The following is a 115,343-nucleotide window of genomic DNA, read 5'->3' as shown; positions in this document are numbered from 1 at the left end:
CTCCTTGCTATTCCGGTTGATATGCGAATAAACGGATAAGCTATTTATTATAGAACTTTTGAGTGTCAGGAGGTAGTCATGAACCCAGATCATCCTTGTATTGTACAACGTGATTTTACCGTTCTGCTGGAAATGGGTTTGCCCGATTCGGAATGGGCCCGTTCACAGTTGCAGGTTTATGCAGAGCTGGTAAAAAGTCCGTCCGCTTTTCATACATATCACATCACTCCATTGTCGCTCTGGAATGCGGCCGCTCTCGGGTGGGGTGCTGAGGACATTCAAAATAGTTTGCACGCTATGTCCCGTTGGGATATTCCGCGTGATTTGTTGAGAGATATTGAACAGCTTGTATCTCGTTACGGGACGTTGACGCTGTCACGAGCAAGTGCAAAAGAAGAACAAATTTACGGCACTGATACGATTGACGCGAATCGTGATGAGCATGAGTCAGACAGAGATACAAAGACGAGTAAAACCAACACATACACAATAGGGGATCACTTGATCTTGACGGCAGAGACCCCAGCTTTACTGGATGAGCTATTAAACAAGAAAGAGCTACAACAGCTTGGTTTGCTTCGCACCAATGAGACAAGTGCATCCGTACCGCCCGAAAATCGTGGCTTGCTCAAGCAGGAATTAACTCGCTTGGGATATCCTGTTGTGGATACGGCAGGTTATCTTGAGGGGAACCTACTTCGTTTTACCTTGGGAAAGGGACAAACGGAGTTGCAGCTTCGTGATTACCAGGTGAAAGCCGCTGATGCATTTGAAGGTGCAGACGGCTTAGGGGGGAGTGGTGTACTAGTGCTCCCATGTGGAGCTGGAAAAACAGTGATCGGTATGGCAGTGATGAATCGCCTTCAGTGTGAGGTGCTTATTTTAACTTCTAATACTATCTCCGTGCGGCAATGGATCGAAGAATTGAAGCAAAAGACGAATATTCCTGTCGATTCTATCGGGGAATACAGTGGTCAGAAAAAGGAGGTGCGACCGATAACGGTGGCAACCTACCAGATTTTGACGCATCGTCGCACCAAAGACGGAGAGTTTGAACATATGAAGCTACTGAGTGAGCGGAAGTGGGGACTCATTATATATGATGAGGTACATTTGCTGCCTGCGCCAGTATTTCGAGCGACGGCTGATATTCAGGCTACCCGTCGTTTGGGATTAACAGCTACGTTAGTTCGAGAGGACGGGTGTGAGCGGGATGTGTTCTCTTTAATTGGACCCAAACGGTACGATATGCCGTGGAAGGAACTGGAACGACAGGGCTGGATTGCTCAGGTCGATTGTGTAGAGCTGCGTTTGCCTATGACCGCTGACCTTTTGGAGCGAAGTATGCGCGCTGAAGGCAGACAGCAATACCGAATTGCAGCCGAAAATCCGGCTAAGCTGGAGGCAGTACGCAGTCTAATGGAGAAACACAAGGGTCTACCCACGCTTATTATTGGTCAATATTTAGACCAGTTACGTAAATTGGCTCAGGAGCTGGACGTTCCACTGATTACGGGATCCATGACTCAGAGTGAGCGGGTGCGTTGGTTCGATGCGTTTCGCAAGGGTAGTATTCAGACCCTATTGGTATCCAAGGTGGCGAACTTTGCGGTGGATTTGCCAGATGCAGCGGTGGCCATAGAGGTATCGGGTAGCTTTGGCTCCCGTCAGGAAGAGGCACAACGACTTGGCCGCATTTTACGACCAAAGCCAGGCGAGAATAAAGCTTATTTTTATGCATTAGTGACGGAGAATAGTAGGGAGACGGACTTTGCAGCACGTCGTCAGCTGTTTCTGATTGAGCAGGGCTATGAATATGCGGTTCGCAGGTTTGATAGGACAATGGCTAGCAGAAGCCAGGAGGATGGGACAGAAGATGGTGGAAAGAAAAAGGAGGCCTAATCAAGGATGGGCGTAACGAATACGCAAGGCAGCTGGAATGAGCTTTCAGCGGATGAACTGCTGGTGCTTAAACGATGCTTTATCCGACATGCTGCACAGCCTATGAGGGAAGAGGAGCCTGTGCAGCTTACCCAAGGTGCCTTAAGCGGAGTCGAAACAAAACTGGCACTGCATGGGCTTCGCACCCGGGGGTGGCTGGAGGCAGTTACCAAATCGTGGGGTGAGCGGATTTTATATATTCCGGTTGATCGACTACCCGCTCTGTACGATATGTTGTTAGAGCAAACTCCAATGAACGAGATACATACGGATCATCCGATAACGGTACATGAAGCAATGACTGGACTGGAGTCAGAGTTACTGCATGTGTTGTCACGTATTGCGATGCAGGGAATTCCTTTGACGGCCAAAGGAACCATACATAAGCGGTCATTGCAAAAGTTAAATGAACTGACCCCCTTTCGTCCGGAGGACCTGGAGGGACTAGGGTTACATTATGCGCATGCCGAGCTGTATCCAGTACAAACGGTGGTCATGATCGATTTACTACTCAGTTTGGGGCTTTTAGTGAAAGAAACTGTGTCTTTCCGTATTCAGGAAGCGGAACTGGCGATATGGATTCGTTTGTCTGCTGGGCAAATGCGCAAGCATATTTTTGCCACCCTCATGGAAAGGTACGGCAAGGCTGAAGCGCCCATACAGCATTTTCGCTATATGCTGTGTGCCGTCTCGCAGTATGTAGGTACGGATGGATGGGTATCTATTCAATGTCTGCTGCAATGGATGCTTCAGGTAGGCTTAATGCCGCAGAATCGTTTAAAGGGAAATGATTCTACGAACGGTACCCTTATAGACATTGTTCCTACAAACGCAACTCTCAATGGGCTTGCGGAGGAAACAGTATCTGATTTTAATTTCAATGGACCTTTTATGGAAGATATAAAGGGTTGGTTGAAGGCCCTGACGGCTTTTGGAATGGGGGATTGGGGTCAGACCACATCAGGTGAATTGTGTTTTCGCTGGAATGTCTCTGTGACAGATCTGCTTCGTCCCTATCATGGTGAGGATACACATCAAGAGCAAGGTGCCTTTTATGTGCAGCCTGATTTTGAAATATTAGTGCCGCCAGATGTCGCATATGATGTGCGCTGGCGATTGGAATGCTGCTGTGAACGTGTGACAGGAGACCGGATGGTAGTATATCGGATTACCAGAGAGAGTATTACAGAGGCAATCGAGCTGGGCATGGAGTCCAAGGCGATTCCTGCTCTTTTGGACAAGTACAGTCGGACAGGGGTGCCAGAACATGTACGGCTGGCAGTAGAGCAGTGGGCAGGCGATGTCGGACGAACGGCTTTTGCGACGGTAACACTTTTGCGATGCGGTACTCAGGATGATGCGGACATAGTTGCGCGTCATCCTGCACTGGAAGGATCACTGGAGCGACTCGGTGACAAAGATTTTATTATCCCGGTGCGCTCTGCTGACAAAATAAGAAAAGCGCTCGCTGCAATTGGATTAAGTCCGCGTCTTGAGCCAAAAGGTGCGGATGAGCCAGCTCATCATTATCCACTTTTGACGGAGATAGAGAACCTAGAAGCAGGCCGTTCCCTATTTTCACAAGAGGGAAGAGCTGGTCTGGTTTACACAGGGCGTACGTTGCATTTCTATGAACAAGAGCACACCCTGCCTGATCCGTCTGACTATTTTCCAGAAAGATCTACAGTACCCTCTTCATGGACAAAAGAATGGAGGAGTTACCATACGTCCACTTCCAGGCAGTTGATGGAGCAAGCGATCCGTTGGCAGGCGGCGGTGGGATTGCGTATCAGCGGGAAAGAGGTTAAATGGATACCGGAATCAGTGGTTTCTGGCGATCCCTGGAGTGTCACAGGCTGGTACGCCTCAGGAATGGATGAGGAAACACCTTCTCGTGCGACCTTGCAGCCAAGGGATTGGTCCGAGATGAGGCTGTTGGTTCCTTTTACATAGTCGTGTCAGGAAGTGCATGAAACTCCTTCTTCTCAAAAGAAGGATGTGGTATGATAAATGAGTCTACTTTTATTGGGTAGAACTTTATATAAAGTGAGATGACATTCATGAGCGTAGCCGAATTGAACACGGTCAATATGGCAGAAGTGCTTATTAACGCCTATGAATTGGGCGATATGGTCAACCGGTCCTTTGAGGTATCGGATTATTTATATTGGAAGCAGCGTGTGGAATTGAATCCGTCTATTCAGGCGTGTGTACGCAAGCTGGATGCCAAAAAGGAGCTTTTCGCTGAAACGGAGCGTTTTGGGCATTTTCATCCCAACTATCATGAAGCGAAGGACGCGGTGCAGGTCGTTGAACTGGAGCTAGAACAATTTGAGGCTGTTAAGGAGTTCAAACGGGCCGAAAAGGCGCTGGATGATATGCTTCATGCCATGTCTGAAACGATTGCATATTCCGTGTCCGAGACCATTAAGGTGCCGAGCAACGATCCGAATGTGAAAAAGGGCGGATGCGGCAGCGGAGGAAAATGCTCCTGCGGATAGGCCATAGGAATGATACGGAGGGGAGATGAAGCGAATGTTTGCCGAGCGGACAGGGTACATCATTTGGGTAAGCGATATCAAGGCTGCCCGCAATCTGGAGAAATACGGAAATGTCCACTATATTTCAAAGCGTATGCATTATGTAGTTATTTATATGAATGCGGATCGGGCAGAGGACACCGTTAAAAATATTCGCAGACTTTCCTATGTACGTAAGGTTGAGCGCTCTTTCCGAAATGAGATTAGGACGGAGTACAACGACGATAAGGAAAAGATGAAAGAATATGAAATATAAGCTTTGATTGTCTATACATTCAGAATTCTTAAAAAAGGTCAGCCTACGGGCTGGCTTTTTTTTGTGAAGCCAGGACTTTTGCATACTAATCTTAATGCTGTTAGACCTAAAAAATCTTTAAAAAACACCCATAAACTTCAATTTTGTAACTTGTAGTCCCGGGTCTGTTGAGGTAACATATGAATATATTGGTAGATATAAAGACCTATCTGGTGGGGAGAGTGATCCCGTGCGTGACAAGGCAATGCAGCGATGGAGTACATACGAACCGTTCTACGTGGAGATGGGCGATAAGAAAGTCGCCGATATCGTGATTACAAATCATGCGAAAACACGTTATTTAGATCGGGTAGAGCAGAAACAGTCCGAGACGAATCATATCGCCGCCTGGCTTTGGGAGTGCCTGAAGCAAAACAGGATGGAGTCCTACTATCATAATGAAGAGGATGTATATTTAATTGATGGTGATCTGGTCGTTGTCGCCGAATTTGGTGAGTTGCCAGGTGAGATGGACATTGCGGGAAATCCGCTTCATAAGATGATTATCATTACCTTTTTGGGTCGGATGTCAGAGACTATCGAATTGAGGGACTTAAAATCTTACTATTCATGGCTGCGCCATTCGCGGCGCATGACACTGATGAAAAGCACTCGTAAGCAAAAATAGACGGTGATTTGGCGAACGGTTCCATTAGAAACCGCGCTCATTGACACCGTCGAGTTTGAGTAGAAGTATGCAGTTATCAGCTGCATGCTTTTTTATTTTGCAAGCATATACTCCTCATTTCGGTAAGTTTACTCGGAAATTGTTCGCAGACGTTTTTCTTATGCTAAAATAAGGAGATCAGAGGGGAGAGGGCTGTCAATATGAACTTTCATCAGCTGCACATTTTTTATACCGTAGCGGAGCGCGGAAGCTTCTCGGCGGCGGCGCAAGCGCTGCATATGACGCAACCTGCGGTGACGATGCAAATTCAATCTTTGGAAGATTATTTTGGCACGAAGCTACTGCACCGATCGACTAAAAAAATTGAGCTTTCGGAGGCAGGAGCGACATTACTTCCTTTTGCAAAAAGAAGTATGCAACTGATCAGGGAAGCTGACGAGGCAATGTCTGCTTTTACTCACATGCTGGAGGGAAGATTGCATATTGGCGCCAGCCTAACGATTGGTGAATATATTGTGCCAAGAATGTTGGGCCCGTTTGGTCAGGAGTACCCTCACATACGCATGGCAATGAATGTAATGAATACGACTCAAATTATGGATGATATACTAAAGCATCAGTTGAATTTAGGGCTGATTGAGGCCCCGGTACAACACCCGGATATTGTGGTGGAATCTGTGATGCAGGACGAACTGAAGCTGATTGTTCCTTCGGGGCATGTGTTAGCCAAGGCCAAAAAAGTAGTTTTAGAAGATGTATTCAAGCATCCTTTTGTAGCTAGAGAAAAAGGTTCTGGTACACGACAAGTCATAGAAGATGGGCTCAAAAATCGTGGTGCGGATGCCTCTCGACTTGATATTGTAATGGAGATGGGCAGCACTGGAGCGGTCAAATCAGCGGTAGAGGCAGGACTGGGGATTACCATGCTGTCACCTTCTTCAGTCAAACACGAGGTTGCGCTCGGGTTGTTGAAAATTGTAAATATTTCAGATATTACCTTCAAACGAGAGTTTTATGCGATTCATCTGAAATCAGCTTTGTTGCCAATCCCGGTAGTAACTTTTTTATCTTACTTGCGTCGTCATGATCAGGGATTGGACGTATTCGAGGACTCGCAGGACAAACTTGTAGTGATGAAAGAGGAGGAGCAATTGCGTAATGAAGGAACAGATTAATTCACAACGATATGATCTACATACACACACCCAAGCATCTGACGGTATGCAATCACCTGCTGATAATGTGCGCTGGGCGAAGGAAAAAGGGTTGGCCGGTGTGGCTATTACAGATCATGATACGGTGGCCGGTTTGGAGGAAGCCTTGGAGGAGGGAAGACGCATTGGAATGACCGTGGTGCCGGGTGTGGAAATCAGTACACGTGCTGGTGGCAAAGATATTCATATATTAGGTTATTTTATGGATTACCGTAATAAAATATTTTTGGAACGGTTGGAAAAGCTGAGACAGGCGCGGGATACCCGTAATGATTTGATTTTGAGTCGATTGCGTAGCTTGGGCCTGGAAATCACACTAGATGAGGTGGTGGTTACAATGGGCAGACCACTAGCGCCAGATGAAAGCATTGGACGTCCGCATATGGCAGATACCCTGGTTCAAAAAGGTTACGCGAAGGACATGCGTGATGCGTTTGACCGTTACTTGGCAGAAGGTGCGCCCGGATACGTATCTGTACCCCGTGTAGAGCCTGCGGAGGCTATAAGCTGGATTCGTGAAGCAGGAGGAGTGCCTGTAGTGGCCCACCCTGGCTTGTATGGAAATGATGAACTGGTGCGCTCCATAATAGAGGCAGCGAAGCCTGTAGGGTTGGAGGTGAGCCATTCAGACCATGATGCTGAGGCTGAGAGCCGATATACTGCAATGGCGCTGCACTATGGGCTTATCGCAACGGGCGGCTCGGATTTTCACGGTGCACGCCAAGGTGTGATTTTCCACGGTGATCTGGGTAGCCGTAGTGTGGATGGTCAGATTGTCGAGGAATTGAGAAAGGCTGCTGTTGGACAAAAGTAAATGAGAAAAAGCCCCTTGCCTACCGCATGGAACACTAGAAGTGTACGTGCAACGGGCAAAGGGTTTTTTTGTAGATTCCATATGCTGGTGGAACTTAGCCGTTTTTGATGCGGTTCGGCAGCTTTTTGACCAGTTCCTCATCAGGTGTGATAAAGAGCGTACGCTGATGATCGTAGATGACAAAGCCGGGCTTCGCACCGCTTGGCTTGCGTACATACCGAATCAAGGTGGCGTCTACAGGTACGCTGCTAGACTGCTTGGCTTGGCTGAAATAGGCAGCCAGTTGAGCAGCTTCCTCCAACGTTGCGTCTCCGAATTTCTCGGCACGAATAACGACGTGTGACCCTGGAATATCCTTTGTATGCAGCCACGTGTCATTGGGTCCGGCCAGTCGGTTGGTCACATATTCATTCTGCAAGTTATTTTTGCCGACCAGCAGCTCGATGCCTTCGGATGATGTATATACGTGCAAGGTCGGGCGGTCATTTTTCTTCTTTTTCTTTCCTTTTTTAACCCGATCTCTGAGATAGCCCTGCTGAACCAGCTCTTCACGTATTTCCTCAATGTCGTTAATAGAGGCATGGGCTAGCTGCTGAAGAAGATTGTCCATATAACGAATTTCTTCGTGTGTTTTTGCTAGTTGTTCGTCAATGACAGCCAGGCTGTTTTTATATTTGTTATACTTTTTAAAATAACGTTGTGCATTATCTGAAGGATTGAGTAGCGGGTCCAATGGAATGCTGATCGCACCCTGTTCCTCGTCATAAAAGTTAGTGAGTGTTACTTCCTTGTCTCCCTTTTTTACCTCATGCAGTGAAGCAAATAGCAGCTCTCCGTAAATCCGAAATTGATCGGCATCTTCCGCTTCGGCCAAATCCTGATGGAGATGATCGAGTTTTTTTACGTTTTTGCTCCGCTCGTTTTGGAGAAACCGTAGTAGGTCGCTAACCTTTTGCTTAACCGTGTCCCTTTCTGCTTTTTCACCGAAAAAGTCCTCCATACACTCACTGATAGTAGCGTATTCCTTACGTTCTCCTTCGATCAGCGTCAGTGGAATGGCTGAAAATATTACTTTATCTTGTGCGTTCAGTCCAGATACTGGCTGAAAACGATGATTCCGCACGTCATCCATAATGTCACTGAATGTCCTCCACAGTCGGCGATCCTTGTCACCAGATGCTTCTTCGTTAGATGCTCGGATTAGTATCTCTTCAGCAATAAGGGGACTAAGTCCGGTAAAAGTGTTCACGAGCCAGCGTTTGGGAGCTTCTTCGGCCTCAAGGGCTGCTTGATACGAGGAGATGAAGGCTGCTTCTTCGACTTCTAGTGGATTCAGCTTATTTTGTTCAGGAGGCTCTGTGTATTGAAAGCCTGGCATAACGACCCGATAGCTGCTGATAGAGGGTGTGACATGATGAATGCCATCCAGCATCATACCTGTTTCCGGGTCAAGCAAAATAATATTGCTATGTCTACCCATCACTTCAATAATAATGCGCTTCAATGAAATATCCCCCAGCTCATCACGCTGACGTATATCCATATGAATAATGCGCTCCATGCCCACCTGCGTGATGTTCTCAATAATGCCTCCTTCGCAATGTTTGCGAAGAAGCATACAAAACATGGGAGCTTCTGTCGGATTGAGAAAGCTTTGCTCTGTAAAATGTACGCGCGGAAATGTCGGATTAGCCGACAGCAACAGCTTTATACTCCCGCCTTGTGCCCGCAGGTTCAGCACGATATCGCGTTCGTTTGGCTGATGTATTTTATTAATGCGCCCGCCCCGGATGGCTTGCAGTTCGTGTACGATAGCGCGGGTTACGATTCCGTCCAATGCCATAATGTATGTTCTCCTTTGAAGCAAATGTATTTTCGCCTTCCTCCTATGATACATAACTTTGGGACAAAACTTAAGCGGCTTTGTGATATTTCGAGTCCTGTCCGAATAGATTGAATCAAGAAAGTCTGTCCAGCATATCAGCAATCGTGGCACAAAAATAGAATAACGGGCAGCCATCCTACGCACAACCGACGGAAACGGACTATCTGACCGGGAGGGAATTGGGGAGAATGGAACAAGCACACTGGCACCAATTAAGCAATGAGCAGCTTTCAACTAGTCTGGAAGTCGACCCGAAGCAGGGTCTTTCGGAGGAACAGATTGCGGAACGAAGAGAAAGGACGGGTTGGAATGAGCTGAGCGAGGGCAAGCGTGTTTCGGCAATTTTGCTGCTGCTCAACCAGTTCAAGGATTTTATGATGCTTGTATTGATGGGAGCGACCCTGATCTCTGGCCTACTCGGCGAGTATCTGGATGCGATTACCATTATTGCTATCGTTGTGCTAAATGGAATTCTCGGCTTTGTGCAGGAATTCAGAGCTGAACGTTCATTGCGAGCTTTAAGACAGCTTTCGGCTCCAACCGCCAAGGTGCTGCGAGGCGGCAAACGAATACATGTTCAGGCCAGAGAACTGGTGCCGGGCGATATCGTGCTGCTGGAAAGTGGTGATCGTATCCCTGCAGATGTAAGGTGGTTGAGTACAAATGGCTGTGATGTTGAGGAGTCTGCCCTGACAGGTGAATCGGTTCCGGTGAGTAAGCATTCCCGTCCTATTCATGCCGCCGAAGTACCTCTTGGGGACCAAAAGAACATCGGTTTTATGGGCACCATGATGACCAGAGGCACCGCACAAGGCGTGGTCATTCGCACAGGCATGAGTACCGAAATGGGAAAGATCGCAGACTTGATCGAAAATACGGAGTCGCAGGAGACACCGTTACAGCACAGACTGGAACAGTTGGGCAAAATTTTGATTATTGTGGCGTTAGCGCTAACCGTGCTCGTGGTCGTAGCGGGTATTTTGCATGGTCAGCCAGCCATGAGCATGTTTTTGGCCGGCGTGAGCTTGGCTGTGGCAGCTATACCAGAAGGATTGCCCGCGATTGTAACCATTGCACTCGCTTTGGGTGTACAGCGTATGATCAAACGCAAGGCCATTGTGCGCAAGCTGCCTTCCGTTGAGACGCTCGGCTGTGCGTCTGTCATTTGCTCTGACAAAACGGGCACACTGACCCAAAATAAAATGACAGTCACCAAGCTGTGGCTGGATGGTCGTTTCTGGGGAGTTACCGGGGAAGGTTATGATCCACACGGTCATATTATGGACAGGGATCTTCCGGCCGACCTAAAAAACGGACAATCCTTGCGTAGATTGCTGCAAGCTAGTGTACTTTGTAATAATGCGGAGATTGTTCAAGCTGACATAGATGAGCTGCGTTCAAAAAAGAAAACCAAAGAGCCGACGCCTTCCGCTGTTTGGGAGCTGAAAGGTGATCCGACAGAAGGAGCGCTGGTCACGTTAGCTGCCAAAGGCGGAGTCACGCGACAAGGGCTATACGAACTGTACACACGGGAGCGAGAATTTCCTTTTGACTCAGATCGGAAGCGGATGTCGGTACTCGTACGCCACCAGGGAGGACATATTGTATTTGCCAAAGGAGCGCCAGACGTGCTACTGGGTCAGTGCTCTTACATTTTATGGGAAGGGAATGTCGTTCCGTTAACGGGTACGCTGCGCCAAAAGGTATTGGCAGCCAATGAAGGTATGGCATCGGAGGCGCTGCGTGTACTTGGCGTCGCTTACCGTGATATCCGCTCGCATGAGCGTGTCTCTACAGTTGAGGAGGCTGAAACACAGCTGATTTTTATCGGCCTGACCGGCATGATTGATCCGCCACGCCGCGAGGTTCGCGAGGCCATTGGCAAGTGCCGTCGTGCCGGCATTCGCACGGTGATGATTACGGGCGATCATGGTACAACTGCGGAGGCCATTGCACAGCAGCTGGGCATTCTCCAACGCGGCTCAAATGTATTGACAGGACAGCAACTGTCTCTCATGGATGATGCGGCGTTGGATAACGTTGTTGATACCGTCTCTGTGTATGCGCGGGTGTCGCCGGAACACAAGCTGAGAATCGTCAAGTCGCTGCAAAGACGCGGACATGTCGTAGCTATGACCGGAGATGGCGTCAATGACGCACCTGCGATCAAGGCATCGGATATCGGTATTGCCATGGGCATTACAGGAACAGACGTGACCAAAGAAGCAGCTGCACTTGTACTGAGTGACGATAATTTCTCAACAATTGTAGCGGCAATTGAGGAAGGACGAAATATTTACGAGAACATCCGTAAATTCATTCGTTATCTACTCGCCTCCAATGTTGGCGAAATTTTGACGATGTTCTTTGCCATGATGGCTGGGCTGCCGCTACCTTTGTTACCCATTCAGATTTTGTGGGTGAACCTGGTAACTGACGGTTTGCCAGCGATGGCTCTGGGTGTGGATCAGCCGGAAAAGGATCTTATGGAGCATAAGCCTCGTGGCGCAAAGGAAAATATTTTTGCACGTCGACTGGGCTGGAAAATTATTAGTCGCGGTCTGTTGATTGGCTTATGTACACTTGCGGCCTTTTGGTTGACATTACGGATTGCTCCGAATGATGCAGGGCAATTGATCAAAGCGCAGTCGGTTGCATTTGCTACGTTAGTGCTGGCGCAGTTAATTCATGTATTTGATTGCCGCAGCTCCCGCTCCGTTTTCCATCGTAATCCGTTTCAAAATAGTTATCTCGTGCTTGCCGTACTGTCCTCCATTGTACTGATGCTGGTTGTAATGTATGTGCCTGTGCTGCAGCCTATTTTCAAAACGGTACCCCTTGGTTTACGTGAATGGGCACTATCTATTGTCGCAGCTGGAATTCCTACGTTCCTAATGGGAGCGGGAAGTGTATGGGGCGGTCGACGTAACCGTCGTCACGGCGGAAATACACGATTTTCAGCGGGACGTACAAAGTTCTCAGCCTAGAATTCGGGTCTTGCATATCGCATCGCTTTCCCGCTTTTGCCCTGTATGATATTATGGGATCAAAGCTTCAAGAGGAGCATGAGATCAGCAGCAACGGCGGGGGGAAGCTATGGAATTCACTAAAATGAATGGTCTGGGTAATGATTTTATCGTTTGGTACGGGCATCAGGAATTGCCGTCTGACGCCTCGGAATTAGCTGTTCGGCTATGTGATCGACATTTTGGTATTGGCGCCGATGGATTGGTATATATATTGCCGTCTGAAAAAGCAGATTTTCGCATGCGCATCATTAACTCGGACGGCTCGGAGGCCGAGCAATGCGGTAACGCTATTCGTTGTGCTGCCAAATATGTGTATGACCGTAAGCATATCAACCGTGAACAGATCACAATTGAGACGCTGGGTGCAGGTGTGCAGCAGGTTGAACTGACTGTGGAAAACGGAACTGTACGAATGGTAAAGGTAGATATGGGAGAGCCGATTCTGGAAGGATTGAAAATTCCAACTACACTCGATTTGACTAACGTAATAGATGAGCCCATTGAAGCTGGAGGAAGTGGTTTTCGCTTTACGGCTGTTTCTATGGGAAATCCGCACTGTGTCATTTATGTTGAGGATGCGCCTAGCTTTGATCTGGAGGCCTGGGGGCCAAAGCTGGAGTGTCATCCATTGTTCCCTAAAAAAACAAATGTTGAGTTCGCCACGGTACGTAGTCGGAAGCATATAGATATGAGGGTATGGGAGAGGGGAGCAGGACCTACGCTAGCCTGTGGAACTGGAGCCTGTGCTACGCTTGTTGCTTCTGTACTAAATGGATACAGCGACCGCCGCGCCATGGTAAGCCTAAAGGGCGGCGATCTGGATATTGAATGGAGCGAGGATGATAATCACATTTATATGACAGGTCCGGCTGAGATTGTATTCGAAGGTCGTCTATTCTGAATTGATGTGAATGATAAGAATAGCCCGTAAATGACCTGAGAATATATAGAAGTGAAGGGGAAGAAGACCTGAGTAGGTCTTCTTTTTTTGTCCTTTTATGCCGCTGTTTACTGGGGAAATGGTGAACCAAGCGATATTCTGTCTTTTTTTGACGTCTGAACAATGTATAATATAGAAAATGAGAAAACGATAAGGAGGCCGTTCATAGTGCGGAAATTTCGTTGGATTTCAGCAGTTGCAGTCCTCATACTTGTAGCCACCGCGCTTCCGGTTCAAGCGGCGACTATTCCTGCTGCCACGGGAACGACGGACAAGCAGGTGGGCTCGCTAACTCCGACAGTCGTAAGCCGTTTAGAAAAAGCAGTACAAGAACTTATCGGTTCAAAAGCTGCATTTCAATTTGACGATGTAACGGATATGGGGAAAACCTGGATTGTCGAGGGTGAATTGGAAGACGGAACAGCTACGTTGCAGACAGAATATAATAAAGAGAAAAACAGAGTAGATTCTACAACTATACGATATAAAATAAGTAGTTTGGGAAAGGCGATGAACGCGCCACTCAAGGCAAAAGTATTAAACAGCGCCAAAGCGTTTGACAGCAAGCGTCCCTTACAATTTGAAGCATTCTGGCGGGTCAAATCCCCCTATCAGTCCAACAAGCCTTCGAATTACTGGGTATTCTGGGGGGCAGGAGAAAAAGCTTCCTCATTGTATGTTGATGTGGATCAAGGTAATGCTATTACCGTCAATGCGGACTATGCGCTGAGACAGGTGGACCCAGTATTATTGAACCGTGCAATGAACACATTTAAGCGAGTGAGTGGACAGCGAATCACAGTGCAGCATGCCTCACGCTACAAGGATGAGAAGAATGGGCTTTCTTATTGGTCGTTCGAGGATGCAAGTGAGGCGAATGAGGTCAAAATTGGAGCGGTAACTGGCAAAGTGCTGGCTGTATCCACCTCTGGGATGGACTGGAATGATGACGCAGATTTCAAAAAATCTTTTGCAAGTCCAAAATATACCGCCGCCGAAGCATTGAAGCTGGTCAAGCCTAAGGTTCAACTATTGTTCAATATCAATGTGTCCGGTTATAAAGTGAATGTTCAAGGAAATCAATATACGTTCTCCCAAAAGGGGACGGATTCTATTGTGGCTAAAGTAAATAAAAAAGGGACTTTTTACGAGTTTTCTCTCCATTCTTCTGATGGGAAAATGCTATGAAAATGTAGTGGTAAATAGAAAATGATAACTCAAGTTGCCTTACTCCTGGTATCATTTTGTCGGGGCGTGAGGCGGCTTTTTTTGTTTTTGGCTTATGTTTGTAGTCTCTTTATGTTACATTAGTATGAAAATAAAGAGCGGGGTGGAGCAGAGGACATGAAACCGGATTTGCGTACTGTGCTGAATCGTGAAATTATTGTCGGAGACGGCGCTATGGGGACTTTTTTGTACCAGCTAGGATTTCCAGTAAATACGTCTTACGAAGAACTGAACATTACTTCGCCTGATGTTATATCAGACGTACATGGTCAGTATTTAAATGCAGGAGCACGATTGCTGGAGACGAATACATTCTCTGCAAATGATTATAAGTTAGCTCGCTTTGGACTGGAATCTAAGGTGGAAGAGATTAATCGTGCTGGTGTGCGAATTGCCAAGGCTGCTGCCGGACCTGAACATTATGTAGTAGGTGCGGTCGGTTCCATATGCGGAGGCAAACGTCTTAACATATCCAAGCTGGAGCTGTCAAGAAACTACGAGCAGCAGATCGATGCCCTTCTTTCCGAAGGGGTTGACGGCATTTTATGCGAAACGTTTTATTCACTGGACGAAATGCGCATTGCGCTTCACAGTGTACGTAAATACAGTGACATTCCGGTAATTTGTCAATTTGCGGTCGATCAGGTTGGTCGTACCCAAGATGGTTTTCTAGTGTCAGAAGCTTTTTCAACACTGCGTAGTGAAGGAGCTGACATCCTCGGGTTTAACTGTCACTCCGGTCCGCAGGGAATTATGAGTGTAATGGAGCAGCTGGATGGTCCTTTGTCTGTACCGCTGTCTGTATATCCAAATGCGGGACTGGCAGATTATGTGGACGGTCACTATGTATACGGTGCATCACCTGAATATTTCGGAGAATGTGCCGCGTCCTTTGTAGATCTCGGGACCAGGCTGATTGGTGGTTGTTGCGGAACTACGCCAGACCATATTGCTGCTATTTCCAAAGCTTTAAAAAATTTGCAACCGCCCCCGTTGGCTCCAAAAGAAGCTTTGTCGACAGAGTCCATTCATGTGGTGGAGCAGACAGCAAATGAAGGGGGACGAGGCAATGGCAGACATGCCAGCGAACCCAACATTGTGGATCTGGTTAAGGAACGGCATACGGTCATTGTAGAGCTGGATCCTCCGCGAGATCTGGACATTACCCGGTTTATGCAAGGTGCGCATGCCTTGAAGAAAGCCGGAGCCGATGCACTTACACTTGCTGACAATTCGCTCGCAGTCACTCGTATGAGCAACATGGCGCTTGGGCATCTGGTTAGTATTGAAACAGGCTTGCGTCCATTAATTCATATCGCATGTCGTGACCGTAATCTGATTGGTACTCAATCCCACATGATGGGTTTTGACGCACTGGGTATTGACCATGTACTGGCGGTTACTGGTGATCCGGCGCGGTTTGGTGATTTACCAGGCGCCAGTTCGGTGTATGATATGACATCTTTTGAAATCATACGCATGATCAAGCAGCTAAATGATGGCGTCGCATTTTCCGGTAAACCACTCAAGCAGAAAGCTAATTTTGTGGTGGGAGCTGCTTTTAATCCGAATGTTAAGCATTTGGGTAAAGCCGTACAGCGGTTGGAAAAGAAAATTGCCTCCGGGGCCGATTATATTATGACCCAGCCTGTTTACGATCCTGAGCTGATTATAGCCATTGCAGAAGAGACACGGCATTTGGAAATACCGATTTTTATCGGTATTATGCCGCTGGCTAGTGGCCGCAATGCAGAATACTTGCACAATGAAGTGCCAGGCATTCAGTTATCCGATGAGGTGCGTGCACGTATGTCGGGACTGGAGGGCTCGGAAGGACGAGCAATGGGCGTGTCTATTGCCAAGGAGCTGCTTGATACGGCCATGGAACATTTTAATGGGATCTATTTCATGACTCCTTTTATGTTCTATGAAATGACAGCTGAGCTGACTTCATATGTATGGGAAAAATCAGGCCGAGTACAGGCCCCCTTGTTTCGACTATAATAATCAATTACAATAGTATAATGGATGTGATGCCGATGTCATTGAGTATGACCGGATACGGTCAAGCCATCCTTCATCATGAGGGGTATAAAGTGCGCTTGGAATTGAAATCGGTCAATCACCGCTATTGCGAAGTGATGATGAGAATTCCACGTGAATGGACTCGTTATGAAGATGGCTTGAGAAGAACGGTTCAACAGCAGATTAAACGCGGTCGTATCGATGTTTTCATCCACAGGGAACGTGATGAAGAACAGATACCCGCCGCACGGTTGAATGACACTGTGGTGCAGGCTTACCTGCGTGCAGCGGAGCAGCTGGCGGATCGTTATGGCGTTAAAGGAACGTTAGGTATAAGTGATATCCTTGCTTTGCCTGATGTTCTGGGTGAGCCTGGAGAGGCTTGCAATGGAGACGAAGATGACTGGGAAGAGCAACTACAGCGAGCTTTGAATAAAGCTTTGCAAGGTTTGCTGGAGATGAGAAGGCGAGAAGGCGGGCATTTGGTACAAGATGTGGAATCCCGCATTTTACGTTTGGAATCCTTTCATCATGAAATGGCGGTGTTGGCTCCTCATGTTGTGAGCGACTACCGTAACAGGCTGAAGAACAGGCTTAAAGAGCTTCAGGACGGTTCATTTACGCTTGATGAACATAAGTTCGGAATGGAGATTGCGTTATTCGCGGATCGCAGCAATATTGATGAGGAGCTTACCCGGCTTCAAAGTCATTTTGGACAGTGCAAAAGATTGCTGCTGTCGGACGAGCCGGCCGGTCGCAAATTAGATTTTTTAATCCAGGAAATGAACAGGGAAGTCAACACGATCGGCTCTAAGGCTAATCATCTCACATTAGTTAACTTGGTCGTTGAGATGAAAGCAGAGCTCGAAAAAATTCGTGAGCAGGCTGCAAATATTGAGTAGCTACCTGGTAGCGGCACGGCTGCAATAGTCACATGTATAGGGGGAAAGACCTGAATATGGCAATCAAATTGATCAATATTGGCTTTGGCAATATCGTGTCGGCCAACCGAATAATCTCCATCGTCAGTCCGGAGTCTGCTCCGATCAAGCGGATTATACAGGAAGCCAGGGACCGTCATATGCTAATTGATGCTACCTATGGCCGCCGGACACGGGCTGTTATTATTACAGACAGTGATCATGTAATCCTGTCTGCGGTGCAGCCGGAGACGGTCGCTCATCGCCTATCCACTAAAGATGATGACAATGACGAATAAAAATGGAGTGTACTATGGCTAAGGGATTATTATTTGTAATATCCGGACCTTCGGGGGTCGGTAAAGGAACGGTAGGCAATGCATTGCGCGAAAAGCTACCTGAGATAACGTATTCTGTTTCTGCTACAACTCGAACACCTCGTTCGGGCGAGCAAGATGGAGTGACCTATTTTTTCAAAACGCGTGAAGATTTTTTAGGGATGATTGAACGGGATGAATTGTTGGAGTACGCAGAGTATGTAGGTAACTACTATGGCACTCCACGTGATTTTGTAGACCAGACGCTTGCGCAGGGTAAAGATATCTTTCTGGAAATTGAAGTTCAGGGCGCGCTAAAGGTTAAAGAAAAATTTCCAGAAGGCATATTTATATTCTTGCTTCCACCTTCGCTGGATGAGTTGAAGGATAGAATTCGGGGACGTGGCACAGAAACTCAAGCAACCATTGATCACCGTATGTCGGTAGCTGTGGACGAGATGAACCTGTTGCGTCACTATGATTATGCGGTTGTCAATGATGAGATTGATTTCGCTTGTAAACGAATAGAATCCATTATTATCGCCGAACATTGTAAGGTTCGACCTTAAGCGAGGGCTTTACATATGCCAAGCGTACCAAAAGAGAAATAATACTGTATAAGCTGAGCTTGAAGGTGTACACTGGAGTTCAGCTTATACAGCTTAAAACTACATGAAGAGGTGTCTATTCGTGCTGTATCCTTCCATTGATGAAATGATGAAAAAGGTAGATAGTAAATATTCGCTGGTTGTAGCGGCATCACGCCGTGCTAGACAGTTGCGTGAGGGCGAGAAGACGAGCTTGAAGAGTCCTAAATCTCACAAACAGGTTGGAGTAGCTCTGGAAGAGATCTATGCAGATCATCTTTTGCTTGAAAGCGGCGAAGAAGAATAAGAATTATAGACAATCATTATAACCAGGCGCAATGCCAATTCCTTTGACAACCGCAAGGTTGTTATTTTTTTCGGTCAGGGGGAGTTAACGATGTTGAAGGGGAAAGTTATTATTCTTGGTATAACCGGCGGAATTGCTGCCTATAAAGGGGCTGCGCTCTGCAGTAAGTTGACGCAAAAGGGAGCCGATGTACATGTGATTATGACGGCTTCTGCCAAGGAGTTTATTACCGAACTTACGCTGCAGTCACTCTCTCGCAATCCGGTGTACAGTGATACATTTGATGAAAGAGAGCCGTCTATCGTATCCCATATTCATCTGGCGGATGCGGCTGATCTGGTGCTAGTTGCTCCTGCAACGGCGAATATCATCGGGAAAATGGCGCATGGTCTTGCTGATGATATGTTATCGACAACGTTGCTGGCTACGACAGCGCCTATTATGGTGGCCCCTGCGATGAATGTACATATGTACACTCATCCTGCAGTCATGCAAAATATGGAGACACTGGTATCCCGTGGTGTGAAGATGATTGAGCCTGGTGAAGGATTACTGGCTTGTGGTTATGTTGGCAAAGGACGTTTGGAAGAGCCAGAAACTATTGTGCAAACGATTGAGCGCTTTTTTGATCAGCAAGCTCAGGAGCCTGAAGCTACAATCAAGTCTGAAGCACGGTGGTTTGGAGAAGAATCTACGGAGAAACAAGTAACCGAGCGACTTGTAGATAAGAATGAATTAGCGCTTTCGGGAAAAAAAGTCATTGTCACGGCTGGAGGCACGATTGAGCGAATTGATCCTGTCCGTTATATTACGAATGATTCATCTGGTAAAATGGGCTTTGCCATTGCAAAAGTGGCTCAGGAGATGGGGGCAGAGGTGCATTTGATTGCTGCCAATACCAGTGCGGAACCGCCTTCAGGTATTTCGCTTGAAAGAGTCCAGTCAGCTGAAAACATGTACCAGGCTGTGCTAAAACAATGGGAAACGAGTGATATGGTCGTTATGGCTGCTGCCGTTGCAGATTATCGACCACGTGAGGTGGCACAGACCAAGATCAAGAAAAAAGATAGTGTATTTACACTGGAGTTAGTGAAGAACGTCGATATTCTGGAATCACTCGGACGCAGCAAGAAACATCAATTTTTAATTGGTTTTGCAGCAGAAACGGGAAATTTGGAGACGTATGCAATAGATAAATTAGAACGTAAAAATTGTGATTTGCTTGCGGCAAACGATGTAACTGTGGATGGTGCAGGTTTTGGCGTCGATACAAATGCTGTTCAAATATATGACCGAAGCGGGATGGTAGAGCAGATTCCTGTACAGTCAAAGGAAGAGGTTGCGCGTAAATTGCTTACTCTAGCCGCGGGACGCATGGGTGGGGTGCTGCATTAATGGAGACAGGCAATTTAGTTGCCAAGGTCATTGTCGATGTACCTGCCAAGGATACAGATCGTACCTTCGATTATCTGATCCCAGATTCCATGAGACCTTGGATTGAGCCAGGTAGTCGGGTAGCTGTGCCATTTGGCAAACGGACGGTGCAGGCTTTTGTTATCTCGGTAGTTCCAGCTGAAGAGCCGCCGAAATATAGGATGAGGGCGATTCAGGAGTTGCTGGATCTGGTACCGCCCTTATCTCCCGATTTGGTTGAACTGGGCAAATGGATGAGCGAGCGTTATGCTTGTAATCAAATTATGGCACTGCAAGTGATGATTCCTACCGCGCTTAAGGGCAAGGCGGAACGTTATATCTCCATTGCCGAACAGCAAGAGTCTATGAATCCACAGCGGTCTATGCTGTCTATGCTGTCTAATCAGGGGGATGAGATCGAATGGGCCCTTCTGACTGACGACGGTATGAGCGACCCGGCGGAGCGTCAGATTGTCAGCTTCATTCAGAATAAGGAGCAAGTCCCGTTGCAGCAACTTAGTAGACGTTTCCCCGAGGAGGCGGAGGTTATTAAATCGCTGTTACGCCGCGGAGTGCTTCAGGAAAGCCAGGTTATTAAAGACAAGCTTGGCAAAAAGACGATGAAAGCTGTTGATCTGGCTATCAGCATAGATGAAGCATCCATGGCACTGGAGCAATTTTCTGCCAAGGCGCAGCGTCAGCGGGAGGTACTTGCTTTTTTGCTGGAACGTAGCGAGTTTCTGCCTCTGCCGCTGAAGGAAGTTATGACCTCGTTAGGTGTATCAGCTGCGACGGTTAAGGCACTGGAAGATAAGGGCTATGTATTACAGGAAGATGTTGAAGTGTTCCGCGATCCCTACCGGGGCAGACACTTCAAACCTACAGACCCACTCCCTCTTACGGTAGAGCAGCAGTCGGTGTATGAACGGATTATTCGTCAGCTGGACATGCGTGAGCAAGGAGCTTATTTGCTGCATGGAGTCACAGGAAGCGGTAAGACGGAAATCTATCTGCAGACCATTCAGCGATGTATCGAGCAGAATCGCCAGGCGATTGTGCTCGTACCCGAAATATCATTAACTCCACAAATGGTCGAACGTTTCAAAGGACGTTTTGGCGACCAGGTCGCAGTGATGCACAGTAGATTGTCCGGGGGAGAACGGTACGATGAGTGGCGCAAAATACGCGAAGGCCGTGTAAAAGTAGCGATTGGCGCTCGTTCAGCGGTATTTGCCCCTTTTCGTGAGCTAGGGCTCATTATTATGGATGAGGAGCACGAAACGTCCTATAAGCAGGAAGAGACGCCCAAATACCATGCGCGTGATGTAGCCATTCGCAGAGCGCACCAGCACGGGGCTGTCGTTATTCTCGGTTCAGCTACACCGTCACTGGAAAGCTATTATGCTGCCCGCTCCCAAAGCAATGACGAGTTTGCGCCGCTGCTGCTTGAAATGCCGACCCGCGCATTGGGGAACACGTTACCCGAAGTCCATATCATGGACATGCGTGAGGAGCTACGGGCCGGCAACCGCTCCATGTTCAGCCGTGCGTTGCATAATGGAATCGCAGAGCGATTAGAGCGTAACGAGCAGACGGTATTACTGTTGAACCGGCGTGGTCACTCCACGTTCGTCATGTGCCGGAGCTGCGGCTATGTGGCGGGATGTCCGGATTGTGATATTTCGCTTACCTATCATCAGCGGTCGAACAATTTACGTTGTCATTATTGCGGATATTCCGAGCCTGTACCTCAGACTTGCCCGGAATGCGGTAGTGAGCATATTCGTTACTTTGGTACAGGTACTCAGCGAGTGGAAGAAGAGTTGGCTAAGCTATTCCCTGGTATACGTGTTGTCCGAATGGATGTTGATACAACGACTGAAAAAAACGCTCATGAAAAGCTGCTTAAGCAATTTCGTGATAAAAAAGCAGACGTACTACTGGGTACTCAAATGGTAGCCAAAGGGCTGGACTTTCCCGATGTAACGCTGGTAGGTGTCATTACTGCGGATTCTGCTCTTAATTTACCGGATTTTCGGGCTGCGGAAAAGACCTTTCAGCTGTTAACACAAGTAGCCGGGCGTGCTGGAAGGCATCAATTGCCGGGGGAAGTATTCGTACAATCCTACACTCCAGAGCATTATTCGGTGGTTCATGCAAGCCGTCATGATTATTCATCTTTTGTGAGGGAAGAGTTGAAACACCGCCGTAATTTGCACTACCCGCCATATTGCCGACTTATTTTGGTGACCTTTTCTCATGAACAGCTTCCAGTGCTAGTCCGATTGGCTGAAAATTATTCAGCGACACTACAGGGACGAGCCAGACAACGGGGCTGGTTCGGGAATATGGACCGGCTTACATCGGATGTATTGGACATTTTGGGGCCAGTAGCTTCACCCATTTCGAGAATCAAGAATAGATACCGATTTCAATGTATGATAAAATGGCGTGGAAATATTGACGCGATTGGTTTGGCTCAGCAAGTGGCTGATGAAATGGCCGAATCTGCGCAGGCACAAAAGTTGCTGATTAGTCTGGATGTTGATCCGCAGATGCTGATGTAGAGTGTTAACACTAAAGTTATTCGCACAATTGATGCGGACAAGCCGTCCGTACATAGGATAATGTAGCAGTCGCTTTTGTGATGAATACAGTAAAGCCTAAATGAAGGAAAAAGAGGAAGGTGTTCTGTTGTCATGTCAATTAGAATTATAGTGTTGGAGCCGGATGACGTATTGCACAAAGTAGCAAAGGAAGTTACTAAAGTTACGCCTAATGTGCAAAAGCTGCTGGACGATATGGCAGATACGATGTATGAAGCGGAAGGAGTAGGTCTAGCTGCTCCACAAGTAGGTATTTTGAAGAGGCTCATCGTCGTAGATGCTGGAGATGAGCATGGCTTGATAAAAATGATCAATCCAGAAATTGTGGCCGAAGAAGGAGAGCAATTGGGACCTGAAGGCTGCCTAAGTATTCCAGGGTTGAACGGGGATGTACGTCGTGCCGAGAAGGTTACAGTCAAGGGACTGGATCGCGAGGGCAAGGCTATTACCGTTACAGCGACAGGGTTGCTTTCTCGTGCTTTTCAGCATGAAATTGATCATCTAAATGGAGTATTGTTCACGGATATTGCAGAAAAAGTATATGAGGTTGCTCTGGAACAGCCAGGACCGAACCGTCAGACAGGGGAGTGAGGTTCGATGAGCCAAGACATTCGTATTATCTTTATGGGTACACCTGAATTTGCAGTCCCATCGCTGAACATGTTGCTGGACAACGGATATAACGTGGTCGGTGTAATTACTCAGCCAGATAAGCCACAGGGACGGAAAAAAATATTGACGCCTACACCAGTCAAGGAAGCGGCTGAGAAGCGTGGATTGCCTGTGCTGCAACCGACACGCCTGCGTCAACCGGAAGCGGTAGCTCAGGTGGCGGAATTGCGTCCCGATCTAATCGTAACCGCAGCTTATGGACAAATTTTGCCTAAATCCGTATTAGACCTGCCTCGTTTCGGCTGTCTGAATGTGCATGGTTCGTTACTTCCCCGATATCGGGGAGGTGCACCGATCCAGCGTGCGATTATTAACGGTGAAACTGTGACAGGTGTGACGCTAATGTATATGGCGGAAGGGCTGGACACCGGCGATATGATATCGCGGGTTGAGGTGGCTATAGAGCCGGAGGATACATCGGGCACAATTTTTGAAAAGCTAAGTGTAGCCGGAGCTAGACTTTTGCAGGACGAGCTGCCCAAGTTGCTGGCAGGGCAATCAGACCGTACGCCGCAAAATGAGGACGAGGCGACCTATGCCCCGAACCTGAACCGTGATGATGAGCGCATTACATGGAGTGATAATGCAGAGCAAATATACAACCGGGTTCGCGGTCTGGTTCCTTTTTCTGGCGCGTTTACACTTTGGGAGAACAATGTTTTTAAAATATGGGCTGCGGAGCAGCCTTCCATAAATAATGAAGCGAGTGGCTCAAATGCTCCAGCACCCGGCACGGTTCTTCAATTAACCGCCCGTGGCATTGAGGTGCAGACAGGCGAAGGCACTCTCTGGCTGACCCAGGTTCAACCGGCAGGTAAGAAGGTTATGGAAGCCGGAACCTTTGCACGCGGCGGACAGATGAAGCCCGGCACGGTGCTCGGATGAGCGGGGGACACTCCCGTCAGGGAGACCAACGCAAGGGAGTGGGGACCAGATCCGACAAAACTCGCAAACAGACGGCGCGGGAAGTTGCACTTGACGTGCTGACCGGTGTGGAGCAAGAGGGCGCGTATAGCAATCTTGAGCTCAATCGCCGGCTTCAGCAGGCAGGTTTATCTGCAAGTGATGTTGGTTTGACGACGGAACTTGTATACGGTACAGTGGCACGCCGAAATACACTGGATTATTTTTTGAATAAATTTGTTCAAAAAGGAACGGCCAAGCTTCAGCCTTGGGTACGTTCGTTGCTGCGGATGAGCGTATATCAGCTGGTGTATCTGGATCGAGTTCCGGATCATGCAGTTGTTAGTGAAGCAGTGACCATTGCCAAGCGGCGCGGGCATCAGGGGATTTCCGGTATGGTCAATGGTGTGCTTCGCAGCATGCTGCGTGAGTCGGACAAGCTGCGTATTCCTGACGGTTTGTCAGCAGAGGAACGGATTTCGTTAGAACATTCCCATCCACAGTGGCTAGTTAAGCGCTGGATCAAGCAATACGGTACCGATACAGCTGAGGCTATCTGCAAGGCTAATAACGAGCCCCCTGCAGTCAGCGTGCGAGTGAATACGACGATGACCAGTCGTGATCAGCTGCTGGACGAGATGATTGCAAAAGGCATTGATGCCGTTCCTTCGGCCGTTAGCCCCTATGGGATTGTTGTTCGTAGCGGCGGAAATATGGCGCTTACCTCGTGGTATACGGACGGATTGTTGTCTGTACAGGATGAAAGCTCCATGCTTGTTGCTGAAGCGGTCGCTCCTGAGCCTGGCATGGCGGTGCTGGATTGCTGCGCAGCTCCAGGTGGCAAAACAGCTCATATGGCTGAGTTGATGAAGGATCGCGGCCGGATCGTTGCAAACGATCTGCATGCCCATAAGCATCAACTAATCCGTGAGCAAGCGAATCGGCTTGGCCTGGATGCTGTTGAGACGGTTACTGGTGATGCGTTGGATCTAAAGGAACGATATGCTCCGGCTTCTTTTGACCGTATTTTGCTGGATGCGCCATGCTCGGGCTTTGGGGTGATTCGCCGTAAACCTGATCTGCGTTGGAGCAAAACTGCGCAGGATGTTCGCGACATTACTCAACTGCAGCACGAGTTGCTGGATAGTGTGGCCGGACTGTTAAAGCCGGGTGGTATTCTGGTATACAGTACTTGCACGATTGAGCCTGACGAAAATGAAGGACAATTGGCTCGGTTTTTAAGCGAACATCCAGAGTATGAGTTGGCAAAGGATCATTCTTTTCCAGCCGTGAGTCATGAAATGGATGGTATACAGAAAGGCTCGGTACAGCTGTTACCGCAGCATTTTCACAGTGACGGATTTTATATTGCGCGTCTGCGCCGGGTAAAGTAGCTCGGAAGAGAATTCCAGGTAGCTGCCCACCAGTATTTCCACAATCCGCCGGACACTTCCGGCGGTTTTTTGCATGAAAATGAAAAATTTTTACCCCCTCAGGGATTTGTGCTAAAATAGGAAGAATGAAAAACACTGTCTGCGATTAAACAGAACTTAATGAAGAAGGAACGGGTGCAAATATTGATGAAACCTTTTATATATGATTTAACACTGGAAGAGCTTCAGGACTGGGCCAAAAACAACGGTGAGCCTGCCTTTCGGGGAGGACAAATTTTTGACTGGCTGTATGTAAAGCGGGTCAATAATTTCAGTGAGATGACGAATTTGTCCAAGGGGCTGAGAGAAAAGCTGGAGGAGCAATTCAGTTTTGTGACGCTTCACGAAATAACAAAGTTGGAATCGAAAGATGGGACTGTTAAATTTCTGTTTGGCTTACACGATGACCATGCTATTGAGACGGTTATCATGAGACATAATTACGGAAACAGTATTTGTGTAACGACTCAAGTGGGTTGCCGGATTGGCTGTACTTTTTGTGCCTCGACGCTTGGGGGTCTCAAAAGAAACCTGACGGCTGGCGAAATTACGGCACAGGTGGTGCAGGCTCAGAAAATTCTGGATAAAACGAATGAACGAGTGAGCAGTATTGTGATTATGGGCTCGGGTGAGCCTTTTGAGAACTATGAAGCGACAATGACGTTTTTGCGTACAATGATTCATGAAAAGGGCCTGAATATTGGTCAACGTCATATTACGGTGTCAACCAGCGGCATTGTGCCCAATATTTATAAATTTGCTGACGAGGATACACAGATTAATCTGGCAATATCCATTCATGCGCCCAATGATGCGTTGCGTTCGAAGCTGATGCCTGTAAATCGCCGTTATCCTTTTAAGGATGTTATGGATTCTCTTCGTTATTATCTTGCTAAGACGGGGCGGAGAATTTCGTTCGAATATGCCTTGATCGGTGGAGTAAACGACCAGGCAGAACATGCTGAAGAGCTTGCGGATGTGTTGAAGGACATGCTGTGTCACGTCAATTTGATTCCAGTCAACCATGTGCCTGAGCGCAAGTATGTGCGCACATCGCGCAGCGATATTTTTAATTTTCAACGTATTCTTGCCGAAAAAGGCGTCAATGTGACGATCCGGCGTGAACAGGGTCACGATATTGCCGCTGCCTGCGGTCAGTTGCGTGCAAAGCATATGGAGTTGGGGTGAAACCATTTGATCAAAACAGTTCATGTCAGCCATGTCGGACGTGTGCGTTCGGTAAATGAGGATTCTGCCTGGATCAGGCACTTGGAGCAAGGCTATATTCTTGGAATTGTTGCCGATGGTATGGGAGGGCATCTGGCCGGTGATACGGCCAGCCGCCTTGCGGTAGAGACACTTGCCGCTGATTTGGCGACGCTGGAGAGCGGATTATCCGCACATTCTTTGACGGCGGCGCTCAGCGACGCTATTTTGCATGCCAATGAAGTCATCTTCCAAACGGCTGCGCGCGATGACCAGTATCATAATATGGGAACGACGGTTGTTGCCGTGTTGCTCAATGATGCATCTGGAATTATCGGACATATTGGTGACAGTCGCGCCTATGTCATATCCAAAGGAACGGTACGTCAGCTTACAGAAGACCATACTTTGGTTAATGAGTTGTTCAAAAACGGTCAGATCAGTAAGGAAGAGCGGGAGAACCATCCCCGTCGCAATGTGCTGACACGGGCATTGGGCACTGATTCCGAGGTAAAGGTGGACATTGACACCATTACGCTGGAAAAAGGCGATGTACTATTACTATGCAGTGACGGATTAAGCAATTTGGTAACAGAAGAACAGATCAGTAAGGTAGTAGGTGCCGCAGAAAATCCTTTGGAGGAACGTGCGGATCGTTTGCTACATCTGGCGCTGCTTGCCGGTGGAGACGATAACATTACTGTAGCTTTGTTTGAATTGCCCGACAACACGGTTTCATTGAGTGAAAAGGGGTGTGAAGCATGATCGGGCACCTGCTTGGGGGAAGGTACGAAATTATTGAGCGCATCGGTGGCGGCGGTATGGCGCTGGTGTATAAGGCTCAAGACATTTTGCTGAATCGCAATGTCGCGGTAAAAGTGTTGCGTCAGCAATTTGTTCATGATGAGGAATTTATTCGCCGGTTTCGGCGTGAGGCACAGTCAGCGGCCTCGCTTTCTCATTCGAACGTGGTCAGTATTTATGATGTCGGCCAAGAGGATGAAATCCATTATATTGTAATGGAGTGCGTTGAAGGCAAAAATTTGAATGAGATTATTAAAGAACGTGCGCCATTACAAGTGGATGAAGCAGTGCGGATTGCTTCCCAGATTTGTGATGCGCTGGAACATGCCCACCAAAATCAGATTATTCACCGGGACATTAAGCCTCATAATATCTTAATTGGACGTAATGGACGGGTTAAGGTAACCGATTTTGGGATTGCTCGAGCTGTTACGTCAACGACAATTACTCAGACAGGTTCTGTTGTGGGTTCTGTTCATTATTTTTCACCTGAGCATGCAAAGGGTGTCATTACCGGCGAAAAATCGGACTTATATTCTTTAGGTATTGTCTTATATCAAATGCTAACGGCACAGCTTCCTTTTCTGGGAGAAAGCCCAATTAGTGTGGCACTCAAGCATTTGCAAGAGGAATTTGAGGAACCGCGTAAAATTAATCCGTTGATTCCGCAAAGTGTAGAAAATGTCATTCTAAAATCGATGCGTAAAAATCCGGAGGAACGTTACCAATCAGCAGACGAAATGCTAAGGGATTTGGAGACTTGTCTGCTACCGGGGCGGCGCAATGAATCCAAGCTGGAGTTTACACATTTGGATGATGAGGACCAAACGCGGGTTATCCCAGCTATTAAGCCTCAACAATTAGGTGTGTCTTCCAGTGGTGACGATGTGCCTGTCCAACCTCGGGAGTCTGAACAGCTTCCGAACAAGCAAACGTCCAAGAAAAATAGAAAAAAAACGATCTTCTGGGTAACACTAGTGTTGGTACTACTTTTGTGCATGGGCGGCGTGGTGTACTATGTGCAAAGTGTGCTTGTCGTACCTGAGGTGAAAGTACCAAGTGTACTGACACAAACAGAAGACCAAGCGAAGGTCACTCTAAGTAAAGCAGGACTAGTCATTGATGATCCAATCCAGCATGAATATAAAGAGGGGATTGCACCGGGAGTTGTTTTTTATCAAAGCTACCCTGAAGGTTCTTTAGTCAAGGAAGGAACGGAGATTAGTCTGAAAGTCGGGATTGCCAAGCCGCTCACCCCGATGCCAGATGTCAAAGGGCAAAGCTACGAGAATGCTGTCAAGCTACTGACCGCCCAGCAGATTAAGGAAACGCAGATTCAGCAAAATGAGCAGTTCAGTGATCAGGCTGAAGGAACCGTCATTAGTCAGACACCTGCTGCAAATGAGCCATTTGATAAGGATTCGGTTCAGGTAGTGCTCACCGTCAGCAAAGGCGCTGCGACTGTTAAAATGCCGAATCTGGTAGGGATGACGCAGAGCCAGGCGGAAAATGAGGTCAAAAAGGCGGGGCTGAAGGTTGGCTCAATTAAAGAGGAATTTAGCTATGAGCAGGATAAAGGAAAAGTAACCAAACAATGGCCGTCAGAGGCGGGCAGTGATCTGCCCCCAAATACGGAAATTACGTTTTATGTAAGTACGGGTTACCCGCCAGAAGCGATTACGTTACCGTTTAATGTACCTGTGGCGCCGAAGGAAGAGGGCAAAAACAGTAAAATTCGCATCACTTATACAGATGCACGTGGAGAAAATCAGGAGTGGGGCAGCCGTACGATTAATACGACACAGGTGTTTACGATCAACCTGCTGATGGCCCCTAACAAAGACAGTGTCGTCTCCGTATTTAGAGATGGTGCTTTTGTTGACACGTATCCTGTTTCTTATATTGATGCAAAAAATGGAACGGTGACGATGCCTCAAATTGCTCCACCTGCAGGAACATCACCGACTGATACATCTGGTGGTACTTCCTCGCCGAATGGAAGTGGAAACGGTGAGGAAGGAAACAGCGGGGAATCTTCTAACGATAGTGGTAATGGTGGAGGCGACTCTAACAACCAGGAGGGGACAGAAGGCGATGGTGATCCTTCTGCTTTTGCCCCAGGAACCGATTCCTCAGGAGTTACGCGCAGTGAGTTGGCGGTTAGCAAAAAAAACAACCCCGGTCACGGTTCCCGCAAAAAGAAGGACAAAGTGATCGAGGCTGTGCAGCATCAGTAAACTTACTAGAGAAAGAAGCTTAACCTGTTCCACACAATGAAACTTGAACATTATGAAGGAGGACATCTTACACATGCCTGAAGGTCTGATCGTCAAGGCGCTTAGCGGATATTATTATGTCTCCAGCCTGGATCAGGATGGGCGTCCGGTATCCGGCGAAGCTACGGTACAATGCAGAGCACGTGGCCTTTTCAAGAAAAAAGAGATTACGCCCCTTGTCGGTGATCGAGTCGTTTACGAACTGACTGAAAACGGGGAAGGTATGGTCAAGGAGATTAGAAAGCGTACGACGGAGCTAATTCGCCCTCCAGTAGCTAATACCACGCTGGCCGTGCTGCTGTTTTCCCTGCGTGAGCCGGATTTAAACCTGCCTTTACTGGACAAATTTTTAGTCCATATTGAGCACGCCGGGCTGGATACGATTATCTGTCTGACCAAGCGCGATTTGTATGAAGGCAGCCCTTCAGAGGATGATAAGGTGCTGATGGTTCAGGAAATGTATCGGAAGATTGGTTACGAGGTGCTGGTAACCAGCGCCCGTACTGGAGAGGGTACGGCTGAGCTCAAGAAGCTGTTGGCCGGCCAAATCAGCGTGTTTTCCGGTCAGTCAGGTGTAGGGAAGTCCTCCATGCTTAATGCTTTGGAGCCTGGCTTAACGCTGGAGACGAGCGCCATAAGCAATAAGCTGGGACGAGGAAGACATACGACTCGCCATGTGGAGCTGATTCCTTTAGACAACGGCGGGTTTGTAGCAGATACACCGGGGTTTAGCCAACTGGATTTTTTAGAGCTGGGTGTGGATGAGTTATCGCCTTGTTTTCGAGAATTCCAACAATATGCGGAAGGATGCAAATTTCGGGGTTGTACGCATATTCACGAACCTGGCTGTAAAGTAAGAGAGGCCTTGGAAGAGGGACATATTTCACAGGGACGCTATGATAGCTATATGCAGTTTTATCAGGAATTAAAAGAAAAAAAACGGAGGTATTGAGCATATGTTAAAAATAGCACCGTCGATTTTATCCGCTGATTTTGCTCGTTTGGGCAGTGAAGTCGCGGAAGTCCAAGCAGCGGGGGCAGACTGGATTCATGTGGATGTTATGGATGGTCATTTTGTATCCAATATTACACTGGGCCCCCCTATCGTTCAGGCTATTCGGCCGCATACAACTCTCCCACTGGACGTTCATCTGATGATTGAGCAGCCTGAACGTTATATTAGTGATTTTGTAAAGGCAGGAGCTAATATCATCACGGTCCATGCGGAGGCCTGTGTTCATTTGCATGGTGTCCTTCACATGATCAAGCAGCAAGGCGCTCTGGCGGGAGTGGCTCTCAATCCGGGGACTTCACCATACGCGATCAAGGAAGTGCTGCCCAATGTAGATATGATTCTTGTGATGACGGTTAACCCTGGTTTTGGGGGCCAGTCCTTCATTCCAGAGACGTTGAATAAAATCAGACAAATCCGTGCTTGGTTGAACGAATTGGGTCGTCCAGACGTACATATCGAGGTGGACGGAGGTATTGCGGAGGAGACGGCACCAGCCGTATTTGAAGCGGGTGCTAACGTGTTAGTGGCAGGCAGTGCAGTGTACGGCAGAGCAGACCGTGCAGCGGCTATTGCTGCTATTCGGGATAGTGTCGCTCATTTGTCCAAGTGAAGCTAACTGAAGCACTGTGGATGACCTTAGCGAGCATGCTGACCGGTTTGACACTCAGTTGTTTCTCGCTAGTGAAGACGCCTTGGAATGCTATACTTTCACTTTTGGCTGTTCTTATTGTCCTGTTTTATTTTCGTAAAAATGAACGGCGTGGTTTGCGTATCGGTTTTGTGGTCTGCAGTGTGCTTTATTATATTCTGTTTATTTTTATACTCTCAGCATATCTCTATGTTCGCGGACTTGTCTGATGGTATAGCCTGGGATGGTTGTGCATAAATATGGTTACATGAGCGGGATTCTCATGTAGCCTTTTTTTGTGGGGCAACAACCCTTGACAGGTTGCATAAACTACAGAGAACGGATGCAGGAGGATGATGGGGAGGGTGAGGCATGAAGTTTTACACAATCAAGCTGCCAAAATTTCTGGGTGGATTCGTCAAAGCCATTTTGAATACATTCCAGAAGAACTGAAATCAAAGTAACGTTGACACAGGATGTAGGATGAAGGTGAAAGGTACACAGGAGGCACGCTTCCCGGGCACAGCAGATTGATAGCTCGGCAATAAAAGACAAGAATGCGCGGGAAGTTGCCTGACATTTTGTCCTCCTGAATCAGTGGGATATTATTCGAATAATCAAAAAAGCACCCGTTTAAAACGAGGTGCCTTTTGTTTATAACGATATTTTTTTACGACTACACGCGAGTCACTTTACCGGCTTTCAATGCACGAGTGCTGACATAAACGCGTTTCGGTTTACCGTTAACGAGAATGCGAACTTTTTGTACGTTGACGCCCCAAGTACGGCGATTACGGTTGTTAGCGTGAGATACGTGGTTACCGCTGCCAGGCTTTTTGCCTGTTACAGAACATTTACGAGACATGATTCCACCTCCTATTCTGAAAATAACCAAACTCCATATGGAATGGGTCGCTCTTCAGGCCGACTGGGTCAGCCGGACTTTATAAGTCACTAACCTGAACAAAACAATACTTAAATATAATATCATAGTCAAAAAAGCTCCGTCAACTGATTCAAAAACTTTATTTATTTCTCTTTCGCATTATAGTACAATATGGGATAGCTATTGTTGCGACTATTTTGTTTTTTAATGGAATGTGAATTCTTATTCCAGTCATGCCGGGCAGTTCAGAGGCGGGACCATAATCATCATTCCGGCCAATGATTTTTTGTTGGGCAGTTGACTGGTTTTTCATATTATATGAGCTGTGGAAAGAAACCAGAGGATGGTTACGGAAGCTTACGAAAGGGTGACATTCGTATTCGTCGTCTGGCTTTAGTATAATTCAATTGAACCTTGAACATGTGTTGTGAAGATGGATTGTAAAACAATTGTATTAAGCTAGGAAGGGGAATTCTCTTGAGTAATCGTTCTTTGAATGGAACAGACTTTACCGCGATGGTTTTAGCCGGGGCGGAACAATTACAGCAGCATGCGGAGCATGTCAATTCACTAAATGTATTCCCGGTGCCAGATGGTGATACGGGAACCAATATGAATCTGACGATGAGCGCGGGCGTAACGGAATTGAAGAGGGGAGATTCTTCCTCCATCGGTGTCATGTCCGGCATCTTATCCAAAGGCTTGCTGATGGGGGCCCGCGGCAATTCAGGGGTTATCCTGTCTCAGTTGTTCCGTGGCTTCAGCCGTTACGCTGCCCCATACGAGGAATTGAATACCCTTCAGTTCGCATCGGCATTGCAGAGCGGGGTGGATGCGGCCTACAAGGCGGTGGTTAAGCCGGTGGAGGGTACAATTCTTACCGTGGCGAAGGAAGCGGCCAGACATGCTGTGTTTTTCTCGCGCCGGACGAACGACATCACAGAACTGATGGAAGAAGTGCTTGCCAAAGCAAAGGAAACGCTTGCCATGACGCAGGACATGCTCCCTGTACTGAAGCAAGTAGGGGTTGTAGACTCGGGTGGACAAGGACTTGTGTATATTTATGAAGGATTTATGCAGCATCTTGGAAGCGGATTGGTGACATCTCCAACTTCAAAAGGCGATAGTGTACGCCCGGTTTTTGCTCCTTATGTATCGGAGAGACCTACAGCTGCGCCTGTTGCTCCCTCCCCAGATGCGCCGATTTCTGCGCAGGCGAAGCTCGAAACGGAAAATATTGAATTTTTGTATGATATGGAGTTTTTTATTAATCGACAATTGGGCGAAGCGCAAGGTACAAATTTTGATGAGGAAGCTTTCCGGAAAGCGTTGTCAGTAGATGGTGATTCGATTATCGTTATTTCGGATGATGATGTCATCAAGGTTCATGTGCATTCGAAGGCTCCAGGTGAAGTCTTGAATCTTGCGCTGCGTTACGGGGAAATTACACAGATTCGAATTTTGAATATGCGCGAGCAGCATCGTGATTTGCTGTCTGCAGGTATGGATGGTGCTCCTGAGCCTGAATGGTTTGCAGAAATACCAACAGAGCCTGCACGTGAGGAGGAGCCATCTGAGCCTCCAGCTCATGAGCTAGCACCTTTTGGCTTTATAGCTGTGGCTTCTGGTGAAGGGATTGCTGATATTTTCAGAAGCTTGGGTGTTGATGTTGTCCTTTCGGGTGGTCAGACGATGAATCCGAGCACAGAAGACTTCGTGAATGCGGCTCGCTCGATTGCGGCTCAACATATTTTTATTCTGCCAAATAATTCCAATATAATCTTGGCTGCTGAACAAGCGCGTGAATTGCTAGAGGTGGAACGTTTGGTGTCGGTGATTCCAAGCAAAACAATTCCTCAGGGCATTGCAGCAGCATTTGCTTACCAAGAGGAAGAAGCCTTTGAGGTAAACCAAGATAATATGCGGGACGCAGTTACCCGTGTGAAGTCTGGACAAGTGACCTATGCGGTTCGGGATACGACACTTGATGATCTGCATATTACAGCAGGCCACTACATTGGTATTCAGGATTCTAAGATCGTGGCGACTGAGGAGCAATTAATGGCAACATCCCGTCTTTTGCTGGCGAAAATGCTGGTGAATGGCGATGAAATTGTTACGATTCTTACAGGTTCGGACGCAAAACAAGAAGAGACAGATCAGCTTGTTGCGTGGCTTGAAGAAAATTATTCGGATGTTGAAGTGGAAGTTCATGAAGGTGGTCAGCCGATTTATCCTTATCTGTTCTCAGTGGAAACCTGATGTGCTTTGGCACACCCATGGTAGTCCACTACAAAGGAGGTCTGACTGATGAGAACTATCATTTTGACAGATAGCACGGCTGATATTCCACAGGAAATAGCAGATCGTCTCGGCATAGTCATTGTACCATTGACGGTGATGTTCGGAAGCACAGCTTACCTGGACGGTATTGAGATGTCAGCTGCACAGTTTTACAGCGAACTGGTACGGGCTGATGAACTACCTACAACGTCACAGCCATCACCAGCCCGTTTTTTGGAGACGTACACGGAGCTGTTGGAGCAATACCCCGAGAGCCAGGTTATCTCTATCCATTTATCCTCCGGTGTGAGCGGAACGTACCAGTCCGCTCTGCTGGGTAAATCCATGTTGGAGAAGCATGAAGATAGAGTGACCGTTATGGATTCCAAGTCGGCCTCGTACGGATACGGTATGCTCGTGGTTTACGCCGCAGAGCTGGCAGCTGCCGGGCAATCCCCGGCTGAAATTATTCAGGGTGTGGAACGTCTTGGAGAACGTCGTTGTTTGTATTTCCTGGTGGATACACTGGAATACTTGCAAAAAGGCGGACGAATTGGCAAGGCAGCGGCTATGGTTGGTACGTTGCTTAACATTAAGCCAATTCTTTCGATTGACAAAGAAGGTATTATTTATTCGGCTGATAAGGCGAGAGGGCATAAAAAAGCGACAGCACGAATTATTGAACTGCTGGAGCGGGATTTAAAAGGCCAAAAAATTAATATTGCTGTGGGTCATACGGCAGATCGCTCGGCGGCAGAAGCGTTTGTGGCTCAGCTGGCAGAGCATTTTGAACTGGGCGATCAAATATATACTGAACTTGGCGCTGTGATCGGAACTCATGTGGGACCAGGAACGATTGGTATTTTTGCATGGCCGGCCGGAGATGAGAGGTAATATGCTGCAATTGGATCAAATACCATTAAAACAAATACACGGCGTGAGTGCTCTCAAAGAAGGAGAGCTTCACGCTTTTGGCATTTCTAACGTGCAAGATATGCTGGAATATTATCCGTTTCGGTATGAAGATTACCGACTGCGATCGCTAAGCGAAGTGAAGGACGGAGATAAGATTACAGTACAGGCGAAAATTATGGGCATTCCGGTGCTTCAGCGTTACGGACGCAAATCAAGGTTAACTTGTAAATTGATGGCTGAGGATTGGATGTTTACTGCAACATGGTTTAATCGGCATTTTTTGAAGGATCAGCTAACATCAGGTCGTGAAATTGTGGTGACTGGGAAATGGGATCTTAAGCGAATGCAGATGACTGTTGCAGACTCTGAGTTCCCTGATAAAGGAGTGGCTCGTTCGGGGACACTTCAACCGGTGTACTCTATAGGTGGCAAGATTACGCAGAGCTGGATGCGAAAAATAATGAATCAGACGCTCCAGCAGTTTGGTGAAATGATTCCCGAGATATTGCCAGATCTGCTGGTACGCAAGTATAGTATGATGCCGCGCAAGCAGGCCATTGCAGGTATACACCAACCTCAGGACAATCGAGAGGGACAAGAGGCTCGGCGACGGATGGTGTATGAGGAACTCTTTTTATTCCAGCTGAAAATGCAGGCATTCCGAGCGTTAAATCGTGGTCGAGCGGACGGGGTGGTGCATACGGTGGATAACGCCACGATCCGTGAATTTGTGAGGGCTTTGCCTTTTGAATTAACGGATGCACAGAAGAAGGTTGAGCTTGAAATACTGTATGATCTACGCTCACCTTATTGTATGAACCGTCTGCTCCAAGGGGATGTTGGGTCGGGGAAAACTGTGGTTGCCGCCATCGGTTTATTCGCAACAGTACGTTCCGGTTTTCAGGGGGCACTGATGGTGCCAACCGAAATATTGGCCGAGCAGCATATGCGGTCGCTTCACAAGCTGTTTGAACCCTTTGGAATCAGCGTGGGGTTACTGACAGGAAGTACAACTGGGAAGAAGCGTAAGGAGTTGCTTGCCGCTCTTCAAATGGGTCTGCTGGATATTGTGGTGGGCACGCATGCCCTTATTCAGGAGGATGTGTATTTCCGCCAGCTTGGACTAGTTGTAACGGATGAGCAGCACAGGTTCGGAGTCAACCAGCGTAGTGTACTGCGCCGCAAGGGCTACAACCCCGATGTGCTGACCATGACCGCCACACCGATCCCGCGTACGCTGGCGATTACTGCTTTTGGTGATATGGATGTTTCTACAATATCAGAGCGGCCAAAGGGACGGATTCCAATTTCTACGTATTGGGTGAAGCACGAACTGATGGATCGAGTGCTCGGTTTTATTTCTCGTGAGGTAGATCAGGGACGGCAGGCTTATCTAATCTGCCCGTTGATTGAAGAGTCAGAGAAGCTGGATGTACAGAATGCCATCGATCTGCATATCCAAATGCAGCAGGCTTTTCCACATTATCGCGTTGGGCTGTTGCACGGACGAATGACTCCTGCAGAAAAGGAAGAAGTTATGCGTTCCTTCTATGCAAATGAGGTTCAGCTACTCGTTTCAACCACGGTTGTAGAGGTGGGGGTAGATGTGCCCAATGCGACGCTAATGATTATTATGGATGCAGATCGCTTTGGATTGTCCCAGCTACATCAGTTACGTGGACGTGTCGGAAGGGGCGCACATGCCTCATACTGTGTACTGATCGCTGATCCTAAGTCGGAGGTTGGTCAAGAGCGGATGAAGGTAATGACCGATACGGACGATGGTTTTGAGGTTGCTAGACGCGATCTGGATTTGAGAGGGCCGGGGGATTTCTTTGGCACCAAGCAGAGCGGGTTGCCCGAGTTTCGGTTAGCAGATATGGTAGCGGACTTTGAGGTGCTGGAAAAGGCACGTGAGGATGCAACTGATCTAATCAAGGACTCCTCTTTTTGGACATCTCCGCAGTATGAAGCACTTCGCGGTTATTTGCAAAAAGAGCAGATTTTCCAAGGGGATCTTATCGACTGACCCACCATGAATGGTGAGGATGTTCTAAACGTTTCTAACAGATAGGTACAATGGACAGGCTGACCGTCATATATTTGGGAATGACCGAATGATATGGGAGGTGTGGCAACATTGAGCTATCAGCAATATGGAATTAGTCCGCAATTGGTGGAGCGGATTAAGTTAAAAATGAAAAATCGTGCGCTCAAGGAGCGGGTTAAGCAGCAGATCGAGGGCGTGACCAAAGCAGATCTGCAAAACAAAGCTAAGGTGCGTCATCTTGTGAAGACCACTTCTGCTATTTTAAACGAGCGATTGACGGCTACACAGGAGGAGCAACTGACTGCCTTCGTATTGGCACAAAAAATTGATCCGTCTAATACGTTCCATCTGATCAAGCTATGGGGAATGTTCCGTTGATGCTGTTCGAACGGGTGCTTCAAAGCACTTTCCATGTTTTATGTGAAGCATAGATAAAAAAAGGATTGCCTGATGTTAGGCGATCCTTTTTGGCTTTATTAAGGCTTTTGTTTTTCATTCCCCGGGCAATAGGCAGTAGTCTTTTAGTGTGAAATTCTATTCGTAATAACCACCAATCTTGATAAACCGTTCCATGGCCTGTACACCTGGACGTACCGTTGTTCGGTGCAGAGAACGCTCCCTAGCCCAGAAAATTGTAAAGGTTAGCACGGTGACTGCTCCAGTAAGCGCATCACGCGAAGGACCAGAATCCGGTTACTGTACGGATGGTTCACCTTGTTCCCGTCTTGCCCGAACCTCCTGGACAATTTTACTGTTCATTGTTTCCGTCAGCTCATAATTCTTCATTGGAAATACGGAGAGAAATGTCAGAACCCCCGGAATAATTGTAAATAGTAGTGTGAGCCAAATAAGGGTTGTATTTGTTTGGACGATATTAGGCTGATAACCCGCTAACGCCAGCGCATAACCACCCACGGCGCTGCCGATTGCGGCCGCCAATTTGGCCCGGAAAACGTTAGCTGAGAAAACCATCCCCTCTGATCTGTTTCCAGTTTTCCACTCTCCATAATCGACGCAATCTGCTAGCATTGTGGACATGACAACATAGTTCAGCCCCACACCGAAAGAAATGATACAGCTGAGAATAAAGACAAGTACAATAGAGTTGCCGCAGAAGAAAAGAGCTATCATGGATATGGAGGTGATTAGCACCCCTGCTATGCTAGTGCCTTTTTTGCCGATCCACTTGGCAATGAACGGAACTGCGACATTACCTGCGATTTGAAATCCCACGGTTAGTCCCATAAACAGTGGAATGAATGCTTCGGCACCTAGGTTGTATTTGAAATAATACAAAGTAAAGGCATTACGAATGTTGGCAGTCATTTCGATAATAAAAAACGAGATGATCAACAGCCGCAAAGGTCGGTTTTCAATGAAGAATAGGCGGAGTACTCCTTTTAACGTTTGTTTTTCATGGCGAGGCACTACGTGTTTTTCTTTTACGCCAAACACCGTAAACATCATGCAGACGAAGAACAGGCCACAAAGTACAGCAACCGCTCCAGCCCAGCCGTTGAAGAAATGGACGAGGGGAAGCGCTACGACATTGACCGTCCACAAGCCGGCACTTGCAACCGTACGAGGAACAGTCACGACCTTGGTTCGTTCTGCAGCATCTTTGGTTATAGCGGCGGACAGTGACCAATACGGAATATCCAATATGGAATAGCTAATGCTCCAAGCGATATAGGTAACATAGGCATAAACCAGCTTCCCGGCGGAAGAAAGGTCCGGACTGAGGAAGAGTGCGAAGGTGGTGAGTGTTACCAAGAAAGCCCCGATGAACATGTAAGGCCTAAACTTCCCCCAACGCGTATTCGTGTTGTCGACTGCAATGCCGATAAAGATATCAACTACCGCGTCAATCACCCGTGCCACCATCAGTAATGTCCCGACTGCAAGCGCATTCAATCCAAAGCTGTCAGTATAGAAGAACATAAGATAAACGGCGGTTAAATTGTAAATAACATTCATCCCATAACTACTCAGTGAGTAAGAGATCAGCGTTTTTAAACTGACTTTGTCATTATTTTTTGCAGATGCAGAAGTAAGCATGTTTTAACCCCTTTCAAAAATTGACGATCATAACAGCTGTAATGATACGTTTAACGCAAACTTGTAAGCGTTATCTTGAGATACAGAATAACAAAAGCTGCAGGAGGAGTACATGATTTTTCTAAAGCAGATGATAGCAAAAACAAAGATTGTCGCAAATATTCACAGGTTGAAGTTTCTTTTTAGCTCTTATAACATAATTCTTAATTTATGCTATATTTGTTACGGGAACACCGCCCTTGGTTAACTTTTAAATTCTGAAACGTGGAGGTTAGGAATGAGTGAGAATATGATTCAATTTGTAGATACACGTACCAGTTCAAAACATAAAAATATTACAGATTTAATCCTATATAATTGTGGTTCCGAGCCTTGTTCTCCCAACCAGGACTTTGGGCCTATCGCCAGGGATTTCAATCTTATCCACTTTGTATTAAAGGGGAGAGGCAAACTGGTATTAGATAAGGAAACATATAACATAGAGAAAGGACAGGCTTTTTTAATCCCTGCCAATAAGGCCGCTTATTATCAAGCTGATGAGTACGAGCCATGGGAGTACAGCTGGGTGGGGTTTATGGGGATCAAATCCGAAATGTACTTGCAGAACATCTCTCTTGTTCAGGATAATCCGTATGTGGTAAGTATCGGAGACATCACTTTTTTTCATTCGACCATTCTTGAAATGCTTCGTATAGGGAATAATACGCTTTCTTCATCCTTGGCTATTCAGGGGTATTTGTGCCATATTCTCGCCAAGCTGGTGCATGAATCGGGTGAAACGACGCCTGTGAAACAAGAGCTTCCCTACTCAGTTCAAGCTATCAACTATATGGAGAAAAACTACAACGGTGGCATTCAAATCAATGAGGTGGCAGAGTATCTCGGCCTTCACCCAAATTACTTAACCTCTGTTTTTAAGCAGGAAATAGGCGAAACACCAAAGCAATATTTAATGAACATTCGGATTAAAAAGGCATGCGAGCTGTTACAGGATACCAGTTACTCTATTCAAGTAATCTCCAATTCGGTCGGTTACTCGGATCAACTGACCTTTTCACGGGCGTTTAAAAAAATGATGGGCATTTCTCCCAGCGCTTATCGTGAAAATATTCTTTGATTTTGCTATATATATCTTCTAAAAATACTGGTGATTGAGGTGGGTGTATTTTGATATCGTAAAGCTGTTGGTTTTTCTTGCATGGTATTTTAAAGGATTGCACGGAAGGACTCACTTTACGAGAGGGGAACTGCATGTGGATACACTCATTGCCTTTATTCCAGCCATAGGCTGGGGATTCATGCCCATACTGGCGCAAATGACAAAAGCCAGTCCTCGCGAGCAACTGACGGGGACGGTCATCGGTGCCGTATTGTTCGCACTGTGCCTGTATTCGTACTCACCTGTTAACTTTCAAATCACACCATTTATTGTGAGCTTTGTCTCAGGTGTGTTTTGGTCCGTAGGACAGTTGCTTCAATTTCAAGCTTTCCAGAAAGTAAGCGTTTCAACGGCCATTCCTATTATTTGTGGGCTACAACTTATGGGAACGACGCTTTTTGCAGCACTAATCTTGGGCGAATGGACGACTGGGTACCAATTTGGTATTGGATTAGCAGCGCTTATATTTATTTTGTCTGGCATCTTGCTGACGAGCTATCAGGGCAAATCAAGTGGTTTGTCCAAGCCTTTGCCCCTTCAAATTCTTGTCATGTTGGTTTGTTCGGGTATAGCCTTAACCTTGTATGTTATTATTAATCAAATCTTTCATGTTTCCGGTCTGTCGGTCATCTTACCGCAATCACTTGGCATGCTGTGTTCTGCGCTTTTAATGAACTGTAAGGGAGGGCAGAAGCTTCATCTGGTTCAGGTGCTGCGCAATTTGTCTACGGGTTTGTCGTGGAGCGTGGCAAATTTGGCGCTATTCATTTCGAATGGGCTTATTGGAGTCGCTGCCAGTTTTCCGATCTCTCAGGCGAGTATCGCCATCTCCTGCGTTGGCAGTATTCTGATTTTCAGGGAAAAGAAGAGTCCCGGGGAATGGCTTCGTCTACTGGCCGGCATTACGGTAATCATGGTCGGAGTGGGATTGATTAGTCTGGTCAAGCTCTGAGATTTAGCAATTGAATTTAGCGGAATGCGCTGATTACACCCCCGTACCTTTTGAGATAGCTTGTAGCGTACCCGTTCTCGTCCAGCGCTGCAAGCTACAGATTGCGGCTGACCGAGGGGGAAATATTGAGAAATATTAAAAATATTAGCTTTCGGAAGTAAACGGATAATGAGAAAACTCTATGTGAATGGTTTAACCATTTGCATAGAGTTTTTTTGGAATTTTGTGTTTAACAGCGGTCATAGGACGCGTAACCACTTTCAAAGGAAGTAGTTTTCAGGTGAGTAGCTTTTGAGATTGAAATAGCATCTCCATATCTTCGGGGGTTCTTTCTTTCCACGAATTACCCATTCATTCGCAAGGCCCCAAATTCCTCTCGCTGTAAAAGCATTTTTATAAATAATAGAAAGATTATCCGTTTGCTGTACTTTACTACAGTCAAAAATGTGGTGCATTAATATATGTGACAGAACAGCTTTGTACATGGCAGAAATTTCGTTGCGCAACTTCCTGATTACAGGTGGTTAAGATAGGTGTGTTATTCGGACAAGCTTATTTAGTTGTATTTTATAATAATTAATAAATTCGATGATGTTTTACAGTTTTGAGAGGCCCAAAAGGTGTCAACATAATGTTTTTATTCTATTTCAATGGATAGGATGAGCATTAGGAAAAAGGCTTGTCTCAAAATAAACATAGAGACAAACCCTTTTTTAATTTTATTCATACCAAATGCTGTCTTCTGAAATCCATTGGACTCAAACCTAAGTGCGTTTTTATAAATTTTGTGAAGCTAGAAGGCTGTTCAAATCCAAGCTTCTCAGCAATTAGATGAATAGGCTCTTTAGTCGTTAAAAGCAAGTCTTCTGCAAGTTCCAGCACCCTGGATTTGATAAAATCCTGAGCTGTTCTACCGGTTTCTTTTTTTAGCATGTCCGAAAGATAATTAGGTGAATACCCCATTGCTTGAGCAAGACCTTTTACACTTGGTGTACCTGATCTTTCAATAATATCCACAGTACACAGTTCATTTAAAAGCTCTTCGAACTTGGTGACGGCGTCTTTATAAACCACTGCTCTAGTGATAAATTGCCTGCCATAAAAGCGTTTAGCGTAGTTTAAGAGTAATTCCAAATTGGACACAACGAGTTCTTTCGTGTAAAGGTCTATATTTTTACTGTATTCATTCTCAATGTTCTTCACTATACGTTCAATCGTCTCTCTCTCTTGTTCAGAGAGCTGCAAGGCTTCATTTGCTTCGTATTCAAAAAAGCTGTACTCGGATATTTTTGACCATAGTGTGGTTCCTCTGATCATGTCAGGATGAACACAAAGCATCCAGCCATCCGAATATTCAGGTGTATAATTGCCCTCAGAAATCATGATTTGACCAGGAGCTGTGAAAACAAGGCTGCCTTCACGAAAATCAGAGTTTTTTCTGCCGTATTTAAAATCACATTGAGTACCACTTTTTAGAGATATCACATAAAAATTCAACATGACGTCAGTGTTAAACATGGTTTCCGATGGATTAGCATTTTCAAAATTCATCGCAGTAATTAATGGATGTTTAGGTTTATTGTATCCGAGTAATTCATGTAAGTCAGATATTGATTCAACCGTTAACATGATTTGCCCTCCTTATGAACAAAACAATTCCTCGCAAATAGAAAGCTCTTCTTATCATATCCTTTGAATTTCAAGTAAGACATAGTCTAATCCACGATAAACTTGTTTGAATTACAGAACTATTTATCAGTAATCTGGACAATATCATCAGTAACCTGGATATGTACCTAATCGAATGGGTTGCAGTATAAATATATTACTTAAATGAAAAGGAGAATTACGATGATTACAAAAATCATCCTTATTACTGGAGCTACTGATGGAATCGGAAAAGTTGCGGCGAAAACCATGGCAAAGCAGGGACACACTGTGATCATTCATGGACGGAATCAAAACAAAGCACAGAAAGTATGTGAAGAGATAATTGCTAAAACAGGCAACAATAAGGTGGACATTATAACAGGTGATTTGTTTTCTCTTGCTGAGGTCAAACGCATGGCTGCAGCTTTTAAACAGAAATACGATCGGTTGGATGTCCTGATTAACAATGCTGGTGCTATATTCAGTAAAGATAGGGAGCTAACCAAGGAGGGACTTGAAAAGACAATGACCCTTAATGTATTTTCACCATTGCTCTTAACAGAGTTATTATTAGATGTTCTTTCAAAAAGACCCTCAGCAAGGATCATTAATACCTCTTCCGCAACACATAGGATTGCCAAAAAACCAGATTTCAGCGATTTACAGTTGGAAAAGGACTACACCTCGTCCGGTGCGTATGCATCCTCCAAATTGTATACGATTTGGATCACAAGACACTGGTCAGCTGAACTAATGAGAAGGGGACTGAAAAATATAACTGCGAACGTGTTACATCCTGGTGCTGTTGCGACTAGATTTGGACAAGACAACGATAAAGGTTTTATTAATAATATAGTGTTTAAGTTGGCACTTCCATTCATGAATACGCCAGAAAAAGGAGCAGCTACAACCGTATATTTGGCCACATCACAAGAAGTAGAAAAGGTTAATGGGAAATTCTTTGGTAACATGAAGGAGGAAAAACCACGGGATCGATATTATTCTGTAGAAAACGAAATAAAAGTTTGGGATTACTGCCAAAAGGTTATTAGCCCTTATATGAATAAATAAGTACGGAGCAATAATAAGGTTTACGATGGCCCCTCTGCTTTCCTGAAGTTGAGGGGCTTTTTGTATTCATTTTCTTTCCTAATAATCAGTAATAGGGACAACTTTGTCTGTAATCAGGCTATGTTAACCATAGATCTGGAGTTTTAAACTATAAGTATCCATTAAGACAACCTTAGATGCGTTATCACGCTGTACCTAAGTGTAGGCTGTAAATAGTGTATGAAGGGGGATGAGATAGGGATACGAATACAATTCAAATACAACAATTTAGCTGATATCTGAAATATATAATATGAAAAATGAAAGGGGTATAACAAGTATGTGTAAAGTTCATGCATTGAGTGTTCCCAGTGCGAATGCGCCATTTGAACGGACGATGATTGAACGGAGGGAACTGCGCCCAGATGATGTTCTAATCGATATTAAGTATAGTGGTGTATGCCACACCGATGTTCATATGGTCCATAATGATGGAGGTTACTCTCAATTCCCAATGGTTCCCGGTCATGAAATGACAGGAATTGTAGAAGCGGTTGGAACGGAAGTAACTAAGTTTGTAGTGGGTGACCGGGTTGGAGTAGGGCCTCTCGTGAACTCTTGTGGAGAGTGCGAGAATTGTCTACGTGGTGAGAATATGTTCTGTAAAAAGGGCATGGTCATGATGTATAATTCCGTAGAATACGATGGAAATATTACTTACGGTAGTTACAGTCAAAAAATTGTAGTGAAGCAAAATTACGTACTTCAGATCCCAGATAGTTTGGGCTTAGATGTTGCCAGTCCACTACTCTGTGCAGGAGCTACGGCTTACTATCCTTTGAAACATTGGGGAGTAGGTCCAGGCAAAAAAGTCGCTATCGTCGGTATTGGAGGTATCGGCCACCTAGCTATCAAATATGCCCATGCATTAGGAACTGAAGTTACGGCCTTGAGTCAGACAATGAATAAGAAAAGCGATGCGCTAAGTTTTGGCGCCGATCATTACTATGCAACGAACGATCCTGACACATTCTCGACGCTAGCTAGTCAATTTGATGTGATTTTCAACACGATCTCTGCAAGTCTTAATTTAGATGCTTACCTATCCATGCTTAATATAAATGGTACGTTTGTTATCATCGGTGATTCCGGTAAGCCGAACCAATTTAATACGCTCAGTTTGCTTATGGGTCGTCGCAGAATTGCAGCAACGCCTGGAGGCGATCTTCTTGAAACCCAAGAAATGCTTGATTTCTCCGCAGAGCATGGTATTGTCCCTGAAATTGAGGTAATTCACACCAATCAAATCAACGAAGATTTTGAGCGACTTATCCGAAATGATGTACGATATCGATTTGTTATTGATACATCTACCTTTTAAGTCGTATTTTCGAGGATAACTCAATAGACACAAACATCATCAAAAGCACTTATCTGAAAGACAGGACTTACAATAGAGCGGACGAATTGCTGCTCGTCCGCTTTTCTAATTTATAAATACGCTAGTAAATTAGCTCATAAGAATTTAAAAAGAGAAGAAGTGAATTTGCATTGATATCATTGGTCATAGTTGGAGCAGATCCCGGATTGGACTTTTCACTGGCTAAGACGTTTGGTAAACACGGATTTCGCTATGATTTCAAGAACATAAGAGAAACTAGACCAGTATACTGAGCAATTAACTAAATTGAGGCTCAAGGTTTTGCTGCGGATATTACTAACAAAGCACAGCTTACTAGAGCTTTTCAAGAAATTAAAAGTACATTGGGAACTATAAATGTCATGGAATTCAGTCCATACAGCGGAAATGTACCTACGACATTGTTGAAGAAAGCCTTTTTATAATTGAATTCAAATGTGTATACCAAGTTTCCGCTTTTTCAAGACAAGATAAAATGTTATACATTGGTTCTTTATTTTTGTTGACATTTAAAAGATGAAGCCCAGCCAACCAGAATTCCGTTCCGATCCTCATCCCCCACGAGCACATTAAGCTTTCTTGGCCTTTATGATCACAGAAATAATGTGATGATCCACGCTCGTACCAGATACCCAATCTTTGATGATTAATTTACATAATCCTATAAATTACCTGAATACAGAACTAATGTTTGGTATTATAATAAATAAGAATACATGTTCGTACGTATATGATCGTTTTTTTGGAGGGTGCAGCATGACTAAAACAACTGAGCGGACAATTCTTTTGGCGGATTGCCAGAGTTTTTATGCGAGTGTAGAAAAAGCTTCCTACCCAGAGTATAAAAATAAACCGCTTGCGGTAGCAGGCGATCCTGCACGCAGGTCTGGAATTATTTTAGCAGCATGTCCTATGGCCAAAAGTTTCGGGGTGTCTACGGCAGAACGGCTCGGTGAAGCCCTCAAGAAGTGTCCTGAGCTTGTGATCGTCCGTCCCCGTATGAAACACTATATCGATGTCTCTTTAGCAATTACGGATATATACAAGGAATACACCGACCTGGTAGAGGTGTTTAGTATCGATGAGCAGTTTCTGGACATTTCGGGTAGTTTTAAAATTTTTGGAGATTCTTTAACCGTTGCAAGAGAAATCCAAAAGAAGGTTCTTTTACAAACCGGGGTTTGGGTACGAATAGGAATCAGTTCCAATAAGGTTCTTGCCAAAAGCGCAACCGATATTTGGGCTAAAAAAATTAAAAGCGGTATATTCACGTTGCCCAGGACAGAATTAAAGCAGCTGCTCTGGCCACAGCCAGTTAATAAAATGTTTGGGGTAGGTTCGCGGATGTCGTCCCATTTTGAGCGGCTTGGTATGACAACCATTGGTGATATTGCTAGAACGTCTCTACCAGACCTTAAGTCTAAATTTCGCGCTCGTTTTGGAAAACAGTCGGATATACAGGCGGAGGTCATGTGGAAAACAGCCAATGGTCTAGATGAGAGTCCTGTAGCTCCGTATACCTTCAGTTCTCCACAAAAGTCGATAAGTCATATGATGACCCTACCCCAAGATTATTTGGAACCAAATGAAGTAGAGACCATCCTGCTTGAACTCTCGGAAGAAGTTTGTCGAGACAGTCGTCGTAAGGGGTGCATGGGCTCTGTCGTGACCGTTAGTTGTACATGTAGCCCATATGAGGCTCCCACCGGATTTTCCAGGCAAATGAAGCTTACAGATCCGACTAACAATACGAATAAAGTGTACAACGCAGCAAAAAAAATATTTTATAATTTTTGGAACGGTATGCCGATACGACGCTTAGGTGTCACTTTAAGTGGGTTGGTTGACGACCAAACTTATCAACTTTCCTTCTTTGAGGATCATGAGCGTATCCGCTCCTTGGAAGAAGCAACAGATAAAATTAAAGAACGCTATGGTAGCGCAGCTATCGTAAGAGCGTCCTCTTTGACCCAAGCTGGTCAGGCACTGGAGAGATCCCTAAAAATCGGGGGGCATTATAAATAAATCGAAGGGATATACTGATGTAATTTAGAATTACTAGAGCAAGGTCAGATCCCACTACATATTGGTCTGAAGGGTTCTTGGGAAACAGGTAAAACTAAAAAACTGTTAATCTTTGAATTAAAGTCTAGAAAATTATTGCTGGACTTTGTTAATACTACAATGCTATTTGGTATTTTAGCTGTGTTTTATACTTTTCCTTCGGTTCGAATCCATACTCCTGTTTGTGCCAGCACTTTCCGCTGAATTTCACTTGCAATACTCAACGGATCTCCGAACAGGGAGAGACTTCCGCTCATATCCAGAAATTGTTCATCAATGCTGAAAACCTCAACCAAATCCGTATACTCATTATAGATTTCTGTTATTTTTAATGAGACATCGATATAATGCTGCATGCGCAGGCGTACAATGATAAGGTCAGGACATTTTTTACAGCTTCCCCCAGACGTTCTGCAGTGGATATACCATGTTTTTTGGCCAGCGGACACGTGGCTAAAATAATGCCTGAACGAAGTGCAGGGTCACCGGCCACAACGAGCGACTTATGTTGGTATGCGGGATTATCCGCTTTTTCGACGCTGGTGTAAAAGCTTTGGCAGTCCGCTAGAAATATGGTTCTACTTCCACGCTCCTTCACAATGTTGACCTCCTCTCCTGGCATGTGATTAATCATATTCCAGAATATTCTTGAACATATACCCTTATAGTAGTATTATATATAGAACAAGTGTTCTTAATAGAAATGTATTTTTTGGAACATTACAGTTTACGGGAAACCTAGCATGGCGTATCATATTATCTTGAACAAAAACAAGTGGAAATGAATGAATATTGAGGGGAGAAAACCATTTTTATGAACCCAAAACGTCGACCATCATCTCAAAAACGCAGTAGGTGGCGCATTTTTGGCAGAGTTTTGCTGATTAATATCAAGTGGTTCTCGCTTGCGGGTGTACTTGGAGTGCTGTTTGCCGGAGGTCTTATTTCCGGTTATGTGGCGGCACTGGTTCATGATGAACCTGTACGATCACGTCAATTGATATATGAAAAGGTAAATGAGAATGCTCTGACCAGTTTTGTATTTTTTAATGATCAGGTAACTCCGGTTGGAAGAATGCGCATGGAAGAGGACCGACAGCTCGTTGACCTGAAGGATGTCCCTCAGTCCATTGTGGATGCCCTCATTTCAACAGAAGATAGCCAATTTTATGAGCACCATGGTGTAGATTTAAAGGGGACGGCTCGTGCTGTCAAACAGAAACTTTTGAATGAAAACCGCCAAACTGGCGGCAGTACACTGACGCAGCAGGTAGCTCGAAGAGTTTTCCTCAGTCTGGATAAAACGGACAGCCGAAAGGTGAAGGAAATGCTGCTGGCACTACGTATGGAGCGTTTTATGGGCAAAGACAAAATATTAACGGCTTACTTAAATAAAATGCCTTTTGGTAATGGTTCCGCTGGTTACAATTTGTATGGAATCAAGTCTGCTTCGTTAGGAATTTTTAATGTAAGTGATCTACATAAGCTTCATATTGCTCAAGCGGCTTATTTGGCAGGTCTTCCACAGCTGCCATCTGTTTATTCCGCTTTTGATGGTAAAGGGAATTTTGATGAAGAAGGTTTCAACAAAGCGATGGAGCGCCAACGTGTTGTGTTGGGAAGAATGCTGGAAACAGGCAAGCTCACACTGTCCGAATATAATGATGCGCTTCAATTTGATGTGAGAGCGACTCTTGCACCCCATCGCGAAAAAAGCTATAACACATTCCCTTATTTGATGCTGGAAACAGAGCGGGAGGCCGCACAGCTGTTAGCACTCCAGCAAAATCCGAATCTCACAGCAGCCGAGATTTCTAAGCCTGAGCATGCTGAACTTCTTCAAAATACGCGAGAAGAGTTGCAACGGTCCGGCTATCGAATTTATACAACGATAAATAAAAAAATTTATAGCAATATGCGACAGATTGCAGCTAATCCACAAAATTTTTCTCCATACAGTAAGAAGAAGGGACTAGAACAGATTGCGGCAATCATGATTGATCATAAAACAGGGGCTATCCTCGGTATGATCGAGGGCCGGGATTTTAATACCGAGCAAATGAACTATGCAACTCAAATGACACGTCAGCCCGGTTCTGCCATGAAGCCTATTGCTGCTTACTTACCTGCTTTGGAGAAGGGCTACACTCAGCCCGCCGGTCTTATTGATGATTCACAAATCATATTGAAAGACGGACGAAAGGGTTATCATATTCCTAAAAATTATAACAGAAGGTATGAGGGGCTTATGACAGCCCGTGAAGCACTCAATCGGTCAATTAACATCCCTGCACTGAGGCTGTTTTTATATGAAGTTAAAATTCCAAACGCTTGGAATTTTGTGCGTTCTCTTGGAATTACGACGATTCAGCCGCAGGATGAACATGCTCAAACAGGAGTTCTAGGTGGACTTAGTAAGGGGGTATCTGTCGAGGAACTGACCGCAGCATACGGAACAATTCCCAATATGGGCGTGTATAATGCCCCTCACTTGATCAGTAAAATTACAGATGCCAACGGTAAGATTGTATATGAATTTAAACCACAGACGAAACGTGTATATTCGCAGCAAACCGCATTTTTGATGACGGATATGCTCAGAACCGTTATATCAGACCCAAGAGGAACTGGCAAACGTCTGCAAAAAGCTTTTAAGAGCTACGGTACCATTGATATTGCGGGTAAAACGGGTACGACACAGAACTTTGGTGATGTGTGGTTTATGGGATACACACCTGACGTTACGCTAGGCGTATGGGCTGGTTATCGTCAACAGGTTAATACATTATCTCAAGAAGGTCACACCAGAGCACAGTCGGTGTGGGCGTTGATCATGAATGAGGCGGTCAAGGACCAGCCTGAGCTTTTTAAGAATAAGCATTTTATACAGCCGGAAGGCGTTGTGAAAGTTACGGTATCTAGTCTTACAGGTAAGCTGCCAGGGCGCTATTCCCGCCAATCAGGTCACCTCGTGACTGACTGGTTTAACCAAAAGTACGTGCCGACCGAAGTCGGAAGAGAACAGCTTCCACGTTCTGCTAGACCAGTAGTTCCGTCCAAACCAGATATCAAGAAAGAAGATGTCCCTGAGATCAAGGTACCAGCAACAGATCAAGAGGAGGTTCCACCAGAGGAAACAGTTCCTTCTGTTCCTGACACAGACGCAGAGATCGAACCGCCTGATGAGAATAACGATGTGCCATCAACAGATACTTCGCAACCTTCTATTGAAAACGTGCCGGAGACACCTTCTGAATCAGAGAACCAGAGTGGTGCTCCAAAAACTCAGCCTGATGAGGTTATCGATCCTGAACCAACGACTGATCAATCCAACAACTAAGCAACATGGACGATCTAGTTTAGAACACCGTTTCCAACAATATTGACAGTGACCTGCGGATGAAAACGGACACGGGGATACTCCTTATTCCAACGCTATTCCATTACAATGGCTACCTTGAATGGGAAGTTGGATAGTCAGGCTCCGGTACATCTGTCGGACAGAATTCTCGGTGCCTGAATAAACTTCATTGGTACTTTACCTTCATTGGTTTGAGATTCATCTACAACTTCTAGTGTTTGCTGGAGTAGGCCCTTAGGAGTAAGATCATAAATCGATGCATTTGCCAATCTGGCATCCTTTAAGCTGTCCTGATCCCAGCAGCCTGTTGTAATTATGAGTAGAGCCAGCATTTTATGCGGCTCTGCTCTTTTTTCATATTTTAGATTCCTCCTTTTTGAAAATACGAGCCAAATTATTTGCATGTAACCAATGGGCTTTAAAATTTTCTCTTTGTTCAGGCAAGTAGGCAAGGCGAAATTATAAGGGGTCATAGTCTTGGGTCAGATCAATTCCCAGGTAGTATCCGAGTTTACGCCGAACCTCACTGCGGGCAAAGGATGAAAGCATGAAAAATCGTCTTTGGTAACCGCGGCATACATACAAAACCTCTACGCCTTCATGATTTCGGATTTCGCTGTATATTTTCACTCCCTGTCTTTTCATTCGTGCTTTTGTGTCTGCTAATTGAACAGTTACGCGCTGTTGTACTCCAGTCAGGCTACGAATATACAAATCGGGCATTTTTAGAGGAGAGATATTCATAATACGAATGTCTCGCTCCAGCACATCCAGTACAAGTGTTAGAAGTACACACATTTTGATCAGTCCTGCGTCTTCTTCAGAAGGCAGAGGAGCTTTATGCTTGTTAGCAAGTACCTTTTTGTTTGTCATAAATATCTCCTTTACGCGGAGTGAAAGTACAATATATAATAAGTATATAGAACATACGTTCTGGATATACCTCATCATAGGGATTTTTCTGTTGCCAAAGCAATCATCAATTATTGGAAAAGTGTTAGGAAGTCCTAATTCCATGTGCCATTGTGGTAAAGATTCTTTCGTATATGACCGATGACAGTCAAACAAAATTTGTGTTAAGCTAATGGATAAAAAACTTACATAGAAGGGATAGCGTTCTGATAGCGGTCGTTTTCTACTTTTAACTTAAGAAAGTCGAGAAAGAAGGTTTACATATTGTCACGTTCGTTATATGTAGCTTTATTATTGTTGAGCCTTATTTGGGGCGGTTCTTTTATGTTTATTAAGGTGTTATTGCTACATCAAGTAGGACCGTGGACCATTGTATTTCTGCGATCCAGTTTTGGTCTTATTTTTATCATCTTATTAATGCTTCTTATACGCAAGCCGTTTAAAATCAAAAGCATTCCGTGGAAATCGGTTATTCTGGTAGCATGTGTCAACATGGTTTTACCATGGACATTGATTGGTTTTAGTGAGACCAGAATAGCTAGCAGCATGGCTTCTGTATTGAATGCCACCACGCCAATATGGACTATGTTGGTGGGTCTTGTCTTCTTCGGAGCTATATTTCATCGCCTGCAGTGGTTAGGAATGGGGCTCGCTTTTATAGGAATTATTATTTTATTGGGTATTAATCCTGCCTCTATTATTTCTGTTGATCCGGTAGGTTTTGGATGTATGCTGCTTGCGACTCTCTGCTACGGATTTGGAACACAGCTCTCCAAACGTTTTCTTTCCAATCTTTCCATGTATCAGGCGACCTTTGCGACACTGTTTGGTGCGGCAGCAGGGGGTGGTATTATGATGGTAATTATAGAGAGACCAGATTTGTCGATCGTTTCTGTTCCAGGAGTATTAGGTTCCCTAATAGGACTAGGAGTTTTGGGTTCAGGGGTAGCATATATCTTGTTCAACTATATGATTTTGCGGGGGAGTGCGGAATTCGCTTCTTCGGTAACGTATTTTGTACCCGTGAGTGCCATCGTATGGGGCTTTTTACTTCTGAATGAGCATATCGGCTGGAACGTGCTGACCGGTCTGGTTCTTATACTCGGGGGCGTATTTATGGCCAATCAGCGCAGAACAGCCAAACTAAGGGTAATAACTCCAAGTGAAAATAAAACACACTCAGGTCATTGAATGTGTACTCGCCAAACCTTTGGTATAATGCGTCAACTCGCACATACAATAAAGCATGCTCACACATAAAATAAAATATGGTGCAGCAAAAAAGCAAGCTGTTTAGCAGGTGACAAGGTGTGGTATAATAAATTATAGAATTATATGCACCACAGAAATGTCGGAGTTTTATTCCACAAAAGAAAGGATCAGGATACCATGTGTCCCCGAAGGATACTTCCCCAAAGGACGATTTGGAAACGATTTGATCTGTCTTATACTTAGCTTTTCCGCGGAGTAACGTCAAGTTGCGAAAGCCAACTCTGCGGAAGAGGGGATTGTACATGCGAAGGACCAAGTCCTCCAGGCACATCTTACCAGGTTGCTTCCGTAAGAGTGGGTTCATCCACATCAAACTTACGAGAAACCGAGGGAGCCTGTATGAGGAAAACTTACGAATCTATCGTGAACAATGGAGCACTGAGACAGATTGCTGTCATGTTGCTCGGAACATGCATTTTAGCTTTTACGTACTATCACATTAACGCCCAGAATCATTTGTCAGAGGGCGGATTTGCAGGCTTAGCTCTGCTGGGGCATTATGCGTTTGGCATATCTCCAGCATGGAGTATGCTGATGCTTGATGTTCCTGTCATATTGCTGGCATGGGTACTGAAGGGCAAAAGATTTATGATGCTAGCATTAATCGGAGCCGTCGCCTTTTCACTGTTTTATGCAGGATTTGAGAAATACTCGACTCTGGTTATAGACCTGCATGGAAATCTGCTAATAGCAGCTCTACTTTGTGGGGTGCTCACAGGTTTAGGAGCCGGAATCGTACTGCGATTCGGTGGAGCAACCGGGGGCGATGATATTTTGTCTCTGCTGGTGAGCGAGTGGCGCGGATGGAAAATCGGCAACGTGTTTATTGTCAGTGACATCATCGTGCTAGGATTATCGCTGTTGTATCTGCCTGTAAAGGAAACAATGTTTACAATACTGGCTGTGTGGCTTGCCGGAAAAATAATTACATGGACGACCACGTTCCAATTGCACCGACCTGTGAAAAAGGTACTGCCAGCGGCTATTCCCGCTAAAAAGGTAGTTACCAAAACAGTGCCGGTCGTCCACAGCCTTCGTCAATAAGGAAAGGGTGTTACGTCAGGAGAGAAATCTTCTTACGTAACACCCTTTCGCTGTATTCAGCTTCATCTCCCTCTTCTTTGATCGCTCGGCAATTCACGTTCAGCAACACATGAAGGACTCTTTAGAATTAGAAAAAGCAAAATTTTGGTCATACCCATTGTAACTTGAATGCTGTTTTTGTATTTTTTCTACTGCTTCTTATTTTCTTCTACAGGATGATTATCGTTCCATTCCTCAGCTTGAGCAGTGGCAATCGCAATAGCACGCCCTTCTTCATAGCCCTCGCGGAGTAGAGCGTTAGCGATATCAACGGCTTTTTCTCGCACCCGGGGTTCCAGATTTTTCATGGATGGCGGGTAATCATGTTTGTTCCAAGGCATTGTTGCACACTCCTTTTTAGCAGGTGTTGTACTATGTATTACCCGTTGTTGGCTTAGACAAACAAAAATTAAAGTAATGAATGTATTGTAAAATATATCTTGAGAAAAGGCGTATAATGGTGTGCAGAATACCAGAAAAAGGAGTGGAACATTTGCTTGCCTGGGGTTTCGTTTTTTTACTAACCATCATCATTCATACTACCGATAGTTTGTCTTATGCTCTTCGGCTTGGTGGTTTGCGAGCACGTCGGATTGGATTGGCCTTAACCGTGGCCGGAATGCTGCTGTTGGTTTCACGCACCTCCAATATGGCGCAGGGGCCTTTACTTGGAGGGATGGTCGATCAGGCTAAAGAGTCAGCACAATTGGGCGGAACGGATACGAGACTGGAACTGTATATGCACGGGGTACTGCTGGCCGCCACCGTTGGAACTATGTTTGCTATATTACTGTATCCAACAGTGGTGCGCATGTCAGCCAGATGGATTGTGCATTTGGAGCATACTGGATCTATTCCAGCTTTAATACGTCATTTAATGAGTCGAAATCGCTGGAAGCATGCAGGCTACTAAATAAAGCGCCCTAGCTGGTCCATGCTTACCTCCCTGATCAGTGGAGTGATCCCCAAGCGTCTAATTATTTTAAATATTGCCGTTACCGCAATTTATACAACTGGAGTGGTATCTGCCTTGTATGCGTCATTTCTATGGCCCGCCCAAGGTACGGCAATGTCAATGTCGTCAGGCTTAATCAATGGCGTCGCAACGGTATTGTTGACCTTGTTAATTGATCCAAGATTGGCGGTGTTGTCAGAAAAAACGCTACGAGGGGAGCTACCCCTAATTCGGATGAATAGTGTGTACGGTTGGATGATCATCTCGCGTTTGGCAGGAACTTTATTAGCTCAGCTATTGCTGGTACCGCTAGCCATTTGGCTTGGGTGGGTGATGAGCTAGATCGTAAAGATGTGCTGCCATATCCAAAAAAGGCTGACCCGTGACCATCTAATAAAGATGATTCCGGGTCAGCCTTAATGATTTTACGGCTGCTTACTTTTCAAATAATGACTTATATGCTCCATATCCTTCACGCTCCAAGTCTTCCTGAGGCACAAAGCGGAGCGCGGCAGAATTGATACAATAACGCAAACCCTCTGGACCTGGACCATCATCGAATACGTGCCCTAAATGGGAGTCTGCTTCGCGACTTCGCACCTCGGTACGAATCATGAAATGGCTGAGATCGGTCTTTTCTTTGACATTGTAACTGCGCAACGGACGGGTAAAGCTAGGCCAGCCGCAACCCGCATCATATTTGTCCAGTGAACTAAACAAAGGCTCTCCTGATACGATATCCACGTAAATGCCTTCAGCTTCATGATCCCAAAACTCATTTTGAAATGGGCGCTCGGTCGCGTTTTTTTGTGTTACTTCGTATTGAATAGGCGTCAGCCGATCTTTGAGCCCGGACTTATCAATCTTGGCAGCCCAATTTTGCTCAATAAAATCTTCACGTCCCGACCCTTTGCGGTAGCGTTTGTAGTGAGCGGGGTTTTTCTTATGATAGTCCTGATGATATTCTTCTGCTTCATAAAAAGTTGCGGCAGGCAGAATAGATGTTGCAATGGGCTTGTCAAAACGGCCACTTTGAGCGAGAGCTTCTTTGGAAGCCTCTGCCTTGATGCGTTGTTCATCATTATGATAGAAAATAGCCGTTTGGTAGGATGAACCTCTATCGTGAAATTGTCCACCTTCATCCGTTGGATCAATCTGTTGCCAAAATAACTCCAACAGTTTTTCATACGGGAACACTTGGGGGTCGAATGTAATCTGCACGGCTTCCACATGTCCCGTTGTTTCAGAGCATACCTCTTCATAGGTAGGATTTTCGGTATGTCCCCCTGTATATCCAGATCTAACCTTCAAAATACCGGGCATTTCCTCAAAAGGGGAGACCATGCACCAGAAGCAGCCGCCCGCAAAAGTTGCCTTTTCTACCGTGTTTGGATTGTTGGTGCTCATATTTTATCACTCCAATCTGAGAATGTTTAATTAGTTGTTATTTAAATAGCTTACAATTAAATTATATACGGGATTTTTGCAAAATCCAACGAAACATCAGAAAGTACTCAGCTGCGTAGCTGTAGTGTGTCCCAAAAAAAGCAATCAAACATTCTACAGAACCGGTACAAACTCATTGCTATCATGTTTTGTTGGCGCGCCTAACTCTTTTTCGGTAAAGTACAAATCCGCCACCTACCAGTGCAGTATATAGCAGTAAAATAAACAAACCCGTGATTGGATGTTCCGCAAAGGTACCGCCTGCATAAGCATACACTGCAATTGCTGGAAGCTTGCCGATCGCTGTGCCTAGCATAAAGCTCCAGAAAGGAAACCCTGCTACTCCGGCATATACATTTACAGCTGCCTGAGGAATGACTGGAATCAGGCGAGCCAGTAGCACAGCAGTAAAAGGCTCTTTCTCCATGACCTGATTGAAGCGCTCCAGTGCGGGAACACGCTCCATATAAGCACGTCCTTTGTCACGAAACAGGGTACGTACGGCACTGTATACGACCAACGCAGCGAAAGTAGTGCCAAGCCAGCAAATCAGAGCACCTTGCCAGGCGCCTGCTGCATAAGCAATGGAAGCGATAATCAGCTTGTAAGGGATAAACGGAATTAACGCGAATAAAAATGCGAGCAGCAGCAGAACCGGAAAGGAGGTTTGCTTGTCTGCCCATGCGAGCCAATCATATCTGTAGATAAACGCGATGCAGAGCAGCGAAACATAAGCCGCGGGGAGTAACCATTTTTTCATTTACATACCTCTTTCAATATCCCTGTTCGGCTTATTGCTTATACAGAAAAAAATAGGGTTCACATTCCCAAAAATGTATGCTATACTGCCACTAACAGAATAGTTCCCAAAGGGGAGTAGCTCAGCGAGTAAAGTCGTCATTACGGGATTCTTAATCCCCGGCTTTATTGGCAACGTAATGTTGTAAGCGAGACCTTTGCCAGGATTTTAGGAATCCGGGTAAATGGTCTTTTTTTGATGCCAAAATGGGGTCAAGCGCCGTTTCCGGATTCTGCGAAATGGCGCTTTTTTAGTATAAAGCGCTGAACTATGTACAGTATAACAAATAAATAAAGAAGGTGGGAGAAACGTATGGATTTTTTGTCAATTGAGTTTTTAACCGCATTATTGTCCATCATTATCATTGATCTGGTACTAGCTGGTGATAATGCGATCGTAATCGGCTTGGCGGCGCGGAATGTTGATAAGGCCAATCAAAAGAAGGTCATTATCTGGGGAACGGTCGGAGCAGTCATCATTCGTGTGATTGCTACCGTGCTGGTCACATACTTACTGCAAATATATGGATTGCGTTTGGTTGGGGGTCTCGCCCTTATCTATATCGCCTATAAGTTGTTGGTCGAAGAGAAAAAACATGAAATTTCAGCTACAAATCAGATGTGGGCAGCGATTCGCACCATTATTATTGCGGATACAATGATGGGACTCGATAATGTGCTTGCTGTTGCGGGAGCCGCTCATGGGGATATGCTACTTGTTATTCTCGGTCTGGCAATCTCCGTTCCGATCATGGTATGGGGAAGCACGATTATTCTGAAACTGACAGAACGTTACCCGGTAGTGATTACAATTGGAGCCGCAGTATTAGCGTATACCGCTGCTAAAATGGTGGTGGCTGAGCCATTAATTGCACATTGGTTCGCAAATGGAGTCGTTAAATATGGTTTCGAAGCCTTGGTTGTAGTTTTGGTTGTAGCCATTGGGATGCGTGTTAAAAAAATAAAAAGTGAGAAAACAAAAAAGGAAGCATTGCACGCATAAGCTAACTTATATTGAAGTAATCTGGCTGAAGCTGGATACTCAAGTCTTAGAGGCTGTTCCGTCAGGTCCATCTGGATCGGGAGTAGCCTCTTTTCTTTGCTTGTCAGCGGACTTCCATGTAAACTAGACAACAGATGAAATGAGTGATTAGAGGTGGAACGATATGGACAAGCAAATCAAGACAAGAGTAGCGATTGCAGGATTGGGTGGTATCGCTCGTAAAGTGTACCTGCCGTTACTGTCTGCACACCAAGGCGTAGACATCGTAGGTGTCATGAACCGTTCACAGGAGCCGGTTAGTTCTACTATGGAGCAGTATAGACTACCTAGAGGAACGACGGATATGAAGGAAATGCTGGCATGGGAGCCGGAAGCTGTATTTATACATGCGGCCACCGAAGCACATTTTGACCTAGTCATGGCGTGTATTGAAAAAGGGATAGCGGTGTACGTGGATAAACCATTGTCCTATGATGTTCGTCAGAATCTGGAAATGACTGCTTTCGCGGAGGCACAGGCTGTACTGCTGGCGGTAGGTTTTAATCGGCGTTTTGCTCCGCACTATGTGGCTGCAAAAGCTTGGCTAGAGGAAGTGGGTGGTTTCAGTCAATGTGCGGCGATTAAACACCGAACTGGATATGATCGTAGACCGGCGGCACAGACGGTTTATGATGATTTAATTCACATGCTTGACTTGCTATTATGGCTGGGTGGCGATGATTATGAGCAACTGCATAGTAGTCTGAATACAACGAGTGAAGGTTACATGGACGCTGCATTTGGGACTTTGCGTTTGGGGGATGCTGCCGGTACATACAGTATGAGCAGACAGGCAGGGGCTGACATAGAGAAGCTGGAGCTTCACGGGGCAGGACGGTCTGTTGAGGTAACGAATATGGAACAGGCTGTTTTCATGCAAAAAAATAATTTATCACAAACTCAAACTTTTGGAAGTTGGGATACAATATTAGAAAGACGGGGATTTACCGGGGTGGTGAATCATTTTCTGGAGCATATTCATCGTCCGGAGAAGTGTGCGATACAAGCTGGAAAAGTCCTGGAAAGCCATATGCTGGCAGAAGAACTGATTAGTCGTTTGCGTAATTAATAAGGAACCATGACGATCGAGACATCAAGAGTTATAGGTTGAAGGAGAAATGTATCAATGGAAGACAACCGCGGAAAACAGTTAGAAGAAGCCATCATTGAAAATTATAAGCAAGAAGAAGATATGATGATCCTTGTGTTTGCTCAATGGTGCATTAATAACGGCTTGGAGCCAGAGGAATTATATCGTGTAGCGTATCCACAGCAGGATAGCAACGAGCGTCTGCTACGAATACGCAAACTGACTGTATCGCGCGAAGAAGCAGGTGATATTCCGCTGGATACGGTATTAGGTGTGCTGTCCATGTTCGGAAATGAGGACTTGGCGATGGTCGTATCCGAGGCGGCTGCCCAGCTCCCGTCGGAACGAAAATAAGTCCAGCTAAAATAAAACATCTGGCAAAATCATCATAACATCGTGTAAATAAACTATTTACTGAGGATATTGTTGATCGGGAGGGTAAGCTGACGATGGAAGATATACCTGTGCCAAGCACTTGTAAAGGCTGTGAAAGAGATATCGCTTTATCGGAAGAGCAAATTACCAGAATACTAAACAATATGAGACCCAAAATGGAATGTGTAAACGATGAAGTGTACGAAGCCAGACTGTTGGCCTGCGCACAATGCAATGAGTTAATGTCGGGGCATACATGTGGCAGTAGCGGAAGTATTGTTCGTATACGTGCCCTGGCAGCAGCTCAAAATTGTCCCAGCTACCATGGTTCACGTTGGCAAGGATCAGCTTGAAAAATGTAAAGCCCAGACTCAGTTAAACCTGAGATTACAGGCTAAAGTAGTCATCCCCTGGTCTGCCTTAATGGCGGACCTTTTTAGTTTGCTTGGACTTTGTTGTTAGCAATTGACAAATTGTAGACAATAAAATATATTAAACACGTAAAATGTTTTTATTTAATTATTAATATTTATATTAATTAACAGGTTTTTAGGCATGACAACGTGTAACATTAGAGTCCAAAAAGTAACGGTAGTGAGAGTGTAATTTATACCGTTATGAAAGCGTAATCATTATGTGGTATTCCAACAATCTTAATGTTTTGGGAGGGTTTGTTGTGAAGGGTTCTGTTATTGTAAATACCGATTGGGAACAGGGCATAATTAATAAAAATATTTATGGGCAATTTGCTGAGCATCTTGGACGATGCATTTATGAAGGCTTATGGGTGGGACAGGACTCTCCAATCCCTCACACTGACGGAATTCGAAATGATGTGGTAGAAGCGCTGAAACAGCTGAACATTCCTGTGCTGCGCTGGCCTGGGGGCTGTTTTGCGGATGAATATCATTGGAAAGATGGGATTGGACCGAAAGAAAACCGCAAAAGAATGGTAAATACGCACTGGGGCGGTGTGGTTGAAAATAACCATTTTGGTACACATGAGTTTTTCCAGCTGTGTGAGCTATTGAATGCAGAGCCGTATATTTGTGGGAATGTAGGCAGTGGTACAGTGCAGGAAATGTCGGAGTGGGTAGAGTACATGACCTTTGACGGGGAGTCCCCTATGGCTGCATGGCGTCAGGAAAACGGTCGTGAAAAACCTTGGAAGCTCAAATATTTTGGAGTAGGTAACGAAAACTGGGGCTGTGGCGGTAACATGCGCCCTGAATATTATGCCGACTTGTATCGCTGCTATCAGACATATGTCCGTAACTATGGAGAGAATCGCATTTATCGAATAGCTGGTGGGGCGAATGTGGATGATTACCGTTGGACCGAAGTGCTGATGCGCGAAGCCGGGCATCTGATGGACGGTTTGAGTCTACACAACTACACAATTCCGGGGAGTTGGGAAGGGAAACGACACGCAGTTGGTTTTGATGAAGCAGAATGGTTTGAGACGATGAAAAAATCATTGCATATGGATGAACTGATTACTCGTCACTCTGCCATTATGGACCAATATGATCCTGACAAACGGGTCGGGCTGATCGTCGATGAATGGGGAACTTGGTTCCTGACCGAGCCGGGTACCAATCCTGGCTTCCTTTATCAGCAAAATACGATGCGGGATGCGCTGGTAGCCGGACTACACCTGCACATATTCCATAATCATCATGATCGTGTGCAAATGACCAACATTGCTCAAATGGTCAACGTTTTGCAAGCGATGGTTTTGACAGAAGGCCCTGCTATGCTGTTGACGCCGACATACCATGTATTTGAAATGTTCAAAGTGCATCAGGATGCACAAGCACTGGCAATTCATGCGAAGGTAGGCAACTATGAGTATGATGGAGATTCCATCCCACAAGTAAGTGTGTCCGCCTCTAAGGCACAAGATGGCTTTATTCATATAAGCTTATGCAACGTCCATCCAGGTGAATCGGCAAATTTGAGCCTTGAACTAAGAGGGCTCGAAGAGGTTAAGGAGATCAATGGTGTTGTCTTAGCCAGTGACGATATGCAGGCACATAATACATTTGATCAGCCAGAGCGGGTGAAAAAGGAAGCTTTTACATCTTATCAACTGCAAGAACAGCATTTGGATGTTACGCTGCCACCAATGTCAGTTGTGATGCTGACGATTGCTCCGTAAAAACAGATTGTGGTATGTGAGTAGTATCGTATATTGTTATAAAAAAAGAGAGAGCGTTCCCCTGAACGCTCTCTTTTTCCTACAATTGCTCGCGATGAATCAACCTGAATTCCTTGGGCGACATACCAAAGCGGGAACGAAATACACGATGAAAGTATGTGTAGTTAGCAAATCCTGACGATTCGGCGGCTTGTTCCAGTGACATGGGACTGAAAATGATACGCTCCCTTGCCATGTTGAGCCTGATGTCCAGTGTGTACTGCATAATGCTCGTATCGAACGTTTCTTTAAAAAGGTGTACCGCTCGTGATACGCTGATTCCAACGTGTGAAGAGACATCATCCAGCTTAAAATTAGATGATGCATTTTCTTCAATATAATTTTTTATCTGATAAGCAAGATAGTTATGATGAGTAGCAATGGGCTGCTCAGATAGTATACGGTCAAACTCCAAACATAAAATGCGTATGTAATAGCTTGATATTTCCGGGTAAGGATTAGAAATACGTCGCTGCTCCAACACGAGCTGACGAAATAGACCAAGCAGGGCTTCTGTGAGTTGAACCTTAATTCGGTTGGGACGTTTGTGATGATTCCACCACTCATCTACCCACGGACCACCGAAAAAAATGTGATAATCCCCACTTTCAACAACCTGTTCTCCCATGGGATTCAACTCACTGTGAATATCCAGTTCATAAGGCTCGGTTGGATTGAACAGCAGCAGATCACCTGCCTCAATCCGTGTCATTTTCCCGTCAATGCGTGCTTGACAGCGTCCATCTGTTTGCAGACGGAATAAATAATTTTTGATTCCATCAGGCTGGTTCGAATAAAAGGGCTTACGGTGGAAGGAATAGCCTGCGGTAAGAACCTGGCAAGGCTCAATGATAGACATGATGATGACTCCTTTGGGCATATGGCTGTTTCAAATATTGACCAGATTGTTCATGTTTTAATCATATTATTCATTTTAAACGAAAGCAAAATAGAATACCATGTGAACTGTAAAGCTTACATGTTAGATGAGAAAGTACATGTTAGAGGCCAAGGAGTGTGAAGACGTAAAACGAATCAAGGCCGGGATTATCAGCTGTGGTAACACTAGCTCGGTATATCTTAAAATTCTCCAAACCAACCCGCCCTTTGAAGTAGTGACCTTTGGTGATCTATTGAATGGAAGGGCCAAGGAGAGGGTCGATAAATTGAGTGTTGAAAACGTATACAAAGTGGAAGGATCGATGCTTCGGCTTGAGATGGAGCTTGCATTCATCTGCCGGTACCTGGCTGCCAGGCACTGCAGATGTGCGATACCAGAGGCGGGCAAGCAGGTGTAATGGAACAGATATAACGGGAATTCATCCTGACAAAGAGGTGAAGGAGAATGACTAAAGTAGGATTGCAATTATACACAGTTAGGGAAGAGATTGAACAGGATTTTGAAGGTACATTGCGCAAGGTAGCTGAGCTGGGCTACAAAGGGGTTGAGTTTCATAACTTTTTCGGACGTAGTGCCAAGGATGTCAGAGCGCTTTTGGATGAGCTGAATCTGGAGGTTGTCGGAACCCATATACAATACAGCCGCTTGCTGCATCATTTGGATGAGGAAATTGCATATCACAAAGAATTGGGCAATAAATACCTCATTGTTCCTTATTTAACCGAAGAAGAGCGGGAGTGGGATGACCTTTTTGTTAATCTGAATCATATTGGTGAAAAAGTAAAGGAGCATGGGTTGATACTCGCCTATCACAATCATGATTTTGAACTAACAGAGAAAATCAATGATCGCCCGGTATTCGATGCTCTATATGATGCGGTTCCCGATGATTTGTTACAGGTCGAAATGGATACTTGTTGGGTATACTATGGAGGCTATGATCCAGTGGAATACATCGGACGATATCGTGGACGCCTACCTATCATTCACTTAAAGGATATGGCACGTGACGAGCAGCAGAAAGCAATTACTGTAGAGTTAGGCAAAGGAGAAGTGCAGCTTCAGGCTATTACAGACGCCGCTATTGAAGCAGGTGTGGATTGGGTTGTCGTGGAACAGGATTTCAGCTCAAATCCTCCAATCGAAAGCATTGAAACCAGTATGAAGTGGCTCCAACAATACGCAGCTCAAGGAGGAAATATTCATGTCTAAAACACTCAAGATCGGGATTATCGGTTGTGGGGGCATTGCCAACGGCAAACACTTGCCGAGTCTTGCCAAGCAAAAGAGAGCAGAAATCATTGCATTCTGTGACATTATACCAGAACGTGCTGAAGAGGCTGCTGAAAAGTATGGTGCAGAAGGATCGCAAGTTTATAGCGATTACCGTCAGTTGCTAGAAAATAAAGACATTGAAGTTGTACATGTATGTACCCCTAACGACTCGCACTCAGAAATTACAGTAGCGGCGCTGGAGGCAGGTAAGCATGTGCTATGTGAAAAGCCGATGGCTAAAACTGCTGAGCAGGCACGGGAAATGCTTGATGCGGCCAACCGTACAGGCAAAAAGCTGTCCATTGCTTATCAAAATCGTTATCGTGATGACAGTCTGTATCTGAAGCAATTGGTCGAGCAAGGAGAGCTTGGTGAGATTTATCTGGGTAAAGCCATTGCTCTACGCCGCCGTGCGGTTCCAACCTGGGGAGTGTTCTTGGATGAAGAGAAACAGGGGGGTGGCCCGCTTATTGATATCGGCACACACGCACTCGACCTGACACTTTGGCTGATGGATAATTACAAGCCTAAAAGCGTACTAGGTTCAACCTTCCATAAGCTGGGAGACCGAAAAAATGCAGCAAACGCTTTTGGACCGTGGAATCCTGATGAATTTAAAGTAGAGGACTCAGCTTTTGGATTCATCACCATGCAAAATGGAGCTACAATTGTATTGGAATCCAGCTGGGCATTAAATGTTGTAGAGTTTGGTGAAGCCAAGACGTTGTTATGCGGTACCGAAGGCGGAGCAGATATGCAGGATGGATTGCGCATTAACGGAGAAAAGAATAGCCGTTTGTTTGATACAAAAATAGATCTGAATGCAGGAGGAGTTGCCTTTTACTCCGGTGAAACGGAAAATGAAGCAGACCGTGAAGCCCGTCTGTGGATCGAATCTATTCTGGACGACAAAGAACTTCTTGTGAAGCCGGAGCAGGCACTGGTTGTTACTGAAATTTTGGAAGCCATCTATGAATCGGCCCGCACGGGAAAAGCAGTTTACTTTGACTAAGCCTATAATTATCCCGAATAGACAATCACTATAATGAAAGCAGCTTTTTTCACATATGATACAGGGAGGGATTTCTTTTGAAACTTGGAGTATTTATGGTGCTGTTTGGTGGACGTTCGCTAGAGGAGGCGCTGGATTATGTGGCTTCTCAGGGATTGGATGCTGTAGAAATTGGAACAGGTGGCAACCCGGGAGATAAGCATTGCAAGCCTGATGAGCTGCTGGAGAACGATACGGCGCTCAAAAATTTTAAAAAGGCAGTAGAATCTCGCGGACTAACGATTAGCGCGCTTAGCTGTCATGGCAATCCGCTTCACCCACAAAAGCATTTGGCACAGGCAGATCATGATGCATTTTTGAAAACCGTCCGATTGGCAGAAAAGCTGGAAGTTCCTGTCGTGAACACTTTCTCAGGCTGTCCGGGGGATCACGAGGACGCGAAGTATCCAAACTGGCCCGTGGCTCCGTGGCCTAATGATTTTCAGGAAGTATTGAAGTGGCAATGGGAGAATAAAATTATTCCTTACTGGACCGAGACAGGTAAATTTGCAGCAGATCACCATGTTAAAATAGGGCTGGAGTTACACGGGGGCTTCTCCGTGCATACACCAGCAACCTTACTTCGTTTGCGTGAAGCGGCAGGAGAGGTCATTGGTGCTAATTTGGATCCGAGCCATATGTGGTGGCAGGGAATTGATCCCGTACAGGCGGTTCAAATTTTGGGACGAGAGGGAGCCATCCACCATTTCCATGCCAAGGATACGACGATTGATCCGATCAATGTTAATAAATACGGACTTACTGATATGCAGGAGTATACGAATATGTTAGATCGAGCATGGCAGTTCCGTACTGTGGGCTATGGTCATGATGTAAAAACCTGGGCAGATATTATCAGTGCTCTGCGTTTGGTGGGATACGATTATGTAGTAAGTATTGAGCATGAAGACGGTCTGATGTCTGTAGAAGAAGGCTTTACTAAGGCTGTCCATAATCTTCGCCAGGTCCTGATTGAAGAACCGCTGAGCGAGATGTGGTGGGTCTAACCTAATAGGGGGAACTGTGATGATTAACGTCACCATTTGGAATGAATTTCTGAACGAGAAGTTAAATGAAGAAGCCAAACGGATTTATCCTAACGGCATACACCAAGCATTGGCTGACGGCTTGGCAGATGAAGGTTTTGCCATTCGAACAGCTACTCTGCGTGATAATGCCGAGCATGGTTTGGGAGAAGAAATCCTCAATTCCACAGATGTGCTGCTGTGGTGGGGACATAAAGCCCACGACCAGGTGAGCGATGAAGTTACAGCGCGTGTCGTCAAGCGTGTGCAGGAAGGGATGGGCCTCATCGTACTGCACTCAGGCCATTTTTCTAAGCCATTTAAAGCTCTGATGGGCACCAGTTGTGATTTAAAATGGAGAGTTGCAGGCGAGCAGGAGATTATTTGGTCAGTAAATCCGTTACATCCCATTGCAGAAGGGATAGACGCCAAAATTCTCTTAGAGCAGGAAGAGATGTATGGAGAGTTCTTTGATATTCCTGCGCCGGATGAACTGGTCTTTATCAGTAACTTTGAAGGCGGCGAAGTATTTAGAACTGGATGCACCTTCCATCGAGGCAGTGGTAAAATATTTTATTTCAGACCAGGGCATGAAACCTATCCAACTTATTACCAACCTGATATTTTGAAGGTCATTGCTAACAGCATCCGTTGGGCTTCTCCGACAAGTAATAAAAAACCAATATATGGTAGGAGTGAACCAGTAAGGCCTCTTGGTGGAGTGTTGGTATAGTTACAATTATCACATTATGATAAATTCTATAAAGAACAGATTTACAGGCGGAACCTCTGGGATTCCGCCTTTTTGTATTTAACGAATTAGACATATACCTGCCGCATTGGTTTGTTGTATAATCAGTTTTGGTCATGGCAACTTTATCATCACAGGTAATTAAATTTAAGAAAGTGTTTTCTTTCGGGATAAAGTATGCTAAAATGATATATACTAACAAAAGGAAAGCTTTATCAAACCGAAATGCAAAAGAAGGTGAAAAATTTGGAGAGTCAACCGCAATTTACAAAAATGTGTCCGCGTTTTGAAACCGCCTTTTCATGTCTGGGTAAGCGCTGGAATGGATTGATTATTCAATCCATGATGAGCGGTCCCAAGCGGTTTAAGGATATTTCCAATCTGATTCCCACAATGAGTGACAAAATGTTATCAGAGCGGATGAAGGATCTGGAAAATGAAGGGATTCTTACACGCCATGTATATCCGGAAACTCCTGTCCGCATTGAATATGAGCTAACCACCAAAGGTCGTGCACTTCAGCCGGTTATGGAGCAGATTCAATTTTGGGCTGAGGAATGGATTAGATGATCACCAAACTCATTAAGTGTTTTTCATAGCAAAACAGCCTTTTCCTAGGAAAAAGGCTGTTTTTTTATTTTGTGATAGGTAGTACGGCTTAATAGCTTTTAGCACGGCCTGCTACTGAGAATACTCCGGCTGTTGTACGGCGGGGGACACGGGATTGAATATCCAGTGCGGCTGTACGAAATGTGCCTAAGCACGAGTGGCAAAGTCTTCCTGCATAAATGGGAGAACGGCAAGACTCGCAAGGATAATCAAGCTGACTGTATGTGGAGGGAAATTTGCCTGCTCTTACCCAATCTGTGAGCAAATCCATAGGTGTGCCAGTCACATCACTGAGTTGGCGGGTATGAGTAGAAGGATGCCTCCATAGATAGTTAGAACAGCGGTCAAAGAATATATTTTCTTCTTGAATACAAGTGCTACACAGGTTTCTAAGATTTTGACGGAAAATGGAACCGCATTTTGGGCAATTCGAAGTATGTATCTCCATAGAAACCAGTCCTTTGTATCGGAATATAGTAGTATTTTAAAATTTATTAGTTACATATTACTATGACTTTATACCTATATCAATCTTTATTTAAAGAAATTGCTGATCTTTGAGTATATGCTGGCATCGAGATTGACATTACTCTGTTACTTATGTATTATAACTTACATAAAGTTACTATATGAATAAAATAAACTGTATACGATAAGGAGATTTTAATGATACCATCTTTATTTTTAGCACACGGATCACCTATGCTTGCTATTGAACAGACGGACTATACTGCATTTTTAGATCAGTTGGGGAAAAGCATTCATCCTAAGGCGATTGTTATCTTTACAGCTCACTGGGAGACACAAATGTTAACGATTAGTTCAATGGATGACATATACGATACAATTTATGATTTTGGAGGTTTCCCACCGGAACTGTACGAAGTGAAATATCCAGCACATGGTTCTGTTGAACTAGCTAATAAGTTGAAAAAGTTATATGAACAAAACGGCATCGAGGTACAAACTGATCATGTGAGAGGACTGGATCATGGTTCCTGGACATTGTTGCATCGTATGTATCCTGAGGCAGACATTCCGGTAGTTCAGATTTCCGTAAATCCGTACCTCTCGCCCAAAGCACAATTTGCCATTGGTGAAGTGCTGCGTGAGTTGGGAGAACAAGATATTCTGGTCATTGGCAGTGGCGTGACTGTCCATAATCTGCGTATTGTCAAATGGGGAGAAACGAAAACGGAACGTTGGGCAATTGATTTTGATGACTGGATTATCGAAAAAGTGCAAAGCGGAGATATAGAAGCTTTAGATCACTATGAAAGCGAAGCGCCGTATGCTCGTCAGGCTGTACCTAGAGCAGAACACTTTGTACCGTTGTTTATTGCAATGGGTAGTGGCGACCCTGCAAACAAAGCTAAGGTCATCCATAGAAGCTATGAGATGGGAAATTTAAGTTATCTATGTTTGCAGTTTTAAAGTGGGTAGGCAGAAGAAGGTCGAGTTATGTGCTTTGTTACTGTCCCGTCCGTTCTCTAAAAAATGGGGAGTGGAATAAAATTAGGGAGTGTTATAAGCTAATAATGGCTTACAGCACTCCCTTTTACATTAAAAAAATTTATTATATCCGGCAAATCTCACGTGGGCACAATTCACAATGACATACACCTTGCAGCATTTCCAAATCCTTGACAACAATCATACCATTATCGTATTCGACTGCATTTTTCTTACGCAGATCACTGAGCATCCGATTTACACTTTCCCGGGTAGCACCGATCATATTTGATAAGTCAGTATGAGTAATCTTTTTATGAATCAGAATATAGTCGCCGTGAGGCTCACCATAGGTGTTGCATAGTCGGATGAGTGTGGAACATAGAGCGCCAGGCTTGCCGTACATCATCAAATCGCGGAACTTGGTCTGGGTAATGCGGTGATGCGATCCCATCCATTTCATAAAGTCAATCGCAAAATCACAATGCTGACAAATAAGCAACTCCAAATCTGTATGATCGATTACGCCAATATCACTGTCCTCCAGAACCTCAGCAGAAAAGGAATGCTTAGTGCCGAAGAAAGGATCAGCTTGACCAACAAGATCGCCGCTTTGATACATATATAGAATAAGTTCCTTACCCTCATCCGTAGTTTTGGTCACTTTTACGCGTCCGCGCTTAATATAAAACAGCTTATCCGCTGTATCTCCTTCCCAGAACAGATGCGAACTTTCTGGCATAACTCGATCTTTCATCATCACTTGCAGCCGGTTGAAGCTGGCCTCCGAGAAGCAACAGGTGTTGCCGCGGGCTTCCATTACATTTGTAGGGTTTCTCATCGTCCATTTCCCCTTTGTATCCTATGTTATTTTATCTGCAACTTGATCAATTCAAATTCATTATATACCTGTGCAATGCGTTTTTGGGGCAAGATGAGGGGGTAAAAGTGGCAGAATTCCAAACTTTGTGATTTAATTCACTTCATAAAATAAAATTTTAAATAGATTGTGAAAAAAATCACAAAATATCTTAGAAAGCTGTGTTACGATCAGTGCGTGAACAAGAGATAGTACACGAGATAACAGGAGGATGAGGGAAATGGCTGTTAAAAACGAGGTTATCCAAAAAGAGCAAAGCGCAGAGCAGTATATTCAAACGCTGATTGACCGGGCGAACCGGGCACAGCAAGCTTTCATGAGTATGAATCAGGAGCAGATGGACGAAATCGTACAAGCTATGGCACTCGCAGGGATGGATAAGCACATGCACCTCGCGAAGTTGGCTGTTGAAGAAACAGGACGCGGTGTGTACGAGGACAAAATCACCAAAAACATGTTTGCAACAGAATATGTCTACCATAGCATCAAAAATGAGAAAACCGTCGGTGTCATTGAAGACAATGACTTTGATAGTTTTCAAAAGATAGCTGAACCAGTCGGTATTATCATGGGGATTACTCCAGTAACAAACCCAACTTCGACTACGATGTTCAAAGCGTTAATTGCCATTAAAACACGTAACCCAATCATTTTCGGCTTCCATCCATCTGCTCAATCGTGTAGTGCGGAAGCAGCCCGCGTCTTGCTTGAAGCAGCTGTTAAACATGGTGCTCCAGCGGATTGTATTCAATGGATTGAAGCACCTTCGATGGATAAAACAAATGTACTGATGAACCACTCTGATGTAGCGTTGATTTTGGCAACTGGTGGATCAGGCATGGTTAAGGCAGCTTATAGCTGTGGTAAACCTGCACTTGGCGTAGGTCCTGGTAACGTACCTTGCTTTATTGAGAAAACAGCCGATATCAAACAGGCCGTGAACGACCTTATCCTTTCTAAATCTTTTGATAACGGTATGATTTGTGCTTCGGAACAAGCTGTAATTATTGAAGAGCCTATCTTCGAGCAAGTGAAGAAATTGATGATTGCTAATGGTTGCTACTTTGTAAATAAAGAAGAGGCAGCTAAGCTCACTCAAGGAGCTATGAATGTAGAAAAATGTGCAGTGAACCCGGCCATTGTCGGCCAGTCTGCTGTAAAAATCGCTGAAATGAGCGGTATTACAGTACCGGCAGGAACCAAAATTTTGGTCGCTGAAATTGAAGGAGTAGGAACCAAATTCCCATTATCTGCGGAAAAATTGAGTCCGGTATTGGCTTGCTACAAAGTAAAAAATGCAGAGCAAGGTATCCAACGTGCTGCTGAAGTCGTAGAGTTCGGCGGTATGGGTCACTCGTCAGCTATCCATTCGCAAGATGAGGATGTTATTGCTCGCTTCGCAGACCGTTTGCAAACAGGACGTATCATTGTAAATGCACCTTCCACACATGGCGCAATCGGTGATATTTACAACACCAACCTTCCTTCGTTGACACTTGGTTGCGGTTCGTACGGTCGTAACTCGACTTCGTCGAACGTATCTGCAGTTAACTTGATTAATGTGAAAAGGGTGGCGAAACGGACGGTGAATATGCAATGGTTCAAAGTACCTTCCAAAATCTATTTTGAAAAAAATTCGACACAGTATCTTGCTAAAATGCCTGATATCACACGTGTAGCCATTATCACTGACCCTATGATGGTGAAACTCGGATATGTGGACCGTGTCATCCATTATTTGCACCAGCGTCAAACACCGGTTGCTATTGAAGTGTTCTCCGAAGTAGAGCCAGATCCATCGACAGTTACGGTAGAGCGCGGTACTGAAATGATGAGACGTTTCCAACCGGATTGCATCATCGCACTCGGCGGCGGTTCGCCAATGGATGCTGCTAAAGGCATGTGGATGTTCTATGAATATCCGGATACTGATTTCAATAACTTGAAACAAAAATTCATGGATATCCGTAAACGGATTTACAAGTACCCACGTCTGGGTCAAAAAGCACAATTTGTGGCTATCCCTACAACTTCGGGTACAGGTTCGGAAGTTACATCGTTTGCAGTTATTACGGACAAAAACCTGGGCAACACGAAGTACCCGCTGGCTGACTATGAGTTGACTCCTGATGTGGCAATTATTGACCCTGTGTTTGTATATTCGCTGCCTAAAACTGCTGTAGCCGATACAGGTATGGACGTTCTGACCCATGCTATCGAGGCTTATGTGTCTGTAATGGCCAATGATTATACAGATGGTCTGGCAATTAAAGCTATTCAACTGGTATTCCAATACCTGGAGCAATCGGCTCTGACTGCTGATAAGCTGGCTCGCGAAAAAATGCATAATGCTTCTACACTTGCAGGTATGGCGTTTGCTAATGCATTCTTGGGGATTAACCATAGTCTCGCACATAAATGGGGCGGACAATACCATACAGCGCATGGCCGCACGAATGCTATCTTGCTGCCGCACGTTATTCGCTACAATGCGAAAAAACCGACAAAATTTGCATCGTTCCCTAAATATTCGCACTTTGTTGCAGATGAGCGCTATGCAGAAATCGCACGCATACTGGGACTGCCTGCACGTACCACTGAAGAAGGGGTTAACAGCTTAATTGACGCGATCCGTAAGTTGAACAAAACACTCGGTATCGAGGAATCGTTCCAACAACTTGGTTTCGATCCAAAAGACTTTGAATCACGTGTAGATTATTTGGCTGACCGCGCTTTTGAGGATCAATGTACAACTGCAAATCCAAAGCTGCCGCTGGTTACTGAATTGGCTGATGTATACCGTAATGCCTTCTACGGACGCTTTGATCAATAATATAATAGTATGAAGAGGCTTGTAACTAAGCATTTTCCTATACAATACCAATGCAGGCTCTCTATATAGAGAGCCTCTTGGTTTGGGAAGGGAGGTGAACGGCAAGGCTAGAGGTATATGCGTGAAGCTAGGGAAAATAAAGTGACAAAAATCACTCATATTGTGATTTTTGTCACATACTACACTCTATCATTATTCTACAATAAGAGTGTAAGAAAGGTCCCGACACTGAGCGTAAGGCATCGGTGAAAAGGCCGGGCTCAAGAAATAGTTTAAACGTGAAAAAAATCACAAGTCCGGAAGACCAAACAATTTGGAGGGATTTACATGTCGGTGATTGAGAGAGAATTACAAGAGCAACAATCTGGCTGGAGAGGTTTTAAAAAAGGAAAATGGACTAAAGAAGTTAACGTCAACGATTTTATTGAAACAAATATCTCACCTTATGTGGGCAATGAAGAATTTTTGGTTGGTCCTACCGCCAATACAACTGCATTGTGGGAAATTGTATCTGATCTTACTAAAAAAGAGTTGGCAAACGGCGGCGTTCTTGATGTAGACGTAAATACGCCATCCACCATTATTTCACATAAACCAGGCTATTTGGACAAGGACAAAGAACAAGTTGTCGGCGTACAAACAGATGCTCCATTCAAACGTTCTTTGCAGCCGTTTGGTGGAATTCGGATGATGATCGATGCTTGTAAAGCCTATGGTTTTGAAGTGCCACAAAGCATTGTTGACATTTTCACTCATATTCGTAAAACACACAACCAAGGTGTATTTGACGCTTATACAGATGAAATGAGAGCAGCTCGTAAAGCTGGCATCATTACTGGTCTGCCAGATGCATACGGTCGTGGTCGTATAATCGGTGACTATCGTCGCGTAGCTCTGTATGGTGCAGACTTCTTGATCCAAGATAAAAAACTTCAATTGAAAAGCCTTGAAGTTGATTCCATGGAAGAAGACGTAATCCGTCTGCGTGAAGAAATTTCTGAACAAATTCGTGCTTTGAATGAATTGAAACAAATGGCTGCTGAGCACGGTTTTGATATTTCTAAACCAGCTAACAATGCAAAAGAAGCTTTCCAATGGGTATATTTTGGATATCTTGCAGCGATTAAAGAACAAAATGGTGCAGCAATGTCCTTGGGACGTGTATCTTCATTCCTTGATATTTATACTCAACGTGATCTTGAGGAAGGTGCGATGAACGAAGAACAAGCTCAGGAACTGGTCGATCATTTTGTTATGAAACTGCGTATTGTTAAGTTCCTGCGTACACCTGACTACAACGAACTGTTCAGTGGTGACCCAACTTGGGTAACAGAATCCATTGGTGGTATGTCTGTCACTGGAGAAACTCGTGTTACCAAAAACAGCTTCCGCTTCTTACACACACTGTACAACTTAGGACCTGCTCCAGAACCTAACTTGACTGTACTGTGGTCAGAAAAACTGCCTGAGGGCTTTAAAAAATATTGTGCAAAAGTTTCTATTGAAACTAGCTCCATTCAATATGAAAATGACGATTTGATGCGTCCAATCTACGGCGATGATTATGGTATTGCTTGTTGTGTATCCGCTATGAGAATCGGTAAACAAATGCAATTCTTTGGCGCTCGTGCCAACTTGGCAAAAGCTCTACTGTATGCCATTAACGGCGGTAAGGATGAAAAATCCGGCGTTCAAGTAGGACCTGAGTTCCCAGCCATTACAAGTGAAGTGCTGGATTACGAAGAAGTGTTGAGCCGTTTCAAACCTATGATGGAATGGCTGGCAAAACTGTACATGAACACTTTGAATGTTATTCACTATATGCATGATAAATATAGCTACGAACGCATTGAAATGGCGTTGCATGACCGTGATATTCTTCGTACCATGGCTTGTGGTATTGCGGGTCTGTCAGTTGCTACCGACTCCTTGAGCGCCATTAAATATGCAAAAGTTAAACCAATTCGCAACGAAAAAGGAATTGCTGTTGATTTTGAAATCGAAGGCGAATATCCTTGCTACGGTAACAATGATGACCGCGTAGATACTATCGCTGTAGAACTGGTAGAAAGCTTCATGAGCATGATCCGCAAACATAAAGCTTATCGTAATGCGGTTCCTACTCAATCTGTACTGACCATTACTTCCAACGTGGTATACGGTAAGAAAACAGGTACAACACCTGATGGACGTAAAGCAGGCGAACCGTTCGCACCAGGTGCGAACCCAATGCATGGTCGTGATAAAAAAGGTGCTCTGGCATCTCTGAGTTCCGTAGCCAAATTGCCTTATGAACACAGCTTAGATGGTATCTCGAATACCTTCTCCATCGTGCCTAAAGCACTGGGTAAAGAAGAAGAAACACGCAAAACAAACCTTGTTTCGATGATGGATGGCTACTTTGGAAGCCACGCACATCATCTGAATGTCAATGTGTTTGCTCGTGAACAACTGTTGGATGCAATGGAACACCCAGAAAACTATCCACAACTTACGATTCGTGTTTCCGGTTATGCCGTTAACTTTATCAAGCTGACTCGTGAGCAACAATTGGATGTTATTAACCGTACTTTCCACGGTACAATGTAAATAAGTTTTACGTATCAAATAATACACTGACGCACGCATAGCGGATGCGGGAAGGATGATGCAACATGTTGAAAGGTCACATACACTCATTGGAAACCTTCGGGACCGTAGATGGTCCCGGCATCCGCTTCGTGCTCTTTATGCAAGGATGCTTGTTGAAATGTCAATATTGCCATAATCCGGACACTTGGGCCTTAAATGAAGGTAATCCGATGACGTTAGAAGAAGTATTGGCTGAGATTGAACCATATTTAGCCTATTACCGTTCTTCGGGAGGCGGATTAACAGTTTCCGGTGGAGAACCGACATTACAAGCTCATTTTGTAGCAGAGCTGTTTAAAGAAGTGAAACGTCGCTGGAATTTGCACACGACATTGGACAGTAACGGCTTTAATGATGCAGGTCGTATCCATGATCTACTGGACGTAACGGATTTGGTACTACTAGATATTAAGCACATTGATAACGACAAGCATATTAAGCTTACAGGCAAATCCAACGATCGTATGCTAAGTACGGCCCGCTGGTTGTCTGAGCAAGGGCGCAAAATGTGGATTAGACACGTATTTGTACCGGGTATCCATGACGACGAGCAAGATCTACTCAATTTGGGACGGTTCATTGGAACGTTGAACGGAGTCGAGAAATTCGAAATTTTACCTTACCATCAAATGGGTGTTTACAAATGGGAAATGCTCGGCAAGGCGTATCCGCTGGAGGGAGTTCCATCTCCTACAGATGAAGAAGTTCAACGTGCTTACCGGCTCATTGAAGAGGGTCGTCTGGAGACTGCAGGAACGAATACTGCTTGCCGTCCATCATAATGTTGTAGTAAGTTTTGCAAAGCAAAAAATGAGTATACAGCGTGCACCAGTATTAAACGGTGCACGCTGTTTTAATTTGTCTTGAAATATTTAAGATAAAAAAACTTTTTTAGGCTGCGACTTGAATCGGCTTGTTCTTGCTCTGCTCACTTCTTAGTTTTCAGAAAAACGTTTCATTGTTATCTAAGTTCTTGTATTTAAAGGTAATTTTCAGTACCTGATTAACATTGATAGATACAATGAAAATTTACTAAAATATGTACTTAGATTTCACAGCACGAACTTTCGGTCGAAGTATATACAGTAAATAAATATAAAATTTATGCTACTGAAACTGAAGAGAATCATAATAGTCTTGTTTTATTGAAATTTTCAATATTTTATGAATTTTTTATTATAAAACAACAATATATATAATAATAAGGAAAAAAATGTTTACTTTTTCACCTAATTATTGTACTATGAATTTGTAAATTATAATAAAAGAAAAGGAGACAAGAAACATGGTAAAATCTAAGCTGCTAGGTTTAACTGCTCTCTCAGCTCTCACTTTATCTTTAAGTTTTGTACCTACTCAACTAACCTATGCTAAAGAAAATATGAACTCAAACACGAGTTCACAATCGGTTATTGAACAAACATTAACAAATGAAAGTGTAGTTACACCTCAAGGATCAAGGTCATATCAACTGGGTCAAACTTCTGCATCTATTTATTTAAATGGGTCTTTGGATGTACAGATTTATACGGCCTCAAGTAGTTCAGATTTGTATAGTATTGATATTTATGATAGTAACGGTAGACATGTCTACCAGCGTGATAGAAATCCTAGTGAAGGATCTAGTTTTCATGTAAGTGGTTTATATGGTTATCATACAGTTCGTGTTCAAACTTATAATAATAACGGAACTTATTCTCTAACTTGGCCTTGATTAATGACCATTTTTATTGGGTGCCCAAAGTCGATTTGATGACTTGGGGCACCTTTTCTTTTCACAAAGAGAGGACTACTACCTAACGATAAAGTAATTGTTTCACTTTGTTTATGGTTAATTTTCATATTCCAGTCATTCATAAATGCCATACTCTATAGTTACAAGTTGATAAGATGAGAGTTTTAAATAAAGCACCTATGAACAAAAATTAGCTTAATAAAAAGAGATTATTCCAATAGAGGACTTTTTATGACGAAATAAATTAGCAAGATCGGAAGCCAAATCTTTAAATCTAATAGCCTATTTATTTAGTAGATTTTTAATGTATTAAGGGATAATTCTTTTCGTTTATTGCAGTCACAGGAGAAAGTTACCTTTTTTTCATGATCGTCAAAATTTCCAGAAACTTTTTGACAACTGTCGCGTCTAATAGTATGACTTTTCACGGGAATGATAATAATTTGGGGATAGAAGGAGACAGACAATGAATTTCAAGAAATGGACCATGCTCACCGCCTTGGCGGTAGCTCAGGTGGCTGTAGTAGCCCCTGTAGGAGCAGAAGCAGCATCAACAAGCGTTCAATCCACCGATTCGGTTAGCGCCCAGCAGACGACCAATGTTGCTGATTCCGGCGTTCAGAATAGTATCGGAGATCAAAATGGAACAAGCACACCAGCTAATACGGTAACACCTGATAACACGGGTGTATCCAATGATCCATTGACTGGGCTGCCTACAGATACCACTAACGGATCGAACGTAACCAATGATGTATACGGTGGAGACGGAACGATCACCAATCCTGGTGGAGCTCCAACATCCATGAATGCGAATCAACTGATTTTGTATTTGAACAGTGCTAAAATGGAACAAAACGGACAGGTATATACGGCAACTCAGCCGATGACAGTCAAAGACGGAGTTTCCTATGTAGCTATCCGTTCTCTTGTCAGCCGTGTCGGATTGCAGTTTAGTTATGACACTGCCACCAAAGAAACCGTAATCACCCAAGGAACAAATGTCCTACGCTTCAAAACAGACAGCAAAGTTTATACGGTTAACGGTGAAGCTAGACAAATGAAGGGACCGGCTTTCCAACAAAAGAACGTATTTATGGTACCGTTGACCTCGATTACGCAGGCCTTAAATATTCCTTATACTGTGAATAATACAACTAAACAAGTTATCATGGATTTGAATCAGAAGCCAAAAGCTTCTTTCACGGTTCAACAAAAAGATATCTATGCGGGTGAAACTCAAGTTACGTATTTGACCAAGGAATCTTCTCCTACAGGTCTTCCGATTGTGAACCAACGTTGGGAAGGTAAGCAGGACGTATTTCAGGAGCCGGGTACATATGTAGTTACCTATTCCGTTCTTGACTCTGCTGGGAACTGGAGTGATCCTTACTCAGTAACAATTACAGTAAGACCGCCAAACCAGCCGCCGGTAGCTCTGTTTACAACGGATAAAAAAGAGTACAAGATGGGTGAAAAAATTACCATTACCGACCTGAGTACTGACGATGAGAATGCGATCACTAAGCGTGATTGGGAGAACAAGAAACTTGCCTTCTTCCAGCCAGGTGATGTAACCATTACACTGACCGTGACTGATAAGCATGGCGCAACAGGTACCAAAAGTGAAACAATTAAAATTACGAATGAACTGCTGTACAACGAAGATGATTTCAATAAAATTTTCACGCCATATGGCGATAAATACAGTGTAGATGGCAGTCAGGTGCCTACAATGCCTACCATTCCTTTGACTAGTACATCTTCGCCACGTCTTCTGATTCGTGCCAACAGCCCGGAACGTGTGTTCCAGGATGGTATCGTATATCAGGAAACCGGATCAGGCAGTACCCGTATTCTTGTCCATCATGTGAATGAAACGGGTAGAGATGTAAAGATGTATGTGATTGCGACCAACAACAATATCACGCCTACCAATATTAATGTCGAAAATTCAGGTTTTGCTGGACCATCTGAATTTGCTACAGCTGCGGGAAAAGTTTCAATTCAAAAATATTTTCAGTCTATGATAGATGGAAGCAAACGTTCTAGTACGGTTCTGAATCCAGGCGAAAGCCGTATTATTTTGCAGGATTTGAATGAGAAAAAAATGAAACAAAAACAAGTCATTTCTCTCTTGTCCGATCTATACACGGATCAGCCAATCCAATATACGGTCATTATGGTGGATGCAAATGCAGATCCAATGACTGTACTGCCTACACTGGCAAAACTGCCTAAGGACGGTATTCATAACCGTGGAACATACGCGAATTCGGATATCTCGCTCAATTTTACCGAAGAAGTTGGTAAAACAGCTCAACGTATCGTTCTTGGTGATAATAAGGTAGACCCGAACCTGATTGGTACCGACGGTCTGGACGGCTCCTCTGCTTCCAATGCTGGTAACTTTGGTGTTGTATATAAGGTTAAGTTGGACCATGTAGCGCCGTATTCACTGATTGCGTTCAACCCGCGTGGAGGCGAATATTCCGGCTATGCGATGGTGAACAATCAGGTTGTGGGCATACCGACAAATGGTGCTGTATGGGCTCCGAATGAAATGAGTGTACTGTATCGTACAGGTCATATTGATGAAAGTGTAGAGATGTATTTCACTGCAGCTGCTGGTAGTAATCTGCCGGTTTCCGTAGTAGTTATGCCTTTACCAGCTATTAAAAACTAATTTTAAATAATCGGTGCTGTTTACCGGTATAGACCACTTGAGTCTCATCATTCACCGTTTTAAAAGTCGATGTCACTTGCAGGATATAGGCGTTCTCCCGTTGCGAACTTGGTTGCAGCACTGGAGAACGTCTTTTTCTTATGAGTAGCGTGAATATCTCTTATAATATTGACTTTAATCGTGGTATAATGAATAGATGCAAGCCTAAGCCTGCATCAGAAAACCTGAAACTATAGACAGGGGAGGGTGAAACGCATGCTGACAAAGGATGAGATTATCGCAACGATGTCCGCTCAGGGGCTGCGTATTACAGATCAACGCAAGACGTTGGCCACGTTATTTTCCGAGAATGAAGGGTATCTGTCCCCTAAAGACGTTTATGAATATATGGGTAAGAAGTACAGCGGACTTAGCTTTGATACAGTATATCGCAATCTGCGTGTAATGCAGGAATTGGGTGTACTGGAGCAGGTATCTTTTGAGGATGGGATGAAGTTCAAGGTGAGCTGTAATGAACATCATCACCACCACCATATGATTTGCTTGAGCTGTCAGAAAACATTGCCGATTTCTTTTTGTCCAATGCAAATGACAGATACAACAGATCAATTCCAAATCGTCGAGCATAAGTTTGAAATTTTTGGTTATTGCAAAGACTGTCAGCAGAAGAATGGGCATACTGAGAGTAATTCGGATGGGGGTTTCAAACAGACGAGCAGTCACATTCACAGCCACGGGGGCTACTGAAATGAAAATCACCACACGCAGAGTGGTACAGGCTCCGATTCAGTTTTATCGTGCTTACATTTCACCATTAAAGCCGGCTACCTGCAGGTTCTATCCGACGTGTTCGGCGTATGCGCTGGAAGCGGTAGAAGTGCATGGTGCGCTCAGAGGCTCATGGCTAGCTGCAAAGCGTATAGCTAAATGCCATCCATTTCATCCCGGCGGTGTAGATTTGGTCCCTCCTGCAAAAAAGGGGTTAGATCAGTCTGACAAAGATCGTTTGGCTACCCATACTGAGAAGGGTCTGACTTGACAGCGCCATGCCGATTTGGTTATATTTTGGTTAATATTGTTTTCCTGTGAAGGGATGAGTAAGGTAAGTCGTCCAGTACAGAGAGCCGGAGTTAGCTGAAAACCGGTCTGGAGTGAAGCCTGAATATGGTCCTGGAGGAACCTTTTTCGAGCGTATTTGCCACAGTGAAGCTATGTTCAGGAGGCAATCGTAAGGAGGAGGCGTGATCCAGCGTTAATGGGCGGTCAGATGTGACCGGTGAAGCCTGTATTCTGCGAGGGTACAGGGAATTTGGGTGGTAACGCGTGAGGTGACTCTCGTCCCATAGGGACGAGGGTCTTTTTTGTGCCCAATTTGTGTCGAATTCATGAATTGGAGTACCTATCATGATAGCAAATCTTTTGCTGTCGTGAACAAAACAGGAGGAATATACATGTCTAGTGAGAACACATTTTACATTACAACACCGATCTATTATCCCAGTGACAAGCTCCATATAGGACATGCCTACACGACGGTAGCGGGTGATGCGATGGCTCGTTACAAGAGGCTACGGGGCTATGAGGTTCGTTATTTGACAGGAACGGATGAGCATGGCCAGAAGATTGAGCAAAAGGCAAGTGCAGCTGGCAAAACGCCGCAACGTTTCGTAGATGACATTGTGGCAGGTATTCAAGACCTGTGGCGGAAGCTCGACATTTCCAATGACGATTTTATCCGTACTACGGAGGAACGTCATAAGGCTGTCGTACAGGAAATCTTTGATCGTTTATTAAAACAAGGCGATATTTATAAGGGAGAATACGAAGGTTGGTACAGCATTCCTGACGAGACTTACTACACAGAAACTCAACTCGTTGACGTCGTGAAGGACGCTGAAGGTAATGTAACTGGAGGTAAGAGCCCGGATAGTGGACACCCTGTAGAACTGGTCAAGGAAGAGAGTTACTTTTTCCGCATGAGCAAGTATGCTGATCGGTTGCTGCAATTTTATGAAGAGAACCCGCAGTTTATCCAACCGGAATCCCGGAAAAAAGAAATGATTAACAACTTCATCAAGCCGGGGTTAGAGGATCTGGCTGTTTCCCGTACAACTTTTGACTGGGGTGTTAAGGTCAAAGGGGACCCGAAGCATGTCGTATACGTGTGGATTGACGCACTTTCCAACTACATCACTGCCTTGGGGTATGGCTCTTCTAATACTGAGCTGTACGATAAATTTTGGCCAGCAAATGTGCATATCGTAGGTAAAGAGATTGTACGATTCCACACGATATATTGGCCAATCATGCTGATGGCACTGGACCTTCCGTTGCCTAAAAAAGTATTTGCACATGGTTGGTTACTCATGAAAGATGGCAAAATGTCGAAATCTAAAGGCAATGTGGTAGACCCGGTAACGTTGATTGACCGTTATGGTCTGGATCAACTTCGATACTACTTGCTGCGCGAGGTGCCATTTGGAGCGGATGGAACATTCACACCTGAAAGTTTTGTAGATCGTGTAAATTCGGATTTAGCCAATGATCTGGGCAACTTGTTGAATCGTACGGTAGCGATGGTAGACAAATATTTTGACGGCAAAGTTCCCGCTTATGAAGCCAATGTAACCTCATTCGACGCAGCTTTGGTAGATATGACAACATCGACTTATAGTAAAGTTGAAGAAGCTATGGAAAACATGGAATTTTCCGTGGCTTTAACGGCGATTAGCCAATTTATTAGCCGTAGCAACAAGTATATTGACGAGACGCAACCTTGGAATCTGGCTAAGGATGAGGCAAAACGTCGCGAATTGGCATCTGTTATGGTGCATTTGGTAGAAAGCTTACGTATTGCTTCCATTTTACTTCAGCCTTTCTTGACGCGTGCACCTCATCAAATTTGGGAACAACTCGGTATTCGTCAAGGGGAGCTGACTACATGGGATAGCGGCAAGCAATTTGGACGTATTCCAGAAGGAACGCAGTTGGTAAAAGGTAATCCGATCTTCCCTCGTCTGGACTCTGAGCAAGAGGTTGCTTTTATCGTAGAAGCAATGACTGGAGGTAAGAAACCGGAGGAAGCTGCCACACAAACTCAACCGCTGAATGCATCTGAGGCGAGCCAGGAAGCACCAGAGCCGAAAGAAGAGATTGGCATTGAGGATTTTGGCAAGGTAGAACTGCGCGTTGCTCAGGTTGTCGCCTGTGAGCCTGTGAAGAAGGCCGATAAACTATTGAAGCTTCAGCTCGATCTTGGTTATGAGCAGCGACAAGTGGTATCAGGAATTGCGAAGTTTTATACACCTGAGGATATCATTGGGCGTAAGGTGATCTGTGTGACCAATCTTAAGCCAGTAAAACTTCGGGGTGAGCTGTCGCAGGGTATGATTTTGGCAGCATCACATGGGGATCAGCTTACATTGGCCACTGTACCGGATGGTATGCCAAATGGTGCGATTGTAAAATAAGAGGCTATATAAAATAAAAGAACGTAAAAAGCGTATGCTTGGATATTATTCTCCCAGGCATACGCTTTTTGGCTTGCATCATATTTTTCTCTGTCTATACGTATGTTTTAGTAGGTAGGGCTTGTATTTGCTCTGCGTGTTCACTAAGACAGGTGGGAGGAAATGATGATGTCAGATGTCAACGCCGGGTTGGCCATCGTTGCTGGACTGGTTTCTTTTTTTTCACCGTGCTGCTTGCCACTATATCCATCCTATTTATCGTATATAACAGGAATGTCGGCACGTGAACTGGCTGAAGGACGGCACAGGGCAGAGGTTCGCTATCGTACGATGGGACACACGCTTGCTTTTGTATTAGGCTTTTCGGTTGTTTTTTATTCACTGGGGGCAAGTGTCGGGTTGCTTGGAGAATGGTTTGCCAATTATGGGGATACGCTAAGAGTCGTAGCGGGACTACTTATTATACTCATGGGTCTGGTATCTCTTGGTTTCGTGCGTCCATTATTTCTAATGAGAGAGCATAAGCTGCGCTGGACATGGAAGCCTGCCGGTTACGCCAGTTCCTTTGTAATCGGAATTGGGTTTGCGGCAGGCTGGTCACCCTGTATCGGTCCTATGCTAACAGCTATTATCGCTTTGGCGGCAGTAGAGCATCACATTTGGTTCAAGCTGATTACTGGCTACGCACTTGGTTTTGCGATTCCGTTTTTTGTATTGGCTTTGCTGGCAGGCTCTGTTAAGTTATCGTCCCGTTATACTTCCATCCTTATCCAAATAGGTGGCATGCTGCTTGTGATCACTGGCGGTCTGCTGGTAACGGATCATATGACAGATGTTACGCTTTTTTTACAACGGATTACCCCGGATTGGATCCTGGTTATGTGAAATATTCGATACGACTTAAAGGAAAATGTTCAAAAATGCGTTCTGTGATAAACTCCCGTAGTGCATTTTGTTGTTCATCGGGATAAACATATTTATTCTGGCCCCAGCGGCCCCATTTTTTCTTACGTTTTTCTATGTCCATTTCCAGTTTGGTTTTCGGGTAACGCTTCTCGATAACAGCTTTGGATGTTTTGGTAAAGCGATGCTGAATTAATTCGAATGTCAGATCCTTCGTAGCATGCTGGGGTAAGGTTTCTCCCAATCTACGCAGCAGCTCTCCGTATCCTTCTTCCCAGCCGTCATACCAAATGATGGGTGCGATGATGAACCCCAGCGGATAACCGGCCCGTGCGATTTTGCCCGCTGCTTCAATACGTTCCTCAAAGCGCGAAGTTGCAGGTTCAAACTGTTTAATAACATAATCGGAATTAATGCTAAAGCGGATGCGAGTATGGCCATTATGTTTAATATCCAGCAATGGATCAACATGATGATATTTTGTAACAAAACGAAGTCGGCCAAATTCCTCATCTGCCATGAAACGAATCAAGTCTCCAAGTGATCCAGTGATATGCTCCAAACCAACCGGATCAGAGGTACAAGCTGCTTCAAAACGAGTAATTTCAGGCGCCCGCTCCTCGATATAGGCTTTAGCTGCTGATATGATATCGTCAGTATTGACATAGATGCGAATATACGGCTTTGCTCCTAAGGTTGTTTGTAAATAACAGTAGTGACAGTGCCCCATGCAACCGGTCGAAATAGGGATGGCATATTCGGCAGAGGGCTTGGATTGGTCAAAAGTTAATGTTTTACGGATGCCGACAACCAGTGTCTTTTTTGCCATTCGGTATTTTTCAACTTCAGTTTCACCTGGTAAATTGGTAATTCGGTTGTGAGAGGTCGTCATACGATACGGAATATCCTTGGCTTTGACCCAATCCATAATACGCTGGCCTTTGGGATAATTTAGTGCGTCTGGTTCAAAAAACACCAGATCAGGCATGAATGGCTTGGTTCCTCTGATTTGGACAGGAGTACGCTCAAGCGTAGACATGGCTAACGCTCCTTTCGAAATAAATCCTCTGTGCTCTGGTGTCCAACTCTAAAGCATCTCCGCAGAAAGTAACGATACAGGGGCGACAACATTAGTGTACCCTGCTTAAATTGAACAAATCGTGGCAATAGATGTGAGTGGAGGGACGAGACTTGCCAATGAGCGATGATAACATGTATCATTACATAGTAGGTTTAATGCAGGAAATGAAGGCGGTAAGCGCCCGTTCAATAACAGAAAAGAGGGAAACAAGTGCCAACGCCAAGCATGGAAGATTATTTGGAGCGCATTTACCAACTGATCGATGAGAAGGGATATGCTCGTGTCTCGGATATCGCAGAGGGTTTGGAGGTGCATCCTTCGTCCGTCACCAAGATGATTCAGAAGTTGGATAAGGACGATTATCTTGTATATGAGAAGTATCGGGGACTGATTTTGACACCGAAAGGGAAAAAGGTCGGCAAACGGTTGGTTGACCGCCACCAGTTACTAGAGCAATTTCTGGATATGATTGGGGTTGACAAGGACCTAATATATAAAGATGTGGAAGGTATTGAACACCATTTGAGCTGGGATTCCATCACACGTATCGAGACATTGGTTGAATATTTCCGCCGAGATGAAGATCGCTTGCGCCAGCTTCATGACATACACAAGGAATTGAGTGGGGATTCCTAAAAGCATCTGTCCTTACGGACAATGCTTTTTTTATTTTCCTGACCGCAACAAATATCTGGTTATTAGCGTCTATCCATTATATAGCAGGACAAGATAGGGGTTAAAATTAACAGGGGTAGCGGAGGATTATAAAGATATGAATCGGAAGAAAATAGGGCTCATGGCTGCGGGTCTACTCTTAGCAGTACAGACTGCCATTGTGCCTGGAGTTCAAGCGGCATCAACTGGTGAGATTGAGATTATATTGGACGGACAGTCCCTGCAAAGTGATGCGTCACCGTACATTGTACAGGGCGCGAATGTCACGATGGTTCCTTTGCGAGTGATTAGTGAGGGATTAGGCGCACAGGTCAACTGGTCGGCATCGTCTGGTACGGTAACGATTACAGCACAGAACAAAAATATATCTATGGATAATGGTGCACAAAGCGCTACTGTGAATGGCAAGTCGGTTCGATTGGACGCATCTGCGCGTATGTCAAGTGGGAGAGTCATGGTACCACTGCGTTTTGTTGGGGAAGAGTTGGGGTTAAAAGTAGACTGGCAAGCCTCAGAGCGGGTCATTACGTTAAGCAGTGGTAAAGAAGGTACCTCTACTGCTGGGAGTACTTCTGTGGGAGACAGCAGCTCAACATCAAATAACTCAGCATCTGGCAATCAGGAGAGTGTTAGTACCGATCAGGGAGCCAAGGAGGATGGACAGGACGCTGTTACCTCACCGTCAACCTCTACTAATGAGGAAGGTTCAGGTTCCTCACAGGGAAATGTGGCTCAGGTGAAGGCTACAACCTCTATGCGTGGAGCATGGATTTCCACCATTAATGGAGACTGGCCTTCTTCATCTGCACGAAGCAGTTCCGAGAAGCAAAAGCAGGAGTTTACAAAAATGCTCGATGATTTGCAGGGTATGGGCATTAACGCGGTATTTGTTCAGGTTCGTGCCAGCGGGGATGCGCTTTATCCGTCTGATCTTGTGCCATGGAGCAAGTATTTAACGAATACCCAGGGTAAAAATCCAGGCTATGATCCGTTGAAATTTATGATTAGTGAATCACATAAGCGGGGGATGGAATTCCATGCCTGGTTTAATCCGTTCCGTGCTAATTCTACAGGAACAACTAGCGGTTTGGCAGCAAACCATGTGGCTAATCAACATCCGGAGTGGATTGTTAAGAATGGTAGCCAGTTGTACATCAATCCAGGAATTCCAGCTGCACGTCAGCATGTCATTGCTGCGATTATGGAGGTCGTAAACGGATACGATATTGACGGTGTCCATTTGGATGATTATTTTTATCCTTACAGCGGGACTTTTGATGATGACGCGACATTCAAAGCATATAACGCCAACAAAATCTCTAACAAAGGTGACTGGCGGAGAGATAATGTAAATAGTTTTGTTCGCGATTTGGGCAAAAGCATTCATGCCAGCAAGTCGAAAGTTCAATTCGGGATTAGTCCTTTTGGCGTGTGGCGCAACAAGTCTCAGGACTTAACGGGTTCAGACACCAAGGCAGGCGTTACTGCGTATGACACGACATTTGCAGATGTAAGAACCTGGATTAACAAAGAATGGATTGATTATGTAGCTCCACAAATTTACTGGAGTATCGGTTTCCCAGCGGCTGGATATGACAAGCTTGTCGCATGGTGGTCCAATGAGGTCAAAAATTCAGATGTTAAGCTGTATATTGGCCATTCACCTTATAAAATCGGCACCCCTGAAAAAGGATGGCAATCCGCTCAAGAGTTAATTAAGCAGCTTGAACTGAACGAGAATTATAAGCAGGTCAAAGGGGATATTTATTTTAGTGCACAGCATTTGCGGAAAAATCCATACGGACTCATTCAACTTCTTCAAAATTATTATCAATTATGATATAAATTGGATCATTTAGGTTCTATATGGACCTCCGTTCTCATACATAAGCAGTAGAACTGCTTACTCCCAAGAGAACGGAGGTTTTTTGATCTATGCTGATCAATGCTGTGTTCCAGGGTGGAGGGGTTAAGGGAATATCGCTGGCGGGTGCAGTTAAGGCTGCGGAGGAGCATGATATTGTATTCAATCGTTTGGCTGGTACATCATCAGGTGCTATTGTAGCTGCTTTATTGGCTGCGGGATATACGGCGGATGAAATGAAAGCCGTAATTGAGAAAACTCCCTTGGTCAAGTTGTTAAGACGTTCTCCAGTGTTCAATATTAAGTGGGTTGGGCCAGCAGCACGTATCTTTCTTAAAAAAGGGCTCTACTCAGGGGAGGCACTGGAGCATTGGGTACGCGAGCTGTTACTAGCTAAAGGAGTGCGTACATTCGCGGATCTACCTCCTGGCAAGCTGCGCATTATTGCATCAGATATTACGAATGGACGCATTTTGGTGCTTCCTGAGGATATCAAACGTTTTGGTATAAACCCCTCTTCACTAGAGGTAGCCAAGGCCATTCGGATGAGCACGAGTATCCCTTATTTTTTTGATCCTGTTATGTTAAGACTTGATTCTGCACTTGCCAAGGGAAAAACCTTTTCCCAGCAATTTGTATTTGTTGTTGATGGGGCCTTACTCAGCAATCTGCCTCTATGGCTTTTCGACGAGCCTGTCAATGAACGTGAGGCCAAAACGATTCCAACGGTAGGATTTCAAATGGTGGGCAAAACTGGGACGGAGACCAAGGTTTCTTATATACGAGGCCCATTGACCATGCTGCAGGCTATTTTTGATACCATGCTATCGGCACATGATGAACGGTACATTGAGCAGGAGAATCGGTATCGGACCATTAAAATTCCAACATTGGGTATCCGCACTGCCCAATTCAGCATTTCACCAGAGCAAAGTGATTTGTTGTATGCTTCCGGTGTGCAGGCAGGAGAAGCTTTTTTCCACAAATGGAGCATCACTTCTTACCAGCAGCAGTATAGTAAGTATCAATTGATGAAAGATACCATGTACGCCATGAAATAAGCACCACTTACTGGCAGCTGAAGTAATTTTAAATAAAGTAAAAAAGGAGCCTCTTCCCGGTCATATTGCAAAACACGGGTGATGGCTCCTTTGTGTTACATTTTAAAGGTTGATAATGATTAATGATATTTAGGTTGTTCCTCTTCATTTTTGCCCTTGGAACCCTCAATGACATGAAAAGGATACGCTTTGCGTTTGCTTGTAGTCTGCTGTTTACGTACACTGGCTGTTTTGGCCATGGTGCGCACAGAGGGCTTAACTTTGGGAGTTCGCTTGCGTTGTCCTGGCTGGTATTTGTACAGCAGAAATATAACTGCAAAAATAAAGACGGGGATTAGTAAACTAATGAGAAAGCCCCAGCTACCTTTCCATAGCATATCTACAATTCCATATGCGCCCAAAGCAAGGGTAAGCCAGAAAATAACGGCATGTCTGTACATCATTCACTCATCCTTTCACAGGATCAAGGACCGGACTGTTGAGAGTCTCCTTTACAGGTGCATTTTCTAACTCAGCATCCAATTCAAGCATACGCTTAAATGAGGCAATCGATACCTCCACTTGATCATCGGTCGGTTCTTTGGTGGTAAGCAACTGCAGCCATAAGCCGGGGTAACCTAGATAACGAAGCACTGGAATTTCCCGAAGTGCATTGGTCAGCTTGAGAAATTCAAAAGAAAGACCCAATACGATCGGAAGTAGTAAAAGACGTTGCCCCATGCGCTCCCACAGATTATCGTAGGTAAACAGGGAGTAGACGAGTACCCCGATAATCACGGTGAGCATAATAAAGCTGCTACCGCAGCGATAATGCAGTCGGCTATATTTTTGTACGTTGGCTGGAGTTAGTTCTTCCCCTGCTTCAAATGCAGTAATCACTTTATGCTCCGCGCCGTGATATTGAAACAGTCGCTTAATTAACGGAGTTTGGGAAATACCCCATAAATAAGCCAGCAGCAAAATCAGCTTAATAGCTCCTTCAGCGAGATTATGCAAAATCTGGTTGTGAAACAAGCCGCCAAACAGGAAACTCTCCACAACAACCGGAACGAGGGTTAATACAATTTTGCCAAAGAGGAAGGACAATATACCGACCGCAGCCACGCCGATCATCATGCTCAGGCTCCAACGGGATTCCTCTTTTTTCTTTTGTTCAGCGCGTTCTTCCGGATCTACTTCATCATCAGCATACGCATCGGCTGAATAGTTCAAATGCTTGGTGCCCTTGGCACTGGAGTCGATGATGCTGACAATCCCCCGCAATAACGGAATTCTGCGGAATTTGGACACCCAGGATTGCTCCTTACGTGGTACTTCCAAATATGTGATTTCGCCAGATTTGCGGCGAACTGCCGTGACATTGACACGCTTGCCGCCGAACATGACACCTTCAATGACTGCCTGACCGCCGTAGCTCACAGGCTTGGATGCTTGTGACAACCGTCTCACCTCTCTTAATACATACTTTTTTGTATATTGTATCGAATTTGGAAGGGAATATCTAGTTAGACGAAAATGGGATGTAGTGACCTGCTAATTTTATCATTCGAAAAGGAAATTTAATCATAACGGAGAAGATGGAAATCCTTGTAGTGTGGGGAGATATCATGCCATAGGTTTAAAAAAGCATTTATGAGAGCGGTCAGACTGCCCCCATAAATGCTTATTATCGCCAGTTATAAAATCAGACGGAATCGCCAGATCAAATTCATTGCGTAATTGCCCCGACAGTCTCATCCACAAGTCCCTTTGACGAGACCGGGCCGCCAAACGTCCATGTTGTACTGGCCAACGGATAAGTACGTTTTTCTTTGACGAATTTCAAACCGTTCCAAACAGAATTGTTTTTCATAGATGAGCCGAAAACATTATCGTCTGGCTGCACAATATAGATAAAGTTGCTGTCCTGAACGGCTGACAGAGCTTCAATGCCAACCGTTGAAAAGCCATACGATTCAACCTTGCTCGGTTTCCAATCGTTAACCAAACCGATCTTCGCCAGTGTTCCCACAACGACTGAATTATCTGAAAACATACGCAGACTGGCTGCATTTTGCGAAGTAAAAGCCTGTGTCAGTATAAAATGGAAATCCGATTTGTTTGCAGCGGCGAGCTTTTGTTTGGCTTCGGCATAATGCTGGTCCAGATCGGCAAGCACCTGCTTAGCTTTATCCTCTTTTCCAAGAGCGACTGCGATACTATTAAAAATCTCCACCATCTTATCATAGTCGTAGCCGTTACCATCGTTCAGATTATATTCAATCGTCGGTGCGATGGCCTTGAGCTGCTCATAGATTGCTTCATTCCCATCAAAATTGGATATGATGAGATCCGGCTTTAATGAAGCAATCGCCTCCAAATTAGGCTCGTTGCGTGTACCGACATCGACCACGTTACTGTCCAGAGCCGCCTCTGGAGTCACATACACCTTATAGTTGGCATTGTCCGCATTACCAACTGGCTGAACGCCCAATGCAATCAAATCCTCCGTAAATGTCCATTCAAGCACCACGACACGCTGCGCGGGCTTGTCAAGCGTGAGTTCACCACGATTATGCTTTACTGTCACAGGACCGGTCGCTGCTTCAGTGGGTTTGCTGCCCGACGTAGTTGTCTGACCTTTATCTACTGCATTGTCAGTTGCTCCACAACCTGCCAGTGTGAGCATAAAAGTCAGTAACAATAAGAATCCGATAAATCCCTTTTTCATAGATTGCGTTCTCCTGTATAAACGTATTATGAAATGATAATGATTATCATTTTCATCAATATATTATGAAACAGGATTGAAATTTTGTCAATGCAAAGATTATTAAATCCACTCTTCGACTTCATTGTTAAACTGCTCCCCATTGGAGCATACTACCTCTCAAAATGGATAGGCACGAATTTGGTGGAAGTACACATGCTTTTCCTTATAACAATGAGTCCTCACCATGAGAAAATTTATTCATTTTGAAAGGAGATCCAAGCACATGAGTGAAACTTACTCTATACCGAAAATAGGTCGTGATCAGGAACAGTCCCGTGAATCTCAAAATCAACGTAATCATAATGACAACAGTAACAGAGGCAGACAACAGTCAGGCAAATTACATACACCGCTCATTCCCTTTGCACTTGAGCTGGGTTTTTTTGCGGGTTTGCTCTGGGGGTTGCTGCGCTGGCTGTTTTATACGCTGCACTTTACAGTAGTGGCGCCTGGCTTTCTGGCAGAGCCGTTTTTCAAGCATTCGTTCATGAACACCATGGCAGGGCATTTGGTGGGGTTGCTGTTTTTTATTGGATTGTCCGTGGTAGCGTCATTGGTGTACACCCTGATTTTGCGCAGGTTTAATGGCCCAATCCCCGGTATTATATACGGTCTGATTTGGTGGGTTATTTTATTTGTGTTAACAGGCCCTAAGTTAGGGATGATGAGCCCTCCTTATCGATTAACATGGAATTCCATATATACGGAAGTTTGCGTATTTATACTGTGGGGACTATTTATCGGATATACCGTTGCTGTCGAGTATACGGATGAAAGAATGCGCGAGCCTGAGAAGGCTGGGGACAGAACGTAACAAAAACTTCTCAAGCGCCTATCCCCTGTGTTAAAATAGCATTTGGTTATTTGACAGAGGGGAGCGGAATGAAGATGAAGAATGACCGTGTGCTAAAGTTGCGGCAGGCGCTGGGCGAGCATAACCTGCGGGCTATGCTGATTACCAGCCCTGTCAATCGTCGATATTTGACAGGCTTCACAGGTTCAGCGGGCTATGTGCTGATTACAGAATCCCATAGCTATTTGCTGACTGACTTTCGTTATATGACACAAGCGACCGAACAAGCCCAAGGCTTTACGGTAGTGCAGCACGCTGCGCATGTCATGGAAACAGTAAGAGAATTGCTGTCTTCCCATCAGATTAGCGAAACAGGCTTTGAGCAGGATGATGTAACTGTTGCGACACATAAAGCTTATAGCGAAGATCTGTCACCTATTAAGCTGGTTCCGGTATCGGGCATTGTGGAAAAGCTGCGGGTGTACAAGGATGCGGAAGAGCTCGAAGTGATGCAACGGGCAGCGGATTTGGCAGATGCTACATTTGCACACATTTTACCTTACATCAAACCAGGAGTCAGCGAGCGTGAGCTGGATCTGGAAATGGAATTCTTCATGCGCAAGCAGGGAGCTACTTCTTCTTCATTTGACACGATTGTGGCATCCGGAGTTCGTTCGGCATTGCCTCATGGAGTAGCTAGTGCAAAGTTAGTACAAGCAGGTGAGCTGATTACGTTTGATTTTGGTGCGTTGCTGGATGGCTACTGCTCCGATTTGACCCGTACAGTGGCTACACAAGGGGATTTGGCGCCTCAGTTGCGCGAGATCTACGATATTGTACTTAAGGCGCAGCTTCACGCACTCGAACATATTAAGCCGGGCATGACAGGCCGTGAAGCGGATGCGCTGACCCGGGATATTATTGCTAGCCATGGGTATGGAGACAATTTCGGACACAGTACAGGTCATGGTCTGGGTCTTGAAGTGCATGAATCTACACGTCTGTCGAAGGCAAGTGATGATATTCTGGAGCCGGGTATGGTTGTAACGGTCGAACCAGGTATCTATGTGCCTGGATTGGGCGGTGTACGGATCGAGGATGATATCGTTATTACAGATAGCGGCATCAAAGTATTAACGCATTCGAGCAAAGAATTTACAGTCGTTTAATAACGATAACAGTCCTGTAGGAGGGGTATTTAGTGATTAACGTTAATGATTTTAAAACAGGTTTGACCGTCGAGGTAGACGGAGATATTTTTACAGTTCTGGATTTTCAACACGTAAAACCAGGTAAAGGCGCAGCATTCGTACGCTCCAAGTTGAAAAACCTGCGTAATGGTAATACGGTTGAACGTACATTCCGTGCGGGTGAAACAATCGGCCGGGCGCAAATCGAAAATCGTGGTGTATCTTATCTGTATGCTAGTGCAGACGATCATACATTCATGGACAACGAAACATATGATCAATTTACATTGTCCAGCGATCAGCTGAAATGGGAGCTTAACTTCCTGAAAGAAAACATGAATGTAAATATCATAAGCTACAACGGAGAAATCCTGGGTATCAACCTGCCTACTAGCGTGGAACTCAAAGTAATTGAAACAGAACCAGGTATTAAAGGGAATACAGCTACAGGTGCAACCAAAAATGCCAAACTGGAAACAGGCTTGAATGTTCAAGTTCCTCTGTTTATTAACCAAGATGACGTATTGTTAATTGATACTCGTGACGGCAAATACATGTCTCGCGCATAGAATTTACATTTTCAGGTATCCTCTGTCCTTATTAAGGGCAGAGGATATTTTTATATGTACGAATATTAAAAAACATTGGCTCCACACAGCACTTTCGTATTATACTGTACTAAAGTTATGCCGCAGGATGTCACGTTCAAATCGTTTGGTGCCATCTCAAGGTTACATACTGTTGAGTCTGAGGGAGTGAATATCGTTGTCTTTGTATGTCATGAAATTCGGAGGCAGTTCCGTCGGTGACACGGAGCGCATGAAACGCGTGGCAAAACGCGTCGTTGAGAAACAGAGTGAAGGGCATCAATGTGTAGTGGTCGTTTCCGCAATGGGAGACACAACAGACGAATTGATTGACCAGGCCAAATTATTAAATGAGCAGTTGCCTGCACGTGAGTTGGATATGTTGATGACGACAGGCGAGCAAATTTCAATCGCATTGTTGTCGATGGCTATTCAGCAGCTGGGTCATGAAGCGGTATCGTTTACGGGATGGCAGGCAGGCTTCCGTACTGAATCTGACTTTGGTCGGGCACGGATTACGGATATTCAACCTCAGCGTGTGCTGGATGCACTGAGCAACAACAAGATTGTTGTTGTAGCTGGTTTCCAGGGGATGTCTGCAGATGGAGATATTACGACGCTGGGACGTGGTGGTTCTGATACGACGGCCGTTGCGCTGGCAGCGGCAATTCAAGCGGATGCCTGTGAAATTTACACAGATGTGGACGGCATATATTCAACAGATCCACGGATTGTGAAGGTGGCACGTAAGCTAAAAGAAATTTCTTATGATGAGATGCTGGAATTAGCCAATTTAGGTGCGGCTGTTTTACATCCCCGTGCGGTAGAGTATGCCAAACATAACCGGGTACCGTTGATTGTACGGTCTAGTTTTAACCATAATGAAGGAACAGTCGTAAAGGAGGATGCAGTAATGGAGCAAGGCGTTGTAGTCAGTGGAATTGCATATGATAAAAATGTAGCAAGAATCAGTATTTTGGGCGTTGCAGATATCCCTGGTGTACTGGCGAAAGTTTTCGGAACACTGGCAGTAGCCAAAATTGATGTAGACATTATTGTACAGAGCGGGGTTGAAGCTGGAAAAGCAGATTTCTCCTTTACGGTAGCTCTAACGGATCGTGAAGCTGCACTTAAGACGCTGGAAGGTATTCGCGGGGAGCTTCCATACCGTGAAGTAACGTCTGAGGAAAATTTGGTGAAGGTCTCCATTGTAGGTGCAGGAATGGTTAGCCACCCGGGTGTTGCAGCACAAATGTTTGCCGTGCTGGCCGAGCAAGGCGTTAGCATTAAAATGGTAAGCACATCCGAAATCAAGGTATCGTGTGTAATTGAAGCTGGAAAGCTTCATGAGGTTATCCAAGCGTTGCATACAGCTTATAATCTGGATACCGAGGAGCAAGCGTTTGTAGGCGGCCCTAAAGACCGTCGTTAATAACATCAATTGATATAGAGAAATGCTATGACGGGGAAAGGTCGATAAATTATACGTTCCCTATTTATAGATTGATAAATCATAGAATACAGCAGTAGGTTAAGAGGTTGTTCCATCAGTGAGAGACAGACTGTGGAACAGCCTCTTTTTGCTGTAAATCTAGCTTTTTTATTTAAGGGTATCCCTTAGCCACCAAGGCTTCGAGGGAGCCTTTTTTTATTATACAACGCAGGGAAAGGTGCTTGAATGAGCGGGGAAAGGTCCGCTGAGCATGGATAGGAGTGATCAAAAGTTCGACTGGATTTTCAATATATTTTCGGCATAAAAAGCGAGAGTCAGCCATAGACTTGTCTTAAAGAAAAGGACAACTGTGAGGAGGCGGCATTGGTATGGAATGGCTGGAGTTATTTCCGGAACCGTTGCACGGTATACTCGGAAGGCTTCCAGAAAAGGTATTTAAGCAACTGGAAGAAATTCGGGTTCGGGAAGGAAGGCCGCTGGAAGTTAATGCGAATGGTGATCATCATTTTGTAACGACTGCTGGTCGGCTGACTTTGAATCCTGTTGAAGCCTATAAGCCTAACCGCGAGGATGCCCACCGATTGCTGGATTTTATCAGTAATCATTCTCTGTACACCATGGAAGAGGAGCTTCGCAAAGGGTTTATTACCATCCCTGGCGGTCATCGTGTTGGCTTGGCAGGGAGAACTGTGCTTAACCGAGGGCGAGTAGAGCATTTGAGGGATATAAGCAGCTTTAATGTACGAATTGCCCGGGCCATTCCTGGCATAGCTGATCGGATATTACCTTATGTAGCGGATCAAAAATCCGGGACGATACGGCATACGCTCATCTTGTCACCGCCTCAGCATGGCAAGACGACGTTGCTTAGGGACTTGGCTCGACAACTGAGTTACGGAGGGATGCAAAGCAACGGAGGGCGACGAAATGGACTTAAGGTGGGCATTATAGATGAACGTTCTGAGATCGCCGGTAGTCACAAGGGCATCCCCGGCTTTGATGTCGGACCTCGCACCGATGTATTGGACGGATGTCCGAAAGCAGAGGGGATGATGATGATGATTCGCTCGATGTCACCGGATGTCCTGATTGTGGATGAGATCGGGCGGCCAGAAGATGCGGAAGCGGTGCGTGAAGCGCTTCGTGCAGGCATCGCAGTCATTGCTTCCGCACATGGTCGTGATGTGGCTGAAATGGCGAGCCGATCTGCCTTTGCCGGATTAGCTACAGGACAGGAGCTGTTCCAGCTCTATGTCATGCTGGAGCGGACGAGCCGGGGCGTCTCTTTTCGGCTGGCAGATGCCAAGCAGCGCAGGCTGACACTGCCTGGAGAAGGGCAGAACGGGGGCATCTCCTATGCTTAAGCTGCTGGGAGCTGTCTTGGTTATACTAGCCACCACACTGGCAGGCTGGCAGCGGGCAAGACAATTTGCCATGAGGCCGCGGCAAATCAGAGAGTTAATTCTCGCACTGCAAAGACTGACCACCGAGGTTTCTTACGGGGTGTCTCCGTTACCAGATGCATTCGCCAAGACTGGAGAGCCCTTGCGAGAGCCGCTGCGCTCTCTGTTTCAGCAAGCCTCACGCTGGATGCACCCCTCTTTTGGCCTGACCGCCAGAGAAAGCTTGCATAAAGCGATTGAAGTCTCGTGGAGCCGTTCCTCTATGAAGCAGGCCGAGAAGGAAGCGATGCGTCAGCTTGCTTACAGCCTTGGAACCAGCGACCGTGAAGACCAGATCAAGCACATTGCGCTGACCATCCAGCAGTTATCCCATGAAGAAGCGCAGGCGCAGGCAGATCAGGTGAGATACGAGCGTATGAGCAGAAGCCTGGGACTGCTGATCGGAGCATTGATCGTCATTTTGATCTATTAGCGGGGTGCTCGAATGAATTTAGAAGTGAACGCAATTTTCCAGATTGCCGGAATTGGCATTATTATCGCTATGATTCATACCGTACTAAAGCAAATGGGCAAGGAAGACATGGCCCACTGGGTGACGGTCATCGGTTTCGTTGTCGTGCTGTTCATGGTGGTGCGAATGTTGGATAACCTTCTGCAAGAGATCAAATCTATTTTTCTTTTTCAGTAGGTGAACACATGGAAATCATTCAAGTGGTGGGCTTCGCCCTCGTTGCCACAGTCCTCATCTTAGTTATCAAGGAACAGAAGCCGATGTTTGCCTTTTTGATTGCAACAGCTGCGGGAATCGTCATTTTTTTGCTGCTGATTGGCAAGATCGGATCTGTGGTTGCCGTGCTGGAGCGACTGGCCAGGTCTTCAGGGATGGACATGATTTATTTTAAAACCGTATTAAAAATAATCGGTATCGCTTATATTGCCGAATTCGGAGCACAGATCGTACGGGATGCGGGACAAGATGGCATAGCTTCCAAAATAGAGCTTACTGGAAAGGTACTCATCATGGTACTCGCAATCCCGATTATCAGCATTATTATTGATACCATTCTGAAGCTAATGCCCGCCTGAGGGGGTGATGCCATGAAAAGGCTGGGGGGCATGCCGAATCTCAAAGTTATTGTGATTTTGCTGCTATGTCTCTGGTGTGCCTCGGCTGCGGTCCTCTTCGCAGATACACCTACAAACGAATGGATCAGACAACAGGCGGAGCAAATGCCCAAAGATGATGTTGAACATTATTGGGACGGACTCATGAAGCAATACGGCGGATTTTTCCCTGACCAGAAAACGCCTTCTTTCATGGACATGCTGCTTCCGGGTGGTGAAGGATTCAGTATAAAAGGTGTGTTGATGGCCATAGCTGATTTTTTCATCCATGAAATCCGGGTGAATGCCAAGCTGCTCGTCACCATCGTCATGCTCAGCATTATGAGTATGGTGCTGGAAACGCTGCAAAGCGCTTTTGAAAGCAAGCAGGTCAGCAAAGTTGCCTACGCTATCGTGTACATGGTCATTATCATTTTGGCGATTAATAGCTTTAGTGTAGCGATTGGTTATGCCAAAGAAGCAATTGACAGCATGATTCATTTCATGATGGCGATGTTGCCCTTGCTGTTTACCATGTTGGCCTCGATGGGTAACGTTGTCACCGTTTCGGTGACCCACCCGCTGATTGTATTTATGATCAACACGGTCGGAACAGTTATTCATACGCTTGTTTTCCCGCTGCTGTTCTTCTCGGCTGTGCTGTACTTGGTCAACTCGCTCACGGGCAAATACAAGCTGACCCAGTTAGCTGATCTACTGCGGAACGCGGGTGTTGCCGTGCTGGGAGTGCTTCTGACTATTTTTCTAGGAGTCATTTCGGTACAGGGATTAACCTCTTCGGTTACTGACGGATTAACAATCCGTACAGCTAAATATATTACAGGTAGCTTTGTTCCGGTGGTAGGCAAGGCGCTGGCAGATGCGACGGATACGGTCATTTCGGCATCACTGCTCGTTAAAAATGCCATCGGCCTTGTGGGAGTCATCATTATTTTGTTCCTGTGTGCTTTTCCTGCTCTCAAAATTCTGACACTAGCCCTCATTTATAAAGTGACCGCAGCAATCATGCAGCCTTTGGGAGATACGCCTATTGTGGAATGTTTGGATGCCATCGGCAAGAGTATGATTTATGTTTTTGCGGCACTGGCGGCAGTGGGATTAATGTCCTTCCTTGCGATTACCGTCATGCTCGCAGCAGGCAACATGACAGTCATGATGAGGTGAATACATGCACATAATCCAACGAGAGGGAGGCGAGTGACGTGACCTGGCTGGGAGGCTGGCTCAAGGAACTAGTGCTAATCGTGCTGCTGGCTTCTTTTGTCGATATGATCTTACCGAGCCGATCTATGGAAAGGTATGTCAAACTCGTACTCAGCCTGCTTGTTTTGCTGACATTGCTGTCTCCGATTGTGCGCTTGCTGAGCAGTAGTCCCTCAGAGGTTCTGGGGCGAGCATTGGATCTGCAACGCCAGGCAGAGACAGGTAATAGGGAACCGACATTGGAAGAGATCTTAGCCAAAGGCAACAAGCTAAAGCAACAGCAGGAACAAAGCTCCATGCAATGGGCAGGCAAAGAGGTAGCTAAGGAAATGAAAGGGCAATTGGAGCAGTACACTGGGTTAGCAATTCAGTCGGTCCAGGTGACCCTTGCGCAGATTCAGCAGAAAGAATCGGGGCTAGAGGCAGGAACGGGTGTTCAGTCAGTAGTGGTCAAATTGGCGGAGCAGAAGGCAGAAAAAGAAAAAAACACAAAGGGTACAGATATCAAGCCGGTTGTGGTGGAGCCTGTAGCTGAAAAGACAGTGAATATTCGTGTGGAGCCGACACAGTCAAAACCCTCTAATCATAATGAAGGAACGCGAGAAGATGATCGTAGTCCTGACGAAACCACAGAGAATGGCAAATATGCGGATCAGAAAGCTTTTGGTTTAATCACAGGAATTCTACGTGAAAAATGGGGGATCGACAGCACACATGTTCAGGTGATTAATTCGCAGGATGGAACACATGAATGGTAACAGGAGGTGAACCGAAATGGGCAAATGGAGGAAAAAGCTGGAGCAATGGATGGGTGGAGGGGGGGACGGAGCGAAAAGGTTCAATTCATTTCGTTGGCTACTTATTCTTGGCCTTATCGGTGTAGCGATTATGCTCTTTAATTCATTCGTTAATGTGAAAAAAGTCGACCCGGAAAACGTAGGGAGAGAACCGCCTGGCGTAATGAAAAATGAGCCTGCGTTAGAAACAACGGTAGGTGAGGACAGTTCCTTTGCCGGAATCGAGAAGGCTTTTGAGGACAATATGAAACAGATGCTGGAGCAGATTGTTGGCGTAGGAACCGTCGATGTCATGGTTACGGTAGATTCTACCGAAGAAGTGATCGTTCAACGGAATGTGAAAGACATGCAGGAAGAAAATAACGAGTCGGACGCCAATGGTGGACAAAGGCACACTACTCAATATACACGCGATGGTGAGATTGTCACCTATGAATCATCGGGCGGTCAGCACACCCCGATTGTTACCAAAAAAGTAAAACCACAGGTAAGGGGAGTGCTTGTTGTGGCTATGGGGGCAGAAAACCCTACGGTGAAGCAGCTCATTGTGGATGCTGTGCAGAAGGGACTAAACGTACCTTCATACAAAATATCAGTCGTTCCGCGTAAGCAGGGATAATATGGAATTGGGGAACAAAGAAGTTAATATTGCAAACCACTTATGAATATGGAGGACAGAACATGAATAATAAAAGACAAACCGTTTGGCTGGTGTCCATGCTGAGTTTAATGGTGGTACTGTCTGCATATTATTTGTTTACGGAGGACTCAAGTCCGGCGAATCCGCCAGTAGCGGACAGCGAGCAGGTGAGCAAGGTTAAACAGGATGCTGCACAGGAAGCAACGACAAAGGCAGAAGAACAAATGAACGAACTGAAAGTAAATGAAGTAGTAACCAATGGAGAAGTAACTGACGGAACGGCAGAGACTTCCACAAAGGACACAGCTTCTACAACTGAACCAGCAACAGAACCATCAAAAGGTGATAAAGACACAGCCGCCGCCCCCCCTGCTACTGAATCGACTGCATCCGATCAAAACACAACTACAGCTAAGACAGACACGACAGCTAAAAGTGATGACAAAGCAGCTTCTAGCGCTAAAACCGACAAGCAGGTACTTGATCAAGTGGCAAGCGAACAAGCAGCCCAACCAACAGCGGCAGCTGTGATTGACAACTATTTGCTGGAGCGGGATGTGGAAAATCAAAAGAAAAATGATGAGCTGACTACGGCAATGAATGATAGTACACCTCAGAAAGCCGCAGAGGCGCAAAAGGAATTGCATGTACTTGAAGATAAACAAGCCAAAATTACCGGTATCGAAGAAGAACTACAGCAGCAATTCGCCAATGCAGTTGTCCGCGAGGAAGATGCTGATAAATACAAAGTAGTGGTTCTGAGTGAAAAATTGGATGCTAAGCAAGCGGTAACGATTGTCGATAAAGTCATGAAGGAATTAAACGTAACGCAGGACAAGATCAGTGTCCAGTATGTTACACAATAAGACAAAAAACGCGAAAAAGCCCGGATTTCTGCACAATCCCGGGCTCTTTCTATTTTTAATGATTGTGATATAATACATAAAGCTGTTTCAAAAATGTTATCAGCAACCGGCAAAATGCTGAAGGAGTGATTAATAGAGATGTTTAAATTAAGCGAGATTAAGGAATTGATCAAGCTGGTGGATGAAACGTCTGTGCATGAGCTTGAAATTGAAAATGAAGGAACTCGCCTCATGATCCGTAAACCGGGTAAAAGCGAGATCGTTACGGTACAGGCTCCTGTAACAGCACCTGCTTATACAGTGGCGCCACAAGCTGCAATTCCGAATCCACAAGTACAGTCCGATGTTGGACATGCAACTGCTGGGGAACCGAAGGAATATGCAAGCAATCTACATAAAATCGTATCTCCGATGGTAGGCACTTTCTATAGTTCTTCATCCCCGGATACGGCTCCGTATGTGAGTATCGGCAGTAAAGTAGGCGATAAAACAACGGTATGTATCATTGAAGCGATGAAGTTGATGAACGAGTTGGAAGCTGAAGTGAAGGGCGAAATTGTGGAAATTTTGGCCGAAAACGGACAGTTGGTTGAGTATGGCCAGCCATTGTTCCTTGTGAAACCGGAGTAAAAAGCTTGTTTGACCCCTTTTTGAGGGTTCGGCAAGACTGCTCCCAGGGAGGATAAAGTCATGACATTTCAAAAAGTATTAATCGCGAACCGTGGAGAAATTGCAGTTCGTATCATTCGCGCTTGCCGCGAAATGAATATTTCGACAGTTGCCGTCTATTCGGAAGCTGACAAGGATTCGTTGCATGTGCGTCTCGCAGATGAGGCTTACTGTATCGGACCGACGTTGTCTAAGGACAGCTATCTTAATTTTACGAACCTGATGAGTGTTGCTACATTGACTGAATGTGATGCCATTCATCCAGGTTACGGATTTTTGGCGGAAAATGCAGACTTCGCTGAAATTTGCGAATCATGCAATATTACGTTTATCGGACCTTCTCCTGAAGCAATTAACAAAATGGGAGATAAGGCTGTAGCCAAGCAGACCATGAAGGATGCCGGGGTTCCAGTTATTCCAGGTTCAGACGGACTGGTTGAGGATGTACAGGATGCAATCAGTATCGCACGTGATATCGGATATCCGGTCATTATCAAGGCCACAGCAGGTGGTGGTGGTAAAGGTATTCGTATCGCTGAAGATGAGGATAATCTTATCCAGCAAATCACGACTGCTCAGCAGGAAGCGCAGAAGGCCTTTGGTAATGCGGGCGTGTATCTGGAAAAATATCTGACCGGTATGAAACACGTGGAAATACAGATCATAGCGGACAAGCATGGTAATGTTGCCTACTTGGGTGAACGGGACTGCTCTGTTCAGCGTCGTCGTCAGAAGTTGTTGGAGGAAGCACCATGTCCAGTACTTTCGCAGGATGTTCGTGAAGAAATGGGACAGGCAGCTGTTCGTGCAGCTTTGGCCGTTCAATACTCTGGCGCAGGTACGCTTGAATTTTTGCTAGGTCCGGACAATAAATTCTATTTCATGGAAATGAACACACGTATTCAGGTGGAACATCCAGTAACAGAAATGATTACTGGTGTAGACCTGATTAAAGAAATGATTTCGGTTGCTGAAGGGCATCCGCTTTCCTTTACGCAGGAAGAAGTCACGATTAATGGGTGGGCAATCGAATGCCGTATTAACGCTGAGGACCCGGATCGTAATTTTATGCCTGCACCGGGTAAAATCGGATTTTATCTGCCTCCGGGCGGTCCTGGAGTGCGGGTAGACAGCGCTGCTTATCCAGGTTATAGCATTCCTCCTTATTATGACTCTATGATTGCCAAGCTGATTGTATGGGCGCCTACACGGCAGGAGGCGATTGCCAAAATGAAGCGGGCTTTAGCTGAGTTTGCTATTGAGGGCATACCCACAACGATTTCTTTTCACCAGCGCTTGCTAGAGCATCCGACCTTTATTGAAGGCGATTTTGATATTAAATTTTTGGAGGAAAACGAAGTTTAATCGGTATATTTCCTCAGTTTGTCATAATGAACGCCAAATGATATAGTATGGATAATAAGTGAGCATGTCTGCTTTGATATCCAAAGCTGGAATGAAACTTATTTTGACCGAAAGGTGTTGAAGGTATGAGCACAGTGCCAACCGAATTCGAACGTACAGAAATTGGGGAGATTCAAATTGCCCCGGAAGTTATTGAAGTCATTGCCGGACTGGCTACCGTTGAGGTGCCGGGCGTTGCGGGAATGAGTGGCGGATTTGCTGGCGGATTTGCCGAACTGCTAGGCCGCAAAAATTTATCTAAAGGTGTAAAAGTGGAAGTCGGACAGCGTGAAGCTGCTGTAGACGTCTCCGTCATTATTGAGTATGGTAATCGTCTGCCCGAGGTGGCTGCTGCTATTCAGCATAATGTTAAGCGTTCCATTGAAAACATGACAGGTCTTAACGTGGTAGAAGTGAACGTGCAAATTCACGATGTTCAATTCAAAAATGCTGAAAAAGTAGAAGAGCCGGAAGTGCTGGGCGCCGGACGGGTTAAATAGAGCGATACTTTGTACAAACCCCCGACCCTTATGGGTCGAGGGTTTACTCTAATTTAAGGAGGCTGTGCGTTTCGTGGCTAAAGTTATGGACAGACTTCTGCTGTTTTTGTACAGCTTAAGTATCGGAATTATCTCCATTCTCGCCATCCTCCTCCTGAGCGGGGCCATTCCGTATGTTTTAAGTATTGAGGATGAGCGAGTGGTGTGGTTTACCAGCTTGATTATTGCAGGAGTTCTGTTGTTATTGAGTCTTCGGGTTTTTTATATCTCTATTCGACGGAACCAAACCGTACAGCATTCTATTGATCAGCGAACCGAATACGGTGATATTCAGATTTCGGTGGATACCATCGAAAATCTGTGCCTCAAAGCGGCTTCCCGATTTCGCGGGATGCAGGATCTGAAAGCACGCGTTCGTGTGTTGGAATCGGGACTTGATATTACGATTCGGGCGATTGTTGACGGGGAAAGCTCCATTCCGGTGTTAACCTCCGAGGTACAAAAGGGGGTACACGACCATGTGGAAGAGATTACAGGAATTCCAGTATCCAATGTGTCGGTGTACATCGCTAATGTTTCTCAGTCACCAAGCTTTAAGAGTCGTGTGGAATAGAGGTGATTTTCCCTGATGCCCTGGAAAGAAATATGGGGAAGTTACAAGGGCCGGATCATGGGGATCACGGCTGGTATTTTTTTCGGTTTTATTTACTTGTGGGCAGGCTTTTGGAATATGTTGTTCTTTGCATTGATGGTGTTCATCGGATATACGCTAGGAAGACGTAGCGATTCAGCGCTTGGTCCATTCTTCCCTTGGAAAGAATGGAGCGAATGGTTGTCGCAGCGTTGGCGTCCTTTTAAATGAACCCTGTGATACGTGTTCTCCAAAATACAGCTGTAGCTTATTTGCGCCCAACGGTTTTGGAGGATGCGTTCACAGGTTTTTTTGTGGAAATTGGTTAGAATGAAAAATAGATATAGGCAAGCGTAGGAGGCAGGGCATGAAAAGACGTCTGGCGAGGGAATTAGCGGTACAGAGTATGTACCATATGGAAATGAATGAAGTGGAAGCGGCGGCAGCTGTGGACATGCTGCTTCAGGAAGCGGCTGAGGAAAACGAAGCCGAAGTCGTAATTAAAAATGCGGCAGTGTTAAGAGCGTATGTTTTGGAGCATGTGCGTGGCACATGGGAGCACAAGGAAGCGATTGACGGGCTGTTGGCGGATTACCTGAAAGGCTGGCAGATCAGCCGACTTTCGCGTGTAGATCGTCAAATTTTGAGGCTTGCGGTATATGAAATGATTTTCCGCGAGGATGTTCCAGCCAAGGTAGCAGTCAATGAAGCAATTGAGTTGTCGAAGCACTTTGGTACCGAGGAATCGGGTAAATTTGTTAATGGTGTGCTGGGACGAGTGATACAAGAGCTGGAGCAATTGAAAGCACGTTTTTAATTAGAGACTACTGAATCAGGTTGGGGAGTGGTTAAACATGTCAGCACCGATCATTGATGGTAAACAAATCTCTCAGGATATTCGGGCAAGCATTCAGCAAGAGGTCATTCGTTTGAAAGAACACAGCTTTCAACCCGGACTGGCTGTTGTACTGGTAGGCGAAGATCCTGCTTCTCAGGTGTATGTTAAAAATAAGGAAAAGGCGTGTCACGATCTCGGCTATTACTCTGAGGTTCATCGATTGGCGGCAGATACTTCACAAGAAGCATTACTGAAACTGGTGGATAAGCTGAATCATCAAAGTAATATCCATGGGATTTTGGTGCAACTGCCATTGCCAAAGCATATTCAGGAAAAAGCTGTCATTGACGCGATTGCAGTGGAGAAAGATGTTGACGGATTTCATCCGGTAAACGTAGGGAATCTGGTCATCGGCGATGATAGCCTATTGCCTTGCACTCCCGCTGGAGTCATTGAGTTAATCAAACGCGCTGGAGTAGAAATAGCTGGTAAACATGCGGTTGTTATTGGTCGCAGTAATATCGTGGGCAAGCCGGTATCATTATTGCTGCAGCGTGAAAATGCTACGGTTACGATGTGTCACTCTCGTACAGCGAATATTGCCGAGCTCAGTAAACAAGCGGATATTTTGGTCGTTGCCATCGGCAAAGCCAATTTCATCGATGCTTCGTATGTAAAGCCGGGTGCAGTAGTTATCGATGTGGGAATGAATCGTCTGGAGAACGGAAAGCTGGCGGGTGACGTTGATTTTGAGAGCGTAAAGCAAGTGTCCGGTCCGATTACGCCTGTTCCCGGCGGAGTAGGCCCAATGACGATTACAATGCTGATGCAAAATACGCTCGTAGCGGCCAAGCGGTCGCACGGTTTGGCATAAAGGCAGCTGCCTGTGGCTGAACAACAACGTATTTATTCTATACAGGACCTGAATCGCTATATCCGGATGAAACTGGAATCCGATCAGGTGCTGTCTGATGTATGGATACGCGGGGAAATTTCTAACTTTACGCATCATTCGAGTGGTCACATGTATTTTACGCTCAAGGATGAGGGGAGCCGCATACGTTCGATTATGTTTGCAACTCATAATAGACGGCTCCCTTTCGTACCGAAAGAAGGTACGCGTGTTATCGCCCGGGGAAACGTATCCGTGTATGAACGGGATGGTCAATATCAATTTTATGCGACTCAAATGCAGCCTGACGGTATAGGCAGCCTTTATCTGGCATATGAACAACTCAAACAAAAGCTTGATGCAGAAGGGCTGTTTGATACCACTCGCAAACGGAATCTCCCTGCTCACCCTGCAACCATTGGCGTAATTACGTCACCGACCGGAGCGGCTGTGCGTGATATTATCACTACACTTCAACGGCGATACCCGCAGGCTGGAATCGTGTTGTATCCAGTTCTTGTGCAAGGAAAAGGTGCTGCCCCCTCGATCGTTAAGGCAATTGAAGCCATGAATCGTATGCAGGAGGTTCAGGTGATGATCGTCGGACGGGGTGGTGGCTCCTTAGAAGAACTGTGGGCCTTTAATGAGGAAGCGGTTGCGCGTGCCATTTACGCATCGGTCATTCCTGTGATTTCGGCCGTTGGACACGAAACGGATTTTACCATTGCCGATTTTGTGGCTGACTTACGCGCAGCAACGCCGACCGCAGCAGCTGAGCTGGCTGTGCCTCATCAGGGAGAGCTTCGGGATCAGCTGCTTCAGCGGGAGCAGCGGTTGCGTAATGCCCTTAGGCAGCGGTTGGAAGCCAGCCGTGAACGCTTGATGAGGCTTCGGCGTTCGCCAGTGCTGCTGCATCCGCGCCGCTACATGCTCCAGCATGCAGAGCGGATGGACATGCTGCATCAGCGTCTGATCCGCGCAGCGGTTAACCGTTCACGCTTAAACGCAGAGAAAAACGCGCGTATGCGTCAGGTACTAGAGCGGTTTAATCCGCGTGAACAAATTCGTTCGGCGCGCAAGCAGACGGATATGGCACAACGTCAGCTGGAGTCTGCGATGCGTGCGATCACAAAAACGGGGCGGCAGCAGCTGCATACCGGAATTCGTCAGCTGGACGCGCTGAGTCCGCTCAAAGTCATGGCCCGAGGCTACAGCTTGGTATACGATGAGCAGGAGAAACGGCTAATCAAGTCGCTCAAAGATGTACAACCGGGAGATTCTATCAAGATAAAAGTGAGTGACGGACAGTTAGACTGTCAAGTATGGGGAATGAAGGAGGACGCGAAGCACGGTGGCGAATGAAGCGGAATTGAATTTTGAAGCGGCCATGGCCGCTCTTGAAGAAATTGTCGGACAACTGGAGCATGGAGACGTTCCTCTGGAGCAAGCCATTGATTTGTTCCAGCGGGGGATGAAGCTGTCTCAGCTTTGCAGTCAGAAGCTGGAACAGGTCGAACGTAAAATTGAAATGATCGTGGAAGAGGATGGAGATTTGCGCAAGAAGCCTTTCGGCGGCGGATTGGATGAAAACGGCGGTGAAGGGCTTGAATAGACTGTCGTTCAAGGAATATTTGACTGTGACGGCGGATGCAGTTTCGTCTGCATTGACCGAGCAGTTTCCGGCGCATTGGGACATTCCAGATGTTCTTCGAGAATCTATGAACTATTCACTGACCGCAGGCGGTAAACGGCTGCGGCCTCTGCTTGTGATCGCCGCTGCGGAAGCATTTGGTGGAAGCAGGGAAGCGGCGTTGCCAGTAGCATGTGCGGTAGAAATGGTACATACGTATTCCCTCATTCACGACGACTTGCCGGCGATGGATGATGATGATTATCGGCGAGGAAAGCTGACGAATCATAAGGTATACGGCGAGGCGGTTGCTGTTCTTGCGGGCGATGCTTTGCTGACCCATGCATTTTATAGCATCGTGCAGGCGGGTCGTCGTCACGGGGTTTCTTCCGATGCGCTATTGTCCATAGTTGAGGATTTATCCGAAATGAGCGGTGCCAGAGGCATGGTAGGTGGACAGGTCGCAGATATGTCGGGCGAGCAGGGAATGACGGGGATCGAGGAACTAGAATATATCCACCTTCATAAAACGGCTGATTTGATCATTTTCTCACTCTTGGCAGGTGGACGGATTGGTGGGGCAGACAAGAGTCAACTAGAGGCGCTTCGCCGCTTTGGACGAGATCTGGGCTTGGCCTTTCAAATTCAGGACGATATATTGGATCTCGTAGGCGATGAAAGCAAAATGGGGAAAAAAACGCAGAGTGATGTTGAACAGGAGAAGGTTACCTATCCGTATTTCATCGGTATGGACGCATCTCTGCGGCAAGTGGAGGAACTCACAGCGTCCGCCAAAAAAGTGATTGCAGAAGGTGGTATTCCCGATTCTTCGCGCTTGCTGGAGATAGCGGATTACCTGATGAAGCGTGATCATTAGTAGCGTTAGAACTGGTTTGACTTGTCTGCGTTTAAGCACAGTCCAAAAGTGTGATATAATACTTGTTAACTTTACACACAAACTTGAAGGAAAGCGGGGAGATATGCGTGCTGCTTCCACACATAAAGCAACCAGGCGATCTGAAATCACTGTCGGTTGAGGAGTTGGCTTCTCTAGCCGAGGAAATCAGGAGCTTTTTGATTGAGAAGCTGTCCGTGACTGGGGGGCATCTGGCATCGAATCTGGGAGTGGTTGAGCTCACGATCGCCCTGCATTATTGCTATAACAGTCCAAAGGACAAGATGATTTATGACGTTGGGCACCAAGCCTACGTGCACAAAATATTGACAGGGCGAATGGATCGTTTTGATACACTTCGTCAGCGTGATGGACTTTGTGGTTTTGTAAAAAGAAGTGAGAGCGAGCATGATGTTTGGGAAGCTGGACATAGCAGCACTTCCCTTTCGGCTGCAATGGGGATGGCCTTGGCACGTGATTTGAAGGGCGAGGACAATAAAGTTATTGCAATGATCGGGGACGGCGCGTTGACTGGGGGCATGGCCTTCGAAGCATTAAACCATATTGGTCATGAACGTAAAAATTTAATGGTCATTCTGAATGATAATGAAATGTCTATCGCCCCGAATGTAGGGGCCATGCATAATTATTTGAGCAAAATTCGCTCGGACCGTCACTATTTGCGGGCAAAGGATGAGCTGGAAGTTTTGCTGAAAAAAATACCCGCTATAGGCGGTAAACTTGCCAAATCGGCTGGCCGCGTCAAGGACAGTCTTAAATATATGATGGTTCCAGGTGTGCTGTTTGAAGAGCTGGGATTTACGTATCTTGGTCCGGTGGACGGACATGATTTGTCCAAGCTAATTGAGACTTTTCAGCAGGCTGATAACGTGACTGGCCCTGTATTAGTGCATGTCGTAACCACCAAGGGTAAAGGCTATAAGCCTGCGGAGGCCGATTCACACAAGTGGCACGGCATCAGTCCATACAAAATTGAATCAGGTCAAGTACTCAAAGCTGTAGGCAATCCGATGTATACGGAAATTTTCGGTAGAACGCTGATTGAGCTGGCTGAACAGGATGAGCGCATCATTGCGGTCACCCCTGCAATGCCTGGTGGATCAGGACTAGTACCTTTTAGTAAAGAGTTTCCTACACGTATGATCGACGTCGGCATTGCTGAGCAGCATGCTGCAACCATGTGTGCAGCGTTAGCAATGGAAGGGATGAAGCCGGTATTTGCGGTGTATTCTACTTTTATGCAGCGTGCATATGACCAAATTGTGCACGATATTTGTCGTCATAATGCCAATGTGATGTTCGCGATTGATCGTGCTGGTTTTGTTGGTGCAGACGGTGAAACTCATCATGGCGTGTTTGATGTAGCATTCTTGCGTCATATCCCGAATCTTGTGCTTATGATGCCAAAGGATGAAAATGAGCTCCGCCATATGATGAAAACAGCACTTGACTACGAAGACGGTCCAATTGCTTATCGTTACCCACGTGTTAATGTGGTTGGCGTGCCGTTGGATAAAGAATTGCGGGTTATTCCTATCGGCAGTTGGGAGCTTCTGCGTAAAGGTGAGGGCTTCGCTGTAATCGCTTCAGGACCGATGCTCCAAGTGGCGACAGAGGCTGCGGAGGCGATGAAACGTGAGGGTATGCAAGTGGGCGTTGTGAATGCTCGCTTTCTCAAGCCTTTGGATGAGGAGATGTTGCGTGAGCTGGCCCGCCAGCATACGAAGCTGATTGTATTGGAAGAAGCTTCTGAAGCAGGAAGTTTGGGTAGTGCCGTACTGGAATTTTACGCCAAAGAAGAAATACAAGATGCACAGGTGCGGTTAATGGGGATTCCCGATCTGTTTGTGGAGCACGGCTCCATCAAAGAGCAACGCGCTGAAGTGGGACTTACCGTTGAAGCAGTGTGCTTAAAGCTGCGTAAGTGGTCCGCTGAGCCAGCATATGGCATGGGGCAATCTGTATAGGATAACTTAAAGTAAACAACATGATTTTATAAAAAGTATGACAAGAGCAGCCTGGCTGCCTAAAGGGAGATTAACATGTCTGTTCCGAAGGAACGCATTGATGTATTGCTTGTAGAACAAGGTTTTTTTGAAAGCCGCGAAAAAGCTAAAGCCGCGATCATGGCAGGTTTAGTGTTGGCGGACAGTGAACGGATCGAGAAAGCGGGAATGAAGGTACCCCGTTCCAGTGAGCTTAAAGTTAAAGGTTCGGTGCATCCATATGTAAGCCGTGGAGGGTTGAAGCTCGAAAAGGCCATCCGTCAATTCGAGCTGGACATGAAGGGCAGGACGATGCTAGATATCGGTTCATCAACCGGAGGCTTTACGGATTGTGCGCTTCAACATGGAGCTCAGTACGTGTATGCCATTGACGTGGGGTATAATCAGCTGGATTGGTCACTTCGTAATGATGAGCGTGTATGCGTTATGGAGAAAACGAATTTCAGATATATGACACCTGCGGATTTGAGCGGTCCTGTGCCTAATTTCGCAAGTATTGATGTTTCTTTTATTTCGTTACGAATTATTTTGCCGCCATTGCTTGCATTGCTGCATCAACCTGCTGATATTGTAGCTCTAATCAAGCCTCAATTCGAAGCTGGTCGCGAAAAGGTTGGGAAATCTGGCGTGGTTCGAGAACCTGCTACGCATAAAGAAGTATTGCAGACCATCTTAATGTTTGCACATGAGCTTGGACTTACGTTGCAAGGCTTGGCCTTTTCCCCGATTACAGGCGGCGAAGGAAATATTGAATTTTTAGCGCATTGGCGTTTGGATGGGCTCCCGGCCGCAGAATCGCAGCTGGAAAAGATGGATTACAGTCCACTGATTGAACGAACTGTTCAGGAAGCAGGTCAGACTTTTAATAATGGCCCATCGCGTAAGTGACATTCAGGGGTTCTCCATGAGTTCTGTGAACTTAAGAGAACCTCTTTTTGGTGTGAGGGATTGCTTGTAGAACTCACGTTCGCCTATAATGGATGTACAGATGAAAAGGAATTTTGCGTCATGTCCTAGAATATGTCCATGAGGTGATCGGTTCATGGACACGCAATACGATACGGTTATCATCACTGTGATCGGGGTGATATTAGGGATATGGGCTTTTTATAGCCTGCGTGCCTGGTTAAAGGAGCCGGGACCGCTTGTGCTAAAAACGATACCGATTAATGAGGATTTAAACGAAGGACCTGCTGTGGACCAACTGGAGGAAGCAGGATATGAGGTGGTGGGCGGGAAAATGAAAATACCGCTTGCTTTTAAAGTGAATGGACATACCGTGTATAGCCGTTTGTTTATTGACTACGTAGCTGTACGTAACGGTTCGACATATATGGTCAAAACGTCACGCCGCAAGAAACCTATGGAGTGGAACGGTCCTGATTTACGGGACAGGCTTATGCCTTATTTGCTGCTCTATCCAGGCTGTGCGGGGGTATTGTACGTTGATACGGACGAGAAAAGTATTCGTCTTATTACAATAGTGGAAGACCTCGAAGAAGAGGAATATGAAGGTTAATCCATAGGAGGATTATATGAAGGGTCAACGACATATTAAAATCAGGGAAATTATTTCACAACATGAGATTGAAACGCAGGATGATCTAGTTGAAGCATTGCGTGAGGCTGGTTTTCAGGTCACCCAGGCCACTGTATCCCGGGATATCAAAGAACTGCTGCTCATAAAGGTTCCAATGGACGACGGCAGATATAAATATTCGATGCCTTCAGACCAGCGTTACAATCCGACGCAGAAACTGAAACGTACATTGGTTGACAACTTTTTGCATATTGACTACACAACCAATCTGATTGTGATGAAGTGCCTGCCAGGAACAGCTAACTCGATTGCTGCTTTATTAGACAATATCGAATGGTCTGAGGTCATGGGTACGATTAGCGGGGATGACACCATTTTGATTATTTGCCGATCGGAAGAAAACAGTGAAACTATCGTGAATCGTCTTATGGGCTACATTTCCTAATTATAAAGGCTACGCATATTAGGCGTTTTAATTTGTACATCATAGAGGTGAAAGAACGATGCTGGTCACTTTGTCTATACGGAATTTGGCAGTCGTAGAGGCTGTCGATGTTCATTTTTATAAAGGATTTCATGTATTGAGCGGGGAAACTGGTGCTGGTAAATCCATTATTATTGACGCACTTGGGCTGATTGCGGGCGGCAGGGGCTCTGCTGATCTTGTGCGTTACGGTTGTGATAAAGCAGAAATGGAGGCCTTGTTTGAACTGCCGGTCAAACATCCCGTTTGGAGTACGTTGGAGGAACAAGGGATTAAGGCTAACCCAGAAGAGCATTTACTGATTCGTCGAGAACTTACGGTTCAAGGGAAAAGTTCATCTCGAATTAACGGTCAGATGGTTAATTTAACGATGTTGCGTGAGGTAGGTGAGCAACTCGTTAATATTCATGGGCAGCATGAGCATCAAAGCTTGCTGCGTGCAGATCGCCATCTGGCGCTGCTGGATACGTTCGGTGATTCAGTCATCGGTCCAGTCAAAGCGCTTTACAGGGAGCGCTACAATGCTTTTGTCAAAGCGGAAAAAGAAGTAAGGGAATTGCAAAGCTCCAGTCAAAAGGCTTATCAGCTATTGGACATGTATCGTTTCCAATTGGAAGAGATCGCTGCGGCAGAATTAAAATTGGGTGAAGATGAATTATTGGCAGAGGAACGGGTCAAGCTATCCCATAGTGAGAAAATGATGGATGGAATATCAGGAGCATATGAGCTGTTAAGTGGCAGAGGCGGGCTGGATACGGTCAATAACGTGTTGTCCAGATTAAATGATGTTCAGAGCTATGATAGTAAAAGTCTTCAGCCCATTGCGGAGCAGATTCAGTCTGCTTTCTATCAGTTGGAGGATGCAGCGTTTCAATTACGTTCTTATCGTGAGGATATTGAATTTAATCCGGGCAAGCTGCATGAGGTGGAGCAACGTTTGAATCAAATTACCGGACTACAGCGAAAATATGGTGATAGTATAGAACAGATTTTGGAATACTATAGCCGTATTGAGCAGGAAACCGATCTGTTGGAAAATAAAGATGAGCGGCTGGAGCAGCTCATTGCAAAGCGGGATGAGTTGCTTTCGGATTTGCTGGAGATTGCTGAAGAGCTTACAGAAGCGCGTGAAATTTGTGCCGAAGAGCTTGCAGAGCAAGTAGAGCAGGAATTAAAAGATCTTCAAATGGAAAGAACGTCACTCAAGGTACGCATTGATCCAATTGAAGATCCACGGGGATATGAATATAAGGGTCTAAAGGTACGACCTACCAAGCAAGGGATAGATAATACGGAATTTCTGATTTCGCCCAATCCAGGTGAGCCACTTCGCCCACTCGGTAAAATCGCTTCTGGTGGTGAGTTATCACGTATCATGTTGGCAATGAAAAGTATTTTTGCGCGTCATGATCAAATACCGGTGCTCATTTTTGACGAGGTGGATACTGGGGTAAGTGGTCGTGCAGCTCAGTCTATAGCCGAGAAGCTGTATCGT

General features: G+C 45.4%; 106 protein-coding genes and 2 pseudogenes (1 of these 108 cut by a window edge). 91 read left to right on the top strand and 17 right to left on the bottom strand.

What is annotated here, in order from left to right:
* Nucleotides 1–78 precede the first annotated feature (78 nt).
* From HFE01_RS09115 to HFE01_RS09085, 7 genes are all read left to right on the top strand, one after another.
* Nucleotides 79–1,902, top strand: a complete 1,824-nt coding sequence (locus HFE01_RS09115; RefSeq protein WP_107733358.1) for a DNA repair helicase XPB — start codon at nt 79–81, stop codon at nt 1,900–1,902.
* A gap of 6 nt (nt 1,903–1,908) precedes the next feature.
* Nucleotides 1,909–3,894, top strand: a complete 1,986-nt coding sequence (locus tag HFE01_RS09110) for a helicase-associated domain-containing protein (RefSeq protein ID WP_107733359.1) — start codon at nt 1,909–1,911, stop codon at nt 3,892–3,894.
* A gap of 107 nt (nt 3,895–4,001) precedes the next feature.
* Complete coding sequence (locus HFE01_RS09105; protein ID WP_016822365.1) at nt 4,002–4,442, top strand: YlbF/YmcA family competence regulator; 441 nt, start codon at nt 4,002–4,004, stop codon at nt 4,440–4,442.
* Nucleotides 4,443–4,476: 34 nt separating this feature from the next.
* A complete protein-coding gene (locus tag HFE01_RS09100) occupies nt 4,477–4,737 on the top strand; it encodes a YlbG family protein (RefSeq protein ID WP_017427798.1) in 261 nt (86 codons plus the stop codon).
* Nucleotides 4,738–4,966: 229 nt separating this feature from the next.
* Nucleotides 4,967–5,404 (top strand): hypothetical protein, encoded by a 438-nt coding sequence (locus HFE01_RS09095; protein WP_013371860.1) that lies wholly within the window; start codon nt 4,967–4,969, stop codon nt 5,402–5,404.
* 200 nt (nt 5,405–5,604) lie between these two features.
* Nucleotides 5,605–6,579, top strand: a complete 975-nt coding sequence (locus HFE01_RS09090; RefSeq protein WP_016822363.1) for a selenium metabolism-associated LysR family transcriptional regulator — start codon at nt 5,605–5,607, stop codon at nt 6,577–6,579.
* A complete protein-coding gene (locus tag HFE01_RS09085; RefSeq protein ID WP_107733360.1) occupies nt 6,563–7,432 on the top strand; it encodes a PHP domain-containing protein in 870 nt (289 codons plus the stop codon). The genes HFE01_RS09090 and HFE01_RS09085 overlap by 17 nt, the downstream gene beginning before the upstream one ends.
* 94 nt (nt 7,433–7,526) lie before the next feature.
* Here HFE01_RS09085 and HFE01_RS09080 read toward each other — a convergent pair whose 3' ends face one another.
* Nucleotides 7,527–9,275, bottom strand: coding sequence for an Rqc2 family fibronectin-binding protein (locus tag HFE01_RS09080; protein WP_107733361.1), 1,749 nt, complete (start codon nt 9,273–9,275; stop codon nt 7,527–7,529).
* Between the two features lie 230 nt (nt 9,276–9,505).
* Here HFE01_RS09080 and HFE01_RS09075 point away from each other — a divergent pair, with 230 nt between their 5' ends.
* The 20 genes from HFE01_RS09075 to spoVM all read left to right on the top strand — a co-directional run bounded on the left by HFE01_RS09075 (nt 9,506) and on the right by spoVM (nt 32,078).
* Nucleotides 9,506–12,304 (top strand): calcium-translocating P-type ATPase, SERCA-type, encoded by a 2,799-nt coding sequence (locus HFE01_RS09075; RefSeq protein WP_107733362.1) that lies wholly within the window; start codon nt 9,506–9,508, stop codon nt 12,302–12,304.
* Nucleotides 12,305–12,413: 109 nt separating this feature from the next.
* A complete protein-coding gene (gene dapF, locus HFE01_RS09070) occupies nt 12,414–13,247 on the top strand; it encodes a diaminopimelate epimerase (protein ID WP_016822359.1) in 834 nt (277 codons plus the stop codon).
* 207 nt (nt 13,248–13,454) lie between these two features.
* Nucleotides 13,455–14,474 (top strand): hypothetical protein, encoded by a 1,020-nt coding sequence (locus tag HFE01_RS09065; RefSeq protein ID WP_031461721.1) that lies wholly within the window; start codon nt 13,455–13,457, stop codon nt 14,472–14,474.
* Nucleotides 14,475–14,630: 156 nt separating this feature from the next.
* Nucleotides 14,631–16,517 carry a bifunctional homocysteine S-methyltransferase/methylenetetrahydrofolate reductase gene (locus HFE01_RS09060; RefSeq protein WP_107733363.1) on the top strand — a complete coding sequence of 629 codons (1,887 nt, stop codon included), beginning with the start codon at nt 14,631–14,633 and terminating at the stop codon, nt 16,515–16,517.
* Nucleotides 16,518–16,552: 35 nt separating this feature from the next.
* Nucleotides 16,553–17,440 carry a YicC/YloC family endoribonuclease gene (locus HFE01_RS09055; RefSeq protein ID WP_107733364.1) on the top strand — a complete coding sequence of 296 codons (888 nt, stop codon included), beginning with the start codon at nt 16,553–16,555 and terminating at the stop codon, nt 17,438–17,440.
* A gap of 56 nt (nt 17,441–17,496) precedes the next feature.
* On the top strand, nt 17,497–17,757 hold the full coding sequence (gene remA / locus HFE01_RS09050) for an extracellular matrix/biofilm regulator RemA (protein WP_005548256.1): 261 nt from the start codon (nt 17,497–17,499) through the stop codon (nt 17,755–17,757).
* Between the two features lie 14 nt (nt 17,758–17,771).
* Entirely contained in the window at nt 17,772–18,344 is a 573-nt protein-coding gene (gene gmk / locus HFE01_RS09045; protein WP_016822355.1) for a guanylate kinase, read from the top strand.
* A 121-nt stretch (nt 18,345–18,465) separates the two neighbouring features.
* Nucleotides 18,466–18,669 carry a DNA-directed RNA polymerase subunit omega gene (gene rpoZ / locus HFE01_RS09040; protein WP_013371850.1) on the top strand — a complete coding sequence of 68 codons (204 nt, stop codon included), beginning with the start codon at nt 18,466–18,468 and terminating at the stop codon, nt 18,667–18,669.
* A 90-nt stretch (nt 18,670–18,759) separates the two neighbouring features.
* Nucleotides 18,760–20,064, top strand: a complete 1,305-nt coding sequence (coaBC, locus tag HFE01_RS09035; protein ID WP_107733365.1) for a bifunctional phosphopantothenoylcysteine decarboxylase/phosphopantothenate--cysteine ligase CoaBC — start codon at nt 18,760–18,762, stop codon at nt 20,062–20,064.
* On the top strand, nt 20,064–22,649 hold the full coding sequence (gene priA / locus HFE01_RS09030; RefSeq protein ID WP_107733366.1) for a primosomal protein N': 2,586 nt from the start codon (nt 20,064–20,066) through the stop codon (nt 22,647–22,649). Before coaBC ends, priA begins: the two co-directional genes overlap by 1 nt.
* A gap of 132 nt (nt 22,650–22,781) precedes the next feature.
* Nucleotides 22,782–23,279 (top strand): peptide deformylase, encoded by a 498-nt coding sequence (def, locus tag HFE01_RS09025; RefSeq protein ID WP_016822352.1) that lies wholly within the window; start codon nt 22,782–22,784, stop codon nt 23,277–23,279.
* Between the two features lie 6 nt (nt 23,280–23,285).
* Nucleotides 23,286–24,245, top strand: coding sequence for a methionyl-tRNA formyltransferase (gene fmt, locus HFE01_RS09020; RefSeq protein WP_025365200.1), 960 nt, complete (start codon nt 23,286–23,288; stop codon nt 24,243–24,245).
* Nucleotides 24,242–25,657: a 16S rRNA (cytosine(967)-C(5))-methyltransferase RsmB gene (gene rsmB, locus HFE01_RS09015; RefSeq protein ID WP_026065454.1), complete on the top strand. Its 1,416-nt coding sequence runs from the start codon at nt 24,242–24,244 to the stop codon at nt 25,655–25,657. The genes fmt and rsmB overlap by 4 nt, the downstream gene beginning before the upstream one ends.
* Before the next feature lie 186 nt (nt 25,658–25,843).
* On the top strand, nt 25,844–26,884 hold the full coding sequence (gene rlmN, locus HFE01_RS09010; protein ID WP_025365198.1) for a dual-specificity RNA methyltransferase RlmN: 1,041 nt from the start codon (nt 25,844–25,846) through the stop codon (nt 26,882–26,884).
* 6 nt (nt 26,885–26,890) lie between these two features.
* Nucleotides 26,891–27,667, top strand: a complete 777-nt coding sequence (locus HFE01_RS09005) for a Stp1/IreP family PP2C-type Ser/Thr phosphatase (protein ID WP_016822348.1) — start codon at nt 26,891–26,893, stop codon at nt 27,665–27,667.
* Nucleotides 27,664–29,943: a Stk1 family PASTA domain-containing Ser/Thr kinase gene (gene pknB / locus HFE01_RS09000; protein ID WP_016822347.1), complete on the top strand. Its 2,280-nt coding sequence runs from the start codon at nt 27,664–27,666 to the stop codon at nt 29,941–29,943. The genes HFE01_RS09005 and pknB overlap by 4 nt, the downstream gene beginning before the upstream one ends.
* Before the next feature lie 73 nt (nt 29,944–30,016).
* Nucleotides 30,017–30,934 (top strand): ribosome small subunit-dependent GTPase A, encoded by a 918-nt coding sequence (gene rsgA / locus HFE01_RS08995; RefSeq protein WP_107733367.1) that lies wholly within the window; start codon nt 30,017–30,019, stop codon nt 30,932–30,934.
* Nucleotides 30,935–30,938: 4 nt separating this feature from the next.
* Nucleotides 30,939–31,607: a ribulose-phosphate 3-epimerase gene (gene rpe, locus HFE01_RS08990; protein WP_016822345.1), complete on the top strand. Its 669-nt coding sequence runs from the start codon at nt 30,939–30,941 to the stop codon at nt 31,605–31,607.
* Nucleotides 31,608–31,627: 20 nt separating this feature from the next.
* Nucleotides 31,628–31,855 (top strand): hypothetical protein, encoded by a 228-nt coding sequence (locus HFE01_RS08985; RefSeq protein ID WP_243208161.1) that lies wholly within the window; start codon nt 31,628–31,630, stop codon nt 31,853–31,855.
* Between the two features lie 142 nt (nt 31,856–31,997).
* Nucleotides 31,998–32,078, top strand: coding sequence for a stage V sporulation protein SpoVM (gene spoVM / locus HFE01_RS08980; protein ID WP_010345573.1), 81 nt, complete (start codon nt 31,998–32,000; stop codon nt 32,076–32,078).
* A gap of 223 nt (nt 32,079–32,301) precedes the next feature.
* On the opposite strand, the gene rpmB is transcribed toward spoVM, so the two are convergent.
* Nucleotides 32,302–32,490, bottom strand: coding sequence for a 50S ribosomal protein L28 (rpmB, locus tag HFE01_RS08975; RefSeq protein WP_013310881.1), 189 nt, complete (start codon nt 32,488–32,490; stop codon nt 32,302–32,304).
* A 498-nt stretch (nt 32,491–32,988) separates the two neighbouring features.
* Between rpmB and HFE01_RS08970 the strand changes: the two genes are divergently transcribed.
* The 4 genes from HFE01_RS08970 (at nt 32,989) to HFE01_RS08955 (ending at nt 38,137) form a co-directional block, all read left to right on the top strand.
* On the top strand, nt 32,989–34,773 hold the full coding sequence (locus tag HFE01_RS08970) for a DAK2 domain-containing protein (RefSeq protein WP_044785261.1): 1,785 nt from the start codon (nt 32,989–32,991) through the stop codon (nt 34,771–34,773).
* A gap of 48 nt (nt 34,774–34,821) precedes the next feature.
* Nucleotides 34,822–35,688 (top strand): DegV family protein, encoded by an 867-nt coding sequence (locus HFE01_RS08965; RefSeq protein WP_016822343.1) that lies wholly within the window; start codon nt 34,822–34,824, stop codon nt 35,686–35,688.
* Between the two features lies 1 nt (nt 35,689).
* The gene (gene recG / locus HFE01_RS08960; protein WP_025365192.1) at nt 35,690–37,738 is read left to right on the top strand and encodes an ATP-dependent DNA helicase RecG; all 2,049 of its coding nucleotides are present in this window, start codon (nt 35,690–35,692) and stop codon (nt 37,736–37,738) included.
* A gap of 111 nt (nt 37,739–37,849) precedes the next feature.
* The gene (locus HFE01_RS08955) at nt 37,850–38,137 is read left to right on the top strand and encodes a stage VI sporulation protein F (RefSeq protein ID WP_016822341.1); all 288 of its coding nucleotides are present in this window, start codon (nt 37,850–37,852) and stop codon (nt 38,135–38,137) included.
* Between the two features lie 315 nt (nt 38,138–38,452).
* Here HFE01_RS08955 and HFE01_RS08950 read toward each other — a convergent pair whose 3' ends face one another.
* The gene (locus tag HFE01_RS08950; protein ID WP_025365191.1) at nt 38,453–39,817 is read right to left on the bottom strand and encodes an MFS transporter; all 1,365 of its coding nucleotides are present in this window, start codon (nt 39,815–39,817) and stop codon (nt 38,453–38,455) included.
* A 277-nt stretch (nt 39,818–40,094) separates the two neighbouring features.
* Here HFE01_RS08950 and HFE01_RS08945 point away from each other — a divergent pair, with 277 nt between their 5' ends.
* Both HFE01_RS08945 and HFE01_RS08940 read left to right on the top strand, forming a co-directional pair.
* Nucleotides 40,095–40,934, top strand: a complete 840-nt coding sequence (locus tag HFE01_RS08945; RefSeq protein WP_107733369.1) for an AraC family transcriptional regulator — start codon at nt 40,095–40,097, stop codon at nt 40,932–40,934.
* A gap of 136 nt (nt 40,935–41,070) precedes the next feature.
* Nucleotides 41,071–41,928, top strand: a complete 858-nt coding sequence (locus HFE01_RS08940) for a GRP family sugar transporter (protein ID WP_029515122.1) — start codon at nt 41,071–41,073, stop codon at nt 41,926–41,928.
* A gap of 723 nt (nt 41,929–42,651) precedes the next feature.
* Here the strand turns inward: HFE01_RS08940 and HFE01_RS08935 are convergent.
* A complete protein-coding gene (locus HFE01_RS08935) occupies nt 42,652–43,557 on the bottom strand; it encodes a helix-turn-helix domain-containing protein (protein ID WP_107733370.1) in 906 nt (301 codons plus the stop codon).
* 222 nt (nt 43,558–43,779) lie between these two features.
* Here HFE01_RS08935 and HFE01_RS08930 point away from each other — a divergent pair, with 222 nt between their 5' ends.
* From HFE01_RS08930 to HFE01_RS08920, 3 genes are all read left to right on the top strand, one after another.
* Nucleotides 43,780–44,649: an SDR family NAD(P)-dependent oxidoreductase gene (locus HFE01_RS08930; protein ID WP_107733371.1), complete on the top strand. Its 870-nt coding sequence runs from the start codon at nt 43,780–43,782 to the stop codon at nt 44,647–44,649.
* 319 nt (nt 44,650–44,968) lie between these two features.
* Nucleotides 44,969–46,009 carry an NAD(P)-dependent alcohol dehydrogenase gene (locus tag HFE01_RS08925; RefSeq protein ID WP_107733372.1) on the top strand — a complete coding sequence of 347 codons (1,041 nt, stop codon included), beginning with the start codon at nt 44,969–44,971 and terminating at the stop codon, nt 46,007–46,009.
* 795 nt (nt 46,010–46,804) lie between these two features.
* Nucleotides 46,805–48,073, top strand: coding sequence for a DNA polymerase IV (locus HFE01_RS08920; RefSeq protein WP_107733373.1), 1,269 nt, complete (start codon nt 46,805–46,807; stop codon nt 48,071–48,073).
* Between the two features lie 203 nt (nt 48,074–48,276).
* Here the strand turns inward: HFE01_RS08920 and HFE01_RS08915 are convergent.
* Nucleotides 48,277–48,734: pseudogene (locus tag HFE01_RS08915) on the bottom strand (Y-family DNA polymerase); the annotation flags it as partial.
* Between the two features lie 192 nt (nt 48,735–48,926).
* Between HFE01_RS08915 and HFE01_RS08910 the strand changes: the two are divergent.
* The gene (locus HFE01_RS08910) at nt 48,927–51,452 is read left to right on the top strand and encodes a transglycosylase domain-containing protein (RefSeq protein WP_045244433.1); all 2,526 of its coding nucleotides are present in this window, start codon (nt 48,927–48,929) and stop codon (nt 51,450–51,452) included.
* Nucleotides 51,453–51,589: 137 nt separating this feature from the next.
* Here HFE01_RS08910 and HFE01_RS27275 read toward each other — a convergent pair whose 3' ends face one another.
* Nucleotides 51,590–51,946, bottom strand: a complete 357-nt coding sequence (locus tag HFE01_RS27275) for a hypothetical protein (RefSeq protein ID WP_025365181.1) — start codon at nt 51,944–51,946, stop codon at nt 51,590–51,592.
* Entirely contained in the window at nt 51,933–52,346 is a 414-nt protein-coding gene (locus HFE01_RS08900) for a YhjD family protein (protein ID WP_025365180.1), read from the bottom strand. The genes HFE01_RS27275 and HFE01_RS08900 overlap by 14 nt, the downstream gene beginning before the upstream one ends.
* Before the next feature lie 303 nt (nt 52,347–52,649).
* Here HFE01_RS08900 and HFE01_RS08895 point away from each other — a divergent pair, with 303 nt between their 5' ends.
* The gene (locus HFE01_RS08895) at nt 52,650–53,576 is read left to right on the top strand and encodes a DMT family transporter (protein WP_107733374.1); all 927 of its coding nucleotides are present in this window, start codon (nt 52,650–52,652) and stop codon (nt 53,574–53,576) included.
* A 420-nt stretch (nt 53,577–53,996) separates the two neighbouring features.
* Nucleotides 53,997–54,701, top strand: a complete 705-nt coding sequence (locus HFE01_RS08890; RefSeq protein ID WP_044785253.1) for a YitT family protein — start codon at nt 53,997–53,999, stop codon at nt 54,699–54,701.
* A gap of 188 nt (nt 54,702–54,889) precedes the next feature.
* Here the strand turns inward: HFE01_RS08890 and HFE01_RS08885 are convergent, their stop codons facing one another.
* Nucleotides 54,890–55,081 carry a DUF2188 domain-containing protein gene (locus HFE01_RS08885; RefSeq protein ID WP_090890085.1) on the bottom strand — a complete coding sequence of 64 codons (192 nt, stop codon included), beginning with the start codon at nt 55,079–55,081 and terminating at the stop codon, nt 54,890–54,892.
* A gap of 80 nt (nt 55,082–55,161) precedes the next feature.
* On the opposite strand from HFE01_RS08885, the pseudogene HFE01_RS08880 reads away from it, so the two are divergent.
* Nucleotides 55,162–56,037, top strand: a pseudogene (locus HFE01_RS08880) (lipid II flippase Amj family protein).
* Nucleotides 56,038–56,130: 93 nt separating this feature from the next.
* Here HFE01_RS08880 and msrA read toward each other — a convergent pair.
* Both msrA and HFE01_RS08870 read right to left on the bottom strand, forming a co-directional pair.
* Nucleotides 56,131–57,102, bottom strand: coding sequence for a peptide-methionine (S)-S-oxide reductase MsrA (msrA, locus tag HFE01_RS08875; RefSeq protein WP_016822326.1), 972 nt, complete (start codon nt 57,100–57,102; stop codon nt 56,131–56,133).
* 181 nt (nt 57,103–57,283) lie between these two features.
* The gene (locus tag HFE01_RS08870) at nt 57,284–57,901 is read right to left on the bottom strand and encodes a TVP38/TMEM64 family protein (RefSeq protein WP_107733375.1); all 618 of its coding nucleotides are present in this window, start codon (nt 57,899–57,901) and stop codon (nt 57,284–57,286) included.
* Nucleotides 57,902–58,252: 351 nt separating this feature from the next.
* Between HFE01_RS08870 and HFE01_RS08865 the strand changes: the two genes are divergently transcribed.
* The 5 genes from HFE01_RS08865 (at nt 58,253) to HFE01_RS08845 (ending at nt 62,607) form a co-directional block, all read left to right on the top strand.
* On the top strand, nt 58,253–58,942 hold the full coding sequence (locus tag HFE01_RS08865; protein WP_025365176.1) for a TerC family protein: 690 nt from the start codon (nt 58,253–58,255) through the stop codon (nt 58,940–58,942).
* A 163-nt stretch (nt 58,943–59,105) separates the two neighbouring features.
* On the top strand, nt 59,106–60,050 hold the full coding sequence (locus HFE01_RS08860; RefSeq protein WP_019687925.1) for a Gfo/Idh/MocA family protein: 945 nt from the start codon (nt 59,106–59,108) through the stop codon (nt 60,048–60,050).
* A gap of 57 nt (nt 60,051–60,107) precedes the next feature.
* Nucleotides 60,108–60,425: a hypothetical protein gene (locus HFE01_RS08855; RefSeq protein WP_016822322.1), complete on the top strand. Its 318-nt coding sequence runs from the start codon at nt 60,108–60,110 to the stop codon at nt 60,423–60,425.
* Between the two features lie 95 nt (nt 60,426–60,520).
* Entirely contained in the window at nt 60,521–60,799 is a 279-nt protein-coding gene (locus tag HFE01_RS08850; RefSeq protein ID WP_019687924.1) for a DUF6171 family protein, read from the top strand.
* 323 nt (nt 60,800–61,122) lie between these two features.
* Nucleotides 61,123–62,607, top strand: coding sequence for an alpha-N-arabinofuranosidase (locus HFE01_RS08845; protein WP_019687923.1), 1,485 nt, complete (start codon nt 61,123–61,125; stop codon nt 62,605–62,607).
* A gap of 79 nt (nt 62,608–62,686) precedes the next feature.
* On the opposite strand, the gene HFE01_RS08840 is transcribed toward HFE01_RS08845, so the two are convergent.
* On the bottom strand, nt 62,687–63,505 hold the full coding sequence (locus tag HFE01_RS08840) for an AraC family transcriptional regulator (protein WP_013371816.1): 819 nt from the start codon (nt 63,503–63,505) through the stop codon (nt 62,687–62,689).
* A gap of 127 nt (nt 63,506–63,632) precedes the next feature.
* On the opposite strand from HFE01_RS08840, the gene HFE01_RS08835 reads away from it, so the two are divergent.
* The 6 genes from HFE01_RS08835 (at nt 63,633) to HFE01_RS08810 (ending at nt 68,219) form a co-directional block, all read left to right on the top strand.
* Nucleotides 63,633–63,944, top strand: a complete 312-nt coding sequence (locus HFE01_RS08835; RefSeq protein ID WP_154654546.1) for a Gfo/Idh/MocA family oxidoreductase — start codon at nt 63,633–63,635, stop codon at nt 63,942–63,944.
* A 47-nt stretch (nt 63,945–63,991) separates the two neighbouring features.
* A complete protein-coding gene (locus HFE01_RS08830) occupies nt 63,992–64,759 on the top strand; it encodes a sugar phosphate isomerase/epimerase family protein (RefSeq protein WP_019687921.1) in 768 nt (255 codons plus the stop codon).
* Complete coding sequence (locus HFE01_RS08825) at nt 64,752–65,834, top strand: Gfo/Idh/MocA family protein (protein WP_016822317.1); 1,083 nt, start codon at nt 64,752–64,754, stop codon at nt 65,832–65,834. Before HFE01_RS08830 ends, HFE01_RS08825 begins: the two co-directional genes overlap by 8 nt.
* Nucleotides 65,835–65,911: 77 nt before the next feature.
* The gene (locus tag HFE01_RS08820) at nt 65,912–66,880 is read left to right on the top strand and encodes a sugar phosphate isomerase/epimerase family protein (RefSeq protein ID WP_016822316.1); all 969 of its coding nucleotides are present in this window, start codon (nt 65,912–65,914) and stop codon (nt 66,878–66,880) included.
* 19 nt (nt 66,881–66,899) lie between these two features.
* A complete protein-coding gene (locus tag HFE01_RS08815; protein WP_019687920.1) occupies nt 66,900–67,631 on the top strand; it encodes a ThuA domain-containing protein in 732 nt (243 codons plus the stop codon).
* Between the two features lie 243 nt (nt 67,632–67,874).
* Entirely contained in the window at nt 67,875–68,219 is a 345-nt protein-coding gene (locus HFE01_RS08810; RefSeq protein WP_013371810.1) for a winged helix-turn-helix transcriptional regulator, read from the top strand.
* Between the two features lie 88 nt (nt 68,220–68,307).
* Here HFE01_RS08810 and HFE01_RS27270 read toward each other — a convergent pair whose 3' ends face one another.
* Entirely contained in the window at nt 68,308–68,544 is a 237-nt protein-coding gene (locus tag HFE01_RS27270) for a hypothetical protein (protein ID WP_228552565.1), read from the bottom strand.
* A gap of 380 nt (nt 68,545–68,924) precedes the next feature.
* Here HFE01_RS27270 and HFE01_RS08800 point away from each other — a divergent pair, with 380 nt between their 5' ends.
* Nucleotides 68,925–69,692: a dioxygenase family protein gene (locus HFE01_RS08800; protein ID WP_019687919.1), complete on the top strand. Its 768-nt coding sequence runs from the start codon at nt 68,925–68,927 to the stop codon at nt 69,690–69,692.
* Nucleotides 69,693–69,834: 142 nt separating this feature from the next.
* On the opposite strand, the gene HFE01_RS08795 is transcribed toward HFE01_RS08800, so the two are convergent.
* Nucleotides 69,835–70,551, bottom strand: a complete 717-nt coding sequence (locus tag HFE01_RS08795; protein WP_014599995.1) for a Crp/Fnr family transcriptional regulator — start codon at nt 70,549–70,551, stop codon at nt 69,835–69,837.
* 259 nt (nt 70,552–70,810) lie between these two features.
* On the opposite strand from HFE01_RS08795, the gene adhE reads away from it, so the two are divergent.
* The 9 genes from adhE (at nt 70,811) to HFE01_RS08750 (ending at nt 84,830) form a co-directional block, all read left to right on the top strand.
* Nucleotides 70,811–73,423 (top strand): bifunctional acetaldehyde-CoA/alcohol dehydrogenase, encoded by a 2,613-nt coding sequence (adhE, locus tag HFE01_RS08790; RefSeq protein ID WP_107733378.1) that lies wholly within the window; start codon nt 70,811–70,813, stop codon nt 73,421–73,423.
* Nucleotides 73,424–73,750: 327 nt separating this feature from the next.
* Complete coding sequence (gene pflB, locus HFE01_RS08785) at nt 73,751–76,012, top strand: formate C-acetyltransferase (RefSeq protein WP_016822312.1); 2,262 nt, start codon at nt 73,751–73,753, stop codon at nt 76,010–76,012.
* Nucleotides 76,013–76,077: 65 nt separating this feature from the next.
* The gene (gene pflA, locus HFE01_RS08780) at nt 76,078–76,836 is read left to right on the top strand and encodes a pyruvate formate-lyase-activating protein (protein WP_013371803.1); all 759 of its coding nucleotides are present in this window, start codon (nt 76,078–76,080) and stop codon (nt 76,834–76,836) included.
* 503 nt (nt 76,837–77,339) lie between these two features.
* The gene (locus tag HFE01_RS08775; protein WP_017427487.1) at nt 77,340–77,768 is read left to right on the top strand and encodes a hypothetical protein; all 429 of its coding nucleotides are present in this window, start codon (nt 77,340–77,342) and stop codon (nt 77,766–77,768) included.
* Between the two features lie 487 nt (nt 77,769–78,255).
* Entirely contained in the window at nt 78,256–80,475 is a 2,220-nt protein-coding gene (locus tag HFE01_RS08770; RefSeq protein WP_107733379.1) for a copper amine oxidase N-terminal domain-containing protein, read from the top strand.
* A 255-nt stretch (nt 80,476–80,730) separates the two neighbouring features.
* Nucleotides 80,731–81,222 carry a Fur family transcriptional regulator gene (locus tag HFE01_RS08765; RefSeq protein WP_107733380.1) on the top strand — a complete coding sequence of 164 codons (492 nt, stop codon included), beginning with the start codon at nt 80,731–80,733 and terminating at the stop codon, nt 81,220–81,222.
* 1 nt (nt 81,223) lies between these two features.
* The gene (yidD, locus tag HFE01_RS08760; RefSeq protein ID WP_045244441.1) at nt 81,224–81,514 is read left to right on the top strand and encodes a membrane protein insertion efficiency factor YidD; all 291 of its coding nucleotides are present in this window, start codon (nt 81,224–81,226) and stop codon (nt 81,512–81,514) included.
* A 412-nt stretch (nt 81,515–81,926) separates the two neighbouring features.
* Nucleotides 81,927–83,945: a methionine--tRNA ligase gene (metG, locus tag HFE01_RS08755; protein ID WP_107733381.1), complete on the top strand. Its 2,019-nt coding sequence runs from the start codon at nt 81,927–81,929 to the stop codon at nt 83,943–83,945.
* 168 nt (nt 83,946–84,113) lie between these two features.
* On the top strand, nt 84,114–84,830 hold the full coding sequence (locus HFE01_RS08750) for a cytochrome c biogenesis CcdA family protein (RefSeq protein ID WP_167438155.1): 717 nt from the start codon (nt 84,114–84,116) through the stop codon (nt 84,828–84,830).
* Here the strand turns inward: HFE01_RS08750 and splB are convergent.
* Complete coding sequence (splB, locus tag HFE01_RS08745; protein WP_017427491.1) at nt 84,823–85,887, bottom strand: spore photoproduct lyase; 1,065 nt, start codon at nt 85,885–85,887, stop codon at nt 84,823–84,825. The two genes, HFE01_RS08750 and splB, sit on opposite strands and share 8 nt — an antisense overlap.
* 252 nt (nt 85,888–86,139) lie before the next feature.
* Between splB and mntR the strand changes: the two genes are divergently transcribed.
* The 3 genes from mntR to HFE01_RS08730 all read left to right on the top strand — a co-directional run bounded on the left by mntR (nt 86,140) and on the right by HFE01_RS08730 (nt 89,529).
* Complete coding sequence (gene mntR / locus HFE01_RS08740; protein ID WP_007430946.1) at nt 86,140–86,565, top strand: transcriptional regulator MntR; 426 nt, start codon at nt 86,140–86,142, stop codon at nt 86,563–86,565.
* Between the two features lie 136 nt (nt 86,566–86,701).
* Nucleotides 86,702–88,444, top strand: a complete 1,743-nt coding sequence (locus tag HFE01_RS08735) for a family 10 glycosylhydrolase (protein ID WP_107733383.1) — start codon at nt 86,702–86,704, stop codon at nt 88,442–88,444.
* A 95-nt stretch (nt 88,445–88,539) separates the two neighbouring features.
* The gene (locus tag HFE01_RS08730) at nt 88,540–89,529 is read left to right on the top strand and encodes a patatin-like phospholipase family protein (RefSeq protein WP_016822303.1); all 990 of its coding nucleotides are present in this window, start codon (nt 88,540–88,542) and stop codon (nt 89,527–89,529) included.
* Nucleotides 89,530–89,648: 119 nt separating this feature from the next.
* On the opposite strand, the gene HFE01_RS08725 is transcribed toward HFE01_RS08730, so the two are convergent.
* The 3 genes from HFE01_RS08725 to HFE01_RS08715 all read right to left on the bottom strand — a co-directional run bounded on the left by HFE01_RS08725 (nt 89,649) and on the right by HFE01_RS08715 (nt 92,239).
* Nucleotides 89,649–89,969 (bottom strand): hypothetical protein, encoded by a 321-nt coding sequence (locus HFE01_RS08725; protein ID WP_174820963.1) that lies wholly within the window; start codon nt 89,967–89,969, stop codon nt 89,649–89,651.
* A 7-nt stretch (nt 89,970–89,976) separates the two neighbouring features.
* Nucleotides 89,977–90,969 carry a DUF1385 domain-containing protein gene (locus HFE01_RS08720; protein WP_107733385.1) on the bottom strand — a complete coding sequence of 331 codons (993 nt, stop codon included), beginning with the start codon at nt 90,967–90,969 and terminating at the stop codon, nt 89,977–89,979.
* Between the two features lie 268 nt (nt 90,970–91,237).
* Nucleotides 91,238–92,239: an ABC transporter substrate-binding protein gene (locus HFE01_RS08715; RefSeq protein ID WP_167437956.1), complete on the bottom strand. Its 1,002-nt coding sequence runs from the start codon at nt 92,237–92,239 to the stop codon at nt 91,238–91,240.
* 265 nt (nt 92,240–92,504) lie between these two features.
* On the opposite strand from HFE01_RS08715, the gene HFE01_RS08710 reads away from it, so the two are divergent.
* The 27 genes from HFE01_RS08710 to recN form a co-directional block, all read left to right on the top strand.
* Nucleotides 92,505–93,095 (top strand): YqhR family membrane protein, encoded by a 591-nt coding sequence (locus HFE01_RS08710; protein ID WP_107733386.1) that lies wholly within the window; start codon nt 92,505–92,507, stop codon nt 93,093–93,095.
* A 74-nt stretch (nt 93,096–93,169) separates the two neighbouring features.
* Nucleotides 93,170–94,243, top strand: a complete 1,074-nt coding sequence (locus HFE01_RS08705) for a M24 family metallopeptidase (RefSeq protein ID WP_107733387.1) — start codon at nt 93,170–93,172, stop codon at nt 94,241–94,243.
* Between the two features lie 32 nt (nt 94,244–94,275).
* Nucleotides 94,276–94,833, top strand: a complete 558-nt coding sequence (efp, locus tag HFE01_RS08700; RefSeq protein WP_013371789.1) for an elongation factor P — start codon at nt 94,276–94,278, stop codon at nt 94,831–94,833.
* Between the two features lie 196 nt (nt 94,834–95,029).
* Nucleotides 95,030–96,283, top strand: a complete 1,254-nt coding sequence (locus HFE01_RS08695) for an aspartate kinase (protein WP_107733388.1) — start codon at nt 95,030–95,032, stop codon at nt 96,281–96,283.
* A 389-nt stretch (nt 96,284–96,672) separates the two neighbouring features.
* On the top strand, nt 96,673–97,668 hold the full coding sequence (gene spoIIIAA, locus HFE01_RS08690) for a stage III sporulation protein AA (RefSeq protein ID WP_107733389.1): 996 nt from the start codon (nt 96,673–96,675) through the stop codon (nt 97,666–97,668).
* Nucleotides 97,661–98,179 carry a stage III sporulation protein SpoIIIAB gene (gene spoIIIAB, locus HFE01_RS08685; protein ID WP_013371786.1) on the top strand — a complete coding sequence of 173 codons (519 nt, stop codon included), beginning with the start codon at nt 97,661–97,663 and terminating at the stop codon, nt 98,177–98,179. Before spoIIIAA ends, spoIIIAB begins: the two co-directional genes overlap by 8 nt.
* A 12-nt stretch (nt 98,180–98,191) precedes the next feature.
* Nucleotides 98,192–98,395 carry a stage III sporulation protein AC gene (gene spoIIIAC / locus HFE01_RS08680; protein WP_010345636.1) on the top strand — a complete coding sequence of 68 codons (204 nt, stop codon included), beginning with the start codon at nt 98,192–98,194 and terminating at the stop codon, nt 98,393–98,395.
* Between the two features lie 8 nt (nt 98,396–98,403).
* Nucleotides 98,404–98,793: a stage III sporulation protein AD gene (spoIIIAD, locus tag HFE01_RS08675; protein ID WP_013371785.1), complete on the top strand. Its 390-nt coding sequence runs from the start codon at nt 98,404–98,406 to the stop codon at nt 98,791–98,793.
* 12 nt (nt 98,794–98,805) lie between these two features.
* On the top strand, nt 98,806–99,996 hold the full coding sequence (gene spoIIIAE / locus HFE01_RS08670) for a stage III sporulation protein AE (RefSeq protein WP_017427498.1): 1,191 nt from the start codon (nt 98,806–98,808) through the stop codon (nt 99,994–99,996).
* Nucleotides 99,997–100,034: 38 nt separating this feature from the next.
* Nucleotides 100,035–100,793: a stage III sporulation protein AF gene (locus tag HFE01_RS08665; RefSeq protein WP_107733390.1), complete on the top strand. Its 759-nt coding sequence runs from the start codon at nt 100,035–100,037 to the stop codon at nt 100,791–100,793.
* 16 nt (nt 100,794–100,809) lie between these two features.
* Complete coding sequence (gene spoIIIAG, locus HFE01_RS08660; protein WP_016822293.1) at nt 100,810–101,451, top strand: stage III sporulation protein AG; 642 nt, start codon at nt 100,810–100,812, stop codon at nt 101,449–101,451.
* Nucleotides 101,452–101,513: 62 nt separating this feature from the next.
* A complete protein-coding gene (locus HFE01_RS08655; protein ID WP_167437957.1) occupies nt 101,514–102,338 on the top strand; it encodes a SpoIIIAH-like family protein in 825 nt (274 codons plus the stop codon).
* A 138-nt stretch (nt 102,339–102,476) separates the two neighbouring features.
* Nucleotides 102,477–102,968, top strand: a complete 492-nt coding sequence (gene accB, locus HFE01_RS08650; RefSeq protein WP_016822291.1) for an acetyl-CoA carboxylase biotin carboxyl carrier protein — start codon at nt 102,477–102,479, stop codon at nt 102,966–102,968.
* A 60-nt stretch (nt 102,969–103,028) separates the two neighbouring features.
* Complete coding sequence (accC, locus tag HFE01_RS08645; RefSeq protein WP_013371779.1) at nt 103,029–104,372, top strand: acetyl-CoA carboxylase biotin carboxylase subunit; 1,344 nt, start codon at nt 103,029–103,031, stop codon at nt 104,370–104,372.
* 125 nt (nt 104,373–104,497) lie between these two features.
* Nucleotides 104,498–104,911: an Asp23/Gls24 family envelope stress response protein gene (locus HFE01_RS08640; RefSeq protein WP_013310820.1), complete on the top strand. Its 414-nt coding sequence runs from the start codon at nt 104,498–104,500 to the stop codon at nt 104,909–104,911.
* 73 nt (nt 104,912–104,984) lie between these two features.
* Nucleotides 104,985–105,524 (top strand): alkaline shock response membrane anchor protein AmaP, encoded by a 540-nt coding sequence (gene amaP, locus HFE01_RS08635; RefSeq protein WP_013371778.1) that lies wholly within the window; start codon nt 104,985–104,987, stop codon nt 105,522–105,524.
* Between the two features lie 15 nt (nt 105,525–105,539).
* Complete coding sequence (locus tag HFE01_RS08630) at nt 105,540–105,773, top strand: DUF2273 domain-containing protein (protein WP_016822290.1); 234 nt, start codon at nt 105,540–105,542, stop codon at nt 105,771–105,773.
* Between the two features lie 136 nt (nt 105,774–105,909).
* Nucleotides 105,910–106,359 (top strand): transcription antitermination factor NusB, encoded by a 450-nt coding sequence (gene nusB, locus HFE01_RS08625; protein WP_019687905.1) that lies wholly within the window; start codon nt 105,910–105,912, stop codon nt 106,357–106,359.
* A 37-nt stretch (nt 106,360–106,396) separates the two neighbouring features.
* A complete protein-coding gene (folD, locus tag HFE01_RS08620) occupies nt 106,397–107,254 on the top strand; it encodes a bifunctional methylenetetrahydrofolate dehydrogenase/methenyltetrahydrofolate cyclohydrolase FolD (RefSeq protein WP_016822287.1) in 858 nt (285 codons plus the stop codon).
* Between the two features lie 12 nt (nt 107,255–107,266).
* Nucleotides 107,267–108,634 (top strand): exodeoxyribonuclease VII large subunit, encoded by a 1,368-nt coding sequence (xseA, locus tag HFE01_RS08615; RefSeq protein ID WP_107733392.1) that lies wholly within the window; start codon nt 107,267–107,269, stop codon nt 108,632–108,634.
* The gene (gene xseB, locus HFE01_RS08610) at nt 108,624–108,884 is read left to right on the top strand and encodes an exodeoxyribonuclease VII small subunit (protein WP_013371773.1); all 261 of its coding nucleotides are present in this window, start codon (nt 108,624–108,626) and stop codon (nt 108,882–108,884) included. Before xseA ends, xseB begins: the two co-directional genes overlap by 11 nt.
* The gene (locus tag HFE01_RS08605) at nt 108,856–109,779 is read left to right on the top strand and encodes a polyprenyl synthetase family protein (protein ID WP_016822285.1); all 924 of its coding nucleotides are present in this window, start codon (nt 108,856–108,858) and stop codon (nt 109,777–109,779) included. Before xseB ends, HFE01_RS08605 begins: the two co-directional genes overlap by 29 nt.
* Nucleotides 109,780–109,886: 107 nt before the next feature.
* Nucleotides 109,887–111,785, top strand: coding sequence for a 1-deoxy-D-xylulose-5-phosphate synthase (gene dxs, locus HFE01_RS08600; protein ID WP_016822284.1), 1,899 nt, complete (start codon nt 109,887–109,889; stop codon nt 111,783–111,785).
* A gap of 75 nt (nt 111,786–111,860) precedes the next feature.
* Nucleotides 111,861–112,712, top strand: a complete 852-nt coding sequence (locus HFE01_RS08595) for a TlyA family RNA methyltransferase (RefSeq protein ID WP_016822283.1) — start codon at nt 111,861–111,863, stop codon at nt 112,710–112,712.
* Between the two features lie 154 nt (nt 112,713–112,866).
* Complete coding sequence (locus HFE01_RS08590; protein WP_107733393.1) at nt 112,867–113,343, top strand: hypothetical protein; 477 nt, start codon at nt 112,867–112,869, stop codon at nt 113,341–113,343.
* Nucleotides 113,344–113,359: 16 nt separating this feature from the next.
* Nucleotides 113,360–113,809: a transcriptional regulator AhrC/ArgR gene (gene ahrC / locus HFE01_RS08585; RefSeq protein WP_013371768.1), complete on the top strand. Its 450-nt coding sequence runs from the start codon at nt 113,360–113,362 to the stop codon at nt 113,807–113,809.
* Between the two features lie 58 nt (nt 113,810–113,867).
* A protein-coding gene (gene recN, locus HFE01_RS08580) for a DNA repair protein RecN (protein WP_107733394.1) crosses the window boundary here: on the top strand, nt 113,868–115,343 show its 5' portion. 243 nt of this gene lie beyond the right edge of the window; only the first 1,476 of its 1,719 coding nucleotides appear in the window; its start codon is at nt 113,868–113,870; the stop codon falls past the right edge of the window.

The organism is Paenibacillus sp. EKM10P, assembly GCF_011800655.1.
GTDB classification, from domain to species: domain Bacteria; phylum Bacillota; class Bacilli; order Paenibacillales; family Paenibacillaceae; genus Paenibacillus; species Paenibacillus polymyxa.
Note: the sequence above shows the minus strand (reverse complement) of the source record. Positions and strands in the feature narration are given on the sequence as shown.

What these genes read in the sequence shown, in the direction of transcription:
- HFE01_RS09090 (WP_016822363.1), top strand. Translation starts at nt 5,605, where the DNA reads ATGAACTTTCATCAGCTGCACATTTTTTATACCGTAGCGGAGCGCGGA.
- HFE01_RS27275 (WP_025365181.1), bottom strand. Translation starts at nt 51,946, where the DNA reads ATGACCCCTTATAATTTCGCCTTGCCTACTTGCCTGAACAAAGAGAAA.
- coaBC (WP_107733365.1), top strand. Translation starts at nt 18,760, where the DNA reads ATGTTGAAGGGGAAAGTTATTATTCTTGGTATAACCGGCGGAATTGCT.
- HFE01_RS08800 (WP_019687919.1), top strand. Translation starts at nt 68,925, where the DNA reads ATGATACCATCTTTATTTTTAGCACACGGATCACCTATGCTTGCTATT.
- dapF (WP_016822359.1), top strand. Translation starts at nt 12,414, where the DNA reads ATGGAATTCACTAAAATGAATGGTCTGGGTAATGATTTTATCGTTTGG.
- def (WP_016822352.1), top strand. Translation starts at nt 22,782, where the DNA reads ATGTCAATTAGAATTATAGTGTTGGAGCCGGATGACGTATTGCACAAA.
- HFE01_RS08910 (WP_045244433.1), top strand. Translation starts at nt 48,927, where the DNA reads ATGAACCCAAAACGTCGACCATCATCTCAAAAACGCAGTAGGTGGCGC.
- adhE (WP_107733378.1), top strand. Translation starts at nt 70,811, where the DNA reads ATGGCTGTTAAAAACGAGGTTATCCAAAAAGAGCAAAGCGCAGAGCAG.
- rsgA (WP_107733367.1), top strand. Translation starts at nt 30,017, where the DNA reads ATGCCTGAAGGTCTGATCGTCAAGGCGCTTAGCGGATATTATTATGTC.
- HFE01_RS08605 (WP_016822285.1), top strand. Translation starts at nt 108,856, where the DNA reads ATGAAAACGGCGGTGAAGGGCTTGAATAGACTGTCGTTCAAGGAATAT.
- fmt (WP_025365200.1), top strand. Translation starts at nt 23,286, where the DNA reads ATGAGCCAAGACATTCGTATTATCTTTATGGGTACACCTGAATTTGCA.
- HFE01_RS08985 (WP_243208161.1), top strand. Translation starts at nt 31,628, where the DNA reads ATGACCTTAGCGAGCATGCTGACCGGTTTGACACTCAGTTGTTTCTCG.
- HFE01_RS08730 (WP_016822303.1), top strand. Translation starts at nt 88,540, where the DNA reads ATGCTGATCAATGCTGTGTTCCAGGGTGGAGGGGTTAAGGGAATATCG.
- msrA (WP_016822326.1), bottom strand. Translation starts at nt 57,102, where the DNA reads ATGAGCACCAACAATCCAAACACGGTAGAAAAGGCAACTTTTGCGGGC.
- HFE01_RS08950 (WP_025365191.1), bottom strand. Translation starts at nt 39,817, where the DNA reads ATGCTTACTTCTGCATCTGCAAAAAATAATGACAAAGTCAGTTTAAAA.
- HFE01_RS08885 (WP_090890085.1), bottom strand. Translation starts at nt 55,081, where the DNA reads ATGCCTTGGAACAAACATGATTACCCGCCATCCATGAAAAATCTGGAA.
- HFE01_RS08640 (WP_013310820.1), top strand. Translation starts at nt 104,498, where the DNA reads ATGAGCACAGTGCCAACCGAATTCGAACGTACAGAAATTGGGGAGATT.
- folD (WP_016822287.1), top strand. Translation starts at nt 106,397, where the DNA reads ATGTCAGCACCGATCATTGATGGTAAACAAATCTCTCAGGATATTCGG.
- metG (WP_107733381.1), top strand. Translation starts at nt 81,927, where the DNA reads ATGTCTAGTGAGAACACATTTTACATTACAACACCGATCTATTATCCC.
- spoIIIAE (WP_017427498.1), top strand. Translation starts at nt 98,806, where the DNA reads ATGAAAAGGCTGGGGGGCATGCCGAATCTCAAAGTTATTGTGATTTTG.
- rpe (WP_016822345.1), top strand. Translation starts at nt 30,939, where the DNA reads ATGTTAAAAATAGCACCGTCGATTTTATCCGCTGATTTTGCTCGTTTG.
- HFE01_RS09080 (WP_107733361.1), bottom strand. Translation starts at nt 9,275, where the DNA reads ATGGCATTGGACGGAATCGTAACCCGCGCTATCGTACACGAACTGCAA.
- HFE01_RS08710 (WP_107733386.1), top strand. Translation starts at nt 92,505, where the DNA reads ATGAGTGAAACTTACTCTATACCGAAAATAGGTCGTGATCAGGAACAG.
- spoVM (WP_010345573.1), top strand. Translation starts at nt 31,998, where the DNA reads ATGAAGTTTTACACAATCAAGCTGCCAAAATTTCTGGGTGGATTCGTC.
- HFE01_RS09105 (WP_016822365.1), top strand. Translation starts at nt 4,002, where the DNA reads ATGAGCGTAGCCGAATTGAACACGGTCAATATGGCAGAAGTGCTTATT.
- HFE01_RS08850 (WP_019687924.1), top strand. Translation starts at nt 60,521, where the DNA reads ATGGAAGATATACCTGTGCCAAGCACTTGTAAAGGCTGTGAAAGAGAT.
- spoIIIAG (WP_016822293.1), top strand. Translation starts at nt 100,810, where the DNA reads ATGGGCAAATGGAGGAAAAAGCTGGAGCAATGGATGGGTGGAGGGGGG.
- HFE01_RS08835 (WP_154654546.1), top strand. Translation starts at nt 63,633, where the DNA reads ATGAGAAAGTACATGTTAGAGGCCAAGGAGTGTGAAGACGTAAAACGA.
- rpmB (WP_013310881.1), bottom strand. Translation starts at nt 32,490, where the DNA reads ATGTCTCGTAAATGTTCTGTAACAGGCAAAAAGCCTGGCAGCGGTAAC.
- HFE01_RS08870 (WP_107733375.1), bottom strand. Translation starts at nt 57,901, where the DNA reads ATGAAAAAATGGTTACTCCCCGCGGCTTATGTTTCGCTGCTCTGCATC.
- HFE01_RS08860 (WP_019687925.1), top strand. Translation starts at nt 59,106, where the DNA reads ATGGACAAGCAAATCAAGACAAGAGTAGCGATTGCAGGATTGGGTGGT.
- pknB (WP_016822347.1), top strand. Translation starts at nt 27,664, where the DNA reads ATGATCGGGCACCTGCTTGGGGGAAGGTACGAAATTATTGAGCGCATC.
- HFE01_RS08825 (WP_016822317.1), top strand. Translation starts at nt 64,752, where the DNA reads ATGTCTAAAACACTCAAGATCGGGATTATCGGTTGTGGGGGCATTGCC.
- ahrC (WP_013371768.1), top strand. Translation starts at nt 113,360, where the DNA reads ATGAAGGGTCAACGACATATTAAAATCAGGGAAATTATTTCACAACAT.
- HFE01_RS08945 (WP_107733369.1), top strand. Translation starts at nt 40,095, where the DNA reads ATGAGTGAGAATATGATTCAATTTGTAGATACACGTACCAGTTCAAAA.
- HFE01_RS08630 (WP_016822290.1), top strand. Translation starts at nt 105,540, where the DNA reads ATGCCCTGGAAAGAAATATGGGGAAGTTACAAGGGCCGGATCATGGGG.
- priA (WP_107733366.1), top strand. Translation starts at nt 20,064, where the DNA reads ATGGAGACAGGCAATTTAGTTGCCAAGGTCATTGTCGATGTACCTGCC.
- HFE01_RS08655 (WP_167437957.1), top strand. Translation starts at nt 101,514, where the DNA reads ATGAATAATAAAAGACAAACCGTTTGGCTGGTGTCCATGCTGAGTTTA.
- HFE01_RS08930 (WP_107733371.1), top strand. Translation starts at nt 43,780, where the DNA reads ATGATTACAAAAATCATCCTTATTACTGGAGCTACTGATGGAATCGGA.
- HFE01_RS08965 (WP_016822343.1), top strand. Translation starts at nt 34,822, where the DNA reads ATGAGAACTATCATTTTGACAGATAGCACGGCTGATATTCCACAGGAA.
- HFE01_RS08750 (WP_167438155.1), top strand. Translation starts at nt 84,114, where the DNA reads ATGTCAGATGTCAACGCCGGGTTGGCCATCGTTGCTGGACTGGTTTCT.
- pflA (WP_013371803.1), top strand. Translation starts at nt 76,078, where the DNA reads ATGTTGAAAGGTCACATACACTCATTGGAAACCTTCGGGACCGTAGAT.
- HFE01_RS08775 (WP_017427487.1), top strand. Translation starts at nt 77,340, where the DNA reads ATGGTAAAATCTAAGCTGCTAGGTTTAACTGCTCTCTCAGCTCTCACT.
- HFE01_RS09055 (WP_107733364.1), top strand. Translation starts at nt 16,553, where the DNA reads ATGTCATTGAGTATGACCGGATACGGTCAAGCCATCCTTCATCATGAG.
- spoIIIAB (WP_013371786.1), top strand. Translation starts at nt 97,661, where the DNA reads ATGCTTAAGCTGCTGGGAGCTGTCTTGGTTATACTAGCCACCACACTG.
- nusB (WP_019687905.1), top strand. Translation starts at nt 105,910, where the DNA reads ATGAAAAGACGTCTGGCGAGGGAATTAGCGGTACAGAGTATGTACCAT.
- pflB (WP_016822312.1), top strand. Translation starts at nt 73,751, where the DNA reads ATGTCGGTGATTGAGAGAGAATTACAAGAGCAACAATCTGGCTGGAGA.
- spoIIIAD (WP_013371785.1), top strand. Translation starts at nt 98,404, where the DNA reads ATGGAAATCATTCAAGTGGTGGGCTTCGCCCTCGTTGCCACAGTCCTC.
- accB (WP_016822291.1), top strand. Translation starts at nt 102,477, where the DNA reads ATGTTTAAATTAAGCGAGATTAAGGAATTGATCAAGCTGGTGGATGAA.
- HFE01_RS08810 (WP_013371810.1), top strand. Translation starts at nt 67,875, where the DNA reads ATGCAAAAGAAGGTGAAAAATTTGGAGAGTCAACCGCAATTTACAAAA.
- gmk (WP_016822355.1), top strand. Translation starts at nt 17,772, where the DNA reads ATGGCTAAGGGATTATTATTTGTAATATCCGGACCTTCGGGGGTCGGT.
- HFE01_RS08590 (WP_107733393.1), top strand. Translation starts at nt 112,867, where the DNA reads ATGGACACGCAATACGATACGGTTATCATCACTGTGATCGGGGTGATA.
- spoIIIAA (WP_107733389.1), top strand. Translation starts at nt 96,673, where the DNA reads ATGGAATGGCTGGAGTTATTTCCGGAACCGTTGCACGGTATACTCGGA.
- spoIIIAC (WP_010345636.1), top strand. Translation starts at nt 98,192, where the DNA reads ATGAATTTAGAAGTGAACGCAATTTTCCAGATTGCCGGAATTGGCATT.
- splB (WP_017427491.1), bottom strand. Translation starts at nt 85,887, where the DNA reads ATGTCTACGCTTGAGCGTACTCCTGTCCAAATCAGAGGAACCAAGCCA.
- HFE01_RS08830 (WP_019687921.1), top strand. Translation starts at nt 63,992, where the DNA reads ATGACTAAAGTAGGATTGCAATTATACACAGTTAGGGAAGAGATTGAA.
- remA (WP_005548256.1), top strand. Translation starts at nt 17,497, where the DNA reads ATGGCAATCAAATTGATCAATATTGGCTTTGGCAATATCGTGTCGGCC.
- HFE01_RS09110 (WP_107733359.1), top strand. Translation starts at nt 1,909, where the DNA reads ATGGGCGTAACGAATACGCAAGGCAGCTGGAATGAGCTTTCAGCGGAT.
- HFE01_RS08925 (WP_107733372.1), top strand. Translation starts at nt 44,969, where the DNA reads ATGTGTAAAGTTCATGCATTGAGTGTTCCCAGTGCGAATGCGCCATTT.
- HFE01_RS08865 (WP_025365176.1), top strand. Translation starts at nt 58,253, where the DNA reads ATGGATTTTTTGTCAATTGAGTTTTTAACCGCATTATTGTCCATCATT.
- HFE01_RS08920 (WP_107733373.1), top strand. Translation starts at nt 46,805, where the DNA reads ATGACTAAAACAACTGAGCGGACAATTCTTTTGGCGGATTGCCAGAGT.
- HFE01_RS08795 (WP_014599995.1), bottom strand. Translation starts at nt 70,551, where the DNA reads ATGAGAAACCCTACAAATGTAATGGAAGCCCGCGGCAACACCTGTTGC.
- HFE01_RS08765 (WP_107733380.1), top strand. Translation starts at nt 80,731, where the DNA reads ATGCTGACAAAGGATGAGATTATCGCAACGATGTCCGCTCAGGGGCTG.
- rlmN (WP_025365198.1), top strand. Translation starts at nt 25,844, where the DNA reads ATGAAACCTTTTATATATGATTTAACACTGGAAGAGCTTCAGGACTGG.
- HFE01_RS08595 (WP_016822283.1), top strand. Translation starts at nt 111,861, where the DNA reads ATGTCTGTTCCGAAGGAACGCATTGATGTATTGCTTGTAGAACAAGGT.
- HFE01_RS08855 (WP_016822322.1), top strand. Translation starts at nt 60,108, where the DNA reads ATGGAAGACAACCGCGGAAAACAGTTAGAAGAAGCCATCATTGAAAAT.
- recG (WP_025365192.1), top strand. Translation starts at nt 35,690, where the DNA reads ATGCTGCAATTGGATCAAATACCATTAAAACAAATACACGGCGTGAGT.
- accC (WP_013371779.1), top strand. Translation starts at nt 103,029, where the DNA reads ATGACATTTCAAAAAGTATTAATCGCGAACCGTGGAGAAATTGCAGTT.
- HFE01_RS09075 (WP_107733362.1), top strand. Translation starts at nt 9,506, where the DNA reads ATGGAACAAGCACACTGGCACCAATTAAGCAATGAGCAGCTTTCAACT.
- HFE01_RS09085 (WP_107733360.1), top strand. Translation starts at nt 6,563, where the DNA reads ATGAAGGAACAGATTAATTCACAACGATATGATCTACATACACACACC.
- HFE01_RS08735 (WP_107733383.1), top strand. Translation starts at nt 86,702, where the DNA reads ATGAATCGGAAGAAAATAGGGCTCATGGCTGCGGGTCTACTCTTAGCA.
- HFE01_RS08725 (WP_174820963.1), bottom strand. Translation starts at nt 89,969, where the DNA reads ATGTACAGACATGCCGTTATTTTCTGGCTTACCCTTGCTTTGGGCGCA.
- HFE01_RS08715 (WP_167437956.1), bottom strand. Translation starts at nt 92,239, where the DNA reads ATGAAAAAGGGATTTATCGGATTCTTATTGTTACTGACTTTTATGCTC.
- HFE01_RS08815 (WP_019687920.1), top strand. Translation starts at nt 66,900, where the DNA reads ATGATTAACGTCACCATTTGGAATGAATTTCTGAACGAGAAGTTAAAT.
- HFE01_RS08900 (WP_025365180.1), bottom strand. Translation starts at nt 52,346, where the DNA reads ATGACAAACAAAAAGGTACTTGCTAACAAGCATAAAGCTCCTCTGCCT.
- HFE01_RS09100 (WP_017427798.1), top strand. Translation starts at nt 4,477, where the DNA reads ATGTTTGCCGAGCGGACAGGGTACATCATTTGGGTAAGCGATATCAAG.
- rsmB (WP_026065454.1), top strand. Translation starts at nt 24,242, where the DNA reads ATGAGCGGGGGACACTCCCGTCAGGGAGACCAACGCAAGGGAGTGGGG.
- HFE01_RS09060 (WP_107733363.1), top strand. Translation starts at nt 14,631, where the DNA reads ATGAAACCGGATTTGCGTACTGTGCTGAATCGTGAAATTATTGTCGGA.
- HFE01_RS08770 (WP_107733379.1), top strand. Translation starts at nt 78,256, where the DNA reads ATGAATTTCAAGAAATGGACCATGCTCACCGCCTTGGCGGTAGCTCAG.
- HFE01_RS08890 (WP_044785253.1), top strand. Translation starts at nt 53,997, where the DNA reads ATGAGGAAAACTTACGAATCTATCGTGAACAATGGAGCACTGAGACAG.
- HFE01_RS08935 (WP_107733370.1), bottom strand. Translation starts at nt 43,557, where the DNA reads ATGTTAACGGTTGAATCAATATCTGACTTACATGAATTACTCGGATAC.
- HFE01_RS09115 (WP_107733358.1), top strand. Translation starts at nt 79, where the DNA reads ATGAACCCAGATCATCCTTGTATTGTACAACGTGATTTTACCGTTCTG.
- HFE01_RS08840 (WP_013371816.1), bottom strand. Translation starts at nt 63,505, where the DNA reads ATGTCTATCATTGAGCCTTGCCAGGTTCTTACCGCAGGCTATTCCTTC.
- yidD (WP_045244441.1), top strand. Translation starts at nt 81,224, where the DNA reads ATGAAAATCACCACACGCAGAGTGGTACAGGCTCCGATTCAGTTTTAT.
- HFE01_RS08705 (WP_107733387.1), top strand. Translation starts at nt 93,170, where the DNA reads ATGAAGAATGACCGTGTGCTAAAGTTGCGGCAGGCGCTGGGCGAGCAT.